General features: G+C 71.6%; 105 protein-coding genes, 1 pseudogene and 2 riboswitches (1 of these 108 cut by a window edge). Of the genes and pseudogenes, 65 read left to right on the top strand and 41 right to left on the bottom strand.

What is annotated here, in order from left to right:
• Positions 1-3,414 carry the 3' portion of a methionine synthase gene (gene metH, locus ABD978_RS01320; RefSeq protein ID WP_345346807.1) on the top strand. It extends 60 nt beyond the left edge of the window, so only the last 3,414 of its 3,474 coding nucleotides appear in the window; the start codon falls outside the window, past its left edge; the stop codon is at positions 3,412-3,414.
• 63 nt (positions 3,415-3,477) lie between these two features.
• Here metH (ABD978_RS01320) and ABD978_RS01315 read toward each other — a convergent pair whose 3' ends face one another.
• The 4 genes from ABD978_RS01315 to ABD978_RS01300 all read right to left on the bottom strand — a co-directional run bounded on the left by ABD978_RS01315 (position 3,478) and on the right by ABD978_RS01300 (position 6,877).
• Positions 3,478-3,981 (bottom strand): S26 family signal peptidase, encoded by a 504-nt coding sequence (locus ABD978_RS01315; RefSeq protein ID WP_345346804.1) that lies wholly within the window; start codon positions 3,979-3,981, stop codon positions 3,478-3,480.
• Positions 3,982-4,018: 37 nt separating this feature from the next.
• On the bottom strand, positions 4,019-5,809 hold the full coding sequence (locus ABD978_RS01310) for an ABC transporter ATP-binding protein (protein WP_345346801.1): 1,791 nt from the start codon (positions 5,807-5,809) through the stop codon (positions 4,019-4,021).
• A gap of 67 nt (positions 5,810-5,876) precedes the next feature.
• Entirely contained in the window at positions 5,877-6,380 is a 504-nt protein-coding gene (locus tag ABD978_RS01305) for a TlpA disulfide reductase family protein (protein WP_345346798.1), read from the bottom strand.
• Positions 6,380-6,877: a MauE/DoxX family redox-associated membrane protein gene (locus ABD978_RS01300; protein WP_345347434.1), complete on the bottom strand. Its 498-nt coding sequence runs from the start codon at positions 6,875-6,877 to the stop codon at positions 6,380-6,382. The genes ABD978_RS01305 and ABD978_RS01300 overlap by 1 nt, the downstream gene beginning before the upstream one ends.
• Positions 6,878-7,291: 414 nt before the next feature.
• Here ABD978_RS01300 and ABD978_RS01295 point away from each other — a divergent pair, with 414 nt between their 5' ends.
• From ABD978_RS01295 to ABD978_RS01260, 8 genes are all read left to right on the top strand, one after another.
• Entirely contained in the window at positions 7,292-7,948 is a 657-nt protein-coding gene (locus ABD978_RS01295; protein ID WP_345346795.1) for an HAD family hydrolase, read from the top strand.
• A 238-nt stretch (positions 7,949-8,186) separates the two neighbouring features.
• Positions 8,187-8,615: a hypothetical protein gene (locus tag ABD978_RS01290; RefSeq protein WP_345346792.1), complete on the top strand. Its 429-nt coding sequence runs from the start codon at positions 8,187-8,189 to the stop codon at positions 8,613-8,615.
• Between the two features lie 255 nt (positions 8,616-8,870).
• Positions 8,871-9,869, top strand: a complete 999-nt coding sequence (locus ABD978_RS01285) for an ABC transporter permease (protein WP_345346789.1) — start codon at positions 8,871-8,873, stop codon at positions 9,867-9,869.
• 46 nt (positions 9,870-9,915) lie between these two features.
• Positions 9,916-11,664, top strand: coding sequence for an ABC transporter substrate-binding protein (locus ABD978_RS01280; RefSeq protein WP_345346786.1), 1,749 nt, complete (start codon positions 9,916-9,918; stop codon positions 11,662-11,664).
• Between the two features lie 79 nt (positions 11,665-11,743).
• Positions 11,744-12,757, top strand: coding sequence for an ABC transporter permease (locus ABD978_RS01275; protein ID WP_345346783.1), 1,014 nt, complete (start codon positions 11,744-11,746; stop codon positions 12,755-12,757).
• Entirely contained in the window at positions 12,754-13,815 is a 1,062-nt protein-coding gene (locus ABD978_RS01270) for an ABC transporter ATP-binding protein (protein ID WP_345346780.1), read from the top strand. Before ABD978_RS01275 ends, ABD978_RS01270 begins: the two co-directional genes overlap by 4 nt.
• Before the next feature lie 52 nt (positions 13,816-13,867).
• Positions 13,868-15,001, top strand: a complete 1,134-nt coding sequence (locus ABD978_RS01265) for an ABC transporter ATP-binding protein (RefSeq protein ID WP_425550656.1) — start codon at positions 13,868-13,870, stop codon at positions 14,999-15,001.
• 81 nt (positions 15,002-15,082) lie between these two features.
• Entirely contained in the window at positions 15,083-16,798 is a 1,716-nt protein-coding gene (locus tag ABD978_RS01260; RefSeq protein ID WP_345346774.1) for an ABC transporter substrate-binding protein, read from the top strand.
• Between the two features lie 43 nt (positions 16,799-16,841).
• Here ABD978_RS01260 and ABD978_RS01255 read toward each other — a convergent pair whose 3' ends face one another.
• The 6 genes from ABD978_RS01255 to ABD978_RS01230 all read right to left on the bottom strand — a co-directional run bounded on the left by ABD978_RS01255 (position 16,842) and on the right by ABD978_RS01230 (position 23,981).
• Complete coding sequence (locus ABD978_RS01255) at positions 16,842-19,343, bottom strand: ABC transporter permease (RefSeq protein ID WP_345346771.1); 2,502 nt, start codon at positions 19,341-19,343, stop codon at positions 16,842-16,844.
• Positions 19,343-20,113: an ABC transporter ATP-binding protein gene (locus ABD978_RS01250; RefSeq protein ID WP_345346768.1), complete on the bottom strand. Its 771-nt coding sequence runs from the start codon at positions 20,111-20,113 to the stop codon at positions 19,343-19,345. Before ABD978_RS01250 ends, ABD978_RS01255 begins: the two co-directional genes overlap by 1 nt.
• Positions 20,114-20,323: 210 nt before the next feature.
• Entirely contained in the window at positions 20,324-21,001 is a 678-nt protein-coding gene (locus ABD978_RS01245; protein ID WP_345346765.1) for a response regulator, read from the bottom strand.
• Positions 21,002-22,183, bottom strand: coding sequence for a sensor histidine kinase (locus ABD978_RS01240; protein ID WP_345346762.1), 1,182 nt, complete (start codon positions 22,181-22,183; stop codon positions 21,002-21,004).
• Positions 22,184-22,378: 195 nt separating this feature from the next.
• Positions 22,379-23,008, bottom strand: coding sequence for an exonuclease (locus tag ABD978_RS01235; protein WP_345346759.1), 630 nt, complete (start codon positions 23,006-23,008; stop codon positions 22,379-22,381).
• Positions 23,009-23,081: 73 nt separating this feature from the next.
• Positions 23,082-23,981, bottom strand: coding sequence for a RecB family exonuclease (locus ABD978_RS01230; protein ID WP_345346756.1), 900 nt, complete (start codon positions 23,979-23,981; stop codon positions 23,082-23,084).
• A 121-nt stretch (positions 23,982-24,102) separates the two neighbouring features.
• Here ABD978_RS01230 and ABD978_RS01225 point away from each other — a divergent pair, with 121 nt between their 5' ends.
• The 14 genes from ABD978_RS01225 to ABD978_RS01160 all read left to right on the top strand — a co-directional run bounded on the left by ABD978_RS01225 (position 24,103) and on the right by ABD978_RS01160 (position 40,444).
• Positions 24,103-25,233, top strand: a complete 1,131-nt coding sequence (locus tag ABD978_RS01225; protein WP_345346753.1) for a site-2 protease family protein — start codon at positions 24,103-24,105, stop codon at positions 25,231-25,233.
• Positions 25,234-25,242: 9 nt separating this feature from the next.
• Positions 25,243-26,175 (top strand): tRNA (adenine-N1)-methyltransferase, encoded by a 933-nt coding sequence (locus tag ABD978_RS01220; RefSeq protein ID WP_345346750.1) that lies wholly within the window; start codon positions 25,243-25,245, stop codon positions 26,173-26,175.
• A 238-nt stretch (positions 26,176-26,413) separates the two neighbouring features.
• Entirely contained in the window at positions 26,414-28,186 is a 1,773-nt protein-coding gene (gene arc, locus ABD978_RS01215) for a proteasome ATPase (protein WP_345346747.1), read from the top strand.
• A 293-nt stretch (positions 28,187-28,479) separates the two neighbouring features.
• A complete protein-coding gene (gene dop / locus ABD978_RS01210; protein ID WP_345346744.1) occupies positions 28,480-29,994 on the top strand; it encodes a depupylase/deamidase Dop in 1,515 nt (504 codons plus the stop codon).
• Positions 29,995-30,229: 235 nt separating this feature from the next.
• Positions 30,230-30,439 carry a ubiquitin-like protein Pup gene (locus ABD978_RS01205; protein WP_345346741.1) on the top strand — a complete coding sequence of 70 codons (210 nt, stop codon included), beginning with the start codon at positions 30,230-30,232 and terminating at the stop codon, positions 30,437-30,439.
• Positions 30,440-30,760: 321 nt separating this feature from the next.
• Positions 30,761-31,651 carry an endonuclease VII domain-containing protein gene (locus ABD978_RS01200; protein ID WP_345346738.1) on the top strand — a complete coding sequence of 297 codons (891 nt, stop codon included), beginning with the start codon at positions 30,761-30,763 and terminating at the stop codon, positions 31,649-31,651.
• Between the two features lie 168 nt (positions 31,652-31,819).
• Positions 31,820-32,623 (top strand): proteasome subunit beta, encoded by an 804-nt coding sequence (prcB, locus tag ABD978_RS01195; protein WP_345347431.1) that lies wholly within the window; start codon positions 31,820-31,822, stop codon positions 32,621-32,623.
• 51 nt (positions 32,624-32,674) lie between these two features.
• The gene (prcA, locus tag ABD978_RS01190) at positions 32,675-33,427 is read left to right on the top strand and encodes a proteasome subunit alpha (protein WP_345347428.1); all 753 of its coding nucleotides are present in this window, start codon (positions 32,675-32,677) and stop codon (positions 33,425-33,427) included.
• 258 nt (positions 33,428-33,685) lie between these two features.
• Positions 33,686-35,044: a Pup--protein ligase gene (gene pafA, locus ABD978_RS01185; RefSeq protein ID WP_252783541.1), complete on the top strand. Its 1,359-nt coding sequence runs from the start codon at positions 33,686-33,688 to the stop codon at positions 35,042-35,044.
• An 86-nt stretch (positions 35,045-35,130) separates the two neighbouring features.
• Positions 35,131-36,528, top strand: coding sequence for an FKBP-type peptidyl-prolyl cis-trans isomerase (locus tag ABD978_RS01180; RefSeq protein ID WP_345346734.1), 1,398 nt, complete (start codon positions 35,131-35,133; stop codon positions 36,526-36,528).
• Positions 36,529-36,553: 25 nt separating this feature from the next.
• Positions 36,554-37,462 (top strand): FKBP-type peptidyl-prolyl cis-trans isomerase, encoded by a 909-nt coding sequence (locus ABD978_RS01175; protein ID WP_345346731.1) that lies wholly within the window; start codon positions 36,554-36,556, stop codon positions 37,460-37,462.
• A gap of 49 nt (positions 37,463-37,511) precedes the next feature.
• A complete protein-coding gene (locus tag ABD978_RS01170; RefSeq protein ID WP_345346728.1) occupies positions 37,512-38,423 on the top strand; it encodes a helix-turn-helix domain-containing protein in 912 nt (303 codons plus the stop codon).
• 33 nt (positions 38,424-38,456) lie between these two features.
• Positions 38,457-38,915, top strand: coding sequence for a DUF3291 domain-containing protein (locus tag ABD978_RS01165; RefSeq protein ID WP_345346725.1), 459 nt, complete (start codon positions 38,457-38,459; stop codon positions 38,913-38,915).
• Between the two features lie 56 nt (positions 38,916-38,971).
• Positions 38,972-40,444, top strand: a complete 1,473-nt coding sequence (locus ABD978_RS01160) for an aldehyde dehydrogenase (protein ID WP_345346722.1) — start codon at positions 38,972-38,974, stop codon at positions 40,442-40,444.
• An 18-nt stretch (positions 40,445-40,462) separates the two neighbouring features.
• Here ABD978_RS01160 and ABD978_RS01155 read toward each other — a convergent pair whose 3' ends face one another.
• Positions 40,463-41,011, bottom strand: coding sequence for a MarR family winged helix-turn-helix transcriptional regulator (locus ABD978_RS01155; protein ID WP_345346719.1), 549 nt, complete (start codon positions 41,009-41,011; stop codon positions 40,463-40,465).
• A 243-nt stretch (positions 41,012-41,254) separates the two neighbouring features.
• On the opposite strand from ABD978_RS01155, the gene ABD978_RS01150 reads away from it, so the two are divergent.
• From ABD978_RS01150 to ABD978_RS01080, 15 genes are all read left to right on the top strand, one after another.
• On the top strand, positions 41,255-42,076 hold the full coding sequence (locus tag ABD978_RS01150) for an FAD binding domain-containing protein (RefSeq protein WP_345346716.1): 822 nt from the start codon (positions 41,255-41,257) through the stop codon (positions 42,074-42,076).
• Positions 42,073-42,558, top strand: a complete 486-nt coding sequence (locus ABD978_RS01145) for a (2Fe-2S)-binding protein (protein WP_345346713.1) — start codon at positions 42,073-42,075, stop codon at positions 42,556-42,558. Before ABD978_RS01150 ends, ABD978_RS01145 begins: the two co-directional genes overlap by 4 nt.
• Positions 42,555-44,873: a xanthine dehydrogenase family protein molybdopterin-binding subunit gene (locus ABD978_RS01140; RefSeq protein WP_345346710.1), complete on the top strand. Its 2,319-nt coding sequence runs from the start codon at positions 42,555-42,557 to the stop codon at positions 44,871-44,873. Before ABD978_RS01145 ends, ABD978_RS01140 begins: the two co-directional genes overlap by 4 nt.
• Before the next feature lie 104 nt (positions 44,874-44,977).
• Positions 44,978-45,499 (top strand): cupin domain-containing protein, encoded by a 522-nt coding sequence (locus tag ABD978_RS01135; RefSeq protein WP_345346707.1) that lies wholly within the window; start codon positions 44,978-44,980, stop codon positions 45,497-45,499.
• 1 nt (position 45,500) lies between these two features.
• Positions 45,501-46,430 (top strand): PDR/VanB family oxidoreductase, encoded by a 930-nt coding sequence (locus tag ABD978_RS01130; protein ID WP_345346704.1) that lies wholly within the window; start codon positions 45,501-45,503, stop codon positions 46,428-46,430.
• A gap of 121 nt (positions 46,431-46,551) precedes the next feature.
• Positions 46,552-46,773 (top strand): recombinase-like helix-turn-helix domain-containing protein, encoded by a 222-nt coding sequence (locus ABD978_RS01125; RefSeq protein WP_345346701.1) that lies wholly within the window; start codon positions 46,552-46,554, stop codon positions 46,771-46,773.
• Entirely contained in the window at positions 46,770-47,831 is a 1,062-nt protein-coding gene (locus ABD978_RS01120) for a Rieske 2Fe-2S domain-containing protein (RefSeq protein WP_345346698.1), read from the top strand. Before ABD978_RS01125 ends, ABD978_RS01120 begins: the two co-directional genes overlap by 4 nt.
• Positions 47,828-48,757 (top strand): VOC family protein, encoded by a 930-nt coding sequence (locus tag ABD978_RS01115; protein ID WP_345346695.1) that lies wholly within the window; start codon positions 47,828-47,830, stop codon positions 48,755-48,757. Before ABD978_RS01120 ends, ABD978_RS01115 begins: the two co-directional genes overlap by 4 nt.
• The gene (locus tag ABD978_RS01110; RefSeq protein WP_345346692.1) at positions 48,754-49,458 is read left to right on the top strand and encodes an aspartate dehydrogenase domain-containing protein; all 705 of its coding nucleotides are present in this window, start codon (positions 48,754-48,756) and stop codon (positions 49,456-49,458) included. Before ABD978_RS01115 ends, ABD978_RS01110 begins: the two co-directional genes overlap by 4 nt.
• Positions 49,455-50,231, top strand: coding sequence for an alpha/beta fold hydrolase (locus ABD978_RS01105; RefSeq protein WP_345346689.1), 777 nt, complete (start codon positions 49,455-49,457; stop codon positions 50,229-50,231). The genes ABD978_RS01110 and ABD978_RS01105 overlap by 4 nt, the downstream gene beginning before the upstream one ends.
• A 316-nt stretch (positions 50,232-50,547) precedes the next feature.
• Positions 50,548-51,285 carry an SDR family oxidoreductase gene (locus tag ABD978_RS01100; RefSeq protein ID WP_345346686.1) on the top strand — a complete coding sequence of 246 codons (738 nt, stop codon included), beginning with the start codon at positions 50,548-50,550 and terminating at the stop codon, positions 51,283-51,285.
• 23 nt (positions 51,286-51,308) lie between these two features.
• Positions 51,309-52,091, top strand: coding sequence for an SDR family oxidoreductase (locus ABD978_RS01095; protein WP_345346683.1), 783 nt, complete (start codon positions 51,309-51,311; stop codon positions 52,089-52,091).
• A complete protein-coding gene (locus ABD978_RS01090) occupies positions 52,084-53,697 on the top strand; it encodes a thiamine pyrophosphate-binding protein (protein ID WP_345346680.1) in 1,614 nt (537 codons plus the stop codon). The genes ABD978_RS01095 and ABD978_RS01090 overlap by 8 nt, the downstream gene beginning before the upstream one ends.
• Positions 53,694-54,422, top strand: a complete 729-nt coding sequence (locus tag ABD978_RS01085; RefSeq protein WP_345346677.1) for a dienelactone hydrolase family protein — start codon at positions 53,694-53,696, stop codon at positions 54,420-54,422. The genes ABD978_RS01090 and ABD978_RS01085 overlap by 4 nt, the downstream gene beginning before the upstream one ends.
• Positions 54,423-54,469: 47 nt before the next feature.
• On the top strand, positions 54,470-55,837 hold the full coding sequence (locus ABD978_RS01080) for an MFS transporter (RefSeq protein WP_345346674.1): 1,368 nt from the start codon (positions 54,470-54,472) through the stop codon (positions 55,835-55,837).
• A gap of 87 nt (positions 55,838-55,924) precedes the next feature.
• Here ABD978_RS01080 and ABD978_RS01075 read toward each other — a convergent pair whose 3' ends face one another.
• The gene (locus tag ABD978_RS01075) at positions 55,925-56,323 is read right to left on the bottom strand and encodes a hypothetical protein (RefSeq protein ID WP_345346671.1); all 399 of its coding nucleotides are present in this window, start codon (positions 56,321-56,323) and stop codon (positions 55,925-55,927) included.
• Positions 56,324-56,497: 174 nt separating this feature from the next.
• Positions 56,498-57,568: a DUF3866 family protein gene (locus ABD978_RS01070; RefSeq protein WP_345346668.1), complete on the bottom strand. Its 1,071-nt coding sequence runs from the start codon at positions 57,566-57,568 to the stop codon at positions 56,498-56,500.
• A 51-nt stretch (positions 57,569-57,619) separates the two neighbouring features.
• Here ABD978_RS01070 and ABD978_RS01065 point away from each other — a divergent pair, with 51 nt between their 5' ends.
• The 6 genes from ABD978_RS01065 to ABD978_RS01040 all read left to right on the top strand — a co-directional run bounded on the left by ABD978_RS01065 (position 57,620) and on the right by ABD978_RS01040 (position 63,856).
• The gene (locus ABD978_RS01065) at positions 57,620-58,564 is read left to right on the top strand and encodes a helix-turn-helix transcriptional regulator (protein WP_345346665.1); all 945 of its coding nucleotides are present in this window, start codon (positions 57,620-57,622) and stop codon (positions 58,562-58,564) included.
• Positions 58,561-59,502, top strand: coding sequence for a helix-turn-helix transcriptional regulator (locus ABD978_RS01060; protein WP_345346662.1), 942 nt, complete (start codon positions 58,561-58,563; stop codon positions 59,500-59,502). Before ABD978_RS01065 ends, ABD978_RS01060 begins: the two co-directional genes overlap by 4 nt.
• A gap of 78 nt (positions 59,503-59,580) precedes the next feature.
• Positions 59,581-59,769 (top strand): hypothetical protein, encoded by a 189-nt coding sequence (locus ABD978_RS01055; protein ID WP_425550655.1) that lies wholly within the window; start codon positions 59,581-59,583, stop codon positions 59,767-59,769.
• A gap of 62 nt (positions 59,770-59,831) precedes the next feature.
• A complete protein-coding gene (gene tatA, locus ABD978_RS01050) occupies positions 59,832-60,167 on the top strand; it encodes a Sec-independent protein translocase subunit TatA (protein WP_345346659.1) in 336 nt (111 codons plus the stop codon).
• Positions 60,168-60,189: 22 nt separating this feature from the next.
• Complete coding sequence (gene tatC / locus ABD978_RS01045; protein ID WP_345346656.1) at positions 60,190-61,059, top strand: twin-arginine translocase subunit TatC; 870 nt, start codon at positions 60,190-60,192, stop codon at positions 61,057-61,059.
• A 73-nt stretch (positions 61,060-61,132) separates the two neighbouring features.
• The gene (locus tag ABD978_RS01040) at positions 61,133-63,856 is read left to right on the top strand and encodes a DEAD/DEAH box helicase (RefSeq protein WP_345346653.1); all 2,724 of its coding nucleotides are present in this window, start codon (positions 61,133-61,135) and stop codon (positions 63,854-63,856) included.
• 101 nt (positions 63,857-63,957) lie between these two features.
• Here ABD978_RS01040 and ABD978_RS01035 read toward each other — a convergent pair whose 3' ends face one another.
• The 6 genes from ABD978_RS01035 to ABD978_RS01010 all read right to left on the bottom strand — a co-directional run bounded on the left by ABD978_RS01035 (position 63,958) and on the right by ABD978_RS01010 (position 71,548).
• Entirely contained in the window at positions 63,958-65,328 is a 1,371-nt protein-coding gene (locus ABD978_RS01035; RefSeq protein ID WP_345346650.1) for an extracellular solute-binding protein, read from the bottom strand.
• A gap of 14 nt (positions 65,329-65,342) precedes the next feature.
• Complete coding sequence (locus ABD978_RS01030; RefSeq protein WP_345346647.1) at positions 65,343-67,289, bottom strand: vWA domain-containing protein; 1,947 nt, start codon at positions 67,287-67,289, stop codon at positions 65,343-65,345.
• A 120-nt stretch (positions 67,290-67,409) separates the two neighbouring features.
• Positions 67,410-68,102 carry a Crp/Fnr family transcriptional regulator gene (locus ABD978_RS01025; protein WP_345346644.1) on the bottom strand — a complete coding sequence of 231 codons (693 nt, stop codon included), beginning with the start codon at positions 68,100-68,102 and terminating at the stop codon, positions 67,410-67,412.
• A gap of 160 nt (positions 68,103-68,262) precedes the next feature.
• Positions 68,263-68,763 (bottom strand): hypothetical protein, encoded by a 501-nt coding sequence (locus ABD978_RS01020; RefSeq protein WP_345346641.1) that lies wholly within the window; start codon positions 68,761-68,763, stop codon positions 68,263-68,265.
• Positions 68,764-69,004: 241 nt separating this feature from the next.
• Positions 69,005-69,913 (bottom strand): 5'-3' exonuclease, encoded by a 909-nt coding sequence (locus ABD978_RS01015; RefSeq protein WP_345346638.1) that lies wholly within the window; start codon positions 69,911-69,913, stop codon positions 69,005-69,007.
• A 60-nt stretch (positions 69,914-69,973) separates the two neighbouring features.
• Positions 69,974-71,548, bottom strand: a complete 1,575-nt coding sequence (locus tag ABD978_RS01010) for a SpoIIE family protein phosphatase (protein WP_345346635.1) — start codon at positions 71,546-71,548, stop codon at positions 69,974-69,976.
• A gap of 482 nt (positions 71,549-72,030) precedes the next feature.
• Between ABD978_RS01010 and ABD978_RS01005 the strand changes: the two genes are divergently transcribed.
• The 6 genes from ABD978_RS01005 (at position 72,031) to trhA (ending at position 76,914) form a co-directional block, all read left to right on the top strand.
• The gene (locus ABD978_RS01005; RefSeq protein WP_345346632.1) at positions 72,031-73,149 is read left to right on the top strand and encodes a M24 family metallopeptidase; all 1,119 of its coding nucleotides are present in this window, start codon (positions 72,031-72,033) and stop codon (positions 73,147-73,149) included.
• Between the two features lie 213 nt (positions 73,150-73,362).
• Positions 73,363-74,511: an acyl-CoA dehydrogenase family protein gene (locus tag ABD978_RS01000; protein WP_345347424.1), complete on the top strand. Its 1,149-nt coding sequence runs from the start codon at positions 73,363-73,365 to the stop codon at positions 74,509-74,511.
• Positions 74,512-74,621: 110 nt separating this feature from the next.
• Positions 74,622-75,062, top strand: coding sequence for an Lrp/AsnC family transcriptional regulator (locus ABD978_RS00995; protein ID WP_345346629.1), 441 nt, complete (start codon positions 74,622-74,624; stop codon positions 75,060-75,062).
• Positions 75,063-75,259: 197 nt separating this feature from the next.
• On the top strand, positions 75,260-75,463 hold the full coding sequence (locus ABD978_RS00990; protein ID WP_345346626.1) for a hypothetical protein: 204 nt from the start codon (positions 75,260-75,262) through the stop codon (positions 75,461-75,463).
• Positions 75,463-76,203, top strand: coding sequence for a hypothetical protein (locus tag ABD978_RS00985; RefSeq protein ID WP_345346623.1), 741 nt, complete (start codon positions 75,463-75,465; stop codon positions 76,201-76,203). The genes ABD978_RS00990 and ABD978_RS00985 overlap by 1 nt, the downstream gene beginning before the upstream one ends.
• A 36-nt stretch (positions 76,204-76,239) precedes the next feature.
• A complete protein-coding gene (trhA, locus tag ABD978_RS00980; protein ID WP_345346620.1) occupies positions 76,240-76,914 on the top strand; it encodes a PAQR family membrane homeostasis protein TrhA in 675 nt (224 codons plus the stop codon).
• 14 nt (positions 76,915-76,928) lie between these two features.
• Here the strand turns inward: trhA and ABD978_RS00975 are convergent, their stop codons facing one another.
• Positions 76,929-77,624: a S1 family peptidase gene (locus tag ABD978_RS00975; RefSeq protein ID WP_345346617.1), complete on the bottom strand. Its 696-nt coding sequence runs from the start codon at positions 77,622-77,624 to the stop codon at positions 76,929-76,931.
• Between the two features lie 292 nt (positions 77,625-77,916).
• Here ABD978_RS00975 and lpdA point away from each other — a divergent pair, with 292 nt between their 5' ends.
• On the top strand, positions 77,917-79,302 hold the full coding sequence (lpdA, locus tag ABD978_RS00970; RefSeq protein ID WP_345346614.1) for a dihydrolipoyl dehydrogenase: 1,386 nt from the start codon (positions 77,917-77,919) through the stop codon (positions 79,300-79,302).
• 134 nt (positions 79,303-79,436) lie between these two features.
• Here lpdA and ABD978_RS00965 read toward each other — a convergent pair whose 3' ends face one another.
• On the bottom strand, positions 79,437-80,969 hold the full coding sequence (locus tag ABD978_RS00965) for a CehA/McbA family metallohydrolase (RefSeq protein WP_345346611.1): 1,533 nt from the start codon (positions 80,967-80,969) through the stop codon (positions 79,437-79,439).
• Positions 80,970-81,283: 314 nt separating this feature from the next.
• A complete protein-coding gene (locus ABD978_RS00960) occupies positions 81,284-82,102 on the bottom strand; it encodes an SDR family oxidoreductase (RefSeq protein WP_345346608.1) in 819 nt (272 codons plus the stop codon).
• A gap of 121 nt (positions 82,103-82,223) precedes the next feature.
• On the opposite strand from ABD978_RS00960, the gene ABD978_RS00955 reads away from it, so the two are divergent.
• The 3 genes from ABD978_RS00955 (at position 82,224) to ABD978_RS00945 (ending at position 87,849) form a co-directional block, all read left to right on the top strand.
• Positions 82,224-82,691 (top strand): MarR family winged helix-turn-helix transcriptional regulator, encoded by a 468-nt coding sequence (locus ABD978_RS00955; RefSeq protein WP_345346604.1) that lies wholly within the window; start codon positions 82,224-82,226, stop codon positions 82,689-82,691.
• 81 nt (positions 82,692-82,772) lie between these two features.
• Positions 82,773-82,851, top strand: a riboswitch (S-adenosyl-L-homocysteine riboswitch).
• A gap of 15 nt (positions 82,852-82,866) precedes the next feature.
• Positions 82,867-86,511 carry a methionine synthase gene (metH, locus tag ABD978_RS00950; RefSeq protein WP_345346601.1) on the top strand — a complete coding sequence of 1,215 codons (3,645 nt, stop codon included), beginning with the start codon at positions 82,867-82,869 and terminating at the stop codon, positions 86,509-86,511.
• A 255-nt stretch (positions 86,512-86,766) separates the two neighbouring features.
• A complete protein-coding gene (locus ABD978_RS00945) occupies positions 86,767-87,849 on the top strand; it encodes a lysylphosphatidylglycerol synthase transmembrane domain-containing protein (protein WP_345346598.1) in 1,083 nt (360 codons plus the stop codon).
• Between the two features lie 149 nt (positions 87,850-87,998).
• Here ABD978_RS00945 and ABD978_RS00940 read toward each other — a convergent pair whose 3' ends face one another.
• From ABD978_RS00940 to ABD978_RS00890, 11 genes are all read right to left on the bottom strand, one after another.
• Positions 87,999-88,358 carry a hypothetical protein gene (locus tag ABD978_RS00940; RefSeq protein ID WP_345346595.1) on the bottom strand — a complete coding sequence of 120 codons (360 nt, stop codon included), beginning with the start codon at positions 88,356-88,358 and terminating at the stop codon, positions 87,999-88,001.
• 317 nt (positions 88,359-88,675) lie between these two features.
• Positions 88,676-88,981, bottom strand: coding sequence for a hypothetical protein (locus ABD978_RS00935; protein ID WP_345346592.1), 306 nt, complete (start codon positions 88,979-88,981; stop codon positions 88,676-88,678).
• 310 nt (positions 88,982-89,291) lie between these two features.
• A complete protein-coding gene (locus ABD978_RS00930) occupies positions 89,292-90,269 on the bottom strand; it encodes an N-acetylglucosamine kinase (protein WP_345346589.1) in 978 nt (325 codons plus the stop codon).
• Positions 90,266-91,528 carry a 6-phospho-beta-glucosidase gene (locus tag ABD978_RS00925; RefSeq protein ID WP_345346586.1) on the bottom strand — a complete coding sequence of 421 codons (1,263 nt, stop codon included), beginning with the start codon at positions 91,526-91,528 and terminating at the stop codon, positions 90,266-90,268. The genes ABD978_RS00930 and ABD978_RS00925 overlap by 4 nt, the downstream gene beginning before the upstream one ends.
• Entirely contained in the window at positions 91,525-92,424 is a 900-nt protein-coding gene (locus tag ABD978_RS00920; protein ID WP_345346583.1) for a carbohydrate ABC transporter permease, read from the bottom strand. Before ABD978_RS00920 ends, ABD978_RS00925 begins: the two co-directional genes overlap by 4 nt.
• 12 nt (positions 92,425-92,436) lie before the next feature.
• The gene (locus tag ABD978_RS00915) at positions 92,437-93,369 is read right to left on the bottom strand and encodes a carbohydrate ABC transporter permease (RefSeq protein ID WP_345346580.1); all 933 of its coding nucleotides are present in this window, start codon (positions 93,367-93,369) and stop codon (positions 92,437-92,439) included.
• Position 93,370: 1 nt separating this feature from the next.
• Positions 93,371-94,696, bottom strand: coding sequence for an ABC transporter substrate-binding protein (locus ABD978_RS00910; protein ID WP_345346577.1), 1,326 nt, complete (start codon positions 94,694-94,696; stop codon positions 93,371-93,373).
• Between the two features lie 46 nt (positions 94,697-94,742).
• Positions 94,743-95,936 (bottom strand): ROK family transcriptional regulator, encoded by a 1,194-nt coding sequence (locus ABD978_RS00905; RefSeq protein WP_345346574.1) that lies wholly within the window; start codon positions 95,934-95,936, stop codon positions 94,743-94,745.
• A gap of 254 nt (positions 95,937-96,190) precedes the next feature.
• Positions 96,191-96,721: an FHA domain-containing protein gene (locus ABD978_RS00900; protein WP_345346571.1), complete on the bottom strand. Its 531-nt coding sequence runs from the start codon at positions 96,719-96,721 to the stop codon at positions 96,191-96,193.
• 92 nt (positions 96,722-96,813) lie between these two features.
• Positions 96,814-97,974 (bottom strand): cytochrome P450, encoded by a 1,161-nt coding sequence (locus ABD978_RS00895; protein WP_345346568.1) that lies wholly within the window; start codon positions 97,972-97,974, stop codon positions 96,814-96,816.
• Positions 97,975-98,033: 59 nt separating this feature from the next.
• Positions 98,034-98,348: a DMT family transporter gene (locus ABD978_RS00890; protein WP_345346565.1), complete on the bottom strand. Its 315-nt coding sequence runs from the start codon at positions 98,346-98,348 to the stop codon at positions 98,034-98,036.
• Between the two features lie 30 nt (positions 98,349-98,378).
• Positions 98,379-98,443: riboswitch (guanidine-III (ykkC-III) riboswitch) on the bottom strand.
• Between the two features lie 80 nt (positions 98,444-98,523).
• Between ABD978_RS00890 and ABD978_RS00885 the strand changes: the two genes are divergently transcribed.
• Positions 98,524-99,351, top strand: coding sequence for an alpha/beta hydrolase (locus tag ABD978_RS00885; protein WP_345346562.1), 828 nt, complete (start codon positions 98,524-98,526; stop codon positions 99,349-99,351).
• A gap of 4 nt (positions 99,352-99,355) precedes the next feature.
• On the opposite strand, the gene ABD978_RS00880 is transcribed toward ABD978_RS00885, so the two are convergent.
• Complete coding sequence (locus tag ABD978_RS00880) at positions 99,356-99,877, bottom strand: hypothetical protein (protein WP_345346559.1); 522 nt, start codon at positions 99,875-99,877, stop codon at positions 99,356-99,358.
• Positions 99,878-99,916: 39 nt separating this feature from the next.
• Positions 99,917-101,377: a KamA family radical SAM protein gene (locus ABD978_RS00875; RefSeq protein WP_345346556.1), complete on the bottom strand. Its 1,461-nt coding sequence runs from the start codon at positions 101,375-101,377 to the stop codon at positions 99,917-99,919.
• A gap of 73 nt (positions 101,378-101,450) precedes the next feature.
• On the opposite strand from ABD978_RS00875, the gene kdd reads away from it, so the two are divergent.
• From kdd to ABD978_RS00845, 6 genes are all read left to right on the top strand, one after another.
• On the top strand, positions 101,451-102,476 hold the full coding sequence (gene kdd, locus ABD978_RS00870) for an L-erythro-3,5-diaminohexanoate dehydrogenase (protein ID WP_345346553.1): 1,026 nt from the start codon (positions 101,451-101,453) through the stop codon (positions 102,474-102,476).
• A complete protein-coding gene (gene kamD / locus ABD978_RS00865; protein WP_345346550.1) occupies positions 102,473-104,068 on the top strand; it encodes a lysine 5,6-aminomutase subunit alpha in 1,596 nt (531 codons plus the stop codon). Before kdd ends, kamD begins: the two co-directional genes overlap by 4 nt.
• Entirely contained in the window at positions 104,065-104,895 is an 831-nt protein-coding gene (kamE, locus tag ABD978_RS00860; RefSeq protein WP_345346546.1) for a lysine 5,6-aminomutase subunit beta, read from the top strand. Before kamD ends, kamE begins: the two co-directional genes overlap by 4 nt.
• Complete coding sequence (gene kal, locus ABD978_RS00855) at positions 104,892-105,305, top strand: 3-aminobutyryl-CoA ammonia lyase (protein WP_345346543.1); 414 nt, start codon at positions 104,892-104,894, stop codon at positions 105,303-105,305. Before kamE ends, kal begins: the two co-directional genes overlap by 4 nt.
• Positions 105,306-105,924: 619 nt before the next feature.
• Positions 105,925-107,601, top strand: coding sequence for an apolipoprotein N-acyltransferase (gene lnt, locus ABD978_RS00850; protein ID WP_345346540.1), 1,677 nt, complete (start codon positions 105,925-105,927; stop codon positions 107,599-107,601).
• Positions 107,602-107,604: 3 nt separating this feature from the next.
• Complete coding sequence (locus tag ABD978_RS00845; protein WP_345346537.1) at positions 107,605-108,357, top strand: polyprenol monophosphomannose synthase; 753 nt, start codon at positions 107,605-107,607, stop codon at positions 108,355-108,357.
• Between the two features lie 295 nt (positions 108,358-108,652).
• On the opposite strand, the gene ABD978_RS00840 is transcribed toward ABD978_RS00845, so the two are convergent.
• A complete protein-coding gene (locus ABD978_RS00840; RefSeq protein ID WP_345346534.1) occupies positions 108,653-108,991 on the bottom strand; it encodes a helix-turn-helix domain-containing protein in 339 nt (112 codons plus the stop codon).
• Between the two features lie 91 nt (positions 108,992-109,082).
• Here ABD978_RS00840 and lhgO point away from each other — a divergent pair, with 91 nt between their 5' ends.
• Positions 109,083-110,279, top strand: coding sequence for an L-2-hydroxyglutarate oxidase (gene lhgO, locus ABD978_RS00835; protein ID WP_345346531.1), 1,197 nt, complete (start codon positions 109,083-109,085; stop codon positions 110,277-110,279).
• A 33-nt stretch (positions 110,280-110,312) separates the two neighbouring features.
• Here lhgO and ABD978_RS00830 read toward each other — a convergent pair whose 3' ends face one another.
• Positions 110,313-111,122, bottom strand: a complete 810-nt coding sequence (locus tag ABD978_RS00830; RefSeq protein WP_345346528.1) for a helix-turn-helix domain-containing protein — start codon at positions 111,120-111,122, stop codon at positions 110,313-110,315.
• Between the two features lie 79 nt (positions 111,123-111,201).
• Here ABD978_RS00830 and ABD978_RS00825 point away from each other — a divergent pair, with 79 nt between their 5' ends.
• Positions 111,202-111,618 carry a VOC family protein gene (locus ABD978_RS00825; protein ID WP_345346525.1) on the top strand — a complete coding sequence of 139 codons (417 nt, stop codon included), beginning with the start codon at positions 111,202-111,204 and terminating at the stop codon, positions 111,616-111,618.
• Positions 111,619-111,636: 18 nt separating this feature from the next.
• Here ABD978_RS00825 and ABD978_RS00820 read toward each other — a convergent pair whose 3' ends face one another.
• The 3 genes from ABD978_RS00820 to ABD978_RS00810 all read right to left on the bottom strand — a co-directional run bounded on the left by ABD978_RS00820 (position 111,637) and on the right by ABD978_RS00810 (position 113,560).
• Positions 111,637-112,089 carry a hypothetical protein gene (locus ABD978_RS00820; protein ID WP_345346522.1) on the bottom strand — a complete coding sequence of 151 codons (453 nt, stop codon included), beginning with the start codon at positions 112,087-112,089 and terminating at the stop codon, positions 111,637-111,639.
• Positions 112,090-112,280: 191 nt separating this feature from the next.
• The gene (gene ligD, locus ABD978_RS00815) at positions 112,281-113,213 is read right to left on the bottom strand and encodes a non-homologous end-joining DNA ligase (RefSeq protein WP_345346519.1); all 933 of its coding nucleotides are present in this window, start codon (positions 113,211-113,213) and stop codon (positions 112,281-112,283) included.
• Between the two features lie 71 nt (positions 113,214-113,284).
• Positions 113,285-113,560, bottom strand: a complete 276-nt coding sequence (locus ABD978_RS00810; RefSeq protein ID WP_345346516.1) for a hypothetical protein — start codon at positions 113,558-113,560, stop codon at positions 113,285-113,287.
• A gap of 238 nt (positions 113,561-113,798) precedes the next feature.
• On the opposite strand from ABD978_RS00810, the gene ABD978_RS00805 reads away from it, so the two are divergent.
• Positions 113,799-114,317, top strand: a complete 519-nt coding sequence (locus ABD978_RS00805) for an FxsA family protein (protein WP_345346512.1) — start codon at positions 113,799-113,801, stop codon at positions 114,315-114,317.
• 65 nt (positions 114,318-114,382) lie between these two features.
• On the opposite strand, the gene ABD978_RS00800 is transcribed toward ABD978_RS00805, so the two are convergent.
• Entirely contained in the window at positions 114,383-114,727 is a 345-nt protein-coding gene (locus ABD978_RS00800) for an RNA polymerase-binding protein RbpA (protein ID WP_252783493.1), read from the bottom strand.
• A 462-nt stretch (positions 114,728-115,189) separates the two neighbouring features.
• On the opposite strand from ABD978_RS00800, the pseudogene ABD978_RS00795 reads away from it, so the two are divergent.
• Positions 115,190-115,291, top strand: a pseudogene (locus ABD978_RS00795) (IS5/IS1182 family transposase); the annotation flags it as partial.
• Positions 115,292-115,343: the final 52 nt, after the last annotated feature.

Raw genomic sequence — 115,343 nt, 5'->3', positions numbered from 1 at the left:
GGCGGCATGGGGACGATGCTCCAGGCGGCCGGCCCGACCCTCGAGGACTTCGAGGGCCACGAGGGCTGTAACGAGGTCCTCAACGTCACCCGCCCCGACATCGTGCGCCAGGTCCACGCGGAGTACTTCGCCGCCGGGGTCGACTGCGTCGAGACCAACACGTTCGGCGCCAACCTCGGCAACCTCGGCGAGTACGGCATCACCGAGCGCATCGAGGAGCTGTCGGAGGCGGGAGCGCGGATCGCCTGCGAGGTCGCCGCGGAGCTGTCGACGCCCGACCGGCCACGCTGGGTGCTCGGCTCGATGGGACCGGGCACCAAGCTGCCGACCCTGGGTCACGTGTCGTTCGCCGAGCTGCGCGACGCGTACGAGCGCAACGCCGCCGGCCTGATCGAGGGCGGCGCGCACGCGCTCATCATCGAGACCTGCCAGGACCTGCTGCAGGCGAAGGCCGCCATCATCGGCGCCAAGCGGGCCATCGCCCGGGCCGGCGCCGACACGGTCCTCATCGGCCAGGTCACGATCGAGCAGAACGGCGCGATGCTGCTCGGCTCGGAGATCGGCGCGGCCCTGACCGCCCTGGAACCGCTCGAACTGGACGTCATCGGCCTCAACTGCGCGACGGGCCCCGCCGAGATGAGCGAGCACCTGCGCTACCTGGCCCGGCACGCGACGACCGCGCTGTCGTGCATGCCGAACGCCGGACTGCCGGAGCTGACCGCCGACGGCGCCTTCTACCCGCTGCCCCCGGACCAGCTCGCCGACGCGCACGACACCTTCACGCGGGAGTTCGGCCTGTCGCTGGTCGGCGGCTGCTGCGGCACGACTCCGGAGCACCTGCGCCGGGTCGTGCGGAAGGTCCGCGGCCGGGAGCTCGCCGCGCGACGGCCGCGGCCGGAGGCCGGCGCCGCCTCGCTCTACCAGCACGTGCCGTTCCGGCAGGACACCTCGTACCTGGCGATCGGCGAGCGCACCAACGCCAACGGCTCGAAGGCGTTCCGCGAGGCGATGCTGGAGACCCGCTGGGACGACTGCGTGAAGATCGCCCGGGATCAGGCCCGCGACGGCGCCCACATGCTCGACCTGTGCGTCGACTACGTCGGTCGCGACGGCGTCGCCGACATGAAGGAGCTGGCCTTCCGGTTCGCCACCGCCTCCACCCTGCCGATCGTGCTGGACTCCACGGAGCCGCCGGTCATCCAGGCGGGCCTGGAGATGCTCGGCGGCCGCGCCGTGATCAACTCGGTGAACTACGAGGACGGCGACGGCCCGCAGTCCCGCACGGCCCGGCTCATGCCGGTCGTCAGGGAGCACGGCGCGGCGGTCATCGCCCTGACCATCGACGAGGAGGGCCAGGCCCGTACGGCCGAGTGGAAGGCACGGGTGGCCACGCGGCTGATCGAGGACCTCACCACGAAGTGGGGCATGCGGGCCGAGGACATCATCATCGACTGCCTCACCTTCACGATCGGCACCGGTCAGGAGGAGTCCCGGCGCGACGCCGTGGAGACGATCGAGGCGATCCGCGAGATCAAGCGGCGGCACCCGAACGTCCAGACCACCCTGGGCCTGTCGAACGTCTCGTTCGGGCTCAACCCGGCCGCCCGGATCGTGCTCAACTCCGTCTTCCTCAACGAGTGCGCCAACGCCGGCCTCGACTCGGCCATCGTGCACGCCTCCAAGATCCTGCCGATGGCGCGGATCCCCGACGAGCAGCGCCAGGTCGCGCTCGACCTCGTGTACGACCGGCGCCGGGACGGCTATGACCCGCTGCAGCGGTTCCTGGAGCTGTTCGAGGGCGTCGACGCCGCCGCGATGCGCGCCGACCGCGCCGCGGAGCTGGCCGCCCTGCCCCTGTGGGAACGCCTCAAGCGCCGCATCATCGACGGCGAGTCCGACGGCCTGACCGCCGACCTGGACGAGGCGCTGGCGCAGCGCCCCGCTCTGGAGATCGTCAACGAGGTGCTGCTCGACGGCATGAAGACGGTAGGTGAGCTGTTCGGCTCCGGTGAGATGCAGCTGCCGTTCGTGCTGCAGTCCGCCGAGGTGATGAAGGCCGCGGTCGCCCACCTCGAGCCGTACATGGAGAAGAGCGACGAGGGCGGCAAGGGCCGCATCGTGCTGGCCACCGTCAAGGGCGACGTCCACGACATCGGCAAGAACCTCGTCGACATCATCCTGTCCAACAACGGCTACGAGGTGGTCAACCTCGGCATCAAACAGCCGATGTCGGCGATCCTCGACGCGGCCGGGGAGCACCGGGCCGACGTGATCGGCATGTCCGGTCTCCTGGTCAAGTCGACCGTGATCATGAAGGAGAACCTCGAGGAGCTCAACTCACGCGGGCTGGCCGGCCGCTGGCCCGTGCTGCTCGGCGGCGCCGCGCTGACCCGCGCGTACGTCGAGCAGGACCTCGCCGAACTGTTCGACGGGGAGGTCCGCTACGCCCGCGACGCCTTCGAGGGACTGCGCCTGATGGACGCCTTCATGGCCGTCAAGCGCGGCGAGGCCGGCGCGGCGCTGCCGCCGCTGCGCCGCCGCCGGGTCACCGGCGGCGCGAGGCTCCAGGTGACCGAGCCCGAGGACATGCCGAAGCGCTCGGACGTGGCCACCGACAACAAGATCCCCGACCCGCCGTTCTGGGGCGACCGGGTGGTCAAGGGCGTGCCGATGGCCGACTACGCCGCCTACCTGGACGAACGGGCCACCTTCATGGGCCAGTGGGGCCTGCGCGCCGCCCGCGGCGGCGACGGCCCCTCGTATGAGGAGCTCGTCGAGACCGAGGGACGGCCGCGGCTGCGGATGTGGCTGGACCGCATCCAGACCGAGGGCCTCGTCGAGGCCGGCATCGTGTACGGCTACTTCCCCTGCGTCAGCGAGGGCGACGACGTCGTCCTGCTCCACGACGACGGCTCCGAGCGCACCCGGTTCACCTTCCCCCGGCAGCGGCGCGACCGGCACCTGTGTCTCGCCGACTTCTTCCGGCCCCGCGAGTCCGGCGAGACCGACGTGATCGGCTTCCAGCTCGTGACGGTCGGCTCGAAGATCAGCGAGACCACACAGGAGCTGTTCGAGAAGAACTCCTACCGCGACTACCTGGAGCTGCACGGCCTGTCGGTACAGCTCGCGGAGGCGCTCGCCGAATACTGGCACACCCGCGTCCGCGCGGAGCTGGGGTTCGGCGGTGAGGACCCCGAGGACCTGGACGCGTTCTTCAAGCTCGGCTACCGGGGCGCGCGGTTCTCCCTCGGCTACGGCGCCTGCCCGGACCTGGAGGACCGCGCCAAGATCGTGGACCTCCTGCGGCCGGAGCGGATCGGCGTGACGCTGTCGGAGGAGTTCCAGCTCGTCCCCGAGCAGTCCACCGACGCCATTGTCGTGCACCACCCGGAGGCGAAGTACTTCAACACCTGACGCCGTCCGGGGACCCGGTCACCCGCACCGGGTCGGCGATCGCGACGTCGTCCGGAGACGCCGTCACCCCGCGGAGAGCCGGCGGACCGCCACGCCGACGAACTGCTCGGCGTGGACGAACCCGTAGTCGCGGGAGTCCCAGCTCGTGGCCGCGTTGTCGCCCAGCACGACCAGGGCGCCCGGCGGCACGGTCGAGTGCGGGGTATCCCGCAGGCACGGCACCCGGTCCACCGGCACGGGGTCACCGGCCACCGCGATCGCCCGTTTGATCAACAGGTGCCCATCCGGGTGCGTCAGCTCGACCGGTACCTCCTGGACCCCAGTCTCCGAAACGAGGTCCAGGTCCGGTGGTGGCGCGTCCAGCGTCGGCGGCCGGATCCGGACCACCACGATCTCGCCCACGCGCACGCGCCGGGTCCGGCGGACCAGCAGCCGGTCGCCGGCGTAGAGGGTGGGTTCCATGCTGGGGCCGTCGACGGTGGTGACCAGGTAGCGCCGGCGAACCCATGCGATCAGGACACCGGCCACCACCAGCAGGCCGCCCACCGCCGCCGCGAGCGAGGTCATCCGATGTCCTCCCAGGGGTGAGAGCCCTGCCGCGGGCTCACCCGGCCGCCTCCTGGTATCCGGCCGCCTGCAGCCGGAACAACCGGGCGTAGTCGCCGTCCGCCGCCATCAGCGTCTCGTGGGTGCCGAGTTCGGCGACGCGCCCGCCGTCGAGAACCGCGATGAGGTCGGCCTCCCGTACGGCGCTGAGCCGATGTGAGATCAGCAGGCTGGTGCGGCCGGCCCGGTGGCGGCGCATCTGGGCGTGGACCTCGTGCTCGGCCTCCGGGTCCAGTCCGGAGCTGGGCTCGTCGAGGATCATCAGGTCCCGGCCGTCGCGGACGAAGGCCCGGGCCAGCGCCAGACGCTGCCACTGGCCGCCGGAGAGCACGACCCCGGTGTCGGGGTCGTCCTTGTCGGCCTCGGAGAAGAACATCCGGGTCAGCAGGGTGTCATAGCCGCGGGGCAGCTCGGCGATCCTGTCGTGGACGCCCGCGCGCTCGGCCGCCCGCCGGACCGCGTCCGGCCGGTCGAGCGCGCCGATATCGCCGACCGCGATGTTCTCCCGCGCGGTCATGTCGTAGTTCATGTGGTCCTGGAAGACGGCGCTGACGCGCTCGCGCAGCGCGGCGGGCGGGAGGTCGCGCAGGTCCACGCCGTCCCACAGGATCCGTCCCCGAGTCGGGTCGTACATCCGGCACAGCAGCTTGACCAGCGTGCTCTTGCCCGCGCCGTTTAGGCCGACGACGGCGGCCGCCCGGCCGTGCGGGATCGTCAGGTCGACGCCGCGCAGCACCCAAGGGTGGTCGTCGCTGTAGCGGAACCACACGTCGCGGAACTCGATCCCCCGCCGCAGCTCCGCGGCGTCCCCCGAGGCGGCGCTCGGCAGGTCCGGTTCCGCCCGGGTCACCGCGACGTAGTGGGTGAACGCCAGCAGGCGGCCGTGGGCGGTGGAGATGGAGGCCGTCAGCAGGTCGAGAGCGGTCTGCACGCCGGCGACCGCGGCGAGGAACATGGTGACGTCCCCGACGCCGAGCGCGCCGTGCCGCGCCGCCATGATCGCCCACCACAGGCCGCCGCCGGCCACCGCCGCGCTCAGCGCGGTGAGGCCGCCCTGGACGGCCAGCTCACGCAGGTCCATCCGCCGTTCTGCCGTGTTGCCGCGCTCGCGTTCGGCCATCATCCGGGCGCGCAGGAAGGCGCCGATGCCGAACAGCCGGATCTCGGTGGCGGCCTGCACGTCGGTCAGCAGGCGGCTGTAGAAGAACTCCCGGCGATGGGTCTGCTCGGTCGCCCACTGCATGCCCGCCCGGCTCCGCGACAGCAGGAGTTCGGCGATCAGCGCAGGCACGGCGGACAGCAGGACCAGCGCGGTCATCGACGGGCTGATGACCAGCAGCGACCCGACGAAGCCGATGAGGGACAGCGCGCCCCGCGCGACCCCGCAGACGGAGTCGACGAGGTATCCGGTGCTGCCGCTCGCCTCCTGCGCCAGGCGCAGCCGGTCCAGGAAGACCGGATCCTCGAATCGCCGCAGCCCGACCTGGCGTTCGGTCGCGGCGAACAGCCGGTCGGTCGCCCGGACCCCGGCGACCCGCCCGGTCTGGGCCCGCAGGTAGCGGCCGATCCCGGGGAGGGCCGCGGCGGCCAGCCCGGCCGCCACCAGCGCGGCGGCGGGACCCGCGACCGGGCCCTGGGACGTCGTCAGCCGGTCGACCACCGTCTTCGTCAGCCACGCGGCCGCGATCGGCGCGGCGGACTCGGCCAGGGTGACCAGGAGGTATCCGGAGACGCCGCCGGGCGCCGACCGCCAGGTGAGCGCGGTCGCCTCGGCCGCGGCGACGGCCATTTCCCGTAGGCGGGCGTGCCGTCTCATCGGGGTGGCCCGCCCGGTCCCCGGCCCGCGTTCGACGTCCTCATACCGGGATTTCGATGGGCAGGTCCTCCAGGCGTCCACCCGCGGCCACCACCCGCTGTCCCCCGTCGATGAGGTACAGCGCCGGCGTCCAGGTGTTCTGGAAGGCGCCGCTCACGACGCCGTCGTAGTCCTCGACGACGACGCGGGCCGCCGGCGACAGGACCGCGACCAGTTCGGGGTCCTCACCGGTGACCACCGCGAGCCGGGGGAGTCCCGTCGAGAGCGCCGCGAAGCGCGGAGCCAGGTCGTGGCACGGCTCGCAGCCCGCGGAGAAGAAGCCGACCAGCCCGATGAGGTCCGCGCGGGAGAGCGGCTCGCCGTCGACGGTCGTGGTGGCGAAGTCACCGACCTCCGAGCCGGGTTTCAGCGCCATCGGCGGCCCGGCGTGCCGCGGCTGCGCCGCGCCCTGCTCCCGGAGCCGGCGGATCAGGCCGAGCGTGAGGAGAAGGTTCAGCACGCACAGCAGGCCGACGAGGACGACGGCGGCGGCAAGGTAGGGCATCAGGGATTCCTCACGAACAGATCGACGATGTCGTCGAGAAAGACGATCAGCACCGCTCCGACCAGCCCGGCCGCCGCGGCGACCGCGATCCCGGCCGCGGGCGGCAGGCCGCCGGGGGACAGGCCGCCGAGCACGGCGCAGGAGAACAGCAATCCGTTACGGACGAGATGGCGGGGTCCGAGCGGAGCGGTGGAGGGGCCGAAGCAGCGACAGGTCGCACGGCGTCCACGCCGTATCGCGGCCGCGATGGCCGCGGTGAAGGCGGCCAGCAGCACGGCGGCCAGACCGAAGCCGTACGACGTGGTGGGCGGCGCGACCAGCAATGGCGGCACCAGCGCCTCGAGCGCGGTCGTGACGACCGCCAGGAGCCGGGCGCGGCCGGGCCACGCCGGCACCAGCGAGGGCACGGACCTGGCGAAGCCGTCGAAGTCGCGGAGCTTGGAGACGGCCGACACGGCGAAGACCAGCCCGATCAGGCAGGCGGTGCCGATCCGCATGAGTTCCACGCGCGCTCCTCACAGCACACCCGTCGCGGGCGGGGACGTCGCGTCCCCGCCCGCGAGGGACCTCACGGAGATCCGCAGGCACCGACGACGGACGAGTGGCACCCCTCGTCGAGGCAGCACAAACGGAGGTAGTACAAGCCGCCGGAACAGTAGTAGGACCTGCTGCAGCCGGCGGACGCGGTGGCCTTCGGAGCCACGCGAGCCAGCAAACGATCGATGAGACGCGTCATGGGTCTCCTCTCCCGGCCGTGACGGCCGTGCCCGGCAGTTAGACCATGATCATCGGACCGACCGGATTATGGCACAAGGCCTGGCCCGCAACTCCGGTAAAATGACCAACTCTTCCCAGGTGCTCCTGCTGTCGGCGGTTGTTCGGTGCCCCGTTTCCGCGCGGGATGTGAGGAGATGGTGCGCGTGCTGCAGGCGGTCCTGTTCGACATGGACGGGCTGCTGCTCGACTCCGAGCGGCTCTGGCTGGAGGCCGAGGCCGAGGTGATGGCCTGGCTCGGCGGCTCGTGGGGGCCGGAGCACCAGGAGTTCCTGGTCGGCGGCTCGCTCGACCGCACGGTCGCCTACATGCTCGACCTGACCGGCGCGCCCGCCGCCCCCGAAGAGGTCGGCGGCAGGCTGCTCGACGCGATGGGCCGGCGGTTGCGGGCCGACGTCCCGATGATGCCGGGCGCCCGCGACCTGCTCGACGAGGTCCGCGGCGCGGGCCTGCCGTCCGCCCTGGTCTCCTCCACCCACCGGGCGCTGATGGAGCACGCCCTCGACGGGATCGGGCGCGACAGTTTCACCGTGACCGTGGCCGGGGACGAGGTGAGCCGCACGAAGCCGCACCCGGAGCCGTACCTGGCGGCGACCCGCCTGCTCGACGTCGACCCACGTCGCTGCGTCGCCCTTGAGGACTCGCTCAACGGCGCGACCAGCGGCGCCGCCGCGGGCTGTCACGTCGTCGCCGTGCCCAGCGTGGTGCCGATCGAAGAGGCCCCGCGCCGCACGGTCGTCGCCTCCCTGCGCGAGATCGACCTGGACCGCCTGCGCGCCCTGATCCACCCCTGACCGCCTGAGCCTTCCGGCCCGGCCCTGACCGCCTGCGCGCCCTGGTCCGACCCTGACCGTCCCCTGACGTCATGCCCGGGGAGTACCCGGAACGGTCCCGGAGGAGGAGCGCCGAACGCGTCATGACGTGTCAGGATGGAGACGTCATGAAAAAGGCCGGAACGAACCGGCCGGTCCGGCGGCGTCCGTCCGCGCCGGGCGGGCCGGCGGACCGGCCGGGTCGCTGGTGAGGTGTGCGATGAGCGATGTCCTTCTGTTCACGATCAGCCTGGCGGCGACCGTGCTGGGTCTGCTGGGCAGCTGGGCGGCCTACCGCAGGCGCGGCGCCGCGTCCGGCATGCGGGGCGCCGCCTGGTCCATGGTGCCGATGGGCGCCTACCTGACCGGCCTCACCAAGTTCCTGTCGGACCTGGTCTTCAGCCCGGTCAAGTGGGCCGGTGTCGCCCTGTTCGGTCTGGGCGCCCTGCTGTACGTCGCCTCCGGCGTCATGCTGCGGAAGGCTCCGGCCGCGGACGGCGGGTCCGGCCGGAAGAACGCGCCGAAGAGCGCGCCCAAGGGCGCGGCGGCCAAGGGCGAGCTGCAGAGCCGCCGGCCGACCGCCGGACCGGCCGTCGACCCGGACCTGGCGGAGATCGAACAGATCCTGAAAAACCGTGGTATCAGTTGATGACCTGCGAAGATACCGACAGAGGATAACGCTCCGCATTCGCGGTATCGCGTTGCCGTGACGCACGTCTGCCCTTGATGACGACCGGATCACAATCGAGACACGGGTACTAGCGCCAGCCTGCTCACGGGCGTGAGAGTCATCCCGGAGGGGATACGGTTCCCTCTCCGACGGGCCGGAACCAGAGGAATCCGCAGGTGGACTCCTCGGTGGCCCGCGGATGAACAACGCGGCCGAATGTGGGAGGTACCTGTCGTGACCGCACCGATCGAGGTCACCGGGTCGGAGCTCGAGGCCAGGCCCGACGCCGTCCTCGGCGGCGCGCGGAAGATCGAGGGACGCTCCCTCGGTCAGATCGCGCTCATGCGCCTGCGGCGCGACAAGCTCGCGATGGGCGGCGGCATCGTGGTGCTCCTGCTGATCCTGGTGGCGATCTTCGCGCCCTTCCTGAGCGACTGGTTCGGGCACCCGCCGAGCGAGTTCCACCAGGACCTGATCGACCCGAACCTGCAGCGCCCGCTGCACGGCCCGTGGCACTCGGGGATCAGCGGGAAGTTCCCCCTCGGCATCGAGCCGACCAACGGCCGGGACATCTTCAGCCGCATCGTGTACGGCGCCCGGATCTCGCTGCTGATCGCCTTCCTGGCGACGCTGCTGTCCGTGGTGATCGGCACCGTCCTCGGCATGATTGCCGGCTACTTCGGCGGCTGGGTCGACACCCTGATCGCCCGGGCGATGGACGTCTTCCTGGCCTTCCCGATCCTGCTGTTCGCGATCGCGCTGGGCGGCGTCGTCCAGGGCAAGGCGTTCGGGCTCTCCGGCAACGGCCTTCGCATCGCCTTGCTGATCTTCATCATCGGCTTCTTCAACTGGGCCTACATCGGCCGGATCATCCGCGGTCAGACGCTCACACTGCGGGAGCGGGAGTTCGTCGACGCCGCGCGGGCGATGGGCGCGCGCGCTCCGTACATCCTCTTCCGCGAGCTCCTGCCGAACCTCGTCGCCCCCATCCTGGTCTACTCCACCCTGCTGATCCCGACGAACATCCTGTTCGAGGCGGCGCTGTCGTACCTGGGTGTTGGGGTCAGCGAGCCCACCCCGACCTGGGGCGGCATGCTCTCCCAGGCGGTCCCGATCTACTCGGTCGACCCCTGGTTCATGGTGGTGCCCGGTCTGGCGATCTTCGTGACGGTGCTCGCGTTCAACCTGTTCGGCGACGGCCTCCGCGACGCGCTCGACCCGCGGGCCCGCTGATCACCTGCCTTCTCCAAGAAACCCCCACAAGGAGGAACGTAGCCAAATGAGGAGATCAATCCCTCTCGTCGCGACAGGGCTCGCGGCGACCCTCGCCCTGGCCGCCTGCGGCGGCGGGAGCGGCGGTTCGGGCGGCACCAGCGGTGACGGCACGTTCAACGCCGCGCTGACCAAGCCCGTGAACGCGTCGACCAAGACCGGCGGCACCCTGCGCCTGGCCAACTCGGGTGACTGGGACAACGTCGACCCGGCCGACACGTACTACGCCTACTCGTGGGACTTCGCCCGTCTCTACGGCCGTACGCTGATGATGTTCAAGTCCGTGCCGGGCAAGGAGGGCACGGACCTGACCCCCGACCTCGCGCAGGGCCCGGGTCAGCACAGCGCGGACCTGAAGACCTGGACGTACAAGCTCAAGCCGGGCATCAAGTACGAGGACGGCACCCCGGTCCGGGCGCAGGACATCAAGTACGACGTCGAGCGGACGCTGGACAAGAAGGTCTTCCCGAACGGGCCGACCTACTTCAACGACTACCTCGACCTGCAGGGCTACACCTCGCCCTACGCCGACAAGACCCCCGGCAAGCTGGGGCTCAAGGCCGTCGAGACGCCGGACGACCAGACGATCATCTTCCACCTGAAGAAGCCGTTCGCCGCGTTCGACTACTTCGCGATGCTGCCCTCGACCATGCCGGTGCCGCCGGCCAAGGACACGGGCGCCAACTACAAGCAGCACGTCGTCGCCACCGGCCCGTACAAGTTCGAGAACTACACGCCGGGCAAGTCGATGACGCTGGTCCGCAACACCAACTGGGACCCCGCGACCGACCCGAACCGCAAGCAGCTGCCCGACCGGATCGAGGTGCAGCTCGGCATCAACGCCGACGACCTCGACAACCGTCTCATCAACGGGTCGCTGGACAGCGACGTCGTCGGCACCGGCGTGCAGGCGGCCGCCGCGGCCAAGATCCAGTCGCAGCCGCGGCTCAAGAAGAACGCCGACTCGGCGCCGACGGCCCGCCTCTGGTACACCGCCATCTCCGGCGACGTCGCGCCCTTCGACAACGTCCACTGCCGCCGCGCGGTGGAGTACGCGGCCGACAAGCAGGCCATGCAGACCGCCTTCGGCGGCCCGCTGTCCGGCGGTGACATCGCCACGCACCTGCTGATGCCGCTGATCCCCGGCAGCAAGGACATCAACCCCTACCCGTCCGGCGCGGGCAACCACGGCGACATCGCCAAGGCCAAGCAGGAACTGGCGGCCTGCGGCAAGCCCAACGGCTTCAAGACCGTCCTCACGGCCCGCACCGAGCGGACCAAGGAGGTCAACGGCGCGCTGGCCCTGCAGCAGAGCCTCGCCAAGGTCGGCATCCAGGCGGAGATCAAGAAGTTCCCGCAGGGCGACTACTTCAAGCTGTACGCCGGTAAGCCGGAGTACGTGAAGAAGAACGGCCTCGGCCTGATCATGATGGCGTGGGGCGCGGACTGGCCGGAGGGCTTCGGCTACCTCTCCCAGATCGTCGACAGCCGCGTCATCCGCGACGCCGGCAACACGAACCTCGGCGTCAAGGACCCCGAGGTCGACAAGCTGGTCGACAAGGCCGCGACGACCGCCGACGCGACCGCCCGCAACGACCTGTGGGCACAGGTCGACGCCAAGGTCATGGACGACGCGTACATCATGCCGTTCCTCGACGTGAAGGGCCTGCTGTACCGCCCGCCGGGCGTGAAGAACGTCTTCGTGAACCAGGGCCTCAACGGCCTGTACGACTACGCCCAGATGGGCGTGAAGTAACCTCCGCTCCCTAGAAGGCAGGTGAAGGCCGTCGGTGGCCGGCGGGCGACCCGCCCGCCGGCCACCGTGGCCGGGCACTGTGGTCACATTCCTCATCCGGCGTCTGATCGCCGCGATCGCGCTGCTCGTCATCGTCAGCATGGTGACCTTCGCGATCTTCTTCCTCGTCCCGAGGCTGACCGGGGCCACCACCGCGGACCTCGCATCGCGGTACGTCGGCAAGAGCGCCGGACCGCAGGCGATCCACGAGGTCGAGGTGCGGCTCGGGCTGAACAGGCCAGTGGCGATCCAGTACTGGAACTTCGTCAAGGGCATCATCATCGGCGCCCACTACGACTTCGGACCCTCGAAGGTCTACTGCGGGCCACCGTGCTTCGGCTACTCCTTCATCAACCAGACGCCGGTCTGGCCCGACCTGCTCGACCGGGCCCCGGTCACCCTCTCGCTCGCGGCCGGTGCGGCGATCATCTGGGTGCTGTTCGGTGTCGCGACGGGCGTCGTCTCCGCGCTGAAGCGGGGCACGGCCGTCGACCGCATCTCGATGGGCATCGCGCTGGCCGGCGTCTCACTGCCCATCTTCTTCACCGGCCTGGTGTCGCTGGCCATCTTCCGCGACAACCTCAACTGGTTCCCCAACGCCGGCACCTACGTCGGCCTGACCCAGAACCCGCTCCAGTGGGCGTCGGCGCTGGTCCTGCCCTGGGTCACCCTCGCCTTTCTCCAGGCGGCCCTGTACGCCCGGCTGACCCGGGCGGGCATGCTGGAGACGATGGGCGAGGACTACATCCGGACGGCACGCGCCAAGGGCCTGCCCGAACGCACCGTCGTCGTCCGGCACGCCCTGCGGTCCACGCTCACCCCGGTGCTCACGATCTTCGGTCTGGACCTGGGCATCCTGCTGGGCGGCGCGGTGCTCACCGAGAGCACCTTCTCCCTGCCGGGGCTGGGCAAGTTCGCCATCGACTCGATCAACAACAACGACCTTCCGCGCGTGCTCGGCGTGGTGATGATGGGCGCGTTCTTCATCGTGCTGTGCAACCTCGTCGTGGACATCCTGTACGCCGTGGTCGACCCGAGGGTGAGGCTGTCGTGACCGAGGACCAGACCGCGGGCCCGGCCGCCGGCACGGCGTCGCAGTCCTTCCTGGACGTCCGGGACCTGCGCATCCACTTCCCGACCGACGACGGGCTGGTCAAGTCCGTCGACGGACTGTCGTTCCAGCTCGACCGCGGCCGCACGCTCGGCATCGTCGGGGAGTCCGGCTCGGGCAAGAGCGTGACGAGCCTCGGCCTGCTCGGCCTGCACAACCGCCGCAACGCACGGGTCTCCGGCGAGATCTGGCTGGACGGCCAGGAGGTCATCGGCTCCTCACCGGAGCAGGTGCGCCGCCTGCGCGGCCGGAAGATGGCGATGATCTTCCAGGACCCGCTGTCGTCGATGCACCCGCTGTACACGGTCGGCGCGCAGATCATCGAGGCGTACCGGCTGCACAACGACGTCAGCAAGGAGGTCGCGCGCAAGCACGCGATCGACATGCTGGGCCGGGTCGGCATCCCGCAGCCGGACCGGCGGGTCGACGACTACCCGCACCAGTTCTCCGGCGGCATGCGGCAGCGCGCGATGATCGCCATGGCGCTGTCCTGCGACCCCGAACTGCTCATCGCCGACGAGCCCACCACGGCGCTCGACGTGACGGTGCAGGCGCAGATCCTCGACCTGATCCGTGACCTGCAGGAGGAGTTCAACTCCGCCGTCATCATGATCACCCACGACCTGGGCGTGGTCGCGGAGCTGTCCGACGACATCCTTGTGATGTACGGCGGCCGGTGTGTGGAGTACGGCTCGGCCGAGGACATCTTCCACCGGCCCGAGCACCCCTACACCTGGGGCCTGCTCGGCTCGATGCCGCGCCTGGACCGCGACCGGTCCGAGCGCCTCATGCCCATCAAGGGCTCCCCGCCCAGCCTCATCAACGTCCCGGTCGGCTGCGCGTTCAGCCCCCGCTGCGGGTACTCGGAGCTCAACGAGGGCCGCAGCGAGACCGAGCGGCCGGAACTCCGCGAGGTCGCGCCCGGCCACCGTGTCGCCTGCCACCTGGGCAGGGAGGACCGGCGCCGCATCTGGAACGAAGAGATCAAGCCGAAGCTGTGATCGAGGAGATCGTGGGGCACGGGCACGCCGCGCCGGCGCGTACCGTCGTCGAATGGCACCGGCCGAAGAGCCGGATCGAACTGGAGAAACAGTGACTACACCCGACAGCGAGGTCGTGGCGGACCAGCGGCCGGCCGGTGACGGCGACGCGCTGCTGGAGGTCCGCGGGCTCCGCAAGCACTTCCCGGTCACCCGCGGCGCGATCGTCAAGCGCCAGGTGGGCGCGGTCAAGGCGGTCGACGGGGTCGACTTCGCGGTGCGCGCGGGCGAGACGCTCGGCCTCGTCGGCGAGTCCGGCTGCGGCAAGACCACCACCGGCCGGATGATCACTCGGCTGCTGGAGCCGTCGGACGGGCAGATCATCTTCCAGGGCCAGGACATCACCCACGTGTCCCAGGGCAGCATGCGGCCGCTGCGGCGCGACCTCCAGATGATCTTCCAGGACCCGTACTCCTCGCTGAACCCCCGCAAGACCGTCGGGTCGATCATCGGGGCGCCGTTCCGGCTGCAGGGCATCGCGACCGAGAGCGGCGTCAAGCGGGCCGTGCAGGACCTGCTCGAGGTCGTCGGGCTCAACCCCGAGCACTACAACCGCTACCCGCACGAGTTCTCCGGCGGGCAGCGCCAGCGCATCGGCATCGCCCGCACCCTCGCGCTGCGGCCCAAGCTGATCGTCGCGGACGAGCCGGTCTCCGCGCTGGACGTGTCGATCCAGGCCCAGGTCGTCAACCTCCTCGAGGACCTGCAGGAGGAGTTCAACCTCACCTACGTCGTCATCGCCCACGACCTGTCGGTGGTGCGCCACATCTCCGACCGCGTCGGCGTGATGTACCTCGGCAAGCTGGTCGAGCTGGCCGACAGCACGGCGCTGTACAAGAGCCCGATGCACCCCTACACCGTGGCGCTGATGTCGGCGGTTCCGATCCCCGACCCGACCAAGCGCAAGGGCCGCGAGCGCGTCCGGCTGCAGGGCGACGTCCCCAGCCCGCTGAACCCGCCGCCGGCCTGCCGCTTCCACACCCGCTGCTGGAAGGCCCAGGAGATCTGCGGCAAGATCGAGCCGCCGCTGGTCGAGGTGCTTCCGGGTCACCGCGTCGCCTGCCACTTCCCGGAGAACGCCCCCGAGGGCGCCGGCGCCAAGGTGACCAAGGCGGCCGAGACGGTCGAGGAGGCCCGTGACGCCTGACCGCGGGCCGGCCGGATCCGAGTGGCGGAGATCTCATGCGGTGTTTTGCCGGAATGATGCACTGACTGCAATAATTTACCGGTGAGAGGTAGATTCGCGGCCTGCGCCGTCCTTCTCGTGCTCGGTACCACCGCCTGCGGCGGGGGTCGGACCACGGTGCGCCTCGACACGTCGTTCGACCAGGCGTCGTCCCGTGTCGTGTACCCGTCCACCGTGCGCGGGGGCACCCTGCGCCTGGCCGTCACGGACGCCCCGGTCTCCCTCGACCCCGGCGACGTCGGCCTGGCCTACGAGGCCGACCTCGCCCGCCTGTACGCGCGCTCCCTCCTCACCTACGCCGCGGCGCCCGGATCGGCCGGGCTGCGGCTCGTCCCCGACCTGGCGGAGTCGCTCGGCCGGCCCAGCGACGGTGGCCGGACCTGGACGTACAAGCTGCGCCCCGGGATCACGTACGAGGACGGCACCCCGGTCCATGCCCGTGACGTCAAGTACGCGGTCGCGCGCAGCTCCTACACCGCCCAGCTCACCCACGGGCCGCGCGACCTGCGCGATGCCCTCGCCGGCAAGTACTGGGGCCCCTACCTCGACCGGGACCTCGACCACTTCACCGGCGTGACCACGCCCGACGACCGCACGGTCGTGTTCCACCTGAAGAGGCCCGACTACGACTTCGACCAGCTCGCGGCCGGCCCGCAGACCGCCCCCGTGCCGCGGGCGAAGGACACCCGGACCGACTACGAGAAGCACCCGATGTCGACCGGGCCGTACCAGTTCGCCCGGCACGACGTCGGTAAGGGCTTCACGCTGGTGCGCAACCCGCACTGGCACGACGATCCGAACCGCGCGGCGCTGCCCGACCGCATCGAGGTGACCGAGAAGGTCGCCGCCGCGGACCTCGACGCGAGGCTGGGCTCGGGGGCCCTGGACGCCGATTTGGCCGGCGCCGGCGTCCAGCCCGCCACCCGGACCACGATCCTCGGCGCGCCCGCCGCGAAGGCCCGGGCCGACGACCCGACAACCGGGCTCGTGCACTACGCCGCGCTGTCCACGCGTGTCCGGCCGTTCGACAACCTCCACTGCCGGCGCGCCGTCCAGTACGCCGTCGACCGCACGGCGGTCCAGCGCGCCTACGGCGGCCCCACCGCGGGCGTGCCGGCCACCGGCGTCCTGCCGCCCACGGTCACCGGGTACCAGGCCGCCGACCCGTACCCGCACGACGTCGCGCGGGCACGGCAGGAGCTCGCGGCGTGCGGCCACTCGAGCGGGTTCACCACGGCCCTCGCCGTGCGCGGGGACCGGCCGGGCGACGTCGCCGCCGCCCAGGCCCTGCGCCAGGCGCTCGGGCAGATCGGCATCGACGCGCGGGTGACCACCCTGTCGGCGTTCCAGTGGGGCAGCACGGCCGGTTCGCCCGCGTACGCGCACCGGCACGGCCTGGGCGTACTGATCGACTCCTGGGCCGCGAACCGGCCCACCGGGTACGCCTTCCTGCGGCCCCTCACCGGTGCCGTCGCGAAGGTCAACAACCCGAACCTGATGGAGCTGCGGGACGCGCGGGTGAACCGGTTCCTCGCCCTGGGAGCGCGGACCCCCGACGCGACGCGCCGCGCGCAGCGGTGGACCGAGGCCGACCGTGCCGTCATGGCGACAGGCGCCTTCGTTCCGCTCCTGACCGAGAAGACCGTGCTGTACCGGCCGCCCGCGCTCGCGAACGCCTACGTCCACCCCGTCTACGGGATGTACGACTACGCCGCGCTCGGCCTCCGGACCAAGGCCCGGACGTCGGCGTCCCGCTGACCGGCCGGGCCGCCCGGCCGGTCAGCGGGACGGTGGCGCCGGCCTACTCGAAGGCGATGGCCTTGAGCACGTCCATGCGGGAGGCGCGCCAGGCCGGCCACAGCGCCGCCAGGACGCCGATGACCGCGGCCAGTACGAGGTAGCCGATCAGGGTGGCGACCGGCACGCTCAGGACGTTCAGGCCCTGGCCGCTGAGCGCCCGCTGAAAGCCGATCCCGGCGACCACGCCGATGGCGATGCCGAGCACCGCGCCGAACGCCGCGATCAGCACCGACTCCAGCCGGATCATCCGCCGCGTCTGCCGGCGGCTCGTGCCGATCGCCCGGAGCAGCCCGATCTCCCGCGTCCGCTCGATCACCGACAGCGCGAGCGTGTTGATGATCCCCAGCGCGGCGATGACGATCGACAGGGCCAGCAGCGCGGTCAGCAGCAGCACGAACTGGTCGACGCCCTGCTGGACGCTCTTCTTCACGTCCGACCGGTCCTGCACCCTGAGGCCGGGATAGGCGCTCAGCGCCTGCTCGACGGCCTTCTTCGTGGCGGTGTCGGCCTTGGTGACGTTGACCATCAGGGCGACGCCCGTGGGATGGTCCGTGTGCGCCAGGTAGGCCGGCAGCGCCAGCACTCGGGACCCGACCAGGGGGTTCCTGGCGTAGATCCCGGCGACCCGCACCGACGCGGTGCTGCCGTCGGGGAAACGGACGCCGACCGTCGACCCCACCCGCAGCCGGTCCGAGGTCGCGGTCGGCCGGTCGACCAGGAGGCCGTCCCGGCCCAGGTCCGTCGAACCCGACACCAGCGACAGCCGGGCGGCCCGCTCCAGGTCGGCGGGGCGTTCGGTGGCCACGAACGACCTCGTCCCGCCGCCCGCCGCGAACCGGCCGGAGTACAGGGCCGTGACCTGCTCGACCCCCGGCGCGGCCCGCACCGCCCGCGCCGGCTCCGCCGGGCTGAAGATCCGTTCCGCCGCGGTGACCATGTAGTCGGCGGCGAAGGTCCGGTCGACCTGCCGGGAGATCGACGCCTTCGCCGACGCGCTCATCACGTTGATCCCGCTGACGAGGGCCAGCCCGATCATCAACGCGGACGCGGTGGCCGCCGTACGGCGCGGGTTGCGCAGGGCGTTCTGCGTCGCCAGGCGTCCCGGCGTCCGGAACAGCCGCGGGTAGGCGACGCCGAGCGCCCGCACGACCGGACGGGCGAGCACCGGCGCGAGCATCGCCACGCCCAGGAACACCAGGGCGAGGCCCACGCCCAGCAGCGCCGCGCCGGAGCCGCCGAGTCCGAGCCCGCCCAGGACCGCCCCCGCGGCGGTCACCAGCGATCCGGCCACGACCCGGATCCGCAGCGACCGCTGCGGCATCGCGACGTCGTCGCGCATCGCGGCGACCGGCGGGATCCTCGCCGCCCGGCGGGCGGGGAAGTAGGCGGCCACGACCGTGACGACCATGCCGACGACGTACGACCACAGGACCGGCTTGTAGGTGAACGCCAGCCCGCCGCCCAGGTCGGCGCCGAGCGCGTTGAACAGCGTCCGCAGCAGCACCGCCAGGCCCACGCCGGCGCCCAGCCCCACGGTCGAGCCGACGAGGCCGACGCCGACCGCCTCGCCGAGCACGGCGCGGGTGACCTGCCGGCGTGAGGCGCCGACCGCGCGCAGCAGCGCCAGTTCCCGGGACCGCTGGGCGACCAGCATCGAGAACGTGTTGAAGATGATGAACGCGCCGACGAAGATCGAGATGACCGCGAAGATCAGCAGGGCCGTCCGGATGAACGACATGATGGTCGCGACCTGACTCTTGTTCTCCTCGCGCAGCTTCGTACCCGTGATCGCCTCGTAGCCCGGCGACGAGAGCGCCCGCTGGATCCGGTCGCGCAGCGCCGTCTCCGAGACGCCCTTCCGCGCCGCGACCGTGATGTCACTGAACCGGCCGGGTCGCAGCAGCAGCCGCTGCGCGGTGCCCTGGTCGAAGGCCGTGACGGTCGCGCCCATGAGACTGCCGGAGTCGACGATCCCCACGACCGTCACCGGCTGGGTCGGCCCCTGGACGACGACACGGGCCCGGTCCCCGACCTTCAGACCGGCCTTCTCCGCCGTCTGCCGGTCGATGGCGACCTCGCCCGCGCCGGCCGGGCCGCGCCCGGCCGTGATGGGAAGGTTCCGGTCGCCGGGGTCCCAGTCGACGCCCAGCTGCGGCGGTCCGGAACCACCGACCACCTTGCCGTCCTTGCCGACGACCGCGGCGAAGCCGGTCACCCCACCGTGCGCCCGCGCCACACCGGGCACCCGGCCGACCGTCGCGACCAGGGACGAGGGCAGCGTCGGCGCCGCCGCGCCGTCATCGGACTCGACGACCTTCTTCGGGCGGACCTCCACCGCGACGCCCTTGCCGGTCCGGGAGAACAGCCGGTCGAACTGCCGGCCCATCGTGTCGGTGAACACCAGCGTGCCGGCGACGAACGCCACACCCAGCACCACGGCGAACGCCGTCAGCGCCAGGCGTATCTTGTGCGCCACGAGGTTGCGCACGGTGACCTTGAGCATCACCGGTAGCCGGCCCCCGGCAGCTCGAAGCCCTTCATGCGCTCCAGCACCTTCTCGGCCGTGGGATCCTGCATCCGGTCCACCAGCCGTCCGTCGGCCAGGAACAGCACGAGGTCCGCGTAGGCGGCCGCCACGGGGTCGTGCGTCACCATGACGACCGTCTGCCCCATCTCCCGCACGGAGTTCCGCAGGAACGCCAGGACCTCCGCCCCGGACCGGGAGTCCAGGTTGCCGGTCGGCTCGTCCGCGAAGATGATCTCCGGGCGGCTCGCCAGCGCGCGGGCGCACGCCACCCGTTGCTGCTGGCCGCCGGACAGCTCGCCCGGCCGGTGGGACAACCGGTCGCGCAGCCCGATCGAGTCGACCACGGTGTCGAGCCACGCCTGGTCCGGCCGCCGGCCGGCGATGTCCAGCGGCAGCGTGATGTTCTCCAGCGCCGTCAGCGTCGGGACCAGGTTGAACGCCTGGAAGATGAAGCCGATCCGGTCCCGCCGCAACCGGGTGAGCCGCTTGTCGTCCAGCCGGGTCAGGTCCACGTCGCCGACGAAGACCCGCCCCGAGTCCACCGAGTCCAGCCCCGCCATGCAGTGCATGAGCGTCGACTTGCCCGAGCCCGACGGCCCCATGATCGCGGTGAACCGGCCGGCGGGCAGCTCCACCGACACCTCGTTCAGCGCGATGACCTTCACGTCACCCCGGCCGTACTCCTTGACGAGCCGGTCGGCGCGCGCGGCCGGTGCGACGGCGACCGGCCCCGGAGGCTCGGTCACGGGGGAGGGGATATCAGGCACGGAACAGTACTCCCTGCTCACATACGGTGCTTTGTCTCGCATGAGACTAAAACCCGGGGTGAGCGGTTTCGTCGGCCCAGCGGACGGAGGCCGGTTCCACCCGCAGACGGAGCGTCCGCGCCGTCTCCTCCTAGGGGAGGACGCCGCCCGGGGGGGTTTCCGGCAGATCCTGTGATCCGCCGGAAGGCCTCAGCTCTGGCCCGGCTGGGTGAGACCCGTCTCGTACGCGAAGACGACGGCCTGCACGCGGTCGCGCAGCCCGAGCTTGGCCAGGAGGTTGCCCACGTGCGTCTTCACGGTCGTCTCACTCACGACGAGCTCCGCCGCGATCTCCGCGTTGGACAGCCCGCGGGCGACGTGCCGCAGCACCTCCAGCTCCCGCTCGGTCAGCATCCGCAGCCCGCGCGGCGGCGCGGTCTCCCGCACGGCCGGCAGCCGCGTGGCGAACTTGTCCAGCAGCCGCCGCGTCACGCTCGGCGCGACGATCGCGTCGCCGTTCGCCACGATCCGGATCGCCGCCACCAGGTCCTCCGGCGGCGCGTCCTTCAGCAGGAACCCGCTGGCCCCCGCCCGCACCGCCTCGACGACGTACTCGTCCAGGTCGAACGTCGTCAGGATCAGCACCCGAGGATCGTGGGTCGCGGCACCCTCCCGGACGATCCGGCGCGTCGCCTCGATCCCGTCCACGCCCGGCATCCGGATGTCCATCAGGACCACCTCCGGCAGGAGCGTCCGCGTGAGCTCCACGGCCTGGGCGCCGTCGCCGGCCTCGCCCACCACCGCGATGTCCGGCTCACCCTCCAGGATGAGCCGGAAGCCGGTGCGCAGCAGCGGCTGATCGTCGACGAGGAGCACCCTGATCGTCACCTAGACCTCCAACGGGAAACGGGCGCGGACTTCGAACCCACCACCGGAACGCGGCCCGATCCGCAGATCGCCACCATAGAGGGCGACACGCTCACGCATGCCCACCAGCCCATGCCCACGGCTGCCGTTCTGGCCGAGCCCGGCCGCCAACCCCCGGCCGTCATCCTCGACCTCCACCATGAGCTGCCGGTCCGTGTAGTGGATCCGCACCCAGGCACGCGCCTGCGGACCCGCGTGCTTCAGCGTATTGGTCAGCGCCTCCTGGATCAGCCGGAACGCCGCCAGGTCCACGCCCGGCGACAGCGACCGGCTCTCACCCTCGATCCACAGCTGCACCTGCAGCCCCGTCTCCCGCAGGTGATCGACCAGCTCGCCCACGTCGCTCACCCCCGGCTGCGGGGACAGCTCACCGCGTACCGGCTCCGCCTCCGTCCGCAGCACCCCCACCAGCCGCCGCATCTCGCCCAGCGCCGTACGTCCCATCTGCTCGATGGTCGTCAGCGCGTCGCGTACCGCGTCCGGGTCGCGCTCCAGGATCCGCCGCGCCGCGCCGGCCTGAACGGTCATCACGCTGACGTGGTGGGCGACCACGTCGTGCAGCTCCCGCGCGATCCGCGACCGCTCCTCCGTACGCGCCGCCCGCGCGTCGGCCTCCCGCGCCCGCTCCAACCGCCGCGCCCGGGCCTCCAGCTCGTTCAGGTAGGCCCGGCGCAGCCGCAGGCTCCGCCCCAGCCACCAGACGCCCACGAACAGGATCGTGTTGCTCACCGCCGGCCAGAAATCGGCGCCCACACCGACCAGCAGCGCGATGAACACCAGCAGCGTCACCACGCCCACGGACAGGCTCGTCGCCAGCCCGCGATGCGCCGCGAGGGTGTACGTGGCGATCAGTACGGCCACGGCGGGCGCCGACATGTCATAGCCCATCGCCGTCAGCAGCACGCAGACACCGACCATGAACGCCAGCACCGAGACGGGCAGCCGCCGCCGCATCGTGAGCGACAGCAGGGCCACGCCGCTGAGGCCCACGCTGAAGACGTCCGGCCCCTTGGGAGCGCCGTCGTCTCCCTGTAGCACCATCGCGGTGATGAAGGTCACCGTCAGCAGCACGGACATCAGCGCATCCGTCGCGATCGGATGCGCCTCCAGCCACGCGCGGCGACCACGGATCAGCTCGGACACACCCACACGTTAGGGCGTGTGACCGTATGTGGTCCCCTCCTGCACGCGGATCCCTTCTCCTCCTCCGGGAGGAGGGCACCGCCCCGGGCGGCGGAGAGGCCCTCGGGCCGGGCGGCCGGGAGGTCATCGCCCCGGACGGCCGGGAGACCGTTGCTTCGGGTGGCCGGGAGGCCGTCGCCTCCGATGGCCGGGAGGTCATCGGGCGGGGGCGCCGTCCCACGCCATCAGGTTCTGCAACAGCTCGGCCTGCTCGACCGCGTCGTCCAGCGCGTGGTGCGTGTGCCGCCGGCGGGACAGCAGATGACGCGGCATCCGACCCTTCACCGACCGGGTCACCGTCTCCCCGGACCGGGCGGCGTACAGCGTCTTCAGGTCGAGGAAACGCGAGTGCCCGAACGGCGACCCCGTCTCGGCGAACCGTACGAAGTACCAGTACAGGAACATCCAGTCGAAGCCCAGCGGATACGCCGCGAACACCGGCTTGCCGCCCTCCGCGTGGCCGGCCGCCTGGACCCACCGGGCCGCCGCCGACATGGCCTCCGCCGGATCACGGCCCTCCCGCAGCAGCCGCTCGCGATCCAGGCCGCTGACCGCCAGCGCGGCCGCGTCGTACTCGTCACTGATCGGGCGCAGCTCGGCGTAGAACGTCGTGGCCTCCGGATCCCGACGCTCGAACGTCCGGCCGTCGTACGTCCCCGCCACCGTCAGCCCGAAACTGATCATGGAGTACGGCCCCGGGATCGGGCCGTCGGCCTCCACATCGGCCGAGATGTACACGTCCGGGGCGGTCCCGCCCGCCGACCGCGGCGTCTCGTTCCGGCTCATATCAGCCGATCATGCCGGTCGCCGGACGCCCGGTCACCTCATTTTCCCGCCGCCCACCGGGCGACGCCGGGCCTCACACGTCGTCGCGCGGATCCCGCGGCGAGACCTCGTCCCGCGGCGTCCCCGTCCCGCCGCCCACCACCGGCAGCGGCGGCGGCTCCCCGCCGAACGACGGACAGCGCTGCTGATGATCGCACCAGTCGCACAGCCGGCTCTTGCGCGGCCGCCACTCGCCGGAGTCCATCGCCCGGCGGATCGCCTGCCACAGCGCGTCGACCTTCCGCTCGGTCGCGCGCAGATCCGCCTCGTCGGGGGAGTAGCGCAGGACCTCGCCGTTGCCGAGGTACATCAGCTGCAGCAACCGGGGCACCGTGCCGTGCAACCGCCACAGCACCAGCGCGTAGAACTTCATCTGGAACAGCGCCCGCGCCTCGAAGTCCGCCCTGGGCGCCTTGCCCGTCTTGTAATCGACCACCCGGACCTCACCGGTCGGGGCGACGTCCAGCCGGTCGATGTAGCCGCGCAGCTGCAGGCCCGACTCCAGGACCGTCTCCACGTACAGCTCACGGTTCGCCGGCTCCAACCGCCGCGGGTCCTCCAGCACGAAGTAGCGCTCGACCATCGCCCGCGCCTCGGCCAGCCACTCCACGCGCGCCGCCTCGACGTCCGCGCCGTCGAAGAGGTCCGCCAGCTCCGGCTCCTCCGCCAGCAGCCGCTCCCACTCCGGCCCCAGCAGCTCCAGCGCCGCCGCCGGCGTGCGCTCCGCCGCCGGGATGTCGAACAACCGCTCCAGCACCGCGTGCACGAGCGTGCCGCGCACGGCCGCCGGACTCGGCCGCTCGGGGATCCGGTCGATCACCCGGAAGCGATACAGCAACGGGCACGTCATGAAATCGCCCGCCCGTGACGGGGACAACGTGCCGATCACGCTGGCACCGCCGGAGGACGCCGCGCCGGTCTCGATGGCCGTCATGACCGCAACCCTAGGGGGGACCGGCGACAGAATCGCGCCGGAACATGCCCGCCCGCCCTCGGGAGGATCGCGCCCGACGCCCTTAGGTCCCCTTGACAGCCGGACGCGTAGCATTCCCCCCGTGGCAGACAGCACCCCCCGCGACAGCGGTCCCTCCCGCCGCCCGGGCATCCTCATGGGACGGCCGTTCGGCATACCGGTGTACGTCTCGCCGACCTGGTTCATCGTCGCGATCATCATCACCGTGATGTTCGAGCCCACCGCGCTGCGCATCGTCGACCGGCCGCAGAGCTTCCTCGTCGCCTTCCTGTACGCGGTGCTGCTCTACGCGTCCGTGCTGGTCCACGAGCTCAGCCACTCCGTCGTCGCCCGCGGGTTCGGCCTGCCGGTACGCGCCATCACCCTGCACGTCCTCGGCGGCGTCTCCGAGATCGAGCGAGAGCCGCGCACCCCCGGCCGCGAGTTCGCCGTCGCGGCCGCCGGTCCCGCGCTGTCCCTCGCGCTCGCCGGCGGCGGCTACGCCGTCCTCCACCTCGCGAGCCTGCCACCGGTCGCCGAACTCCTCGTCGAGGCGCTCACCGTCGCCAACCTCCTCGTCGGCGTCTTCAACCTGCTGCCCGGCCTGCCCCTCGACGGCGGCCGCATCGTCCGCGCCGGCGTGTGGAAGCTCACCGGCCGCCAGCGCGCCGCCACCGTCACCGCCGGCTGGATCGGCCGCGCCGTCGCCATCGCCGTCCTCGCCCTCAGCGCCGCCATGTCCGTCACCGGCGACGACCGCTGGCTCACGGTCCTGTGGGGCGCCCTCGTGGCGTCGTTCATCTGGATGGGCGCCACCGAGGCCATCCGGGTCGCCGAGCTGCGCGAACGCATCCCGCTTCTGAACGCCCGCACCCTCGCCCGCCGCGCCGTGCGCGTCCCGCAGAACCTGCCCCTCGCCGAGGCCGTCCGCCGCGCCCGCGAGGCACGGGCGGGCGCCATCGTCGTCGTCGGGCACGAGGGCGACCCGCTCGGCATCGTCAGCGAGAGCGCCGTCAACGCCACCCCGGAGAACCGCCGTCCCTGGGTCGACACCGCAACCCTCACCCGCACCCTCGACGCCGGCCTCATCCTGCCCGCCGACCTCTCCGGCGAGGACCTCCTGGCCGCCATCCAGCGCACCCCCGCCACCGAGTACCTTCTGGTCGAGCCGACCGGGGAGATGTACGGCGTGCTCGCCGCCGAGGACGTCAGCCGGACCGTCGCGAGGCCGTAGCCTTAGAACATGACCGAACCCTCCACCGCCGGTTCCCGCATGCCCAAGGTCCCGCACGGGCCGTTCCGCCCCGGCGACCGGGTTCAGCTCACCGACCCCAAGGGCCGCATCAACACCGTCACCCTGCAGGCCGGCAAGGTCTACCACAGCCACAAGGGCTCCATCCCGCACGACGAGATCATCGGCAGCCCCGAAGGCAGCGTCTTCCGGTCCTCCGGCGGCACCGAGTACCTCGCCTTCCGCCCCCTCCTCGCCGACCACACCCTCCGCATGCCGCGCGGCGCCGCCGTCGTCTACCCCAAGGACGCCGCCCAGATCCTCGCCGCCGCCGACATCTTCCCCGGCGCGCGCGTCGTCGAGGCCGGCGCCGGGTCCGGCGCGCTCAGCTGCTGGCTCCTGCGCGCCGTCGGCGAGCACGGCGCCGTCTCCTCCTACGAGCGCCGCGAGGACTTCGCCGAGGTCGCCCGCGCCAACGTCGAGGGCTACTTCGGCGGCCCGCACCCCGCCTGGCGGCTGACCGTCGGCTCCCTCGAGGACGCCCTCACCGACACCGACGTCGACCGCGTCGTCCTCGACATGCTCGCCCCCTGGGAGTGCCTCGACGCCGTCGCCAAGGCCCTCGTCCCCGGCGGCATGGTCTGCGCCTACGTCGCCACCACCACCCAGCTGTCGCGCGTCGTCGAGGCGCTGCGCGAGCACGGCAACTTCGCCGAGCCGTACGCCTTCGAGACCCTGGTGCGCTCCTGGCACGTCGAAGGCCTCGCCGTCCGGCCCGACCACCGCATGGTCGGCCACACCGGCTTCCTCGCCACCGCCCGCCGGCTCGCCGACGGCGTGCGCCCCCCGGCGCGGCGCCGCCGCCCCGCCAAGGGCGCCCACGGCGAGACGGCCGAGACGACGCCCCGGGAACCGGCCGCCGAAGCCGATCTGTCCGGAGAGTGACGAGAATCTCTCCACCCCGCCCGGCCCTGTCCGGACGCCAGAACTTGCGCCGTCAAGCCCGGGCGGCGATCTTTTTGCCCAGGACTGGGGGGCTTCGCCGAAGGTCCTTCACCTCGGGGACCTGCCACTTCATTGAGAACATGGTTCCCACGCCACGACACGAGTACCCCTGGGCCAGGTTACGGAGGCGCTCGGGATAGGTAGGGTTTCAGGTAGGTCGTCGTCTCTGCCTGAGGAGGTGACGAGCGTGGCCGCTCGTGACGATGCCGGGGCGCGTAAGGCGCAGCACGAAAAGGAGGTCCGCGACCTCCAGACGCAGGTCTCCTTCCTGGAGGAGGAGATCTCCGTGCTGCGCCGCAAGCTCGCGGAGTCCCCCCGACAAGTTCGTGTACTCGAAGAGCGCCTTCACGAGGCGCAGGCAAGTCTGGCCGCGGTTACGGGCCAGAACGAACGTCTCGTGGCGACCCTCAAGGAAGCCCGAGAGCAGATCATCGCCCTCAAGGAGGAGGTCGACCGGCTCGCGCAGCCCCCGTCGGCCTTCGGAACGTTCCTCGCCGCCCGCGAGGACGGCACGGTCGACATCTTCACCGGTGGCCGCAAGCTGCGGGTGAACGTCAGTCCGGGCATCGAGATCGACGAGTTGCAGCGTGGCCAGGAGGTCATGCTCAACGAGGCGCTCAACGTCGTCGCCGCTCTCGAGTTCGAGACGCAGGGCGAGGTCGTGATGCTGAAGGAGGCCTTCGAAGACGGCGAACGCGCCCTCGTGATCGCTCACGCCGACGAAGAACGCGTCGTCAAGCTGGCCGAGCCCCTGCGCGGAGTCCCCCTGCGCGCCGGCGACTCGCTCATGCTGGACACCCGATCCGGATACGCCTACGAGAAGATCCACAAGGCGGAGGTCGAGGAGCTCGTCCTCGAAGAGGTCCCCGACATCTCCTACCAGGATATCGGCGGCCTCGGCCCGCAGATCGAGCAGATCCGCGACGCCGTCGAGCTGCCCTACCTCCACGCCGACCTGTTCCGCGAGCACCAGCTCCGTCCCCCGAAGGGCGTCCTGCTGTACGGCCCGCCCGGCTGTGGCAAGACCCTCATCGCCAAGGCGGTCGCCAACTCCCTCGCCAAACAGGTCGCCGAGAAGACCGGCGCCGAGGGGAAGAGCTTCTTCCTCAACATCAAGGGCCCGGAGCTGCTCAACAAGTACGTCGGTGAGACCGAGCGGCACATCCGCCTGGTCTTCCAGCGGGCCCGCGAGAAGGCCTCCGCGGGTACCCCCGTGATCGTGTTCTTCGACGAGATGGACTCCATCTTCCGCACCCGCGGATCCGGCGTCTCATCCGACGTCGAGAACACCATCGTCCCCCAGCTGCTGTCGGAGATCGACGGCGTCGAGGGCCTGGAGAACGTCATCGTGATCGGCGCCTCCAACCGGGAGGACATGATCGACCCGGCGATCCTCCGCCCTGGCCGCCTCGACGTGAAGATCAAGATCGAGCGTCCGGACGCCGAGGCCGCCAAGGACATCTTCTCCAAGTACATCCTCACGGACCTGCCGCTCCACCCCGACGACCTGAAGGAGCACGGCAGCTCTCCGGAGGCCACCGTCGACGCGATGATCCAGCGTGTCGTCGAGCGGATGTACAGCGAGACCGAGGAGAACCGCTTCCTCGAGGTCACGTACGCCAACGGCGACAAGGAAGTCCTGTACTTCAAGGACTTCAACTCCGGCGCGATGATCCAGAACATCGTCGACCGGGCCAAGAAGATGGCCATCAAGGACTTCCTCGACAGCGGGCAGAAGGGCCTGAGGGTCACCCACCTTCTCGCCGCCTGCGTCGACGAGTTCAGCGAGAACGAGGACCTGCCCAACACCACCAACCCCGACGACTGGGCCCGGATCTCCGGAAAGAAGGGCGAGCGGATCGTCTACATCCGCACCCTCGTCTCCGGAAAGCAGGGCACCGAGGCCGGGCGTTCGATCGACACCGTCGCGAACACCGGGCAGTACCTCTGACCGACGAAGAAACCCGTGGCGGCCGGAATCCGATTCCGGCCGCCACGCGGCGTTCCGGGATCTCCCGACCCACGTCCCGCCGCGTTCTGCCGCGTCCCAGGACGGCCGTACGAGCTCACCACGCCATGACCACGGGTTGACCCGGGTCTTGGTCCACCCTGCACCGGCCATTGCCCTGACGGCCGCTGAGGCCGTTCGCGGCCGGATCCGGCCTCTCCGTCCACGCCCGGTTTCGCATCACGATCCCGCCGCGCCGCACAGGACCACGCCCATCGCGCATTAGGCTCAGACCTATGAGCGTGCGGCGCGTGATGGGGATCGAGACCGAGTACGGCATATCCGTGCCCGGTCAGCCAGGGGCCAACGCGATGGTGACCTCCTCGCAGGTCGTCAACGCGTACCTCGCGGCGTCGGCGGCGAAGGCCAGGCGGGCACGGTGGGACTTCGAAGAGGAGAACCCGCTGCGCGACGCCCGCGGCTTCGACCTGGCCCGAGAGGTCGCCGACCCCACCCAGCTGACCGATGAGGATCTCGGGCTGGCCAACGTCATCCTCACCAACGGGGCCCGGCTCTACGTCGACCACGCCCACCCGGAGTACTCCACGCCCGAGTGCACCAACCCCCGGGACGCCGTGATCTGGGACAAGGCCGGAGAGCGCGTCATGGCCGACGCCGCGGCCCGCGCCGCCCGGGTCCCGGGCACCCACCCGATCCAGCTGTACAAGAACAACACCGACAACAAGGGCGCCTCCTACGGCTGCCATGAGAACTACCTCATGCGCCGGGAGACCCCGTTCTCCGACATCGTCCGGCACCTCACACCGTTCTTCGTCACCCGGCAGGTGGTCTGCGGCGCCGGCCGCGTCGGCATCGGCGTGGACGGCCGCGGCGACGGCTTCCAGATCAGCCAGCGGGCCGACTTCTTCGAGGTCGAGGTCGGTCTCGAGACGACCCTCAAGCGACCCATCATCAACACCCGCGACGAGCCGCACGCCGACCCGGAGAAGTACCGCCGGCTGCACGTCATCATCGGCGACGCGAACATGAGCGAGGTCTCGACCTACCTCAAGCTCGGCACCACCGCGCTGGTCCTCGCCATGATCGAGGACGGCTTCCTCACCGTCGACCTGTCGGTCGACATGCCCGTCGCGACCCTGCGGGCGATCTCCCACGACCCGAGCTGCAAGCACCTGCTCACGCTGCGCGACGGCCGGAAGATGACCGCGATCCAGCTCCAGATGGAGTACCTCGAGCAGTCCCGCAAGTACGTCGAGGACCGCTTCGGCGGCGACGCCGACGACCTGACCGTCGAGGTCCTCGACCGTTGGGAGTCGGTCCTGCAGCGGCTCGGCGAGGACCCGATGCAGTTGTCCCGCGAGCTCGACTGGGTCGCCAAGCTCGAGCTGCTCGAGGGCTACCGCACCCGCGACGGCCTCGACTGGTCCCACCCGCGGCTGCAGCTCGTCGATCTGCAGTACTCCGACGTCCGCCCCGACCGTGGCCTGTACAACCGGCTCGCCGCCCGCGGGCGGATGGAGCGGATCGTCAGCGACGCCGAGGTCGACTCGGCGATCGAGGATCCGCCGGAGGACACCCGTGCCTACTTCCGAGGCCGGTGCCTGCGGCAGTACGCCGACTCCGTGGCGGCGGCGTCCTGGGACTCGGTGATCTTCGACGTGCCGGGCCGGGAGTCGCTGCAGCGGGTACCGACCCTGGAGCCGCTGCGCGGCACCAAGGCGCACGTCGGCAGCCTCCTGGACCGCTGCCGCACCGCCTCCGACCTCGTGTCCGCCCTCACCGGCGAGTGACCCCGCACGCCCGCCCGTACGCCCTTCTCGGCCGGCGTACGGGCGGACGACGAGGTGGGGTGCGGCTGTGATCGCTGCACAGTTGTGACGGTTATGACCGTTTCGCTGCGATGGCGACTGGCGATAACGGCGTCAGGAGACCAACCGCCGACGGCGTGGCGCACGCCCAGTGATCCACTCCGCGTCGGTGGCCGACGATAGAGTCAAGGTCTCGGCACGAACGGGAGGATCATCCATGGCAACGAGGGACACCGGCGGCCAGCGGCAGACGACCCGGCGCGAGGAAGAGGTCGACGAGACCCAGACCGCGCCCAGCGAGGACGTCCAGGAGCGCCAGGAGAAGCTCACCGACGACGTCGACGCAATCCTGGATGAAATCGACGAAGTTCTCGAAGAGAACGCAGAGGAATTCGTCCGGAGCTATGTCCAAAAAGGTGGAGAGTGACCGTATATGTCCGATTCGGGGGATCCAAAGAAGTGTCCCGATTGCGGGCAATTAAAGCCTGCTGCTGAATTCGGTCGAAATAAGCGCATGGCGGACGGCCTTGCGCGGTATTGCAAAGAGTGCTTTCGGGCTCGTTCGAAGGCGAGTTATCGCAAGCGGATGAGTACCCAAGGCAAAGTGGTACGGGAACGGCCGGACGTTCCTGATGGATCGAAGTACTGTCCGCGTTGCGGGGAGATCAAGGATTTCTCTGCGTTCGGCAGCAACCGAGCCGAAAAGTCCGGGCGTGCGGCCTACTGTAAGCCGTGCCACAACTCCGTCATGGCCCTGCAGAAGGCCAAACAGCACGGGAGCGTTCGGAACTACCTTCTCAAGCACCGCTACGGGCTGACGGAACAAGAAGTCGATGCCTTTTCCGGGAGGCGCGGAGATCTTTGCCTGATCTGCCTCCACCGCCGACCGTTGCACGTCGATCATGACCACGCCACCGGAGAAGTGCGGGGGATGCTCTGCTTCAGATGCAATGGCGCATTGGGCCAGTTCAAGGACGACGCCAAGGTCATGCGGCGGGCCGTGGACTACCTGGAGGGCCGGCTGGTCGAGGAGTACCGCCCCCAACCGCGGTCGCGTGGCCGGTCGCGGAACGGCTCCCAGGGCAATCGCCACTACCACCTGACCGAGCGCTACGGCATCGGCGCTGACGAGGCTGAGTGCCTAGTCCAGCGGCAGGGGGGTGTCTGCCCGATCTGCCGGGCGGCGGCTCCGGCGCACGTCGATCACGATCACGTCACCGGCGCCGTACGGGGGATTCTGTGCGCCGACTGCAATACGGGGATGGGGCAGCTACGGGACGATCCGTGGGTGGTGCGCCGGGCGATCGAGTACCTCACCGGCGGGCTGTCAGGGCTCCGGCTGGCCGAGGACGGCGGTTTCGAGGTGACCGCCGTACGCCCGCGGCGGTCCGCAGAGGACGTCGCCGATCCGGGGTGGCATCTGGGGCGGGCCTGCATGGACGACCTGGCGGTCCTGCACACGATGGCCGAGGGGGACTCCGAGGATCCGTGGGAGATGGATGTGATCTTCGCAGGCGGGGAGCCGGCGGAGGAGCGGTTTCCGGCGCTCGATCTGAGTGATCCGGGGTTTCCGGATCGCGACGCGTTGCCGCGGGAGCCGTTGGGGCGGCCGGAGTGGGCCTTGACGGCCGCTGACTGACGCGGTCGGGTTCGCCCTGAGCGGACGGGGGCAGGGATCACGCGGTATGCGCCTGACGTCACAGTGACAGTAGGGTCTGAGTTGCGGAGGCGCATCGCATCCGCTGCCTTTGGAAGGAGTCGTGTGACGTCGCAAGGTTCCGCGCCGGGGCGTCTGCCGGGCGCGTTCATGAGCCAGGGCCCCCCGTCGTTCACCGAGTTCCTGTCGTCGTACTCGCCGGGGCTGCTGCCGGGGTCGCGTGAGCTGCCGGCCGGGGTGTCGGCCGGGGACCAGATCCCGCACGGCACGACGATCGTCACGATCACGTTCCCGGGCGGCGTGGTGATGGCGGGCGACCGGCGGGCCACCGCGGGCAACGTGATCGCCCAGCGGGACATCGAGAAGGTCTACCGCGCCGACGAGTACTCCGCCGTCGCGATCGCGGGCACCGCGGGCATCGGCCTTGAGGTGGTGCGCCTGTTCCAGGTGGAGCTGGAGCACTACGAGAAGATGGAGGGCCGCACGCTCTCGCTGGAGGGCAAGGCCAACCGGCTCGCCACGATGGTCCGCGGCAATCTCGGCATGGCCCTGCAGGGCCTGGTCGTCGTGCCGCTGTTCGCCGGTTATGACGAGGATCAGGACAAGGGGCGGATCTTCAGCTACGACCCGGCCGGCGGGCGTTACGAGGAGCACGACTTCTACAGCATCGGCTCGGGGTCGGTGTTCGCCAAGGGCGCGCTGAAGAAGCTGTTCCGGCCGGAGCTGGCAGAGGAGGACGCGGTCGTCGCCTCCATCCAGGCGCTGTACGACGCGGCGGACGACGACTCGGCGACCGGTGGACCGGACCTGACCCGCCGGATCTTCCCGGTGATCGCCGTGGTGACGGCCGACGGGTACCGGCGGTTGCCGGACGAGGAGGTCGGGGGTCTGACGGAGCGGGTCATCGAGGGGCGGATGCGTTCGCCCGGCGGGCCGTCGGCTCCGCTGCTGTAACGTCCGCGATCTCGAGTAGTGAACGAGTAGTAAGGAACGCCACCGGTGTCCATGCCGTTCTACGTGTCGCCCGAACAGCAGATGAAGGACAAGGCCGACTACGCGCGTAAGGGCATCGCGCGCGGCCGCAGCGTCGTCGTGCTGCAGTACGACGACGGCATCCTGTTCGTGGCGGACAATCCGTCCCGCGCGCTGCACAAGATCAGCGAGATCTACGACCGGATGGCGTTCGCCGCGGTCGGCAAGTACAACGAGTTCGAGAACCTCCGTCAGGCGGGTGTGCGCTACGCCGACGTCAACGGGTACATGTACGACCGCCGGGACGTCACCGCGCGGGGTCTGGCGAATGCCTACGCGACGACGCTGGGCACGGTGTTCACCGAGATGAACAAGCCGTACGAGGTGGAGCTCGTCGTCGCGGAGCTGGGCGAGGACGCCTCCTCGGACCAGATCTACCGGCTGACCTTCGACGGGTCGGTCGCCGACGAGCACGGTTACGTCGCGATGGGCGGTCAGGCCGACCAGGTCGCGGCGGGGCTGCAGGAGCACTACGAGGAGGGGCTGTCGCTGGCCCGGGCGCTGCGGCTGGGTGTACGGGCGCTGGAGCGGCAGGATGCCGACCGGCATCTGGAGGCCGAGCAGTTGGAGGTCGCGGTGCTGGACCGGAACCGGACGCACCGGTTGTTCCGGCGGCTGCCGCCGGCCCGGATCCGGGCGCTGCTGGAGGAGGCCGGCGCCGGGAGCGCCCAGGCCGAGTCCGGCGCCGAGGCCGGCGCCGAGTCGGGTGACGCGACCGCGGAGTGACGTCCGCGCCCGTCCGCCGCGCCCGGGAAGGGGCGCGGCGGACGGGCGCCGCTGTTTGTGATCTACAACGTAAAGGCCGGTGCCGTCGTACGCCGAACCGGTCGTCGATCCGTCATGGGTTCCGAGGTGCCGACCGGACGCCGGCCCGCCGTGCGGTGCCGTCGTGCGGCCGTCGGGGCGCCGACCGCGAGGCGGGTCGTCGCATACCGCAACCTGATCTCTACCAACGGCGGCCTTCGGACGCATAGCCTTGCGAGTGTGGATAGGCGCATCTTCGGGTTGGAGAACGAGTACGGCGTAACGTGCACCTTTCGCGGGCAGCGGCGGTTGTCACCCGACGAGGTGGCCCGGTACCTCTTCCGCAGGGTCGTCTCGTGGGGCCGTAGCAGCAACGTGTTCCTCCGCAACGGGGCACGGCTGTACCTCGATGTCGGCAGTCATCCTGAGTACGCGACGCCCGAGTGTGACAGCGTCGACGAGCTGGTCGTGCACGACAAGGCGGGGGAGCGGATCCTGGAGGGTCTGCTCGTCGACGCCGAGCGGCGCCTCCGTGAGGAGGGCATCGCGGGTGACATCTACCTGTTCAAGAACAACACCGATTCGGCCGGTAACTCCTACGGGTGTCACGAGAACTACCTCGTCGGGCGGCACGGCGAGTTCGGCCGGCTGGCCGACGTGCTGATCCCGTTCCTCGTGACGCGTCAGATCATCTGCGGTGCCGGCAAGGTGCTGCAGACGCCGCGCGGCGCGGTGTACTGCGTGAGCCAGCGCGCCGAGCACATCTGGGAGGGCGTGTCGTCGGCGACGACGCGTTCGCGGCCCATCATCAATACCCGGGACGAGCCGCACGCGGACGCCGAGCGCTTCCGCCGGCTGCACGTCATCGTCGGCGACTCGAACATGAGCGAGACGACGATGCTGCTCAAGGTCGGCGCGACCGACCTGGTGCTGCGCATGGTCGAGGCAGGGGTCGTGATGCGCGACCTGACGCTGGAGAACCCCATCCGGGCGATCCGGGAGGTCAGCCACGACATGACCGGCCGGCGCAAGGTGCGCCTGGCAAACGGCCGGGAGGCCAGCTCGCTGGAGATCCAGAAGGAGTATCTCGACAAGGCGCGGGAGTTCATCGACCGGCGGGGCGCGGACCCGGTGGTGCTGCGCGTGCTCGACCTGTGGGAGCGGACCGTGCGCGCCGTGGAGACGGGCGATCTGGACCTGGTGGCCCGCGAGATCGACTGGGTGACGAAGTACCAGCTGATCGAGCGGTATCGGCACAAGTACGATCTGCCGCTGAGCTCGCCGCGGGTGGCCCAGCTCGACCTCGCGTACCACGACGTGCATCGGGGCCGGGGCCTGTACTACCTGCTGGAGCGCAAGGGCGCCGTCGAGCGGGTGGCCAGGGACCTGGACATCTTCCAGGCCAAGTCGGTGCCGCCGCAGACGACGCGGGCGCGGCTGCGCGGGGAGTTCATCCGCAAGGCGCAGGAGAAGCGGCGCGATTTCACGGTCGACTGGGTGCACCTGAAGCTGAACGACCAGGCGCAGCGGACGGTCCTGTGCAAGGACCCGTTCCGTTCGGTCGATGATCGCGTCGACAAGCTGATCGCGGGAATGTAGCGGCGTTCTCACGCTACCTTTAGATGCCCGCTGACAGGGTGGGGGCCTTGTCGCGATAGTCGTCGAACCGCGGAACGGTGGAGAAGATGTCTGAAGTCAAAGGCCGCGAGCAGACGCGGACGGACGAGCCGCAGGACGCCGAGGGGCGGGACGCCTCCGCGGCGGACGCCACGGCGAGCGGCGAGCCCGGAGCCGCCGAGCGGCCCGAGACGGAGGACGCCGAGGCGGCCGGCGGCGAGGCGGCCGAGCGGTCCGAGGAGAAGGACGCGGACGAGGACGACGCCGAGGCCGCCGACGACGACGCCGCGAAGCGGGCCGAGGACGAGGACGCGAAGGAGACGGCCGGCGAGGCCGCTGGTGCGGCGGAGCCGGCGGACGCCGAGGACACCGAGGTCGACGACGAGCCGAAGAGCCGGTTCGCCCATCCGGATCCGATCAAGCTGAAGATGCCGGCGGCCAAGGAGATCACCCGGACCGAGTTCACGCCGCACGCGCTGGGCGCCAAGGGCCGCGGCGCTCCCCGGTCGGGCACGCGGGCCCAGGCGAAGCGCCGCCGGATCCTGTACACGACGGCGACCGTGGTCCTGGTGGGGCTGGTGGCCGGGGCGGCGGTCTGGTACGAGACCCGCCCGGCGCCGGCGGTCAAGGTGTCGGGCACGTTCGGCAAGGCGCCGTCGGTGAAGGTGCCCAAGGACAAGCCGCCCGTCAAGCAGCAGATGAAGGAGGTCGTGTCCGGCTCCGGCAAGGCGGTGGCCAACGGCGACCTCGTCGTCGCGCAGGTGGTCGCCTACAAGTGGGGCGCCAAGGGCGGCGGCAAGGAACTCTTGAACACCTACAGCAAGAAGCAGCCGATCGTGGGTCAGGCCGGTCAGCTGACCGGGCTGACGGCGCTGGACAAGGCGATCACCGGGCGTAAGGCGGGGACGCGGCTGGTGATGACGCTGCCGTACCAGGCCGTCGGTGACCAGATCGCCCAGTCGCTGCAGCTGGCCAAGACCGACGACTTCGTCGTGACGGTCGACGTGCTGAACAGCTTCGGCAAGACCTCTTCGGCGCAGGGCACACCGCAGAAGCTCGACGATCCGAAGCTGCCGGCGGTGACCGGTGGCGCGGGCGCCGCTCCGACCGTCAAGATCCCGTCCGCGGACGCTCCCGGCACGTTGCAGGTCAAGACCCTGATCCAGGGCAACGGCCCGGCGGTGCAGAAGGGGCAGACGCTGATCGCGCAGTACCACGGGGTGCTGTGGCGGGACGGCAAGGTGTTCGATTCGTCGTGGCAGCGCGGCGAGCCCGCGTCGTTCCCGATCGGCGTCGGGCAGGTCATCCCGGGGTGGGACACCGGTCTGGTCGGGCAGAAGGCCGGCAGCCGGGTGCTCCTCGTGGTGCCGCCGAAGGAGGGGTACGGCTCGAAGGGCTCGCCGCAGGGCGGCATCAAGGGCACCGACACCCTGGTGTTCGTCGTCGACGTCCTCGGTTCGTACTGATCGTCCGGTGTTCGGAGGTTCGCGCATGCGGCGTGTCGCCGCGCTGGCCGTGCTTCCCCTCGTCGCCGCCACGGCGTGCAGCGGGGGCGGCCTGCCCGAGGGTCTGAAGGTCGCCGGGGTCGTGGGCCGCCAGCCCACGGTGACGATTCCGGCGTCCGCCCCGTCGGGGAAGCTGAAGGTCGACACGCTGCGGAAGGGGAAGGGCTCGGCGGTCACCGACGGCGACCTGGTGGTCGCCAACTACGTCGGGTACCGCTGGAACGGCGGCGACCACAAACTGGTCGCCAGTAGCTATGAGGCCGGGCGGCCCGCCATCTTCCCCTACGGCCGCCTGGTCACGGGCCTGAACAAGGCCCTCGAGGGGCAGCGGCCGGGCGGCCGGGTGCTGGCCGTGATCCCGCCGAGTCAGGGGTACGGGTCGAGCGGGTACGCGCCGTGGCAGATCGGCGCCGCCGACTCCATGGTGTTCGTGCTCGACGTGATCGCGACGTACCACAACGGCGCGAGCGCGCAGGGCCGGTCGCTGCCGCAGACCGACGGTGCGCTCCCGCAGGTCACCGCCGGGTCGACGCCGACGATGAAGATCCCCTCGACGGCGCCGCCGAGACAACTGCGGGTGAAGACGATCATCGAGGGCGGTGGGCCGCCGGTCCAGGCGCACCAGCTGGTCGTCTTCCACGACCTGGGGCAGATCTGGCGGACGGGCAAGGTCTTCGAGTCCACGCGCGCCCGGGGACGCCCCGACTCGGCGGTGGCCGGAGCCGGTCAGATGATCAAGGGCTGGGACAAGGCCGTGGTCGGGCAGCGGGTCGGCAGCCGGGTGCTCGTCGTGATCCCGTCGAAGGACGGGTACGGGGCGAAGGGGCACGCCGCCTCGGGCATCAAGAAGGACGACACGCTGGCGTTCGTCATCGACGTCCTCGCCGCCTACTGAGCCCCGGCCACGGGGCACCGCGGCCGGGTGCCGTCCCTAGACTCGGGACGTGGACGACGTCGATGCCATCGCGGCCCTGCAGGATCCGGTACGCCGGAGGCTCTACGAGTACGTGGCCGCGCAGGATCACGAGGTGGGTCGGGCGGAGGCCGCGGACGCGGCCGGGATCCAGCGCACTCTGGCCGCCTTCCATCTCGACCGCCTGACCGAGGCGGGCCTCCTCGAAGCGGTCTTCCGGCGGCCCGCCGGGCGAACGGGCCCCGGCGCGGGCCGCCCCGCGAAGCTGTACCGGCGTTCGGTGACGGAACGCGTGGTGAGCGTGCCGCCGAGGGACTACCGCGCCGTGGCGGAACTCCTCGCCGCGGCGGTCGAGGAGGCCGGCGGCGAGGAGATCCTGGAGCGGCTGGCCCGGAGCCGCGGCCGATCCGCCGGCGCCGCCGCCGCCGGACCGTCCGGTGACCCGGGCACACGCTCGTCCGGAGGCAGGAGCGTACGCACGTCCGAGGTCCCGACCGGGGAGCCGTCGGCGGACGCCGCCGTACGCCACGCCGGGGGCCTGGCCGTGGAGCCGCCGGCGGACGCCGCCGTACGCCACGCCGGGGGCCTGGCCGTGGAGCCGCCGGCGGACGCCGCCGTACGCCACGCCGAGGGCGTGGAGCCGCCGGCGGATGCGACCGTACGCTCGCCCGACGACGACGACGACGCCGCGGCGGGTGAGCGGGTCGCGGCCGCGCTGCGGGCCAGGGGGTACGAGCCGTATCGCGAGGGCGCCGAGCTGCGGCTGCGCAACTGCCCGTTCCACGCGTTGGCGGTGGAGTTCCCGCCGCTGGTCTGCGGGATGAACCTGGCGCTGCTGGAGGGGCTGCTCGAGGGTCTGGAACCGACCGGGATGGTGGCGCGCATGGATCCGCGGCCGGGGGAGTGCTGCGTTGTGCTCGCTTCTAAAAATAATGAGAGTTGACATACAGCGCCGGGTGATGATCTGCTGACCGCCATGACGGATCATCACCTCGCGCAGTTCAACGTCGGCCGCCTCCGCGAGCCCCTCGACGTGCCGTCCATGGCCGAGTTCCTCGCCCTGTTCGAACCCGTCAACGCCCTGGCCGACTCCGCGCCGGGCTTCGTCTGGCGGCTGACCGACGGAGAAGGCGACGACGCGACCACCATCCGCCCCTACGGCGACGACGTGATCATCAATTTCTCGGTCTGGGAGTCGCGTGCGGCGCTGTGGGACTTCGTCTACCGGTCGGCCCACCTCGACGTGCTGCGCCGGCGTCGCGAATGGTTCCTGCGCATGGCCGAGCCGTACATGGTGATGTGGTGGGTGCCGGCGGGGTCGATTCCGTCGGTGGAGGAGGCGCGGGAGCGCCTGGACCGGGTGCGCCGGCGGGGGCCGGGGCCTGAGGCGTTCACGTTCCGGGAGTCGTACGACCCGGCCGGTGTCGCGGTATAAAACTTAGCGCTAAGATATATCCGCCTTGTCGCCGAGTGGTGGGAGCGGATCCGGTGTTGGACGTCGCAGATGAGATCCTCGTCGGGGGCCACTGGCGAAAGGGCGGCGGCGAAGTGATCGCGACCCGCGATCCCGCCACCGGAGAGGTCATCGCCCGTGTGCACGGCGCGAACCTCGAGGATGTCGAGCGCGCGGTCGCCGAGGGCGCGCGGGCGGCGGCCGACCCGGGATGGTGCGACCTGCTGCCGCACGAGCGGGCGCGGTACCTCGTCCGGATCGCCGATCTGATCGTCGAGCGGGCCGGCGACCTGGCGCGGTTGCAGACCGCGGACACCGGAAAGTCGATCAACGAGACCCGCGCGCTGGTGGCCAGCGCGGCCGGGACGTTCCGCTACTTCGCCGCGGCGCTCGAGACCATGGAGGAGTCGCTGACCCCGCCGCGCGGGCCGTACCTCACCATGAGCCTGCACGAGCCGATCGGCGTCGTCGGCGCGATCACCCCGTGGAACTCCCCGATCGCCAGCGACGCGCAGAAGATCGCGCCGGCGCTGGCCGCCGGAAACGCGGTCGTGCTGAAGCCCGCCGAGTGGACTCCGCTCGTCTCCCTGGCCCTCGGCCGCCTGGTCACGGACGCCGGGCTGCCGCCCGGGCTGCTGTCGGTGCTGCCCGGCCCGGGACGTACGACCGGCGACGCCATCGTCCGCCATCCCGGCGTGGGGAAGGTGACCTTCACCGGCGGCACCGTCACCGGCCGGACCATCGGCGCGGTCGCGGCCGAGAAGATCATGCCGGTCTCGCTGGAACTCGGCGGGAAGTCACCGACGATCGTCTTTCCCGACGCCGACCTCGACCAGACGGTGGCCGGAGTGCTCTTCGGGATCTTCTCCTCGTCAGGTCAGAGCTGCATCGCGGGGTCCCGCGTCTTCATTCACGCCGACGTGTACGCCGACGTGCTGGAGCGGCTCGTCCGGCACACCGAAAGGCTGCGCGTCGGGCCGGGCGCGGACCCGGCGACCCAGGTGGCCCCGCTGGTGACGCACGCTCACCGCGACAAGGTCGCGGCGATGGTCGACCGCGCCCGGCAGGAGGGGGCCCGGGTGCGGTGCGGCGGCCGCGCGCCGGACGGGCCCGAGTTCGACCGTGGGGCCTATTACCTGCCGACCGTCCTCGACGGTCTGCCCAACGACTCGGCCACGTGCCAGGAGGAGATCTTCGGGCCGGTGCTCGTGGCGCTGCCGTTCACCGGCGAGGACGACCTGGTCGCGCAGGCCAACGACACGGTGTACGGGCTCGCCTGCGGCATCTGGACCGGCGACCACCGGAGGGCGTGGCGGGTGGCCCGGCGGATCGAGGCCGGCACGGTCTGGATCAACACCTACAAGCAGTTCAGCATCTCCACACCGTTCAGCGGGATGAAGGCGAGCGGGATCGGGACGGAGAAGGGCCGGGACGGCATCCGCTCCTACACGCGCCAGAAGAGCCTCTACTGGGGGCTGACCGCCGAACCGCTGCCCTGGGCGGGCGTCTGAGGCGGGGCCCGGACACCCCTAGGTCTGGTCCGGGCCGGTCTCGGGTGGTGTCTGCTCGGCCAGCTCCAGGGAGCGCTCCAGCTTCCGGAGCAGCCGGCCGAGCTGGCGCTGTTCGGTGTCGGTGAGCCCGGCCAGCATCCGCTTCTCGTTGGCGAAGTGGGCGGCGGCCACCGTGTTGATCGCTTCGAGTCCCTTGTCCGTCAGCCGGGCGTAGACCACTCGCCGGTCGTCCGGGTCGCGCTCCCGGATGACCAGGCCGGCCTTCTCGAGCCGGTCGAGCCGCAGGGTGATGCCGCCGGTGGTGACCAGTGCGATCTCGGCGAGCTCCCCGGCCGTCTTGCGGTACGGCGCGCCGGAGCGGCGCAGGGCCGCGAGCACGTCGAAGGCCGCCATGTTCAGGCCGTAGCGGTCGAACAGGTCGCCGAGCAGGCCCTGATAGCGGATGAAGCTGCGGTGCAGCCGCCCGAGGACCTCCATGGGGGTGGCGTCGATGGAGGGCAGCTCGCGCTCCCACTGCTCCAAGATCAGGTCGACCGCGTCCGGCCGCCCTGATGATCTGCTCGTCATACGTCGGTCGGGGAGAGGGGGCGCGGGCCGTCCTCTCCCTCCTCCTTCCGGTGGGGCCTCTGAGGGGTGTGAAAGCCAGTGCCAAACGTACCGGGAGGCGGAGCGGGGGAAGTGCGGAACCTTGTGCGGGGCGCGCCGCGATGCTAAAAACCTTAGCGATAGTTTGCTTAGCGCTAAGGATCTTCGGGGTGTGCGCGATCGGCTCGACGCGGGCGCCCGGATGAACGGTCAGGAGGCGAAGGGATGCGCGTGCTCCCCGCCGGGCTCGTGGCGCCCACCCAGCGCACGATCCCGGATTTTCGACTGCATCGGCCGCGCACGATCGCCGAGGCGGTCCTGGCCGGCTCCGCCGACGGCGCCGTCTACGCCCAGGGCTGCACCGACCTGTTCGCCCGGTTCCGCGAGGGCCTGGACTGCTCCTCCCTCGTCTGGCTGGCGGACCTCGAGGAGCTCACCCGCATCGACTGGGACGGCACGGCGCTGGCGATCGGCGCGGCGGTCGGGCACCACACCGGCTCGGGCGACTCCGCGGTGCGCGCCGCGCTGCCCGGCCTCGCGGCCGGCTGGCGACGCATCGCCAACCACCGCATCCGGCTCCGGGCCACCATCGGCGGCAATCTCATGGCCCGGCGCACCCGCTACGAGATGTCGATCATGCTCGACGCCCTGGGCGCGGAGCTGCTCTTCGCCGCGCCGGACGGCGGGCGCACCCTCGCCCCGGCCGACCTGTGGGACCGGCGCGAGCCGCACGGAGCGCTGCTGCACACCATCCGGATCCCCGAGGTGCCCGGTACGTGGTTCGGCTACGAGCGTTCACTGCGGCCGCTGCTGACGGTGGCCGCCGCCGTGCGCGGGGACACCGTCCGGATGAGCGTGGGCTCGGAGTACACCCGCCCGTACGCCGTCGAGGCGCCGGTCGGCGCCGCGCCGGCCGACATCGCCGCGCTGCTGCCGGAGGAGATCGGCGACGCGGCCGGAAGCGCGCGCTACCGACGGCACGCGGCCGGCGTCCTGCTCGGCCGGCTGCTGGCACGATTCACCGCCGGAGAGGAGCACGTCGGATGAGCGAGCCGATCACCATCGAGTTCGACCTGGACGGGGAGCGGCGGTCCGAGCGGATCGCGCCGAACACGGTCCTGCTCGACCTGCTGCGCGACCGCTGCGGCCGGCTCGGTGTGAAGGCGTCGTGCGAGCGCGGGGTCTGCGGCGCGTGCACGACCCTGATCGACGGCGCGCCCGTCGCGTCCTGCGGCGTCTTCGCCTTCAGCCTGGACGGCGCGTCGGTGGAGACGGTCGAGGGGCAGGGCAGCGCGGACGATCTCGGTCCCGTGCAACGGGCCTTCGCCGAGTGCGGCGGATTCCAGTGCGGTTACTGCACGCCGGGCATGGTGATGCTGACGACCGCGCTGCTCCGGGAGCATCCGGAGCCCGACGACGAGCTGATCCGGTCGTGGATCTCCTCCAACGTCTGCCGCTGCACCGGATACCAGATGATCAGCGACTCGGTGCGCCGCGCGGCCGAGCTGGCCCGTGAGGAGCGCGGATGAGCGAGGGACACGCCGCCGTCGGCGCCGGGACGGCCCAGGGTGACGGGCACACCGTCGTCGGCACCGCGGCGCGCCGCGGTGACGCCGCCCCGAAGGTGACCGGCGGCGCGCGCTACAGCGCCGACGTCCGGCTGCCGGGGATGCTGCACGCCAAGGTGCTGCGGAGTCCGCACGCGCACGCCCGGGTGGTGTCCGTGGACCCGACGCGGGCGCGGGCCCTGAACGGCGTGCACGCCGTGCTCACCCGCGACGACCTCGGCGGCCTGTCCCCGACCTACGGGTACTTCGTCAAGGACCAGCCCGTCGTCGCCATCGACCGGGTCCGCTACGTCGGTGACGTGGTGGCGGCGGTCGCCGCCGTGGACGAGAGGGTCGCGCTGCGCGCCCTCGAGCTGATCGACGTGGTGTACGAGCCGCTGCCCGCGGTCCCGGACATCGACGCCGCGCTCGCCGCAGACGCACCGGAGCTGTTCGAGGAAGCGCCGCCCGGAGTCGTCCCGCCGTACGGCACGGGCGCCTCGGGGCGCCTGCGGCCGCGCCGTAACGTCTGCTACGAGTTCCGGTACGAGACCGGCCCGGAGGACGCCTGGGCCGAGTGCGACCACGTCTTCGAGGACACGTTCGTCTTCTCCCGGATGAACCACTTCCATCTGGAGCCGTTCGTCACCGTCGCCGACGTGCGCGGCGAGCAGATCGAGATCTGGACCTCGACCCAGAACCCGTTCCCGCTGCGCAAGGAGCTGGCCCGGGTCCTCCAGATCGCGGAGAACCGGATCCGGGTGCACGTGCCGTACGTCGGGGGCGGCTTCGGCGCGAAGCACAACTGCAAGACCGAGCCGATCGCCATCCTCCTGTCCCGCATGGCCGGGCGCCCGGTGCGCTACTGCCTCACGACCGAGGAGGGCTTCCTCACGCTCAGCCAGCACTCGGCCGTGCTGACGGTGCGGACCGGGGTGCTGGCCGACGGCACGTTCGTCGCGCGGGACAGCACGGTGCTGCTGGAGGCGGGCGCCTACTCCGACGGCAGCCCGCTGGTCGCGGAGAAGGCGGCCTACCGGATGCCCGGGCCGTACCGCTGGAAGCGCGTCGAGTCCTCCTGCGAGTGCGTGATGACCACCACGACGCCCACCGGCCCGTTCCGCGGCTTCGGCGCGACCCAGTCGACCTGGGCGAGCGAGAGCCAGGTCGACATGATCGCCCACCGGCTCGGCATGGACCCCTACGACCTGCGGATGAAGAACCTCAAAGGACTCGGCGAGCCGTTCGTGCCGGGGGAGAGTGGCATCGACAGCGACCTGGCCGAGGGCCTGGACGTCGTCGCCGACGCGCTGGGCTACCACGCGCGTGCGCGCACGCCGAACCGCGGGATGGGCCTGGCCATCGGATTCAAGGACGGCGGTGGCGTGAACAAGCCGGCGCAGGCCCGCGTGAAGGTCTCCACGGCCGGCGACGTGTACGTCAACTGCGGGACGGTGGAGATCGGCCAGGGCGCGTCCACCGCGCTGTGCCAGGTCGTCGCGGAGGTGCTGGGCGTCCCGCTCCGGCGGGTGGTCTACGCCCCGATCAACACCGACGTCACCCCCTTCGACCAGGGCACCAACGCGTCCTCGGGGATGACCGTGATGGGGCAGGCGGTGCTGCGCGCCGCCGAGGCGGTCCGCGCGCAGGTGCTGGAGTTCGCGGCGGGGCGGCTCGGCTGCGCGCCGGCCGACCTCACCCTGCGGGACTGGGCGGTGCGGCGCGGGGACGAGGTCACGCCGCTGCCCGGCCTCATCATGGCCGTCTTCGGCGGTACGGGTTTCGAGTTCTCCGGCTCGGGGTTCTTCAAGGCGCCCAACTCGCGTGAGGCGCCGCTGGACGCGCCGTGCGTGTTCTGGGAGATCGGCTGGGCCGGTGCGGAGGTCGAGGTCGATCCGGACACCGGCAAGGTCACCGTGCTGCAACTGGTGGCCAGCGGGGACGTCGGCAAGGCCGTCAACACGCTGATCTGCCGCGGCCAGGACGAGGGCGCGGCGGTGATGGGCCTCGGCCAGGCGCTCTTCGAGGAGATGCGCTTCGACGACGGCGCCCTGCTGAACGGCGAGGCGCTGGACTACCGGGTGCCGATGGCGGAGGACCTGCCGGAGCGGTTCGTCTCGATCACCCAGGAGCAGGGGCACGGCCCCGGGCCGTTCGGCGCGAAGGGCGCCGGCGAGGGGGCCATGGTCCCGGTGGCCGCGGCCATCGCGAACGCGGTGCACGACGCGACAGGGGCGCGGATCAGCGCGCTGCCGCTGTCGCCGGAGCGGGTGTTCGACGCGCTCCAGGCCCGCTAGACCGGGCGGCGACCCGATCCCCAAAATTATTTAGCGCTCAGATGCTCATTGAGTGATATCTTTGCGCTAAGGTTTTTTTCCCACGACAACGGAGGTAGAGGGCAGTGAGCGACACACCGACCACCGGCGCGACCGACCTGGAAGCCCTGATCGACTCCTGCATCGCCAGCCGGGACAGCCGGTACGAGGACTGGGACACCCTCGGCTTCCAGGCCAAGGCCGGTGACGAGTTCCGGCGCGCGCAGATCCGCTACGTCGGCTCCGGCGCCACGGGGAACCACGAGACCGACAGCCGCATCATCCCGTCGGGCGGCTTCACCTTCTCCAACATGCGGCTCCCGGCCGGCGCCGTCGGCCCCGAGCACACCCACCACGACGCGGAGGAGGCCTTCTTCGTCCTCGAGGGCACCCTCGAGGTCACCGTCCACGACGTCGAGGACGGCACGAAGACCGCGAGCCGCGTGCTCGGCTACCGGGACCTGATCCGGGTGCCGGCCGGAGTGCCCCGCAGCCTGCGCAACATCGGCGACACCGACGCGCTCTTCTGCGTGATCATCGGCACGCGCAAGCCCCAGGTCCCCACCTACCCGGCGACCTCCCCGATGCACGGCATCACGCGGGACTGACATGCGCGAGCTCCGCCTGACCCAGGTGACCTGGCTGGCCGAGGGCGTCGTGCGGCTCGAGTTCACCGACCCCGGCGGCGCCGAGCTGCCGGCCTGGGAGCCGGGCGCCCACCTGTCCTTGCGCCTGCCGAACGGCCTGACCAGGGAGTACTCCCTGTGTGGCGACCCGGGCGACCGCCGCCGCTACGCGGTGGCGGTGCAGCGGGAGAAGGGCTCGCGCGGCGGGAGCGCCTGCGTGCACGAGAGGCTGCGGGTCGGCGACCTCATCGAGGTGGCCGGGCCGGAGAACCACTTCGCGCTCGAGGACGCCCCGGCGTACCTGCTCGTCGCGGGTGGGATCGGCATCACCCCGATCAAGGCGATGGCGGAGACGCTCGCGGCCCGGGGAGCGCGCTGGCGGCTCTTCCACTGCGGCGGCACCCGTGCCCGGATGGCGTTCATCGACGAGCTGAGCGCCCTCGGCGACGTCGTCGTCCACGCCGACGACGAGGCCGGCGGCCCGCCGGACCTCGCCGCCGCGCTCGCCGGGACGCCCGCCGACGCCCTGGTCTACTGCTGCGGTCCCGAACCGCTCATCCAGGTGGTCGAGGCGGCCATGGCCGATCCCACGCGGTTGCGCGTCGAGCGGTTCCGCGCGCCCGAGCCGCCGAAGACGGGTGGCGACACGGCGTTCACGGTGACCTGCGGCCGGTCCGGGCGCAGCCTCACCGTCGAACCCGGCGTCTCCATCCTCGCGACGCTGCGCGCCGCCGGAATGGACCTGCCGTCCTCGTGCGAGGAGGGCATCTGCGGCACCTGCGAGACACGGGTGCTCTCCGGCGAACCGGACCACCGTGACTTCCTGCTCACCGACGCGGAACGGGCGGCGGGCGGCTCGATGATGCTGTGCGTCTCCCGCTCCCGCGGCCCGGAACTCGTCCTGGACCTGTGACGGCGACGGTCCGGCTCGTCCTGGACTCGGCCGTCGTCCGGCCCGCCCTGAACCCGGCCACTGTCCGGCCCGCCTTCGCCGGGCGGACGTCCGGCCCGCCGCAATCCCCGAAGGGAGCGTCATGACCCTGACACTGCAGCCGGTCCAGTCCCGGCATCGCGAGCCGACCAGCTACGAGCACGCGCTGGCCGACGAGCTCGAGGCCATCTTCGGCCGGGGCGTGCACGACCTGCCCGGACTGGTCGCCGCCCTCAACGAGACCGGTGTGCGCCCGGCCGGCGGCGCCGACTGGACCGAGGAATCCTTCACCGCCGAGATCGCCCGACTTGGAGCGCCAGAATGACGAGACACCCGGCCAACGCCGCCCTCGACACCGTCGACGGGCTGATCCGGCTCGGCCTGCGCAACCAGTGGTACGCCCTGTGCCGGTCGGACCAGGTACCGGCCGGCGGGCTGGTCCGGCTCGACCGCGTCGGTGAGGAGCTGATGCTCTGGCGCGACGCCGCCGGCGCCGTCCATGTCCAGGAGGACCGCTGCCCGCACCGCGGCGCGCGGCTCACGCAGGGCGTCCACATGGGAGACCGGGTCGCCTGCAACTACCATGGCGTGCAGGTCGACGCCGAGGGCGTCGTGGTGTCCGTGCCCGGAGTGCCCGGCTGCGCCCTGGAGGGGCGGCGGGCCCTGCGCACCTTCCCGGCGCGGGAGCACGGCGGGGCGGTCTTCGCCTGGTTCGGCGACCCCGAGGACGCCGAGCCGCTGCCGTTCGAGGTGCCCGAGCAGCTCACGTCCCCGGAGTGGGACCACTTCCTGGCCTACGTCGAGTGGGACGCGCCGTGGATCTACTCCCTCGACAACCTGATGGACCCCATGCACGGGGCGTTCCTGCACCGCAAGTCCCACACGATGAGCGGCGGCAGGCGCGAGGCGCTGTTCCAGATCCGGGACACCGACACCGGGTTCGTGTTCGAGAAGACCGACCAGGCCGGCGTGAACTTCGACTGGTCGGAGTGGATCGCCGGCGGCACGCCGTGGGTGCGCCTGGAGATCCCTTATCCCGCGACCGCCGGTCCCGGCGGGCCGTTCACCATCGTCTGCACCGCCACCCCGATCAACGAGACCCAGCACGCGGCCTTCTTCTGGCGCTGCCGGAAGGTGACCGGCTGGGAGCGGGACACCTGGCGGTTCCTGTACAAGACGCGGCTCGAGGCCCGGCACTGGGCGGTGCTCGAACAGGACCGGCACATGGAGGAGGCGATGCCGCTCGACGCCTGGTCACGGGAGACCCTCTACCAGCACGACCTGGCGCTCGTACGGCTGCGCCGCGCGATCCGCGCCGAGGCGCAGCGCCAGCTCGCCGCGCGCGAGGAGCGCGCCAAGCAGGGCGCGGAGGTGCGGGCGTGACCGAGAGGCCGCAGGAGCCGATCGCCCGCCTGCGCACCCTGCGCAGCGTCGCCCTGCGCACCCCGGACGCGAGCGCGGCGGCGGAGTTCTACCAGCACGTGTGGGGACTGTCACGGATCGAGGGCGACGACGGCGTCGCCTGGCTGCGCGGCAGCGGCCCCGAGCATCACATCCTCGAGGTCCGCGAGGCCGAGCGGAACGCCCTCGGCAAGATCGCGTTCGCCGTGGCCACCCCCCGTGAGGTCGACGAGGCGGCCTTCCGCCTCGCGGCGCGCGGCATCCCGCTGGTCACCGAGCCCGGCCTCCTGGACCAGGCCGGCGGCGGGTACGGCCTGCGGTTCGCCGACCCCGAGGGCCGCCTGGTGGAGCTGTCCACCCAGGTCGAGGCGGTGACGCCCCGGGACGTGAACGGTATCGAGGCGCTGCCGCGCAAGCTCGCCCACGTCGTGCTGAACACCACCGACATCGACGCGGCGTGCGCGTTCTACACGGACGTCCTGGGCATGCGCGTGTCGGACTGGTCGGAGCACCAGATGGTCTTCCTGCGGTGCAACAGCGACCACCACGTCATCGCGTTCAACCAGGCCCCGTGGACGTCGCTCAACCACGTCGCGTACGAGATGCCGTCGGTCGACCATTTCATGCGCGGCATCGGCCGGCTGCGGCACCACGGCGTCACGCCCAAGTGGGGGCCGGGCCGGCACGGTCCCGGCAACAACACCTTCTCCTACTTCACCGACCCCGCCGGGCTCGTCTGCGAGTACACCTCCGAGGTCGAGCAGGTCGACGAGGACGCCTGGCTGTGCCGGGTGTGGCGGCGGGTGCCCGAGCTGTCCGACCTGTGGGGGACCGCCGGTCCGCCCTCGAAGGACGTCCGATCGCACATGGCGGGCATCCCGGACACCGGACGGTGGTGGGAGAAGTGAGGAGCGTCGCCGTCATCGGCAGGGGCGCCATCGGCGGCGTCGTCATCGGCGCGCTCGAACGCGGCGAGGTGCCGGGCGCGCGGCTGGCCGCCGTCGTCGACCTCGGCGACCCGCTGGAGGACGCGCTCGCCGTGGCGGACCTGGTCGTCGAGTGCGCCGGGCAGGCGGCGCTCGCCGAGCACGGCCCGCGCGTCATCGCGGCAGGCCGCGACCTGCTGGTCGTCTCGATCGGCGCCCTGACCGACGACGCGCTGCACGAGCGGCTGCGCGGCGGGCCGGGCCGGCTGTTCCTGACCTCCGGCGCGGTCGGCGGCCTGGACCTCCTGCGTGCGGCGGCGGCGATGGCGCCGCTGGAGCGGGTGCGGATCGTCACCACCAAGAAGCCCGCCACCCTCGGCGTGCGCGACGCCACCGGACCGGTGGAGGTCATGCGGGGCCCGGCCCGGCAGATCGCGGCGGCCTTCCCCAAGTCCACGAACGTCGCGGCGGCGGTCGCACTCGCCGTCGGCTCCTTCGACGTCGTCGAGGCGGTCGTCGTCGCCGACCCGGCCGCCACGCTCACCTCCCACGTCATCACCGCGTCGGGGCCGGCCGGGGAGTACCGCTTCGAGATCCGCAACCGGCCCTCGGCGGCGAACCCGGCCAGCAGCCAGGTCGTCCCGCATGCGGTGCTGGCCACACTCCGGGACCTGGCCCGATGACGGTCCGTACGGGCGGCGGGACGCACGTCACCGAGCACGGCGGGCCGGGCGATCCGGTCCTGCTGCTGCACGGGATCGGCGGCAGCGCCGACTCCTTCGCCGGCCAGTTCGCCGCGCTCGCGGCCCGGCACCGGGTGCTCGCCTGGGACGCCCCGGGCTACGCGCGGTCCGCCGATCCCCCGGACGCCCCCGGCATGGCGGGTTACGCCGCGGCCGCCGCCGCGCTGCTACGCGAGCGGGGTGCCGCGCCGGCGCACGTCGTCGGCGTCTCCTGGGGCGGCGTCATCGCCACCCGTCTCGCGCTCGACCACCCCGGGCTGGTGCGGACCCTCGTCCTCGCCGACTCGACCCGGGGTTCGGGCCGTACGGAGGAGAAGGCGGCGGCGATGCGCCGGCGCGCCGGCGAACTGGCCGCGATCGGGCCGGAGGCGTTCGCGCGCGCCCGCGCGCCGAAACTGCTGTCCGCCGAGGCGCCCGAAGAGCTGGTGGACCGGGTGGCGACCGCGATGGCGCGGTCGATACGGCTGCCCGGTTACGCCTACGCGGCCGCCTCGATGGCCGAGACCGATCACGACGGGGTGCTCGGTCGGATCTCCGTCCCCGCGCTGGTCGTCGCCGGCGACCGTGACGTCGTCACCGGGGTGGCGGAGAGCCAGGCCATCGCGGCGGCCGTGCCCGGAGCCCGGCTCGAGGTGATCGCCCGCGCCGGGCACCTGTGCAACGTCGAACGCCCCGAGGCGTTCAACCGTCTCCTCCTGGAGTTCCTGACTTGACCTCCCCCCCAGCTGAAGCAGGGGGATTCAACCCTCGCGGGTTGAGCGTTCTGCTTCGCGGCCCGTCGCCGACCCGGGTCACCGGCGAGGGACGGAGTGCCGCCCATCGGTCCTACACAAGCTCCGCAGACCTGACATCCCGCCAGCCCGGCGAGCTTGGTTTCCGCCCGTCGAGCGGCACTCACGCCAGCACTCGCCCACAAGCGGGGCGGAAGGTCGCGGAAATCCGCCCAAGCGGTTTTCCGGTCGCCGCCTTGCTCCGCAGAGGTTCGATTCCTCCCCTGCCTGAAGGCGGCGGTCTCCCCGGAGGTATCCGATGAAGGATCGGCTGGTCGTCGTCACGGGTGCGGGCCGCGGCCTCGGCCTGGAGATCGCGCGGGCGGTCGGCCAGGCCGGCGCCCGGATCGTGATCGCCGAACGTGATCCCGGGCGGGCGGCCGCCGCGCACGCCGAGCTGACCGAGGCGGGCGTCGCCGTCCACCGGGTCGACACCGACGTCGCCGACCCGGTCTCGGTCGCCGCCCTCGCCGACGCCGTCCGTGACCTCGGCGGCGCGTACGGGCTGGTCAACAACGCCGCGCTCGCCGACGGCGTCGGCGGCAAGCCGTTCCACGAGATCGACGTGGCGGACTGGGACCGGCTGATGGCGGTGAACGTCCGCGGCCCGTGGCTGGTGTCGCGCGCGCTGTTCCCGCACCTGTCGCGGCCCGGCCGGATCGTCAACCTGGCCTCCGACGCCGCGATCTACGGCTCGCCCCGGCTGGCGCACTACGTGACCTCCAAGGGCGCGGTGATGGCGATGACCCGTGCGATGGCCCGCGACGCCGGGCCGCAGGACATCACCGTCAACGCGGTCGCGCCCGGCCTCACCGAGGGGGAGGCGGCCGACCTCATCCCGGCCGAACGGCACGAGCTGTACCGGATCAACCGGGCGCTGACCCGCCCGCAGCGTCCGGCCGACCTGACCGGCGCCGTCCTGTTCCTGCTGTCGGACGCCGCGTCGTACATCACCGGGCAGACGCTCGTGGTGGACGGCGGATTCGTCTTCCACTGATTCGACCGAGAGGGGCGACTTCGATGGATCTCGGCCTGAGCGGCCGCGTCTACCTCGTCACCGGCGCCAGCTCCGGGGTGGGGCTGGCCACGGTGGCGGCACTGCTGCGGGAGGGCGCCTCCGTCGCGGCCTGCGCACGCGACGGGGAACGGCTGCGCCACGCGCTCGATCGGCTCCCGCGCGCCGGCGGGGCACAGGTGCACGCCGGCACGTGCGACGTGGTGGACGGCGCGGCGGTCGCGGACTTCACCGCGGCGGCGCACGCCCGGTTCGGCCGCCTCGACGGGGTGGTCAACAACGCGGGCCGGTCGCTGATGGCACCGGTGGCGGAAACGACCGAGGCGCAGTGGCGCGAGGAGTTCGAGCTGAAGATCTTCAGCGTGCTGAACACCGTCCGCGCGGCCGCGCCGCACCTGCGGGCGTCCGACGCACCGGCCGTCGTCAACGTCAACGCCATCCTCGCGCGCCAGCCCGAGTCGCGGCTCGGCGCGACCTCGGCCGCCCGCGCGGCGCTGCTGAACCTCACCAAGACCCTGTCGGCCGACCTCGCCCCCATCCGGGTGAACTCGGTCGCCCTCGGCCTGATCGACACCGGTCAGTGGCGGCGGCGCTACGAGGCCGCCGCCGACGGACGGAGCTACGCGGAGTGGTCCGCGGGGATCGCCGCCGACCGGGGCATCGCGCTCGGCCGGTTCGGCCGGGCCGAGGAGGTCGCCTACCCGATCATCGCGTTGCTGTCCCCGCACGCGTCCTATGTCACCGGCTCGACGCTCGACGTCGGTGGAGGAGTTGCCAGATATGTCTGATGGAGGGGACCTGCTGGTCCAGGTGCTCCGCGAGCACGGCGTCGACACCGTCTTCGGTGTCATCAGCGTGCACAACCTCCCGCTGGTCGAGGCCGTGGACCGCGAGCTGCGGTTCGTCGCGGTCCGCCACGAGGCGGCGGCGGTCAACGCGGCCGACGCGCACGCCCGCGTACGCGGCGGGCTCGGCTGCGCGCTGACCAGCACCGGAACGGGCGCCGGCAACGCGGCCGGCTCGCTGGTCGAGGCGCTCACCGCGGGCAGCCGTGTCCTGCATGTGACCGGGCAGATCGACAGCGGCCATCTCGGCCAGGGCCGGGGCGTGATCCACGAGACCAAGGACCAGCTCGGCATGCTGACGGCGGTCTCGAAGTTCGCCGTCACCGTGCCGTCGGCCGCGGCGGCGCCCGGCGTGCTGCGCGACGCCGCCCGGCGGGCGCTGGCCAAGCCGTACGGGCCGGTCAGCGTGGAGTGGCCGATCGACCTGCAGTACGCCGCGCAGTCGCCCACGGCACCGGACGCGCGGGCGCCGGAACCGGTCCCGGTCCCCGACGTCGGCGAGGCGGCCCGGCTGGTCGCCGGCGCGCGCAGGCCGGTGATCTGGGCGGGCGGCGGCGCCCGGGAGGCCCGCGCGCAGGTGCGAGAGCTGGCCGAACGCCTCGGCGCGCCGGTGCTGACCTCCAACGCGGGCCGCGGCGTGATCGGGGAGGACCACGAGCTGGTCGTGGGGAACTTCGCGGTCAACCCGGCGGCCGCGCCGCTCCTGGAGGAGGCGGACCTGCTGATCAGCGTGGGGACGCACTTCCGGTCGAACGAGACCCGGCACTACCGTCTCACGCTGCCCGTACGGCACCTGCAGATCGACATCGACCCGGCGGCGATCGGCCGGGTCTATCCGGCGACCGCGGGGCTGTGCGGCGACGCCGCGCCCACCCTGACAGCGCTCCTGGCCGCCCTGGGCGAGCCGGCCGTCGCGGACGAGTGGCGCGAGCGCGCCGTCGCCACGCGGGCGGCGGTCCGCGCGAAGCTGCGCTCCGACATCGGCGAGTACGCCCTGGTCTGCGACGCCATGCGGAGACATCTGCCCGCCGGATCGCCCATCGCGCGGGACGTCACCATCCCGTCGAGTCAGTGGGGCAACCGGCTGCTGCCGATCCTCGACCCGGCGACCAACGTCTTCCCGCTCGGCGGGGGCATCGGACAGGGGCTGGCGATGGGGATCGGGGCCGCGCTGGCCCGCCAGGACGTCCCGACGCTCGTCATCGCCGGTGACGGCGGACTCGCCGTGCACCTGGGGGAGCTGGCGACGCTGGCCCAGGAGGCCCCCTGGCTGGTGCTCGTGGTGTTCAACGACGGCGGGTACGGCGTGCTGCGCAACATGCAGGAGGCCGGCTCCGGCCGCCGCTCCGGGGTGGACCTCTACACGCCGGACTTCCGCACGCTGGCCGCCTCCCTCGCGCTGCCGTACTCCCTCGTCGCCTCCGCGGACCGCTTCGACGAGGTGTTCGCCGGCGCGGTCGCGGCGCGCGGGCCGTACGTGGTGGAGGTCGACGTGACGGCGATCGGCCCGACGCCGGTGCCGTTCGTGCCGCCGGTGGAGGTGCCGTGAGCCACGGGCACGGGCCCGCCAACCGCGGGCGGAGGGTGCTGGCCATGGCCGCCCCTCTCTTCGTACGCGAACCGGACGGTGAGCCCCGGGGCGGCGCGGTGGTGCTGCACGACGTCTTCGGGGTCACGGAGTACGCCGAGGAGGTCTGCCGCGCGCTGGCCCGCACGGGCCGGCTGGCGGTCTCCCCCTACCTGTACTACCAACGAGGCGGCCCGGCCTTCGACGCCGGCGAGCTGGGCGCCGCACGAGGCCACATGGCGGAGCTGACCGCCGACGACCTGACCGCCGACATCGGCGCCGCGCTGAGCTACCTGCGCGCCCGTACGACGGGCCCGGTGCTGGTCGTCGGGTTCAGCATGGGCGCCCACCTGGCGACGTGGGCGGCGGCCCGGCACGAGCTCGCCGCGGCGGTCGCGGTGAGCCCGTCGGGCGTCGGATCGTCGCCGTGGCCGGGCGTGCCTCCCACCGAGCTCCTGGTCGCCGAACGGAGGACGCCGTGGCTGGGCGTCGTCGGCGGCGCGGACGCCAGGGTGGACGCCGGCCTGCTGGAGATGGCGGTGCGGCTGCCCGGCCCGGCGGCCGCGGTGGAGGTGATCGCCGGGGCCGCGCACGGCTTCTACCGCGGCGGCCACCCCGAACATGATCCAGACGCCGCCGCCGAGGCCTGGCGTAGGATCGGGTGCTTCCTGGAGACAAAATCTTTGCCCTCATCTATTGACCGCTAAGATACCGGCTCATAGGGTCGCGGCAACCCGTGGACGGAAGGAACCCCATGACGACCGTGGCCGCCGGGCCCTCCCTCGCCTCCATCGCCGCTCGGCTGGAGCGGTTGCCGAACTCCCGCTGGCATCTGAAGGTCCGCAGCCTCATCGGCGCGGTCACCTTCTTCGAGGCGTTCGACCAGTTGCTCGTGTCCTCCGCGCTGCCCGTCCTGATCAAGCAGTGGCATCTGAGCACCGGCCAGGCGACGTTCGCCGTCACCAGCGGCTCGGTCGGGATGCTCGCCGGCGCCTTCGCGGCGGGCTGGCTCGGCGACCGGATCGGCCGGGTGCGGACCGTCTCCCTCGGCGTCGCCGTCACCGCGCTGGCCAGCCTGGCGCTGGTGTTCTCGCCCGGCTTCGCGTACTTCGCCGCGCTGCGGTTCGTCCAGGGCCTCGGGATCGGCGGCGTGGTCCCGGTCGCGGCGACCTACATCAACGAGATCGCCAAGAGCCGTCACCGCGGCCGGTTCGTGCTGCTGTACGAGCTGATCTTCCCCGCCGGTCTGACGGTGGCCACGCTGGTCGCCGCCTGGGTCGTACCGCACTGGGGCTGGCGGGCGATGTTCCTGATCGGCGCGGCTCCCGCCCTGCTGGTGGCGCTGCTCCAGCGCGGCGTCCCCGAGTCACCGCGCTGGCTGGCGGCCCGCGGCCGCCTGGAGGAGGCCGGGCGGGTCATCGCCCGGATCGAGGAAGAGGTGAGCCGCTCCACCGGCGAGCCGCTGAGCACACCGCAGCCGGCCGCCGAGGCCGAGCCCGTGGCCCGGGGCGGGCTGGGCGACCTCTTCACCGGCCGCTACCTGCGCCGCACCGTGGTGGTCGCGCTCCTGTGGTTCTTCGGCTACTTCGTCAACTACGGCATCACCGCCTGGCTCCCCGCGCTCTACACGAAGGTCTTCAAGCTGGACCTGCAGACGGCGCTGACCTACAACGTCGTCAGCAACGTCGCCGGCCTGCTCGGGTGCCTCATCGTCGCGCTGCTCGTCGACCGGCTGGGACGCCGCCCGATCCTGGCCATCGGGCTGGGCGGGGCCGGGGTCGCGCTGCTCGTCCTCGCCGCGTCGGGTGCGGGCTCGGGCGGGCAGGTGGCGGTCTGGGCGTCGATCACGTCGCTGTTCGTCTACGCCACCAACGTCAGCCTCTACCTCTACACGCCGGAGCTGTACCCGACGCAGAACCGTGCCCTTGGCGCCTCGCTCGGCGGCGTGGCCAACCGGCTGGGCGTCATCGTCGGCCCGATCGTCGTCGGAGCGCTCATCAACGGGAGCGAGGGCATCGCCTCGATGTTCGCCGTGCTCGGGGTGGCGTCGCTCGTGGGCGCCCTGGTCGCCGTCGCGGCCGTGGAGACGAAGGGCCGCACACTGGAGCAGCTCAACTCCTGACCACCCGCGTACGACGCGGGGGATCGCACCGATCACAGTGAGACGCCGGAGCACGTGCTCCGGCGTCTTCGTGTAACGGGTCTCGAATCAGTGCACGATGATGTTCACATTCCGATTGAAGTTCCCTCCATAATCGCCATAGGGATAGAAATGTCCGTAGCGCGAGTAGCCGTAGCGCGGGTAGCCGAAGTGCCGGTATCCGAAGTGCCGGTATCCGAAGTGCCGATAGCCGAAGCGGCCGCGGTAGAAACGGTGATGCCAGTAGCGGTGGTGCCGGAAGTGGTGGAAGTGCCGGAAGTGACGATGGTGGCGCCACCAGCCGTCGCCGAGCGGTGTGCTCGCGCTCGCCCGGGCCACGACCGCGCTGACGTGCGCCGCCGGGATGCTCTGGGCGGATGCGGGCGGGGTGGTGAAGAGCGCGCCGGCCGTGGCGGCGATCGCGACGAGGCCGGCGGAGGCGCTTTTCCTGCTGAGCACGATGATCACCTCGATGCCGGAAGGCGGGAAGGGCGTCAATGGCCCTTCCTGCGATGATCTGTCATCGCCTTCCGCTTCCAGGATCCTCGCCGGAACTCTCGGTAAAACAATCGAACGGTAACGAGAAGGGTATTTCTCGGCGGCTTGGCAGTTTCTCGACTATCGATCTATGCCGTAAAGGCGTCAGCTTAGAAGTTTCGCGACATGGCGTCCGGCCGCGGCGACCGCCAGGAAGCCCGCGAGGTCCTGGTCCAGCCCCCGGCCCATGGTCGAGACCCGCACGGGAGAGTCGCGGACGGCCTCCTCCAGGCCGTCGACGGAGACGGTGACGAGTTCGTGCCGCTCGCCGAGAGGCTCGGCCTCGGCCCGTACCCGGTCGCCGAACGCGCCCGGCAGGTCCGGCACCACCACCTGGGCCCGCGCCAGGGCGACGCGACCGTAGGCGGTCAGGCTGTGGTGGGAGATCCCGCGGTGACGCTCCCGCGCGTCGGCCTCGCTGACCCGCAGGGACGCCACGGGACGGCCCTCCAGGACCGCCGCCGCGTTCACCGCCTCACCCGCCGACACGCCGGAGAACCCCCAGCGGGTGCCCGTGCCGAGGTTTCCCGGACCCTGCGCGACGACGGCGACCTCGGCGTCGAGCACCAGGCGCGCGGCCAGCAGGCCGGTGTGCAGCGTCACCGCCTCCAGATCGCCGCCGAACGCCTGGCCGACCGTCACGGTCGCGGCCAGCGCGCCCGCCTCCCGCAGTGCCGCCGCGGTCCTGGAGAACCAGGCGGGCAGCGCGCCGCCGTCCGGCATGACGTAGACGACACGGGTGCCGGGGCGGTCCAGGTGCAGCCCGGCGATGATCGCCGGCAGTGCCGAGTGCAGGTCGGCGACGACCACCGGCATCCCGTCGATCGACTCGGCGTCGCGCAGCGCCTCGTGATGGGCGGAGTCCTGCTCGTCCGTGCCGAGCACCGTCGCCTGCAGAGGCGTGTAGCGTGCCTTGACCAGATGGCCCGGGCCGGACGGATCCTGCGGGAAACGGTCGGGGACCGCGACCACCATGGCGTACCCTCCGGTGCCGAGCCCCATCGCGAGCGCCGTCGTGTTGAGCAGCACGGCGTCGCCCGGCCGGGGCCGTCCCACCAGGGCCGGATAGGCAAGGGCGCGGGCTTCGCCCTCGTCGTCGATCGTGACGTCGAGTTCGACCGCTCCGGGCCATTCGCGGCGTATCTTGACAACCGTGCCTTTGCGCCATCGGATCACTCGCCAACGGTAGCGTCGGAGGACACGCGGACGGGCCAGAAGGAGTGGACGATGTCGCGCCGCAAGACCGAGCGGCTGCTCAATCTCGTGGTGTGCCTGCTGGCCACCCGGCGGTACCTCACCGCTGAGCAGATCCGGCAGGCCGTGCCGGGCTACCCCGAGGGGGACGAGGCGTTCAAACGCATGTTCGAGCGCGACAAGGAGGAACTGCGCGAGCTCGGCATCCCCATCGAGATGGGCAGCGACGGCGACGAGGAGCCCGGCTACCGCATCCAGCGCCAGGCGTACGAACTGCCGGAGATCCAGGTGGCCCGCGACGAGGCCGCCGTCCTCGGGCTGGCCGCGCGGGTGTGGCAGCGCGCCAGCCTGGCCGAGGCGGCCTCCGGGGCGCTGCTGAAGCTGCGCGCCGCCGGTGTGGACACCGACGAGGCCGCCTCCCTCGGCATCGAGCCCAGGGTCGGCACCGACGACCCCGCCTTCCCCGCCCTGTGGCGCGCGGTCCGGGATCGCCGGCCGGTCGCCTTCGAGTACCAGGGCGTCGGCCGCAGCGCGCCGCAGCGCCGCCATCTGGAGCCGTGGGGAGTGGTAAACAGGCACGGCCGCTGGTACGTCGCCGGCCACGACCGCGACCGCGGTGAGGCGCGGGTCTTCCGCCTCAGCCGGATCAGGGGCGACGTCACCACCGACGGGCCGGCCGGCACGGTGACGGTCCCGGAGGGCGTGGACGTCCGGGAGGTCGTCACCTCGATGGGTGGAACCGCCCCCGGGCGGCGTACCGCCACCGTGCGCCTGCGGCACGGCGCGGCCGACGGCATCCGACGCTGGGCGGCGAACATCCGCCGGGACGACGACGAGTGGGATCTGGCGGAGCTGACGTTCGCCGAGGTGGATCAGTTCGCCGACTACCTCACCGGGTTCGCCGACGACGTGGTCGTGATCGAGCCGCCGGACGTGCGCGACGCGATGATCCAGCATCTGAAGGCGGTGTGCCAGTGAGCTCCTCGGAACGGCTGCGGCGGCTGCTCGCGCTCGTCCCGTACGTCATCAACCGCAGCTCGGTCAGCGTCGAAGAGGCCGCGGCGGCGTTCGGCGTGACCGAAAAGCAGATCATCGACGACCTGAACCTCCTGTGGTGCGTCGAGCTGCGCGCGCCCGACCCGTACTGCCCGATCGACCTGTCCTACGAGGGCGGCGAGATCGTGGTCTGTGAGGCGGAGTCGATCAGCCGGCCGCTGCGGCTCGACGTCGACGAGGCCGCCGCCCTCCTCGTGGCGTTGCGCACGATCGCCGAGCTTCCCGAGCACGGCGACGCCGTGAGCCGGGTGATCGCCAAGCTGGAGGTCGCGGCGGGCACCGCCGCCCGGCCGAGCAGCCAGGTCGCCGTCGAGCTCGACGTCCGCCCGGACGTCCTGGTCCAGGTGCGCTCGGGGCTCGACCGGGGCCGCCGCCTGCGGATGACCTACTACGTGCCGGGCCGGGACGAGAACACCGTGCGCGACGTCGACCCGATGCGGTTGCTCCTCGTCGACGGCTGGTCCTACCTGGAGGGCTGGTGCCGCCGCGCCGAGGCCGTCCGGCTCTTCCGCCTGGACCGCATCGTGGACCTGCGGGTCCTCGACGTCGTCGCCAGCATCCCGGACGAGGCCGAGCCGCTCGACCTGGACGCCGGGCTGTTCCGCCCCTCGCCGGAGGACGTACGGGTGACGCTGGAGCTGTCCCCGGCCGGGCGCTGGGTCGCCGACCACTACCCCTGCGAGAGCACCTCCGAGCTGGGGGAGGGGCGCGTCCGCATCGTGCTGCGCACCCGCGACGTGCGCTGGGTGCGCCGGCTGGCGTTGCGGCTGGCCGGCAGCGGCCGCATCGTCGAGCCCGCCGAGCTGGCCGCCCAGGTACGCGAGGACGCCGCCCGCGCCCTGAAGCTCTACGACGGCTGATCCCGGTCTGACGGCGCGTTGGGCGCCGCGAACCGCGCCCGCGGAGCGAGCGCCGGCAAACCTCGCTATGGTCGGCGTGTGCCGTGGATGATGCTGTTCGTCGGGCTGGCCTTCGCCGGGCTGGTCGTGCTGAGCGTTTGCGCGGTCAAGGTGGGCTTGGCGGTCCGTGGCCTGGGCCGTGAACTGCAGCGGACGAGAGCGCGTCTGGAGCCGAAACAGGAGGCCCTCGCCGGTGAGTTGCAGCGTTTGGAGCGATCAGGGGAGTGAGACATTCGGTCCGACAGCGTACGATCGGACTGAGTATCAGCCACTGCTGAATGAGGACGGACATGCCTGACCTTGGTACAGGGGAAATTCTGATCATCGCGGTGGTCATCCTGATCCTGTTCGGATCGGCGAAGCTGCCGCAGGCCGCTCGTTCGCTCGGCCGGTCGATGCGCATCTTCAAGTCCGAGACCAAGGGCTTGATCACCGACGAGGACGACCAGCCCAAGGCCCGGGCCGAGGCGGAGGACGCCCGCACCCAGGCCGCCCGTCTGCGGGAGCAGGCGGCCCTCCTCGAGCGTCAGGCCGCGGGCCAGCAGCAGCTGGCCGGTCCGGTGGACGACGGCACGACCGTCAGCGGCGTACCGCTGTCGCAAGCGGAGCACGGCAAGAAGTCCTGACGAAACCGGAACCTCCAACGACATGTCGGCGATGAAGCTGCCCCTGCGGCGCGGGGCCTCGCGGAGCGATGACGGGCGCATGCCGCTCATGGAGCACATTCGTGAGCTGCGCATCCGGATCATCAAGGCCGCCCTCGGGCTGATCGCAGGGGCGATCGTCGGCTGGATCTTCTTCAGCCCCGTCTGGGACGTACTGAAGAAGCCCTATGAGCGTCTGCCGCCGAAACACTGCCTCGGCGGGAAGTGCACGCTCGTCGTCCATGGGATCTTCGACGGTTTCTTCATCCACCTGAAGGTGGCGCTGATCGTCGGAGCGGTGCTGTCGTCCCCGATCTGGCTGTACCAGATCTGGGCCTTCGTCGCGCCGGGCCTGTACGCCCGGGAGCGCCGCTGGACCTACATCTTCGTCGGCGCGGCGGCTCCGCTGTTCGCCGTGGGCGCGTGGCTGGCCTACGTCACGCTCGACCGCGGGCTGCGCATCTTCATCGGCCTGGCCCCGGGCAACACGACGGTGTTGGTCGGGATCACCGACTATCTCGGCTACGCCACCGCGATGCTGCTGATCTTCGGGCTCACGTTCGAGCTGCCGCTGTTCGTCGTGATCTTGAACGTCGCCGGGGTGCTGACGCACGCCCGGATCAAGAAGTCGCGGCGGCTGCTGATATTCGGAATCTTCGTGTTCGCCGCGGTCGCCACGCCGAGCCAGGATCCGTTCACCATGCTGGCGCTGGCGCTGCCCACCGTGGTGCTCTTCGAGATCGCCGAGGTCATCGCCTACGTCCACGACCGGCGTAAGGCCGCCCGGCCCGACCCGTACGCGGGCATCTCGGACGACGAGGCGTCCCCGCTGGACCTGCCCGAGGACGAGCCGGCGGACGGCGAGCGCGTCTAAGGTCCCGGCCGACGGGGCCGGGAATCCGCGGCGCACCGCCGTTTCGGTCGGCGGCGGTCCGTAGTCTTGAGCCATGACCACCCCCGCGGAGCGCTACGCGGCGCACCGTCAGCGCATGGCGCTCTTCACGCCCGCGCTGACCGAGTTCCAAAGCCTGTACGACTTCGACCTGGACTTCTTCCAGGTCGACGCCTGCCGTGCGCTGGAGGAGGGCCACGGCGTGCTCGTCGCCGCGCCCACCGGGTCGGGCAAGACCGTCGTCGGCGAGTTCGCCGTGCACCTGGCGCTCGCGGGCGGCCGGAAATGCTTCTACACGACGCCGATCAAGGCACTGTCCAACCAGAAGTACGCCGACCTCGTGCGCCGCTACGGGGCGGGCAAGGTCGGCCTGCTGACCGGAGACAACACCATCAACGGCGAGGCGCCGATCGTCGTCATGACGACCGAGGTGCTGCGCAACATGCTGTACGCCGGGTCCCCGACGCTGACCGGGCTGGCGTACGTCGTGATGGACGAGGTGCACTACCTCGCGGACCGGTTCCGGGGCGCGGTCTGGGAAGAGGTGATCATTCATCTTCCCGAGTCGGTGCGGCTCGTGGCGCTGTCGGCGACGGTCAGCAACGCCGAGGAGTTCGGCGAGTGGCTGCAGGAGGTCCGCGGCGAGACCACGGTCATCGTCGACGAGGAGCGGCCGGTTCCGCTGTGGCAGCACATGCTCGCCGGCAACCGGCTGTACGACCTGTTCGTCGACGACGAGCACACGAAGGTCAACCCGGAGCTGCGCCGGTTCGCGCTGGACGACCTGCGGCGCACGAGGATCAACCAGAGCCGCCGCTCCGGGCGGCGGCGTGAGCGCCGCCCCGAGCGCTACCGGCCGCCGTCGCGCGCCGACGTGATCGACCGGCTGGACCGGGCCGGGCTGCTGCCCGCCATCACCTTCATCTTCAGCCGGGCCGGCTGCGACGCCGCGGTCGAGCAGTGCATGTACTCCGGGCTGCGGCTGACCTCGAAGGAGGAGACCGAGGAGATCCGCGCGCACGTCGAGGCACGCACCGCCGACATCCCGCGGGCCGATCTCGACGTCCTCGGGTACGGCACGTGGCTGGCCGGGCTGGAGCGCGGCCTGGCCGCGCACCACGCGGGCATGCTCCCCACCTTCAAAGAGGTCGTCGAGGAGCTGTTCACCGAAGGGCTGATCAAGGCCGTCTTCGCCACCGAGACGCTCGCGCTGGGCATCAACATGCCGGCCCGCACCGTCGTGATCGAGCGTCTCGTGAAGTGGAACGGCGAGATGCACGTCGACCTGACCCCCGGCGAGTACACCCAGCTCACCGGGCGGGCGGGGCGGCGTGGCATCGACGTGGAGGGCCACGCCGTCGTCCTGTGGGCGCCCGGCGTCGACCCGGCGGCGGTGGCCGGGCTGGCGGGCACCCGCACCTACCCGCTCAACTCCAGCTTCCGCCCGTCGTACAACATGGCCGTCAACCTCGTCGGCCAGGTCGGCCGCGAACGCGCCCGTACGCTCCTGGAGGAGTCCTTCGCGCAGTTCCAGGCGGACCGCGCGGTCGTCGGGCTCGCCAAGCAGCTGCGCCGCAACGAGGAGGCCCTCACGGGCTACCTGGAGGCGGCCACCTGCGACCAGGGCGACTTCATGGAGTACGCCGGCCTGCGGCAGCGCCTCACCGAACGCGAGCGGGAGCTGGCCCGGGAGCGGTCCGGCGCACGGCGCGCCGAGGCGGCGCGGTCGCTGGAGCGGCTGCGGTTCGGCGACGTCATCATGGTCCCGCACGGCCGCTTCGCCGGCGCGGCGGTGGTCCTGGAGCCGGGTAGCGCGAAGCGCTCCGACGACCCGTCCCCGCTCGTCCTCACCATCAACCGGCAGGTCAAGCAGCTGGCCCTGGCGGACTTCCGCGGCCCCGTCGAGCCGGTCGAGCGCATCAAGATCCCGCAGTGGTTCAACCGCAGGTCGGCGCAGCACCGCCGCGACCTCGCCTCCACGCTGCGCAACAAGACCGCGGACCTGGACAAGCCCCGTCCGCAGAAGCGCCCGGACCCCACGCGCGAGGACCCGCGGATCGCCGACCTGCGGCGGCGCCTGCGCGAGCACCCGTGCCACGGCTGCGCCGACCGGGAGGACCACGCGCGCTGGGCGGAGCGGTACTTCCGGCTGGAGAAGGAGACGACGGCGCTCCGCCGCCGCGTGGAGGGCCGCTCCCAGGTGATCTCCCGGACGTTCGACCGGGTCTGCGCGGTCCTCGACCAGCTCGGCTACCTCGACGGCGAGCGGGTCACCGACGAGGGGCGCCGGCTCGGGCGGATCTACACCGAGCTCGACCTGCTCGCCGCCGAGGGCCTGCGCGACGGGATCTTCGAGGACCTGGGGCCCGCGGAGCTCGCCGCGACCGTGTCCGCGCTGGTGTACGAGTCGCGGGCGCCGGAGGACGGACGCGCGCCCCGGGTGCCGGCCGGGCCGGTGCGCGAGGCGCTCACCGAGATGATCCGGCTGTGGGGCGACCTGCAGGAGGTCGAGAAGGACCATCGGGTGGCGTTCCTGCGCGAGCCGGATCTGGGGTTCGTCTGGGCGGCGTACCGCTGGGCGAGCGGCACCCAGCTCGACGCGGTGCTGGTCGACACCGACCTGACCGCCGGTGACTTCGTGCGCTGGATGAAGCAACTGCTCGACATGCTCGGGCAGATCGCGGACGCCGCCCCGCCGGGCGGCGGCGTGCGGGACGTCGCCGGCCGGGCGATGGACGCGATCCGGCGTGGGGTGGTGGCCTACTCCTCCGTCAGCTGACCGGACACCTGCGCGGGTGGGGACCCGCGGAACGGCGCCGGTGTCCCCGCCGGGAACGGCGGCGCCGCTCCCGTGCCGACCCCCCGGCGAGGTCGTCCGGCTCACCCGCACGGCCGGTCCGGGTCGGTGTGGACCGGCCGTCCCGAGTAGGCCGCGCGGAGCAGCCGGGCGAAGGCGGCGTAGTCCACGTCCACCTCGCCGGGCTGGAACGCCGCCGCGCGGAAACAGCGGCGGAACACCTCGCTGAACTCCTGGTACGCCGGGGTCATCGGGCGAGGGCGCGCCCTGGCGATGGCCTGGCGGATCTGCACGGCGAGCTGGGTCAGGTCGGCCTGACCGATCGGCTGTTCACCCGGCGGCGAGTCCGTGCAGGGCCGGGGCGCCTCGTACGCCGACTCACGGGTCGGCGCGAACCCCCCACAGTCGAACAACTGGCTCTCCGCCTTCTGGTCCGTCAGGAACTCGACGAGGCGGCGGGCCTGCTCCTGTTTCCGGCTGTACGCGGAGATGGCGAGGTTCTGCCCGCCGAGGACGCTGGGTCCCGGCAGCGGCGACACCCCGAACCGCAGCCGGCCGCCGGCGCGCATCCGCGGGTCGGCGGCCAGGGTGCGGAAGGCGTACGGCCAGTTCCGCATGAACGCGACCTGGCGGGCCTCGAACGCCTGGATGCTGTACTCCTCGGTCGCGTCGCCCGAGGTCCGGTCGATGCCCGCGACCTGGGGCGGCAGGTTGGCGTGCACGGCCGCCAGGGCGGATCTCACCTGGGTGGCGTACGCGTCGATGACGACCCGGTCGTCGCGGACCACGTCACCGCCGAAGCCCCAGATGAGCTCCAGCGCGTTCACCGCGCCGCCCTCATAGTCGGCGAGCTGCAGGGCGTATCCGGCGGGGAAACCGTGCGCGGTCACCGCCTCGGCGGCCTGACCCAGCAGGTCCGGCAGGCCGACGGGAGCCTGCCGCCGGGCGTCGTTCCAGTAGTACAGCAGGCCGACGTCGGCGTTGAACGGCAGCGCGTACACCGTGCCATGCCAGGTCACCGACTGCCTGAGCTCCCGCAGGAAGTCGCCGTCCCAGCCGTGCGGCAGCGGGAACGGAACGATCGCCTTCCGGGCGGCGAACTCCGCGGTCCAGGGCGCGTCGAGCATGAGCACGTCATAGTCGCAGCCGTACGCCTCGGAGACCGCCGCGAGCTGGCTGCGCTGCAGGTCGGCGACGCTGGAGATCTCGACGATGCGGGCCTGCAGATCCGGGTCGTCCTGATGCTGGGAGTTCCACGTGTTGATCAGCGCCTGGCGCTCGGCTCCGGCGCTGACGTCCGTACCGGCGGCCACGACGATGCCCGTGTGCCCCGGGCAGGGCGTACGGCCGGCGGAGTCGTTCCACGGCGCCAGCGGCACGAGCACGGCGGCGATGCCGAACACCAGACCGGCCAGCATGGCGGTGCGGTGCCTCCGGAAGTAGCCTGCACGCATCCGCCTCGCCTTCCTCAGGGCTGCGTCGTCGGGTCGAAGACCGAGGTCACCACGTCGCTCGGCTCCCGGCTGCCCGCGTCCACACAGCGCACCGCCGATCCCAGCGCCTTGATCGCCGTGGTGCCCTCGCACGTGTCGGTCCCCGTCAGGACGATGATCGGCCGGGTCTTGAGCGCCTTGCGCAGGGCCGCGGCGCGGGCGCGCGGATCGGCCGCCTCGGATCCGCCGTCGGTGAGGACGACCACGGTGGCGTCCGGGTACGCCGCGACACGTGCGGCGGCGTCGCCGATCGCGTCGTACAGCGGGATGTCGCTGCCCTGGAGCGTCAGGCCGTCCAGCGCGGAGCCGATCGTGCCCGGCCCCGCGGGTGGCCCCGTGGCGCGGAACGGAGGCTGCTTCTGGACCCGGGAGAAGACGTCGAGTTCGACGGTGTCCCTGCCGTCGTGGATCGCGGTCTGCGCCGCGGCGCGGGCGACCTGGACGGCGTAGGTGAAGCGGGAGCCGGGCTGCGGCCGGCCGCCGCTCATCGACCCGGACACGTCGAGGGCCATGGCGATGTGCAGCGGCGGCCGGGCCTGGGCGAATCGGGCGAGCGTGTCGTTGATCTGATCGCGCCGGTAGGGCCGCACGGGCATGCGCGGGACCGCGCCGAGGTAGAGACGTCCGTCGGTGGAGTCGGCGATGCCCGGGCGGCCGTCGGCGTCCCGGAACGCCTCGCCCTGCAGCCTGTCGTGCCCGAGCCACCGGCGGAAGTCGTCCACCTGGCGGCTCCGGCGTGTCGACGACTGGCCGTCCCAGGAGACGTGGATGAACGGATAGTCGAAGGTGTGCGTGTCCGAGACCTGGTGGATCGTGAGCTTCGGCCCGCCTCCACCGGGCGCGGGGCAGGCGGTGCCCAGCGCCCGGCCGTTGCCGTAGTCGGCCAGGACCTGTTCCGGGGCGATCACCGCGACCCGCTCGTCGGAGGCGGGACGGTGCCGTAACGCGCAGAGCAGCGCGGCGGAGTCGCTGAGTGGCAGAGCGGCGTTGCCGAGGGCGCGCTCGGTCGTCCGGGGATCACCGAGGGCGCCGCCGGCGTAAAGGTCGACGCTGGCGAGCGCGCCGATCTCCGAGACGTCCGGGCTGGCGCGGAAGATCCGCTGGACGCCGCTGCGGTGGGCCGCGTCGAGCAGCTCGGCGAGGCGAGGGGGGTCCTGACCGGGCAGCACGTTGTCCAGGTCGCCGCTCGCGGACGAGGAGATCCCGACCGCGAGCGGGGAACTGCCGATCGACCCTTCGTTCTTCAGCCGTACGCCGGGGTGGGGCGCCGCGAGGAGCCGGTCCGCCTCGCCGGACGAGGCCGGGATGAGGACGTCCGGCTGGAGGGCTCCGCGCCCGTTCTCGCCGGCGCCCGGCTCGGAGTACCAGCCGTTCTGGAACCCGGACGCGACGTTGAGGACGCTGCCGGAGGGCGCGACGGCGATCCGCACCGGTCGGCAGCGGGCGGAGTGAGCGGCGGTGTACTCCGCGGCGGCCCGCTGCAGCGCGGTGAGGTTCTCCGGGGCGGTCAGCACCCGCAGGTCCAGGGGAGGGGAGCAGGATCCGCCCAGCGCGCCGATCGTTCCGGTGACGGCCCAGCCGGCCCCGGCGACCGCGGCGGCCGTCAGCACGAAGGCGAGGAGCGCCCGGCTGAGCTTCACGAGCTGCTCCCGGGTGTGCTCGACCCAGGCGAGGAGCCACTCGAGGACTTGGTCCTTCTTACCGACCAGGACCACGAGGCCGGACAGCGAACTGGCCACCGCGATCGCCCAGGCCAGCGCGATCGAGATCTGCCGCAGGTGCCGTAGGAGGAGTGCCGCGCAGATTCCGGCGGCGGGAGCCAGGAAGACGAGCAGCTGCCAGAAGTTGGTGATGACGTCGAGCGACTCGCGCAGGAACTTCGAACGCCCCGATTCGCCGCCTGACGGTCGATCCCTCGTCATGTGGCGGTGCCGCTCCCCTCGGCGCTGGGGGTCATCGGGGTCATGAAGTGTAACGCGGTGCTCCCGCTCCGGATGTGTCGAACGACACACCGGATCCGGGGCGGGCTCACCCGCGATGGATCAGCCGTCCTCGTCGTGCTCGGCGATGTCGTGCAGTGCGTCGAGGCGCAGGATGACGATGCGCATCCGGCGCGTGACCACGATCCCCTCCCGTCGCCAGACCGTGAGCGCCCGCGCGACGGTCTCCCGGGCCCGGCCGATCATGGTGGCGAGTTCCTGCTGGGTGAGCGGAAGCGGCAGCGTCACGGTGCCGCCGCCCGGTACGCCGTAGCGCTCGGCCAGGTCGAGGAGGAGCAGGGCGAGCAGTTTCGGGCCGCTCGTTCCCACCTGGGAGGTCATCCGGCGGTCGGCGTCGTCCATCCGGCCGACCATCACCCGGGCGAGGACCTGCGCCGCGTGCGCGTGGCTGTTCAGGAACGAGGCGAACTGCTCGGCGGGGATGGCGAGCGCACGGACCCGGCCCAGCGCCTTGACGTTGGCCGACCGTGGCCGGCCGTTCAGCCAGCCGCTCTCGCCGATCGTGTCCGAGGGGCCCCGGATGGCGAGCATGACCTCCTGACCGTCCGCCCGGCCCGCCGTCACCTTCACCCAGCCGTCCAGAATGATCAGGACGTGGTCGGGGTCGGCGCCCTGGCTGCACAGCAGCGTGCCGGTCGCATACTCACGAGTCCGCCCGGCCGCACGCAACGCGGCTCGTTCGGACTCCTGCAACGCCTGCCAAAACCCGTGTCTGTTCGCGAGGATCTCCTGCACCCGGTCTCCGTCTGCGCGATGACGGTAGAGATTCGCTATTGAACCTCATTACCTCCAGTGGACCTAATAGAGGGGAAATCTGTCTAGAGGCCGGCACCCGAGACCACTGGTGAGGGGGCGGAGTTCCGGGCCCCGGACGCCGGCCGGTCGAAGGGGCTCCTCAGCGACCGGCGGCCAGCGCCACCGCTGCGGCGCTCCAGGCGAGGAACGCCGCGCCGGCAACGTAGGACCAGGTCAGGGCGGTGCGAGTGAGGATCGCGCGGTGACGGGCGGCCGCGGTGAGCAGCCGCAGCCGCCGGAACGCCGGGGCCGCGAACTCCGGCTCGTCCGGCGGGGTCATCGCGATGAACCGGTGGAAGTCCTCCTGCGCGCCGGCGGTGACGTTGTGGGCGCGGGTGAGGAGCACCACGACGTAGCCGAGCGCGGCGGCGACGGGGCCGAGGGCGGCCAGCAGCACCACGCCCCGAGCCGAGCCGGCGAGCGACTGGATCGTGCCCCACTGCAGCACCACGCCCATGGCGCTCATCGTGACGACCCAGCCGGCGAAGGCCGTGGCGTGATTCGAGCGCTGCGTCATGGCGAACATCTCCGTCACGGTCGCGAACGCGACCTCATCGTCCCCGGGCGAAACCGGCGTCCGGCGGCTGACAGTGAACGTCATGGGCAGCCTTCCTCGTGCGCGGGCCGCAACTTTCACCGACCCTGTCACTGAAATGAGAACGCCGAATATGCCGCCGTAGTGCGCCAAATGACGCAAGAAATGCAAACAGTCACCCAGCGGTCACCTGCCGGGACCGTCACAGCGGGTCGCTCACCCCTCCAGCGGTGGTCACGGTGGTGGTCGGTGACCCCCGTCCGTGGTCATTCGCCCCGGGAGGCGGTCACTCGCCCTTCGACCGCGGTCACTCGCCCGCGAGAGCGGCGAGGAGCCGGTTGACCGGCCCGTCGAGGCTCCAGCGGTCGGTCAACGCGACCAGCCGCTCGGGATCGCGGGGCTTACGCGGTACATCCGCCTCGAATGCCGGCAGCGGGATGCGCGTGGCGACCCGGACGACCGTCCGCGCGGCCGCGAGGTAGTCCCGTGCCTTCTCCAGCTTCAGGCGGCTGCCCGGGGGGAAACCCGCCGTCTCGCCCGCGTCGAGGGCCTCCTCGACGCCCTCCAGGGAGCCGAACCGGGTGATCAGCGCGGCCGCGGTCTTGTCCCCGACACCAGGCACACCGGGCAGCCCGTCGCTCGGGTCGCCGCGCAGCGTGGCGAAGTCGGCGTACGCCCGGCCGGGCACGCCGTACTTCGCCGTCACCTCCGCCTCGTCGACGACCTGCAGGGCCTTGATCCCGCGCGCGGTGTACAGCACTCGTACGGGCTTGTCGTCGCGGACGAGCTGGAACAGGTCCCGGTCGCCGGTCACGATGTCGACCTCGCCGTCCTGCGTGGTCGCGAGCGTGCCGATCACGTCGTCCGCCTCGTAGCCGGCGGCGCCGATCCGGGCGATCCCGAACGCGTCGAGGACCTCCTCGATCACCGGGACCTGGGTCGCGAGCGCGTCCGGCGTCTGGTCGCCGCCGTCCGCCGCGACCCGGTGCGCCTTGTAGGACGGCAGCGCCTCGACCCGGAACGCGGGCCGCCAGTCCGCGTCCATGCAGGCGACGAGGGCGTGCGGCGAGCGGTCCCGGACCAGGCGCGCGATCATGTCGAGGAGGCCGCGCACGGCGTTGACCGGCGTGCCATCGGACGCGGTCACCGTCTCGGGCACCCCGAAGAAGGCGCGGAAGTACAGCGACGGCGTATCGAGCAGCATGAGTCCACCCACGCCGTCATCCTCTCAGCTTCCGGCCCGCCGGTAACCCGTACCGGAGACCCCGCCCGCCGGTCAGACGATCTGGATGGCCACGACGCAGGTGTCGTCGTTGGGGTTCGGCGCGCCGAACGCCGACAGGACGCGGTCCAGGACGGTCTCGGGGTCGTTGCTGCCCGCCGTCTCGGCCACCCGCAGCAGCAGGTCCTGACCGACCTGCAGGTCGCGGTCCCGTCGTTCGATCAGCCCGTCGGTATAGAGCAGCAGCAGGTCCCCCGACTCCAGAGACGTCGTCGCGACGCCGAACTCCGCGTCGTCGACCGCGCCGAGCAGCATCCCGTCGGGCGGGTCGAGCGTCGTGGCCTTGCCGTCGCGGATCAGCACCGGCGGGAAGTGCCCGCCCTGCGCCCACGTCAGCGTGCGGGTCTCCGGGTCGAACCGGCCGGCCAGCGCCGTCGCGGTCAGCGACGTCGGCCAGTGCAGGGTCAGGCGGTTCAGCCAGGACAGCAGGCGGTCGGGCGGCGCGCCGGTGAACGCGAGCCCGCTCAGGCCGTTGCGGAGCCGGGCCATCGCCGCGGCGGCGGTGCGCCCGTGCCCGGAGACGTCGCCGATCGCCAGGAAGACCCCTTCCCCGTCGATCGCGCTCGTCTCGTACCAGTCGCCGCCGACCCGGGACAGGATCCCGGCCGGAAGGTAACGGATCGCCGCCCGCAGGCCCGGCTTGCCGATGACGCGCTCGGGCAGGGGCAGGATCGAGCGCTGCATGTCGATGGCCTGACGGCGTTCCTCGTCCACCCGTAGCTGCTCCAGTTGCCGGCGTGACGCCGTCAGCGCACGCTCACCGCGCCGCCAGCCCGTGACGTCCTGATAGACGCAGCGGACGGCCATGGGCCGGCCCGCCGCGTCGACCACGGGCTCGCCGATCAGCCGGAGCTCTCGGGTCTCCCCGTCGCGCCGGATGTGGATCTCACTGTCGACGGGCTCCCGGCCGTCGACCAGCGTGCTGACCAGGTGGGCGGTCAACGGGACGTCCTCGGGGACGACGACCGCCGCGAGCCGGTCGAGCGGCAGCGGCCCTTCCTCGGGATCACGTCCGAAGATCACATAAACCTGCTCGGACCAGTGGCTCGCGCCGGTCGCCGGCTCCCACGTCCCGCAGCCGAGATTGCCGAGGCGCTGGGCGTGCTCGAACTGCTCGAGCAGGTCGTCGGGGGCGGGCCGGGGGCACACCCGGGGGTCGGCGGGCGATCGGCCCGCCGGAACGGCCGTCGACGGTCGCGGGCCCGCGGCCGGCGGCGCGTCCTGACCGGCGTCGGCCGCGGGAGAGGCGGCCTGACCGGCGTCGTCGGCGGGAGAGCGGGGCGCCGGGGGCGACTCGCCGTCGCGCGCCTCCGTGGTGAACAGTAATGCGGCCGCGTCCAACGGGGAGATGCCGCTGTCCCGCGCCAACTGGAGGAGATGCGTGTAGGCGGCGTCGACGCCGCAGCGCAGGCGCTCGGCCAGCGCGCCCTTGGCCTGCTCGATCGCGGCGGTGGTCCGGAGCCTGTCGCGCAGCTGCTCGAGCTCGGCGCGGAGCTGCTCGATCGTCGTCTCCGACGTGTCCGCCTGCTGCTCTGGGGGCCTGTCGCCCGTGGTGTGAGGGAATCCCATGGAGACCACTTTCGATTGTGATCGTCTTCGGGGGCGATGGTGGATCTGCTTCGCTGAGAAGGTCGTCGTCGATTGATATGTGTGTGACACACGAGGCCAGCGGGGTGTCGCGCTCGCCTTGTGCACGCTCTGAGCGTGCACGCCATCGTAGCGATTTTCGCTGTCCGTGATGGGGTTATCGCACACAGCGAGCATCATCCTTCGGGCTTGTGCGCCTCTTGTGCATCGCCGGCGCCGTCCCCGGGGCCCGTCGCGCGCGGCCGGAACCCCCGTCGGATACTCGTCATGAGAGGGGGCGTACGGCCCCCGCGCCCCGGCCGCCGTGACCACGGGATCGGCGGCGCGGCGATACGGGTGGGGGAGGCCGGACGTCCGCCGTACGGCACCACCGGGGCACGCCTCGCCGCCCGGCGGCGACGGGCCTGGTCGCGCGGGGAGTAGATTGCGGCCGACACGTAGATTTCACGAGGAGAGGGAACGGTGTGACCAGCCCGACAGCCCTATTCGAGCCCGACCGCCTCGCCCGGGTGCGCGAGGCGACCGCCGACTCCGGACTCGGCGCGCTCCTGCTGACGCCAGGGCCCGACCTGCGCTACGTCACGGGCTACGACGCCATCCCGCTGGAGCGGCTCACGTGCCTTGTCGTGCCCGCGGCGGACGATCCCTTCCTGGTCGTCCCCCGGCTGGAGCTGGCCGCCGCGCAGGCCTCCACGGCCGGTGAGCTCGGCGTGGAGCTGGTGCCCTGGGACGAGACCGAGGACCCGTACGCGCTGGCGGCCGGGCGGCTCCCGCGCGACGTCGGCCGCGTCGGCGTCGCGGACCGGATGTGGGCGGTCATGGCCCTGCGCTTCCGCGCGGCGATGCCGGGCGTGGAGCAGGTCGCGGCCGGCCAGGTCCTGGGGGAGCTGCGCAAGCGCAAGAGCGCGGCCGAGATCGAGGCGCTGCGCGAGGCGGGGGCGGCGATCGACCGGGTGCACGGCATCGTCCCGGCCCTGCTGAAGGCGGGCCGTACCGAGCGTGAGGTGGGCCGCGACATCGCCGAGGCGATCCTGGCCGAGGGGCACGCGACGGTGGACTTCGTCATCGTCGGCTCCGGGCCCAACGGCGCGAGCCCGCACCACGAGCTGTCCGACCGGGTGATCCAGGCCGGTGAGCCCGTCGTCGTCGACATCGGCGGCACGATGCCGAACGGATACTGCTCGGACGAGACCCGCGTGTACGCCGTGGGGGAGGCGCCGGCCGACTTCCACACCTACTACGCGGTGCTGAAGGAGGCACAGGAGGCCGCCCGCGCCGCCGTCCGTCCCGGCGTCACGCCCGAGGCGGTGGACGCGGCGGCGCGCGAGGTCATCGCGGCCGCCGGGTACGGCGAGTACTTCATCCACCGCACCGGCCACGGCATCGGCCTGGAGACGCACGAGGAGCCCTACATCGTGGCGGGCAACACCGAGCCGCTCGAGCCGGGGATGGCCTTCTCCATCGAGCCGGGGATCTATCCGGGGCCGCACGGGGCGCGCATCGAGGACATCGTCGTGTGCACCGCCGACGGCCACGAGAGCGTCAACCACGTCACCCGCGACCTGATCGTGGTCGACGCCTGACCGGTCCGCCGTAGAGGGTCCTCAGGCCGTCCCGGGAGCGCGGTACGGGATGGTCTGGGGCTCTCGGGCGGGTGCCCGGCTCCGCCCGGGCGAGGGCGCCCGAGGCGCCCCGTACGTCTCCTCCGGGTGATAGCGCCCAGATAGTTGGACGTCCTACTATTTCGGAAGGTGCCCCTCAGCGTGGAGGGGCTCGAGGCCGGAGGCGAGTGGACGATGGGCGCTGATCGTGAACTGCCGACCCCGGAGGCGTACGACCTGCTCGAGCTGACCCGTGACCTGGTCGCCGCGGAGCTCGCCCCGCGGGCCGCCGCAGACGAGGAGGCCGGCCGGTTCCCCCGCGAGGTCTTCCGTACGCTCGGCCGGGCGGGGCTGCTCGGGCTGCCGTATCCGGAGGAGTTCGGCGGCGGTGGTCAGCCGTACGAGGTCTACCTGCAGGTCGTGGAGGAACTGGCCACGGGCTGGCTCGCGGTCGGCCTCGGAGTCAGTGTGCACACGCTGGCGTGCTTCCCGGTCGCGGGTTACGGCGCGACCGAACAGCGGGAGCGGCTGCTGCCGGACCTGATCGGCGGTGAGCTGCTGGGCGCGTACTGCCTGTCCGAACCCCACGCGGGGTCCGACGCGGCGGGGCTGACCACCAAGGCGTACCACGACGGCGGCGCGTACACCGTCAACGGCACCAAGGCGTGGATCACGCACGGCGGGCACGCCGACTTCTACACCCTCTTCGCCCGTACGGCGGCCGACAAGAGCCGCGGCATCTCGTGCTTCCACGTACCCGGCGACACCGCGGGCGTCCGCGCCGCCCCGCCGGAGAAGAAGATGGGCCTGCGCTCGTCGCCGACCGCCCAGATCCACTTCGACGACGCCCGTATCCCCGACGACGCCCGGATCGGCGCGGAGGGCCAGGGCTTCCCGATCGCGATGTCGGCGCTGGACGGCGGACGGCTCGGCATCGCCGCCTGTGCCGTCGGCGTCGCCCAGGCGGCGCTGGACACGGCGGTCGCCTACGCGCGCGAACGCCGTCAGTTCGGGCAGCGCGTCGCCGACTTCCAGGGGATGCGGTTCATGCTCGCCGACATGGCCACCGGCGTGGCGGCGGCCCGGGCGCTCTACCTGACCGCGGCCCGCCGCCGCGACGCCGGCCGGCCGTACGGCACGCAGGCGGCGATGGCCAAGCTGTTCGCCACCGACACCGCGATGCGGGTGGCGACCGACGCGGTGCAGGTGCTCGGCGGCTACGGCTACGTCAGCGACTTCCCCGCCGAGCGGTTCATGCGCGAGGCGAAGGTCCTGCAGATCGTGGAGGGGACCAACCAGATCCAGCGCATGGTGATCGGGCGGCACCTCGCCGATCCGCGGTGACGCCGGAAGGCGATGTCGTGAGGTGACGGCGTGATCGGCGAGACGCCGGGCGGAGCGGCCTCCTCAGGTCGTTCCGCCGTGAAACCGTCCATCGCGATAGGTTCTGAGGCGTGGAGGACATCGACCGGCAGATCGTGGGCCTGCTCGCCGAGGACGGCCGTATGAGCTTCACGGACCTGGCGCGCGAGACGGGCCTGTCCGTGTCCGCGGTGCACCAACGGGTGCGGCGGCTGCAGAAGCGTGGCGTGATCAGGGGTTACGCGGCGGTGCTCGACCACGAGGCGGTCGGCCTGCCGCTCACCGCGTTCATCTCGATCAAGCCGATAGACCCGGCGGCCCCGGACGACGCACCGGAGAAGCTCGCCCACCTGCAGGAGATCGAGGCATGCCACTCGGTCGCCGGTGAGGAGAGCTACATCTTGAAGGTGCGGGTGGCGTCGCCCTTCGCGCTGGAGGAGCTCCTCCAGCAGATCCGGGCCGCCGCCAACGTCTCGACCCGGACCACGGTCGTGCTGAGCACCCCCTACGAGGGCCGCCCGCCCCGCCTGTGAGCCGTGGCCGCCGGTGCCGACTTACTTTGTAAAGGGCGCCGGCGGCGGCTCTGCCAGAGCCTCGCTCCGCGAAGAATCCGCCGTGATGCCACGGACTCGCCACAACTCTGCCTCGTGGACGCCGTGGGCAGGGAGTTCGTCAACTCGTGGCCATGGGGTCGTCGCCTTCGCGTGGCGGGCTCGCGAGAGTACTCGCCATGTCTACGCGAATGCGCCGGGGCACGGCCTCGGGCACAGGGGATTGGCTGCTCGTGTTCCTCCAGGCGAGGGACGCGCCGCCGCGCCGCTGGCACGGCACGGCGACCGGGCCGGGGGAGTGGCTCCTGGTCTTCCTGGAGGCCGCTCGGGCGGGCCGCCTGCTCACCGGCGGCCTGGAACCGGTACGCGCGAGGGGGGCCTAGTGGTCACGCGGATGCTCTTCGCCGCCCTGTTCGGCGCGGTCATCGGCGTCGCGGAGCTGGTGGGGCGCTACCAGGACAAGCCCGCGGTGGCGGTGTTCTGCCCGTCCGGCCTGCTGTACGTCATCGTCAACGCGTCCGCCTCGACGCTGGCCCTCATCCTGGCCGAGTCGATGGGCTGGCGCTTCGCGCTGCCCGAAGGCGCCCCGCCCATCGGCGCCGACGTCGCCCAGGTGATGGCCGCCGCGATCGGCTCGGCCGCGGTCTTCCGCTCCTCCTTCATGATCGCCCAGGACAAGGGCATCAGCATCGGCCCGATCCTCCTGCTCTCCGGTCTGCTGAAGATCGTCGACGCGGCCATGGACCGCAAACGGGCGCTCAGCCGGCTGGCCGGCAACGACCTGAACGGGCTGTTCTTCGCCCGCGACCACGCCGCCCTGGCCGAGCTGTGCAGCCACGCCCTGCGGCGGTACGACCTGGCCGAGGCGCAGCGCCTCGGCGAACTCGCCGCCGACCTGCGGGCGCGCGACGACCTCACCGACGCCGACAAGCTGGACTGCTTCGGCCTGGAGCTGAGCCGCCTCGTCGGCGAGCGGGCGTTGCGCAGGGCCGCCGACCGGCTGCGGGACCGGCCGACCCTCGAGGAGGTGGCGGTGACCGTCGAGGACGTCCAGGAGGTGGAGACCGACTTCACCTCACGCCTGGGGGGAGGGAGACGGCTGGCGCGTCGTTCGGAATACTGAGTCCGGTACGGATCGCGCACGGATGAAGGAGGGCGCATGGTGGGACCGGCGGCACGGGCGGGGGAGTTCGCACAGTCGGTGAAGCCGCGCCTGCGCGGCTGGCTGCACGCCGGCACCTTTCCGGCCGCGCTCATCAGCGGGATCATCCTGGTCGCGCTGGGCCCGACCCTGTCGGCGCGGCTGGCCGCCGCGGTGTACGCCGTGACGTCGGCGCTGCTGTTCGGCGTCTCGGCGCTGTACCACCGGGGCCACTGGTCCGCGCGCGGCGAGGCGGTGCTGCGCCGGTTCGACCACGCCAACATCTACCTGATCATCGCCGGCACCTACACGCCGTTCGCGCTGCTGGCCCTGCACGGCACTGCGCGCACCGTGGTGTTGTCGGTGATCTGGTCGGGCGCCGCGGCGGGCGTGCTGTTCCGCATCGTGTGGGTGCGCGCGCCGCGCTGGCTGTACACCGCGCTCTACGTCGGCCTCGGCTGGGTGGCGGCGGGCTTCATGCCGCAGTTGCTGGACGGTGCCGGTCCGGCCGCGCTCATCCTGGTGTGCGTGGGCGGTCTGCTCTACAGCCTGGGCGGCCTGGTGTACGGGCTGCGGCGGCCGGATCCCTCACCGCGCTGGTTCGGCTTCCACGAGGTGTTCCACGCCTTCACGATCGCCGCGTACGTCGCCCAGTACATCGCGGTGTCGTTCGTCGTCTACCGCGCCGCCTGAGCGCTGGGCACGGGTCAGTACACCGCCACGCCGTAGGCGCTGAGCGGCCTGGTGATCGGCTCGAAGTACGACACGCCGCCAGCGGCACAGTCGCCGCTGAAGCCCGACAGGATGCCCAGCACCTTGTCGCCGTCGTACAACGGGGCACCGGTGTCGCCGGCCGTGGCGCAGATGCTCGTCCGGATCAGGCCGTACACGGTGCCCTCGGAATAGTTGATCGTGGCGTTGAGCGCGACCACCCGGCCGCAGCGAATCCCTGAGGCGCCGCCTCTCATGCAGACGGCCTCGCCGACATACGGAGTGCCGACCGACACGACGTCCTGGGCGCCGACCGTGCCCGGATGGGAGACGCCGCTGCCGTACCGGACGATCGCGTAGTCGTTGCCGGGGAAGCTGCTGCCGGCGGTGGTGCCGACGACCTCCCCCGTGGAGGTGGTCCAGCTGGAGACCGCGTTCCCGCAGTGCCCGGCGGTGACGAAGTAGTAGGAGCCGCCGCCGACCACGTTCACGCCCACCGTGCAGCGGTACGCCCCGCCGTAGACCGGGTCGCCGCCGGTCACCTGCGTGGCGAGGCGTTCGGCCGTGACGGGCTCCTGCCGGGCGCGCGGGGCCGCGTGCGCGGCCGGACCTGCGAGCAGGAGACCCGCGACCAGGCCGGCCGCCATGCCGCACCGGCCGACGCGAGCGAACGCAGAGCCCTGAAGTCTCACACCGACCTCCACAGCGGTTCCGGCCCCGAGCGGAGCGGGCCGGTCGGGACCGGCGACGACCGGAGCCGGCGAACCGAACGCTCCTGACAGGAGCGCCGACGCCGGTTGCCTGACAGTGTGAGCATCCGGTCATACCCCTACAAGCCGAAGGGATGACCGGGTGCGGTCAGACCGCACCGGGCCGCCCCGGACGAGGATGCCGGACGGCGAACGCCGACCCGGCGCGAGCAGGGCCCCGGCCGGGCCGGGACCGTGTCGGCCCTGCCTGCGCAGGGCAATATCGTTACTGCTCATGAGCACTCATTTCGACGTCGTCGTCGTCGGCGCGGGCCCGGGCGGGTACGTCGCCGCGATCCGGTCCGCCCAGCTTGGACTCAAGACGGCGGTCATCGAGGAGAAGTACTGGGGCGGCGTCTGCCTGAACGTCGGCTGCATCCCCTCCAAGGCCCTGCTGCGCAACGCCGAGCTGGCGCACATCTTCACCCGCGAGGCGAAGACGTTCGGCATCCAGGTCGACGGCGAGGTGCGCTTCGACTACGGCGAGGCGTTCCGCCGCAGCCGGACGGTCGCGGACGGCCGCGTCAAGGGCGTCCACTACCTGATGAAGAAGAACGGCATCACCGAGTTCAACGGCCGGGGCACGTTCACCGACCCGAACACCATCCAGGTGAACGGTGAGACGGTGACGTTCGACCACTGCATCCTCGCGACCGGCGCGAGCGCGCGGCTGCTGCCGGGCACGTCGCTGAGCGAGCGGGTCGTGACGTACGAGGAGCAGATCCTCAGCGAGGAGCTGCCCGAGAGCATCGTGATCGCGGGCGCCGGAGCGATCGGCGTCGAGTTCGCCTACGTGCTGAGCAACTACGGCGTCAAGGTCACGATCGTGGAGTTCCTCGACCGGATGGTGCCGCTGGAGGACGAGGAGGTCTCCAAGGAGCTGGCCCGGCGCTACCGCAAGCTCGGCATCGACGTGCTGACCTCCACCCGTGTCGAGGGCATCGACGAGTCGGGCGACAAGGTCCGCGTCACCGTCTCCAAGGACGGGCAGCAGCAGGTCATCGAGGCCGACAAGGTGCTGCAGGCGATCGGCTTCCAGCCGAACGTCGAGGGCTACGGCCTGGAGAAGACCGGCGTCCGGCTGACCGAGCGCGGCGCGGTCGACGTCGACGGCCGGTGCCGCACGAGCGTCCCGCACATCTTCGCCATCGGCGACGTGACCGCCAAGCTGATGCTCGCGCACGCCGCCGAGTCGATGGGCATCGTCGCCGCCGAGACCATCGCGGACGCCGAGACGATGGAGCTCGACTACGTGATGATCCCGCGCGCCACCTACTGCCAGCCGCAGATCGCCAGCTTCGGGTGGACCGAGGCGCAGGCGAAGGAGAAGGGCTTCGACGTCCAGGTCGCCAAGTTCCCCTTCACCGCGAACGGCAAGTCGCACGGCCTGGGCGACCCGACCGGCTTCGTGAAGATCCTCAGCGACAAGAAATACGGCGAGCTGCTCGGCGCGCACCTCATCGGCCCGGACGTCACCGAGCTGCTGCCCGAGCTGACCCTCGCCCAGCAGTGGGACCTGACCGTCCACGAGGTCGCCCGGAACGTCCACGCCCACCCGACGCTGGGCGAGGCGGTCAAGGAGGCGATCCACGGCCTGGCCGGCCACATGATCAACTTCTGAGACGCCGCCTGGCGCCTCACGAGGGGCGCCGATGTGGCCGGTCGCGGGCGAGGGACGCTCCTGCGACCGGCCGCGGGCGAGGGGTGCCCTGCGGCCGGCCCTGGACCTGCCGTCGGACCGGCCGCGCGGCCGCGTCAGGACCCGGAACGCCGCAGGAAGATCGGATTGGTCAGGGCCGCCATCGGGCCCCACATCAGGTTCGGGCCCATCGTGTTGCCCTTGCCGGGGCTGCCGTCGGCCATCGGATGGCGCACCTCCGCGCGCACGTACGCGGCGAGCGACGTGGTGGTCCGCCAGACGACGCTCCCCGAGCCGGAGGCGGGCAGCGACTCCTGATGCATCTGGCCCTCGTCGGTGACGAACCGGACCGTGCCGCCAGGAACGCCCTGGACGTCCAACCGGACGTCGATCGGGGCGTCGGCGGGGGCGGTCAGCGTCCCGCCGATGTCGGCGCGCCGGCCGTCGCCGCCGGCGGTGAAGGCCAGTTGGACCGTCCGTGATTCGGCGATCCAGGACCGGCCCGCCCGCAGACCGCCCATGACGGCCTCGGTGGTGAGGTCGTCGGCGTACACGACGTTGTGCGGAAGCCCGATGACCTGGGGCTCGCTGTGGGCGTCGCTGTTGCCCATGGCCGGGATCCAGCGCCTGCCCTTGCGCACCGCCTCGCCGAGCATGGCGTCCCAGGTGTCGACGGCGGACTCGTCATCGTAGGTCCACGGACCGTTCCACACCTCGACGAGATCGGCGTCGTCGTAGCCGAACTTCCATTGGCAGGCCACATAGGGGCAGTACGGATGGGCGGGCACCACCAGACCGCCCGCGCCCCGCACCTTCCGGGCGAAGCGGCCGAAGACGTCGTCGCGGGAGCGGTACCTCCAGTCGATCCACTCTCCGGCCGGCAGCCCGAGGGCCAGCCAGTGGCCGTTCCGGGTGGTGATCTCCTCGCCGGTGATGATCAGCAGATCCTCACCGGCGTACTGTCCCCACACTCCGTGGGACGACGAGGTGTTGTGGTCGGTGGACACCATGAAGTCCAGCCCCGCCGCCCGGGCGCCGGCCGCCACCTCGGCCGGCGTCCTCCGGCCGTCGGAGTGCACCGTGTGCAGGTGCCCGTCACCGCGGTACCACGCGCGGCCACGCCCCTTGGCCCGTTTCGGCGGATGGTCCGGCGTGAAGGCGGGTCCGGACGGGCCGTACGTGAGCGTGATCTGCACCGTGTAGTTCATGCCCTGCGGCGCCACCTGGTACGGCCCCAGGACGACATGCCAGGTGCCGGGCTTGATCGGCCCGGGCAGGTAGCCCGGCGTGGCCTCGCCGTTGCTGATCTCGAAAGAGGTGCGGAAGCCACCGGACCAGCCGCGAAAGCCCTTGCCGTCGAGCTCGATGCCCCGCTCGTCGAAGATTCCGACGTCGCAGGAGTTCCCCGGAGTGCCGGCGGGGACCGCCGGCCTGTCGTAGGAGTACTCGACCGCGATCCGCTGTACGCCCGCCGGGACCCGCACCGGGATGTAGACGAAGTCCGCCGCGCCGGTCTCGAGGCGTCCCGTGACGACCCGGGTCTCTTGGCCGTCGCCGGTCGTGCCGGCACCCGTCACGGCGGCGTCGGCCCGGGCGCGGGTGAAGGAGATCGGGGCGAGCGTGAGGGCGACCCCGGTGGCGGCCGCCATCAGCAACCTGCGGCGGTCGACTCCCTCTGCGTTCGGCTCCGTGCCACCCGTCTCGGGCGTCGAAGGAACAGAGCTGTGCTGACAGTGTTCATCACGGCACATGGCGTCCTCATGGGTCAGGCGAAGGGCGGCTCGGGATACGGCGCCGGGGCGGGATTCTCACGGATCGGTCCTAATATCGGGTGATCGTCGCGTGAATTACGGTGGATCATCCGCTTCGGATCCGCGGGTGACCGGCTTCGGCCAGGCCGGCCGCACGATCGGCTTCTGCGTCCGGCACGGTCCGCCGCCCGAGCGGCCCGTGCGGAACGGCGTCAGGCGCGGAAGTCGCCGGCGTGGTCCCGCGCCCATGTGGCGAACGTGCGCGCGGGACGACCGGTCAGCTCCCGCACGCTGGCGGTCAGCTCGACCGGCGAGCCGTCATGCGCCTCCCACCAGTCCAGCAGGGAGTCGGCGAAGGCGGCCGGGACGTGGTCGGCCATCTCCGACTTCCACTCCTCCCGGGTGACGTGCCTGACGGAGAAGGGACGGCCCGTCACCCGGCTCAGGATGTCGATCTGCTCGGCGAACGTGAGCGACTCCGGGCCGGTCAGGGTGTACGGGCGTCCGCCCGGGCCGGGGTCGGTGAGGACCGCGAGGGCGGCCTCGGCGACGTCGGCCTCGTGGATCGGGTCGCTGTGGGCGCCGGGGAAGGGCAGGCTGATGGGCCGGCCCGGCAGGAGCCGGCTCCACGCCAGGGCGTTGCTCGCGAACGATCCGGGGCGGAGCGACGTCGCCGGTATGGAGGACGCGTCCAGGGCCCGCTCCACGTCCAGGTGCGTTCTGGCCACCGGGCTGTCGGCGGCGTCGGGGGCGAGGACCGCCGAGGAGGACAGCAGCACGACGTGTTCGACTCCGGCGCCGGCGGCCTCCTCGATGAACGCGTCGATCCGGGACGGCTCGGCGTAAAGGAACACCGAGGTCACGCCCTTGAGAGCGGTGGCGAAGGTGGACGGGTCGGTCAGGTCGCACCGGACGGTGTCCGGGTCCGCCGGCCGGCTGGAGGCCGCGCGGAGGGCGTGGCCGCGCTCGCGCAGCAGGCCGATGAGGTTGCGGGCGACGGCGCCGCGGCTTCCGGTGATGAGAACGGTCATCTTCGTGATTCCTCTCGGAGGGCCACTAGTATGCGGACGTGACGCACATACTTCGTGGCGAAGATTGTGTGTGCCGAAGTATCTGCGTGACGAAGATAAAGTTGCGGCATGGAGGCGCCGGATGTCAAACCGGGCGGAGTTGCTCGAGCGCGTCGTGGGGGAGAGTCAGCGGCACTACGCCGCCTACACGCTGTTCAACCAGGCGATGGCCGACCGGCTCGGCCTGCATCCGACCGACGTGCAGTGCATCGCGCTGCTCGACCTGGAGCCCGGGGCGGTGACGACCGGCCGGATCGCCGAGCTCACCGGCCTGGCCTCCGGATCCGCGTCGCGGCTGGTCGACCGCCTGGAAAAGGCCGGCTTCGTCCAGCGGCGGCCGGACCCGGACGACCGCAGGAAGGCGCTCGTGGCGCTCGCCCCCGACGCGGCCGCCCGCGTCGCGGCGGCCTGGGAGACGCCGGGCAAGGCGTTCGGCGCGGTGCTCGAGCGCTACACCGACGAGCAACTCCAGATCATCGCCGACTACCTCGAGGCGGCCGCCGAAGTGGGCCGTGACCAGGCGCGCAGGCTCTCCACCGAGACGCCCTAGCGACGCCGCGGCCGGCCGGCGGCCGCTTTCGGCCGTGGGGCCCGCCCATCGCGGTGCCAGATCTTGGTACTCTCGATCTCACAGGCCGAGAGGCGCTGCAACGGGCGTACGCCCGCCACGCTCGGCCGCCATCGATGTACCGCAAGGGCGCCTCCCGACAACGGGAGGTGGTCCAGTGGACAGATCCGCTACCGACGACGGCCGGACGGGCCGGCGAGACGCGACGCAGGCCCTGCGTGACCTCCTGGACCGGCGTATCGCGGTGCTGGACGGCGCCTGGGGCACCATGCTCCAGGGCGCGCGCCTCACCCCGGCGGACTACCGGGGCGACCGGTTCGGCGACCATCCCCGTGACGTCACCGGCGACCCCGACCTGCTGAACCTGACCCGCCCGGACCTCGTTCTCGACGTGCACCGGCGCTACCTCGCGGCGGGCGCCGACATCACGACCACCAACACGTTCACCGCCACGAGCATCGGCCAGGCGGACTACGGGCTGCAGGCCCACGTGCGGGAGATGAACCTGCGCGGCGCGCAACTGGCCCGCCAGGCCGCCGACGAGGCGGGCGGGCGGTTCGTCGCCGGTTCGATCGGCCCGCTCAACGTGACGCTCTCGCTGTCCCCGCGGGTGGAGGACCCCGCCTACCGGGCCGTGTCCTTCGACGAGGTCCGCGATGCGTACGCGGAGCAGATCCAGGCCCTCGCCGACGGCGGCGTCGACCTGCTGCTGATCGAGACGATCTTCGACACGCTCAACGCCAAGGCCGCGATCACGGCCGCCCGCGAGGTCGCCCCGTACCTGCCGCTGTGGATCTCCGTCACGATCGTCGACCTGAGCGGCCGTACGCTGTCGGGCCAGACCGTCGAGGCGTTCTGGAACTCCATTGAGCACGCCGACCCGCTCGTCGTCGGCGTGAACTGCTCGCTCGGCGCCGCGGAGATGCGCCCGCACGTCACCGATCTGGCGCGCCTGGCCGGCACGTACACCGCGTGCCACCCCAACGCGGGGCTGCCCAACGCGTTCGGCGGCTACGACCAGACGCCCGAGGAGACCGCGCACCTGCTCGGCGAGTTCGCCGGCGCCGGCTCCGTCAACGTCGTCGGCGGCTGCTGCGGCACCACGCCCGAGCACATCGAGCGGATCGCCGCCGCCGTCTCCGGCCTGCCGCCGCGCGGGGTGCCCGCCCCGGCGAAGCGCACCCGCTTCAGCGGCCTGGAGCCGTTCGAGATCGGCCCGGACACCGGCTTCGTCATGATCGGTGAGCGCACCAACGTGACCGGCTCGGCGCGGTTCCGGCGGCTGATCGAGGCCGACGACCACCAGGCAGCCGTCGACGTGGCGCTGGAGCAGGTACGCGGCGGCGCGAACCTCCTCGACGTCAACATGGACGCCGACCTGCTCGACAGCGAGCGGGCCATGACGACGTTCCTGAACCTCGTCGCGACCGAACCGGAGGCCGCCCGCATCCCGATCATGGTCGACAGCTCGCGGTGGAGCGTGCTGGAGGCCGGGCTCAAGTGCGTGCAGGGCAAGGCCGTCGTCAACTCCATCAGCCTCAAGGAGGGCGAGGAGCCCTTCCTGGAGCAGGCCCGCCGCATCCGCGACTACGGCGCCGGCGTCGTCGTCATGGCCTTCGACGAGCAGGGCCAGGCCGACACGACCGAGCGCAAGGTCGAGATCTGCGGCCGCGCCTACGACCTGCTGACGCGGGAGGCGGGGTTCGCGGCCGAGGACATCGTCTTCGACCCGAACGTCCTGGCCGTCGCCACCGGCATCGCCGAGCACAACGGCTACGCCAAGGCGTTCATCGACGCGCTGCCGCTCATCAAGGAGCGCTGCCCCGGCGCCCGTACCAGCGGAGGCATCTCCAACCTGTCGTTCTCCTTCCGCGGCAACGATGTCGTACGGGAGGCGATGCACTCGGCGTTCCTGTTCCACGCCGTACGCGCCGGGCTGGACATGGGCATCGTCAACGCCGGTCAGCTCGCGGTCTACCAGGACATCCCCGCCGACCTGCTCGAACTCGTCGAGGACGTGCTGTTCGACCGGCGTCCCGACGCCACCGACCGGCTCGTCTCCTTCGCCGAGACGGTCAGCGGGAAGGGCACCCGCCGCACGGTGGACCTGTCCTGGCGGGACGCCCCCGTCGAGGATCGCCTGGCGCACGCCCTCGTGCACGGCATCGTCGACTTCGTCGAGGAGGACACCGAGGAGGCCCGGCAGCGGGCCGCGCGGCCGCTCGACGTGATCGAGGGCTCGCTGATGGACGGCATGAAGATCGTCGGTGACCTGTTCGGCGCCGGCAAGATGTTCCTGCCGCAGGTCGTCAAGAGCGCCCGGGTGATGAAGCGCGCGGTCGCCTACCTCGAGCCGTTCATGGAGGCCGAGAAGGAACAGGCCCGGCTGGAGGGCCGCCTCGAGGCGGAGCGGGGCAACGGCAAGGTCGTGCTCGCGACCGTCAAGGGCGACGTGCACGACATCGGCAAGAACATCGTCGGCGTCGTCCTCGGCTGCAACAACTACGAGGTCATCGACCTCGGCGTCATGGTCCCCGCCGCCACCATCCTCGACACCGCCGTCGCCGAGAACGCCGACGCCGTCGGGCTGTCCGGCCTGATCACCCCCTCGCTGGACGAGATGGTCGCCGTCGCCGCGGAGATGGACCGCCGCGGGCTGAAGATCCCGCTGCTGATCGGCGGCGCCACCACCTCACGTCAGCACACCGCGGTCCGGATCGCCCCCGCGTACGACGCCACCACGGTCCACGTGCTCGACGCCTCCCGCGTCGTCGGCGTCGTCTCGGACCTGCTCGACCCCGACCGGGCGGAGGCCCTGGACGCGAGCAACCGCGCCGAGCAGGACCGGCTGCGCGTCCAGCACGAGACCCGGCAGCGCAGTCCCCTGCTCACCCTCGAGCGGGCCCGCGCCAACCCCGAGCGCGTCTCGTACGACGACCTGCCCGTCCCGGCCTTCACCGGCGTACGGTCCGTCGAACCGGACCTGACGGACCTCCGCGCGATGATCGACTGGCAGTTCCTCTTCCTCGCCTGGGAGCTCAAGGGCAAGTACCCGGCGATCCTGGAGCAGCCGGTGGCGCGCGAGCTGTTCGACGACGCCAACACGCTGCTCGACCAGATCATCGCGGACGGGTCGCTGCGCGCCCAGGGACTGTACGGCTTCTGGCCCGCCCACTCCGAGGGCGACGACATCGTGCTCGACGACGGCGTACGGTTCCCGATGCTGCGCCAGCAGACGGTGAAGCCGGAGGGACGCCCCAACCGCAGTCTGGCGGACTACCTCGCCCCGTCCGGCGACCACCTCGGCGGTTTCGCGGTCGCGATCCACGGCGCCGACGACCTCGCCGCGACGTACGAGGCGGCCGGTGACGACTACCGGGCCATCATGGTGAAGGCCCTCGCGGACCGTCTCGCCGAGGCGTTCGCCGAGTACCTGCACCTGAAGGCGCGGCGCGAGTGGTACGAACCGGACGCCGACCCCGCCATCGAGGACCTGCACGCCGAACGCTTCCGCGGCATCCGCCCGGCGCTCGGCTACCCGGCGAGCCCGGACCACAGCGAGAAGCGCACGCTGTTCGACCTGCTCGGCTCGGAGCGGATCGGCATGGACCTGACCGAGTCGTTCGCCATGACCCCGGCGGCGAGCGTCAGCGGCCTGCTGTTCGCGCACCCGGCGTCCCGGTACTTCACCGTGGGCCGGATCGGCCGCGACCAGGCCGGGGACTACGCCCGTCGCCGCGGCGTCCCTCTCGGCGACGTCGAGCGCTGGCTCCGCCCGAATCTCGCCTACGACCCGGAGTGAGGTCCTGCCCGGAGATCAGCCCTTCAGACGACGTACACCGGTAACGCGTGGTTTGTCGGGATAAGTGGCCTTGGCTACTCGTTCGTCACCTGGCCGGGGTTGAGTGCGACACGACGGTCCCTCGTACGTCGGAGTGAGCGGAAGGGCGGTCGCGCCGCCGAGTCGCCGTGATCGGCTACTATCGGAGTAGTAGCCGATCGGGCGCCGCCGTTCCGTCGGATCAGGCGATGAGGCTCGGGCGGAGGTGAGGCCGGCGTGGAGCACTCCGGGCGGACGGCAGAGGCCGCGAGCGTCGCCGACGCGGCGGCCGGGTACCCGGAACGGGCCGCCCGTGCCGCGATCGTCCCGTCGTCGATGGTGCGGCTGCTGCTGGGGGCCGGCGTCGCCGTGGCCGTCGTCGTCCTCGGTGTCACGCACCGCGCGGCCGTCGGCGCCGGCGGGGACAGTCTGGCCGACGCGGACGGGGAGTGGCTCGCGCTGGCCGTGCTCGCCACCGTGGCGATGTGGATCGCCGGCACGGTGTCGCTGTTCGGGGTGATGCCGGTGCGTCCTCCGGTGGGGCGGGTGTTCGCGGTGCAGTTCGCGGCGTCGTTCGTCAACCACCTGCTGCCCGCCGGGTCGGGGGCGATGGCGGTCAACGTGCGTTTCATGCAGCGCTATGGGGTGTCACGGGGCGCCGCCGTCGGCGCGGTCGGCCTGAACTCCCTGGCCACCGGTGTCACCCACCTCGCGCTGCTGGCGGGCGCCCTGGTGCTCGCCCCGTCCGTGCTCGACCGGGCGCGCCCGCCGGGGCGGCCGCCGAGTGGCCGGGCGATGACCGGGCCGCTGGCGCACGGCGGTCTCGGTGTTCTCGTGCCGGCCGGAGTTCTCGGCGTGCTGATCCTGTCGGCGCTGGCCTTCCGCCGGCCGCGGAGATGGGGGGCCCTGCGTGCCCGTGAGGCCGCGTCGGCGGTCGCGCGGATGGTACGGGAAATGGGACAGCTGACCGCGGTGCTGCGGCATCCTGGCCGGGCGGCGGCGCTCTGGCTGGGCTCGGCGAGCCTGCCGCTGTTCCACGCGCTCGTCCTGTTCGCGATACTGCGCAGCCTCGGGGTCTCGCTCACGATCGGGACCGTCTTGGTGCTCTATGTCGGCGTGTCCGCGCTGACCGCCGTCCTCCCGTCGCCAGGGGCGATCGGCGGGCTCGACGTGGCGCTGATCGCGGGACTGACCGCCACCGGTGCGTCGTCCGCGGTGGCGGTCGGAGCCGTCCTGGGTTATCGGTTGATCACGGTGTGGCTGCCCCTGCTGCCCGCCGCCTGCACGTTCGCGGTGGTGCTGCGCCGCCAGATCATCTGACCACGCCGGCGCCCCGCGGCCCTGCCCGCCCTTCGTGAGGGCGGACAGGGCACCGACCGAAATACGTGCTGTGACGAGTTCGCCGCGCCGGCCTATGGGTGACGGCCGATTCGGGCCTCCCGAGTGCCCGCGGTCAGCGGGAGCGGGGACTAGTCGTCATCCCCCCCGAAGCCCCCAAGCCCGAGGCCGCCGAACCCGTCGAACCTGCCGTCGCGCTGGAACTCACGCTGCCGCTCGGACTGCGCCTGGTTGTTCCTGGCGATGGCGATGTTGTTGTTCCGGTTACGGATGCGGATCGGGATGTGGTTGAAGACCTCGTTGTTGTTGAAGTTGGTGTTCCGGTGGCGCGAGTGGAACCGGAAATGGTGCGAGGAGTGGCTGCAGCAGCCGCCGCCCCAGCCGCCGCCACCCCACGTGGGGACCTGCGCGGACGCGGGTGAGCTCGTCACCAGAGCGCCCGCAGCGGCGGCAAGCGCCAGAACGCCGGTAGCGCATGTCTTCTTCAGCACGTCAGTCTCCTCCTATGTCGGAACCGAACGATAGCCGTCACGCTGGCGCTTTCCTGATTTTCAGGTCCGCGCCGTGATTTGTAACATTCCCCGGCAGATTCCGGACAAGACAAGTGCTGGGTAACTTGGCAACAAAGACGCAGTTCATGAAATCGGACGTATCGGTAAGTGTCCGGATATTCCCAGCGGTGGCCCTGCCCGCTTTTTCCGGTGCGGGCAGGTGCCGGCCGGTGATAAGCCGCTGAGATGAGCTCTTTGTCCGGCCTGGGTGACGACCGATCGGCCTCGCGACGGCTCAGGATCGGCGGGAGCGAGGGCTAGTCGTCATCGAACCCGAATCCCCCGTCGAGCAGGCCGTCGCCCCCGAAGAACCCGCCGTCGCGCCCCCGGCCGTTTGTGGCGATGGCGACGTTGTTGTTGCGGTTGTTGACGTTGACGCTGGTGTGGTTGAAGATCCGGTTGCTGTTCCAGTTGCTGTTCCCGCAGCAGCCACCCCCGCCCCAGCCGCCACCCCAGCCGCCGCCCCACGTCGGGGTCTGCGCGGACGCGGGTGAACTCGTGAGCAGAGCGCCCGCGGCCGCGGCGAGTGCCAGGAGGCCGGTGGCGCATGTTTTCTTCAGCACGTCGTTCTCCTTCTTGTTGGAACCGCACGAAACAGGTGCAGGCGGCACTTTCCCGGTTCTCTGGTCTGTACCGCGACTTATACCATTCCCTGCGTCATTCCGGACAAGACAAGCCTCGAGTAAGGTGGCAATAAAGACGTAGAGCCCAGAATCGGACTTATCGGCTTGTATGCTGATATAGCGAGTGATCACTTCGACAAGGAGTTACTCCGCAGGCCGTTCTGACCGTCCAGGTCTTCGAGCGCCTCACCGGCCGCGCACAGCGGACAGGCCTCGGTCTCCGCGGCACGCCCGGCGGTCCTCGTCACCCTCATCCGGGCGCGGCGGCCTCTTTCCCGAAGCCGGCGCGGAGGCGGTCGTGGGCCTCGGGAGGGGCGCCGGTGGCGTCGAGGCCGAGAAGGGCCGCGCCCAGCAGCGGAGGAGCCTCGACGACCATGAGTTCGGCCCGCGGGGCGATGTCCGCGAGCCCGGCCTCGATCGCGGTCATCAGCCGCGGGTGCCGGGCGGCCAGGACGCCGCCGCCGAGCACGACCTCCACAGGGGTGTCGAGCAGGTCCAGGCGGCGCAGCGCGACGGCGGCGAGCGCGACGACCTCCTCGGCCTGACGGTCGACCAGGCCGCGGGCGACCGGGTCGCCGTCGGCCGCGACGGCGAACAGCACCGGGGACAGCTCGCCCAGCCGTCCCTCGTGAACCTCCCCGAAATGGATCGCCAGCCCCACCTCGCTCGCGCTGTCGCGGCCGAAGTGGGCGGCGACGGCGGCCGACAGGGCGGTACGCGGGCCGCGGCCGTCCTCGGCGCGGACGCCGTGCCACAGCGCCTCCTCGCCGAGGTGGTGCCCGCCACCCCAGTCGCCGGTCACCCTGCCGATCGAGGGGAACCGCGCCACCCGCCCGTCGGGGGCGACGCCGACGCAGTTGATGCCCGCCCCGCACACCACCGCGACGCCCCAGCGTTCGGTCGTGCCGGCCCGCAGCAGCGCGAACGTGTCGTTGCCGACCCGCACGCCGCGGCCCCACCCGCGCTCGGCGAACAGCCGGTGGAACCGCTCTTCCTCCACCGGCAGGTCCACGTTGGCCAGGTAGGCCGAGACGTGGTCCACGGGCGAGACCGCCCCGGCCGACGACAGCGCGCGTGTCACCGCGTCGACGACCGTGTCCACCGCCCGCCCCACGCCGTCGGCGACCGGGCGGAAGCCGCCGCCCCGCGCGGTGGCCAGGACCTCGCCCCGGCCGGTCAGCACGGCGACGTCGGTCTTGCTGTTGCCGCCGTCGATCGCGAGGATCACGCGGTCACCGCCCAGGGCAGGTGGGCGGCGTTCGCGGCGACCAGGCGACGGGCGAGCTCGTCGGCGGTGCTCGCCTGGCCGATGAGGGGATGGGCGAGCAGCGCGTCCGCGACCCGGTCGACACCGCCCTTCAGCGCCGCCTCCAGGGCCAGCTCCTCGTACGCGGAGACGTGCGCGATCAGCCCGGCGTACAGCGGCTCGACCGGATCCACCGGCAGCGGATCCGGCCCGGCCGAGCCGATCCGCGCCGGGACCTCGATCACCGCCTCCTCCGGCAGGAACGGCAGCCGGCCGCCGTTGCGGACGTTGACGACCTGCACGTCGCCGCGGTTCCCGGCCAGGGACGCGACCAGGTCGACGGCTGCCTCGGAGTAGTACGCGCCGCCGCGCTCCTCCAGCAGCGCCGGCTTCTCGTCCAGCGCCGGGTCGGCGTACATCTCCAGCAGTCCCTCCTCGATCGCCGTGACCTGCTCCGCCCGCGACGGGGCGTGCAACTGCTCGGCCACGACCGCGTCGTGCTCGTAGAAGTAGCGCAGGTAGTACGACGGGACCACGCCGAGGCGGCGGATGAGGGCGGCGGGCAGCCCGAGGTCGGCGGCGATGTCCCCGGCGTGGTCGGCGAGCAGCCGCGGCAGCACGTCCTGCCCGTCGACGTGCACCGCGCGTTCCCACGTCAGATGGTTCAGGCCGACGTGACCGAGCCGTACACGGTCCGGCGGCACACCGAGCACGGCGGCGAAGCGGCGCTGGAAGCCGATCGCGACGTTGCACAGGCCGACCGCGCGGTGCCCGGCGTCCAGCAGCGCGCGGGTGACGATGCCGACCGGGTTGGTGAAGTCGACGATCCAGGCGTCCGGCGCCAGCGCCGCCACCCGCTCGGCGATCCTCAGCACGACCGGCACGGTCCGCAGGGCCTTGGCCAGCCCGCCCGCGCCGGTCGTCTCCTGACCGACGCAGCCGCAGTCCAGCGGCAGCGTCTCGTCGACGTGGCGGGCCGCCTGTCCGCCGACGCGCAGTTGCAGCAGCACGGCCGCCGCGCCGTCGACGCCCTCGTCCAGTTCGGACGTCGTACGGATCACGCCGGGGTGGCCCTGCCGGGCGAAGATGCGCCGCGCCAGGCCGCCCACCAGGTCCAGGCGGCGCCGGTCGGGGTCGACCAGCGCCAGCTCCGAGACCGGCAGGGTCGCGCGCAGCCGCGCGATGCCGTCCACGAGCTCCGGCGTGTACGTCGAGCCGCCGCCGACCACACAGATCTTCACCCTTTCACCCCCGTCAAGGTCACGCCCTGGATGAAAACCCGCTGGGCCAGGAAGAACACGATGATGACCGGCAGCACGGTCAGGAGGGTCGCGGCCATCGTGAGGTTCCACTCGACGTGGTGGGCGGCGCGGAAGGTCGACAGGCCGACCGCGAGCGTCCACGTCTCCGGCTTGGTGTAGATGAGCGGGCCGAAGTAGTCGTTCCAGGCGTAGAAGAACTGGAACAGCGCCACCGCGGCGATCGCCGGCCGGGCCATCGGCAGCACCACCCGCAGCATCGCGGCGATCTCGCCGCAGCCGTCGACGCGGGCGGCGTCGGCGTACTCACGCGGGATCGTCATGAGGAACTGCCGCAGCAGGAAGATCGAGAACGCGTCGCCGAACAGCATCGGGATGATCAGCGGCCACAGCGTGCCGGTCAGGTGGAACCGCGCCCAGACGATGTACATCGGCACGATCGTGACCTGCGGCGGCAGCATCATCGTCGTGATGACCAGGACGAACGCCGTCTTCCGGCCGCGGAAGCGGAACCGTGCCAGCGCGTACGCGACGGGGATGCTGGAGATCAGCATGAACACGGTGGCCAGGACCGCGTAGATCAGCGTGTTGACGAGCCAGCGCACCATCACGCCGTGGTCGGTGGTCAGCGCCCTGCCGAAGTTCTCCCAGTGCCACGAGCTCGGCCACAGGGCGCCGGTGAGCGCCTGGTTCGCGCTCATCACCGCGGTGAGGAACATGAACACCAGCGGCGCCAGGAACATGATCGCCAACGCGATCGCGATCGCGTGGGTGGCGGTCCAGTACAGGAACCGCCGCCCGCGCCCGCCGGCGGCGGCCGGGCGCCGCGGCGCGCCGACGGCGGAGGGCCGGGCCGCGAGGGTCGTCGTGCCGGTCAACGTCGCCTCCTCTCAGTCGTCGTCGGCGAAGGCATGGAAGCGGCGGAGCAGGATCAGGGTGAAGACCATCGCGACGGCGAACAGCATGAGGGCGAGCACGCAGGCGTAGCCCATGTTGAACTGCTGGAAGCCCTCGTTGTAGAGGTCCTGCGGGAACGTCAGCGACGCGCCGTCGGGGTAGCCGGGCGCCGTGGTGGTGCCCGCCTGGTCGGCGTTGCCCTGTGAGGCGTTGGCCGCGACCATCGCCTGCGTGAAGTACTGCAGCGTCTGGATCACCCCGGTCACGACCGAGAACATCAGGACGGGGGAGATGGTCGGCAGGGTGATCCGGCGGAACTGCTGCCAGGCGTTCGCCCCGTCGATCGCCGCCGCCTCGTACAGCGTCTTCGGCACGTCGAGCAGCGCCGCCAGCAGGATGATCATGACGTCGCCGATGCCCCACAGCGCCAGCAGGGTCAGGCCAGGCTTGGTCCAGGCCGGGTCGTTGAACCAGTCCGGCAGGTGGATGCCGACCTTGGCCGCGATGCCGTTGACCGGCCCGGTGCCGGGGTTGACGACGAAGACGAACGCCACGGTCGCGGCGACCGGGGGGATCAGGAACGGCAGGTAGAAGATCGAGCGCAGGAGGTTCCCGCCACGCCTGACCCTCGTCAGCAACTGGGCGAGGCCGAGGCCGAACAGCACCCGCAGCGGCACCATCACCACGACCAGCCACAGCGTGTTCTTGATCGCCTTCCAGGCGTACGGGTCCTTGAACAGGAACCGGTAGTTCGTCAGCCCGACCGGCCGCAGCTGGAACAGGTTGTAGCGGTAGAAGGAGAAGTAGACCGTCGCGGCGAGCGGGTACGCGAAGAAGAACGCGAACCCGATCAGCCACGGCGACATGAAGGCCAGCACCCGGAGCCGGTGACGGCCACGGGAGTGATTCAGCGCGGCCAGCGCCACCTCAGCCTCCGGCCAGCTTCAGCGCGTTGTCGACCTGTGTGTCCAGTTGCGTCAGGCCCTGTTGGAGGTCGGGGACCTTGCCGGGCTCCCACTCGTCCCGCACGAAGCTCTGGAACTTCACGATGAAGTCCCCGCCGTTGACGGTCGAGGGGATCGTCGTGCTGTTGGGGTCCTTGAAGACGTCGAGGAAGGTGCGGAACTGCGTCGGCAGGCTCAGCTTCGGCGAGGCCAGCGCCGGGATCGTGCTGGGGACGTTGCCGAGGCCGTTGGCGAAGGTCACCAGCGCGTCCGTGTTCGTGGTCAGGTACTTCACGAACTCCCAGGACGCCTGCGGGTGCCGGGCGCCGCGCGGGATCCCGATGACGGTGCCGGTGATGAAGCCCCCGCCAAAGGCGTTCTGCCGGTCGTCGTTCACCGGTACGGGCGTCGTGTCGTACTGCACCTTCGGCGCCTCCTCCTGGAGGAACTTCACGCGCCACTCGCCGTCGACGGCCATGGCGACCTTGCCCTTCTCGAAGGGGTTGGACGCCTCGAACTCCTGGCCCATGCTGTGGACGAACTTCTTGACGTTGTCGTAGCCGTACCAGTCGATCAGGCTCTTCTCCCACTTCAAGTACGTGGCGAAGCCCGGGTCGGCGGCGAAGTTCGCCCGTCCCTGCGCGTTCAGCCAGGTGACTCCGAAGCTCGGGGCGATGTGCTCGGGCACGTGCTCGTAGTAGGTGATCGACGGCAGGAAACCGGCGATCTTGATGGTGCCGTCCGGGTTGCGGACCGTCAGCTTCTTGGCCAGCGCGGTGAGCTGGCTGATCGTCTTCGGCGGCTGCTGGCCCTTCATCAGCGCCTTGTTCGTGTAGAGGGCGTAGTCGTCGGCCAGCAGCGGCAGCGTGCAGCGGACGCCCTTGTACTGGGTGTAGGACTGCACCGCCTTCGGGAACATGTCCAGGTCGACGTCGTCCTTCCGCAGGAAGGGCGTCAGGTCCTGCAGCGCGCCGCTGGAGCAGAACTGGCCGACGTTGTTGGTGGAGAACGAGGAGACCACGTCGGGCGGGTTGCCGCTGCGCACCGCGTTGAGGATCTTGGTGTCGTCCTGTCCCTTCACCAGCTTGACGGTGATGTTGGGGTGCAGGCGGCGGAAGCCGGCGATGGCGTCGTCGAACGCCTTGACCTCGTGCGGGGCGCTCCAGCCGTGCCAGACCTCGATGGTCTGGCGCGCCTCGGCCTTGGGCCCGGCGTCGGTGGGGGATTTGCCGCCGCCCGCGGTACAGGCGGTGGTGACGGCGAGAGCGGCGATGAGGGCGGTTACGAGCCGCCGGGGGCGTGGGGACACTCCTGTTCTCCTTCGGGCATCGGCCGGGGGAACGGTCGGGAGGGACTCAGCGGACGGTGTTGGAGAAGATGTGTTCGCGGGTCTCGCCGAGGGCGAGGTGCAGCGCGCCGGCCAGGACGGGGTCGCCGCCGACCGAGCTGAGCCGCAGCGGGGGACGGGGGATGGTCATCGTGTACAGCTCGCGTTCGATGAGACGGCGCAGCGGTTCCCCGCCGGCGATGGGGATGTCGCCGGCGAGGACGATCAGTTCGGGGTCCAGGACGCTGACGATCGCAGCCAGGCCGGTCGCCAGCCGGGCCGCGAGCTCGCCGAGCCCGGCGGCGGCCCGCTCGTCGCTGGCCTCCAGCGCCGTACGGGCCCGGCCGACGATCTGCCCGGCGTCCCCGCCCCGGAGGCCGTGGGCGCGCAGCAGCTTGAGCACGGCCGGCGCGCCCGCGACGGCCTGCAGGCCGCCGGTGTTGGCGCGGCCCGGGCCCCGGATGATGGGCGCGGCGGCGACCGGCATGTAGCCGACCTCGCCGGCGCCGCCGGTCGCGCCGCGCACCAGGGAGCCACCGAGGACGATCGCCATGCCGATGCCCGCGCTGACCCACAGGAGGACGAAGTCGCGTGAGCCGGCGGCCTGCCCGTGGGCGAGCTCGGCCATCGCGACCAGGTTGACGTCGTTCTCGACGGCGACGGGCCGGCCGAGGCCGTCCCGCAGCCGGCTGAGCAGGTCGGGGACGTGCCAGCCGGGCAGGTGCGAGGCGTACCCGAGCCGGTCGGTGCGCGGGTCGAGGGCGCCGGGCAGGCCGATGACCACCCGGTCGATCCGGTCGGGGCGCAGGCCGGCGTCGGCGGCGGCGCCCTCGACGGCGGAGCGGGCCCGGTCCACCGCGTCGCCCGCGGCCTGTCCCGGCGTGGCCAGCTCGAAGGTCCCGGTGACCGTGCCGGTCAGGTCGGCGACGGCGGCGCGGACGCGGGCGCGCCGGACGTCGAGCGCCGCGACGTACCCGGCCTCCGGGTTGATGCGGTACACCTCCGCCGTGCGCCCGGGACCGCCCTCGCGGATCCCGTCGAGGACGACCAGGCCGGCCTCACGCAGCCGGGTGAGGAGTTGTGAGGCGGTGGGCTTGGACAAGCCGGTGATCGCCCCGATCTCGGGCCGGGTCAGCGGGCCGCGGGCCAGCAGCGCCTCCAGCGCGGCGCGGTCGTTGATGGCCCGCAGCAGGCTCGGTGTTCCGGGCGTCGAGGTGGTCACGGCGTCTCCGATACACGTGGTTAGGAAACTTTCCTAACGCGTTCTGCGGAACCTACGACCGTGCGGGCGGCGCGTCAAGACGATGCGATCGAGTCGTTATGCGCCGTGGGGGAGGGGCGCGGAAAAGAAAGAAGCGCGGCCCGGACGGGTCGCGCTATGGCGGCGTGGAAGCGCCGCCTGTCGGCCGGAGCCGCCGTACGGTGCCCGCGGCGGCGCGGTCGCGGGAATGACGCCCGTCCGGAGCGGGGCGCCGGTCAGTCGACGGTGAGGATGAACCGCTGCCGGCCGAAGGCGATCTCGTCGCCCGGGCGTACGCGCGTCGGGCCGGCGATGCGGTAGCCGTTGACCCGGGTGCCGTTCATCGAGCCCAGGTCCGACAGCAGCCAGGTGTTGCCGGTCCGGCGCAGCTCGGCGTGCATCCGGGAGACGGACAGGTCGGTGACGACGAACTCGCAGGTCGGCGCGCGCCCGATGACCAGGCGCGCCCGGTCGAGGCCGGGCAGGGTGAACCGGGGGAGCCGCGGCGCCCGCCAGGCCGCCTCGATGCGGGCGGTCATCGCCGACAGCGAGGCGACCGCGCCGGTCAGGCCACGCAGGACGCGGTTGCCCGCCGGCAGGTCGTCGACGAGGAGGGACAGCTCCGCCTGGGTGCGAGCGCGCAGCGCGGAGTCGACGCGGCGCTCGAACGTCTCGTGCGACAGCCGTCCCTCGGCGGCGCGGTCACGGAGCACGCGAAGGACACGGTCGCGGTCCTCGTCCGACGCGCGTACCGGAAGCCCCTCCATGACTGGCAAGTATCAGGTCCGAAAAGTCCGTTGTCCAGCGAAGCGCGTCGCGACCCGCAATATTTGATCTACATTGTAAAGGCGGTCGGTCGTCACAGACCTCTTCCGGCGACAGGCGTCCAGGCGACCTCCAACGCGGGCGGCTTCCGGAAGACCAGACCTCGGGGCGTGGCCGGGCCGGCGAGCCGCAGCTCCGGCAGACGAATCAGGGCTCGCAGCATCGTGATGGTCTCCAGCCGGGCCAGGTGGGCGCCGAAACAGAAGTGCGGGCCGTGCGCGAACGACAGGTGACGGTCGGCGTTCGCCCGCCGGGGGTCGTAGCGGTCCGGGTCGGCGAAGACGGCCGGATCGCGGTTGGCGGCCGTGATGGAGACCCGGACCAGGTCGCCCTTGGCGATCCGGGCGCCGCCGAGCGCGACGTCCTCGGTGGCGTACCGGTCCACCACCGAGGCGGCGGGCTCCAGGCGGACCGACTCCTCCACGGCCGGCGCGAGCAGGTCCGGCTCGGCGCGTACCGCTGTGAGCCGGTCCGGCCGCTCCAGCAGGTGCAGGACGGCGTTGGTGATCATGCCCTCGGTGGTGTCGATGCCGCCGAACATCAGGACCGCCGCGTTCGCCACCACCTCGTCGGTGGTCAGGTGACGCGCGGCGGCCGCCAGCAGGGTGTCGTCCGCCGCGCGCTCGTCGAGGGCCGCTTCGACCTTGGCCCGCAGCCGGTCGTAAGCGTCCCCGGCGTTCGCCGGGCGGCCCGCCGTGATGGCCGAGACCGCCTCGACGAACGCGTCGTACCACGAGCGGATCGTGGCCGGCGTGACGTCCCGCAGGCCGAGCGCCTCGGTGACCACGGCGACGGCGAGGGGCCCCGCCAGGTCGGCGCGGACCTCGGCGTGCCCGCGCGGCGCGACGGCGCCGACCAGCCGGTCGACCTCGGCACGGACGAACTCGGTGAACCGGGCGCGGGTCTCGGCCGGGCGGAACCGGCGCGCGAACGCGTCGCGGTGCCGGGTGTGCTCGGCCCCGTCCAGGGAGAGCATGCTGGTCCCGACGACCTGGGCCGTCGAGAAACGCGGGTCGTCGACGGTGTACCGGGTGTCGCGCAGGACGCGCAGCGCCAGATCGTGGCGGGTGACGAGCCATCCGCCGAGGGCGGGGATCCAGGACACCGGCTCGGCCGCGCGCAGCCGGGCCAGGAGCGGATGCGGATCGGCGTCCAGTTCCTCGATGGTGGCGCTCGCGCCGACAGGAAAACTCACCTATGCGACATTAGGGCCTTTTCTTCCCCTTGGATCCCCGTACGCCCGACGGACCCGGGTCAGTGCAGGAACTTCAGTCCCACGACGCCGGCGATGATCAGTGCCAGGCAGACGAGACGGGCCGTGGTGGCCGGCTCGCCGAGGACGGTCATGCCGTACAAGGCCGTGCAGGCGGCCCCGATGCCGACCCAGATCGCGTACCCGGTGCCGACCGGGACGGTGCGCAGGGCATAGGCCAGGCCGAGCATGCTCAAGAGCAGCGCGACCACGAACAGCACGCTGGGCCAGAGGCGCGAGAAACCGTGAGAAGTCGACAGGGCGGCGGCCCAGACGGTCTCCATGAGGCCCGAGATGATGAGGACGATCCACGTCACGACGATGTCTCCGCAGGTAAGACGGCCATGTCAACGTCGTCTTGTCATGCCGGGTACGACGTGCTCGTCCGGGACCGGCCCGAGAAACGGCATCATCGGGCAGCCGAATCCGACGTTAGCACGTAGTCCGGAATCGGCGGCGACCGTGCGGTGTCGTCGGTTAGGCTCGCGCCTCATGCCGATCGTCTCCCGCCGCAGCGTCCTCATCGCCGGGCTCGGCGGAGTCGCCGCCCTCGCCGGCGCGGGCGCGGCGTACGGCCTCGTCGAGGCGGACGTGCTGCCCGGGCGCTACCGCCTGGCGCCGTACCTGGGAAAGTGCGGGGAGATGCCGCCGCTGCCCAAGGTCGCGCCCGGCGCGGTCGAGCAGGCGGAGTTCCGCTCACCGGCCGGCGGCACCGCGCGCGTCGTGCTCGGCTATCCCGCCGCCGTCACGAAGGGACTGCCGGTCGTCGTGATGCTGCACGGCTCGGACGGCGACGCCCGCACCCCCTTCGACACGTACGGTGTCCAGTACCACCTCGCCGACGCCGTGCGGCGGGGCGCCCCTCCGTTCGCCGTCGCCGCGATCGATGACTGGGCGGACGCCGAGTGGCGGCCGTCGCCCGTCATCACCCGGAATCTGCTGCCCTTCCTACGCGACCACGGATTGTCGACGACCCGGATCGGCCTGCTCGGCTGGTCGATCGGCGGCCGGGGCGCTCTCCTGCTGGCGTCCGCAGTGGGGCCCGGACGTGTCGCCGCCGTCGCGGCGGCCTCGCCCGCGCTGTCGGAAGCGGACGTGACGGCGCTGGGCCGTACGCTCGGTGGCGTTCCGGCGTCGCTGACCTGCGGACGCGACGACGCGTTCGCGCCGCCGACAAGGGATCTGCTGGCCCGGCTCCGCGCCGCCCACCGGGCCGATGTCACGGGCGGGATCCATCCCGGCTGCCACGACGCCGCGTTCCGCCGCCGGATGCTGCCGGACCAGGTCGTGTTCCTCGGCCGTCACCTGTCCCGGGTGTGACAGGTCAGAGCCGGGTGCGGAGGGCGCGGATGGCGGCGAGGACCTCGTCGCGGTTGCCGGCCGCCTTGATCCACGCGGGGAGGTGCTCGACGAGGCTGCCCGAGCCGGTGTACGGGTGGCGTTCGCGCAGCCGCGCGCTCACGTAGCCCTCCAGCAGGTCCAGGTGGGCGGCGTTGTAGGCCCACAGGATCCGTCCGCGGCACCGGTGACGCAGCCACAGCGGCAGCCCGAAGAACGGGTCCTCCGGCCCGGTCATGCGGGGCACGGCCAGCGGGGGACCGCCGGCGAAGAACAGGTCGCCGTCCCCCTTGCGCGCCCGGCGTGGCGTCCACGCGTCGGTGTGCCCGCAGCCGGGGCAGCTCAGCCGGTGCGGGGCCATGACCTTGTCATGCGGGCCGTGGTCGCAGTCCCGGTGGTCGGGGTGGACGACCACGACGGCCCGGCCGCCGCAGCGGGGGCACACGACCAGGATCTCCCGCGCCAGCATCCAGAGGCGTTCGCCGGTGTCGCGGAACCGTTCGCTCACACCTCATGATCCCAGTCGTGCGCCCGCCGGCGCGCGGCGTCATTCGGAGAGCAGGGCCTCGGAGGCGTTGCGGCTGGCGGCGGCCAGGTCGGCGGCCCTGCCGGGCACCTCGGCGGCGTGCTCGCGCCACCAGGCCTGTCCCTCCTCGGGCAGGGTGTGGATCGGGTCGTAGTACTCGTAGCGGCGGTTCAGCGCGTCCGGGTCGTCACTCTCCAGAGCTGTCCGGTAGTTCTTCGTCCAGTAGGAGATGCCGCGCTCGGTGTCGTACTCGGCGACCTGGTGCACCCAGCGCTTGCCGACGTACGGGACGTCGCAGACGATCCGCGGCGTGGCGAATCCGGGCAGGTAGCCCATGATCCCGTGCTGGAGCCGCTGCGCCTCGCCCAGCGACAGCCGCCAGTGCTCGCTGAAGGGGATCATGTCGCACAGGTAGAAGTAGTAGGGCAGCACGCCGTTGTCCTGCAGCGCGAAGCACAGGTCGAGGAGCTGTTCGACGGTGGTGTTGACGCCGCGCAGCAGCACGCCCTGGTTGCGGACGTCCCGGACGCCGGCGTCCAGCATCGCCCGCGCCGCCTTGGCGACCAGCGGGGTCATCGACTGGGCGGCGTTGACGTGCGTGTGGATGGCCAGCTGCGCGCCGCGCGAGCGTGCCTTGGTCGCCAGGCGCTCCACGCCGGCGCGTACGTCGTCCTGCAGCCAGTGCTGCGGCAGGCCCATCAGCGCCTTGGTGGCCAGCCGGATGTCGCGGATGTTGTCGATGTCCAGGAGCTGGTCGACGAACGACTCGAGCCGTGCCCACGGCATGTTCGCCACGTCACCGCCGGAGACGACCACGTCGCGCACCTGCGGGGTGCGGCGCATGTAGTCCAGCATGGTCTGGACCCGGTCCGGCTGCTTCAGCGTGAACTTGTGCTTGTCGATCTGCGGGGTGGAGTTGCCGACCAGGTCCATGCGGGTGCAGTGGCCGCAGTACTGCGGACAGGTGGGCAGCAGCTCGGCGAGGACCTTGGTGGGGTAGCGGTGCGTCAGGCCCTCCACCGCCCACATCTCCGCCTCATGCAGCGAGTCGCGGCTGGCGACCGGGTGGGACGGCCAGTCGGTGCGCCGGTCGCTGAAGACGGGAAGCATGTAGCGGCGCACCGGGTCGGCGTAGAACGCCGCCGTCGAGCTCACGTCCATCGTGTTCAGCATCTGCGGCGGGACCAGCATCGACATGGTCGCCCGCTCGCGCTGGTCGCGCTCGAGGTCGGCGTAGAAGTCATCGCTCAGCAGGTCGCCCATCACCTGGCGGAGCTGGCGGACGTTCTTCACGCAGTGCGCCCGCTGCCACTGCGCCGACTCCCACTCCGCGGCCGTGACGTCACGCCAGCCGGGGAACCGCCGCCAGTCGGGCTCGACGAGTTCGCGGTGGCGATAGGCGTACGGCTGCGGGTGCGCGGGCACCGGCACGGACTCCTCGGCGACAGCGGTCACGGCGTCCTCCAGGATGAACTCTTGCATTAGCCTGACGATACGAGAAATATTCTGCTAGAGCCAAGACTAACCGTAAGATTTTGCGCCAGCGAGGTGAGGGATGAGAAGTTCTCCGGTCGGTCTACACCGCGTCGCCGAGCCGCCGGGAGTGCTGCCACAGGCGGCCGACCGCCTCGACACCGATCCGCGCGTCCGTGACGACGAGGTACGGATCCGGGTCGAGCGGCTCAATCTGGACGCCGCCTCGTACCGGCAGCTGCACACCCGGCATGGCGGAGATCCGGACCGGATCCGCGCCGAGGTCGTCGAGATCATCGAGACGCGCGGGAAGATGCACAACCCGGTGACCGGCTCGGGCGGCATGCTGATCGGCGTCGTCGAGGAGGTCGGCCCCCGGTCCCCGCTCGGCCTGCGGCCCGGGATGCGCGTGGCCACCCTGGTCTCCCTCACCCTGACCCCGCTGCGGATCACCGACGGCCTCACCCGCTGGGACGGGCGGAGCGAGCAGGTGCCCACCGACGGGCACGCGATCTTGTTCGCCCGCTCGATCGCGGCCGAGCTGCCCGCCGACCTGCCGCCGGAGCTGTCGCTGGCCGTGCTCGACGTGTGCGGCGCGCCCGCTCTCACGTCCCGCGTCGTCGCCTCGTACGCCTCCCCGGTGGTGGCGGTGCTGGGCGGCGCGGGCAAGAGCGGCTCGCTGTCGCTGGCCGCCGCCCGCCGCGCCGGCGCCAAGCGGACCGTCGGCGTGGTGCCGAACGAGGCCGAGGCCGCGCGGCTGCGCGCCGCCGGTCTCGCCGACGAGGTGGTACTCGCCGACGCCCGCGACCCGATCGCGCTGGCCGAGGCCGTCGGCGGGACCGGCGCCGACGTCACGGTGGTGTGCGTGGACGTGCCCGGCTGCGAGCACGGCGCGATCCTGGCCACCGCCACGGGCGGCACCGTGATCTTCTTCTCGATGGCCACGTCGTTCTCGGCGGCGGCCCTCGGCGCCGAGGGACTGGCCGCCGACGTGACCATGCTGATCGGAAACGGGTACGTCCCGGGTCACGCGGAGCTGGCCCTGGACCTCCTTCGTACCGAGCCGAGCCTGCGCAAACTCTTCCAGGACCGGGTGGAGACGGAATGACGAAACTGGATCTGGACTCTTCGGTGGTCCGCAAGGCACGGCTGCTCGCCGAGCGCGCCGCCCAGCCGGTGATCGAGATGGCCCGCACCCACACGACCGTCTCGGTCGAGCGGGCGCAGCTGCGGCTGGCCGGCCTGACCGGCGCCGACTCCGACGGCCTGCCATGGGTGAACCACCTCGTCGACGCCGTACGCGACCAGGTGGGCCTGGAGCACGGGATCGCGCTGCCGGTCTTCGACGCGCTCCTGCGGGAGCCGTACGCCGACCTGGGCGACCTGGCCCGGGCGGCGTCCCTGGGCGCGGTGACGTTCCGCCTGCCGACCGGCGGCGACGCCGACGCGGCGGCCGAGCTGGCCCGCCGCGCGGCCCGGCAGGGCATCGGCCGCATCGACGCGCGCCGAGCCGAACGCGACGCGATGCTGCGCCTGACCGGCGACCCCCGCCAGCCCTGGATCTACCTGATCGTCGCCACCGGCGACATCTACGAGGACATCCCCCAGGCGCAGGCCGCCGCGCGCGAGGGCGCCGACGTCGTCGCGGTGATCCGCTCGACCGGTCAGTCGCTGCTGGACTACGTGCCCGAGGGCGCCACCCGCGAGGGCTACGCCGGGACGTACGCCACCCAGGAGAACTTCCGGCTGATGCGGGCGGCGCTCGACGACGTCTCGCACGAGCTCGGCCGGTACGTGCGGCTCACCAACTACGCGTCGGGGCTGTGCATGCCCGAGATCGCCACGCTGGCCGGCCTGGAACGCCTCGACATGATGCTGAACGACTGCATGTACGGCATCATCTTCCGCGACATCAACCCGCGGCGGACCTTCATCGACCAGCGGTTCTCCCGGCAGATCCACGCCCGCGCCGGCATCGTGATCAACACCGGCGAGGACAACTACCTCACCACCGCCGACGCCGTCGACGCCGCCCACACCGTCATCGTCAGCCAGTTGCTGAACGAGCGGTTCGGCAAGGAGGCGGGCCTGGCGGACTGGCAGCTCGGCCTCGGCCACGCGTTCGAGATCAACCCGGCGATCCCCCAGTCCTTCCGGCTCGAGCTCGCCCACGCCCAGCTCGTACGGGAGCTGTTCCCGGACGCGCCGCTGAAGTACATGCCGCCGACCAAGCACATGACCGGCAACATCTTCGCCGGTTACCTCCTGGACGCCTTCTTCAACCTCGCCGGCGTGATGACCGGCCAGTCGATCATCCTGATCGGGATGATGACCGAGGGCATCCACACCCCGTGGCTGTCCGACCGCGACCTCGCCCTGGAGAACGTCCGGTACGTCCGCGACGCCTGTGGCGCCCTCGCCGAGGACTTCGTCCCGCGCCCGGACGGGTTCATCGTCCACCGGGCCCGGCAGGTGCTGTCGGAGTCCGTCGACCTGCTCGAGCGGATCTGCGACGACACGCTCCTGAAGGCGATCGCCGACGGGACGTTCGGCGTGACCCGGCGGCCCGCCGACGGCGGCAAGGGGCTGGACGGCGTCGTCGAGCGCGCCGACGGCTACTTCAACCCCGTCACCGAGATCCTCGAGTCGGAGGACCCGCACGCCACCGCCGTGCCCACGCCCGCAGGGAGCGCCGAATGAGACCGCAGGACTCCGCCACCACCGACCGGACCGCGCCCCAGGACCTGCCCTCGATCATCCGGCCGTACGGCGACACGACCGGCGACGCGATGGTGCAGCTGTCCTTCAGTCTGCCCGTGCCGGCCGGAAAACGCGCCGAGCTGGCCGCGCTGCAGCTGGCCGGCAAGATGGGCCTGGAGCCGGCCAGCGTCGTGCATTCCAAGGCGATGGGGCCGAACTTCACGTTCTTCATCGTGTACGGCAAGGTGAACCACCTCATCGACTACGCCGGCATCGAGGTCCCGGAGGGCCGGGAGTACCCCCTGCTGTCGGGCAAGGAGATCGACCTGGCGATCCGCACCGTCCTGAGCCGCCGCATGGTCGTCGTCGGCGCCTGCATCGGCACCGACGCGCACACGGTCGGCATCGACGCGATCCTCAACGTCAAGGGCTTCGCGGGGGAGAAGGGCCTGGAGTACCACCGCGAGATCCAGGTGATCAACATGGGCGCCCAGGTCACCGTCGAGGAGCTGGTCGAGCGGGCCAAGGCCGAGAACGCCGACGCCGTCCTCGTCTCCCAGGTCGTCACCCAGAAGAACGCCCACATTCACAACACCAAGCAGATGGCCGCGGCCTTCCACGCCGCCTACCCGACCGCGGTCGGGCCGGGCATGGGACGGCCGCTGCTCATCGCGGGCGGCCCCCGCTTCGACACGGTCACCGAGCAGGAACTCGGCGTCGACCGCATCTTCGGCAAGGGCACCACTCCTCGCGAGGTCGCCAGCTACCTCGTGCACGCCCTGCTGCCCAGCTGGACCCCCGAGAACCCCGCGGAGGGCGAACGATGACCACTCGACCCGAGAGCGACGACCCGCGCGTCGGGCTGAGCGTCACGCACCGCCGCTACGTCCCGTACGCGCACGCCCATTATGGCGGGAACCTCGTCGACGGCGCGTACGTCCTCGGGATGTTCGGCGACGTCGCCACCGAGGTGTGCATCCGCGACGGCGGCGACGAGGGCCTGTTCGCCTCCTACGACGACGTGCAGTTCCGTGCTCCCGTGCACGCCGGCGACGTCCTGGAGGCGACCGCGACGGTCGTCCGGGCCGGGCGCCGCAGCCGTACGCTGGCGTTCGAGGCGCGGGTGGTCTGCCGGGCGCGCCCGGACAAGGGGCCGTCGGCCGCCGAGGTGCTGGATGAGCCCATCGTCGCCGTCACCGCGACCGGAACCGTCGTCCTACCGCACGCCGATACCTGACGGGCGGATCGACACGCGATGAACGACGATGATCACAGGGATTTCCGGGGGGTGTCATTGGCGCGCTGACCTGCGGTGATGTGGCAATCCGCAGGTCGTGGCCGCCTTGACATCGCTACGGATCTCGATAGGTTGCCTGAACGTCCACCGCAGGACTGACCGGTCGGCCGACCGGGGCGCCGCGAATCTTGCGTCGCGACGGGGGTTGCGAGCACGCGCCGGCTCAGGCGCCCATCCGTCCATGCCAGACGCACGATGAAGCGCCCGCCCGAGGCCGGAGCACCCCGGCCGGCGGGGGGTGGAACTCGGTAAGGGCCTGGGCACCCATCAGACAACGGACTACGCGCTCGCCGCCGACGAGACGGGTCCGGTACGAAGGGAGCGCCCGGGTCCTCTTCCGTTTCCGGGCCCTGCCCGGATCCGGTCGCGTCGCCGCTCTCGCAGGGGCCGCTCAGGCCCCCGTCTCCTGCCCGGACGCGACCCGGCGTCTCGCCCCTCTCGGTCCGTGCGACTTGGCGCTGGAAGTGGGATCATCCGTGCAAAGCGGCCTGCCCGTATTCGTCCGGTCCCCACCGGCGGGTAGCGTTCCGTCGACGGTCGGATCGGATGAGGAGTGCTGGTGGCGCAGGAGATGCTCGCCCAGAAGACGCCTGACGTCGCCAAGGGTGACCGGGCGTCGCGGGTTCCGGCCTGGCTGCCGCGTCCGGCGGGTGTGGTGGTGGCCGGCCTGCTGCTGGCCGCGGCGTTCCCGCCGATCGGCTGGTGGCCGTTGGCGCCGGTGGCGACCGCGCTGCTCACGCTGCTACTGCGCGGCCGGACCTGGGGCCGTGGCGCCGGCCTCGGCATGCTGTTCGGTCTGGCCTTCTGCTTCCCGACCTTCGAGGGCCTGCGGCCCGTCGGTATGGACGCGTGGATCGCGCTGAGCATCTTCGAGGCGCTCTACTTCGCGGTGCTGGGCATCGGCCTCGTCCTGGTGACCCGCCTGCCGGGCTGGCCCGTGTGGACGGCCGCGGCGTGGATCGCCGAGGAGCTCATTCGCGGCCGGGTGCCCTTCGGCGGCTTTCCCTGGGCCCGGCTGGCGTTCAGCCAGACCGCCTCGCCCTTCACCGGCTACGCCTCCATCGGCGGCGCGCCCCTGGTCGGCTTCGTGACCGCGCTCAGCGGCGGGCTGCTCGCCGCGGCGGTCCTGCTCCTGTGGCGTCGGCGGAACGCCGACGCGGTCCCGGATCCGGGCCCCGACACGGACCCGACCGCTGAGGAGACCCCCGAGGGGGTCACCGAGCCCGACGCCGCGGGTCGCGCACCGGGCGCGGTGACGCGGCGTCCGGTCCGCTGGGCGGCCCTGGCGCTGGCCGGCGTGCTCGTGCTCGGGGTGGTCGGGGTGCTCGTGCCCCGTCCGACCGGCGGTCGCTCGATCACCGTCGCGGTCATCCAGGGCAACGTGCCGCGCGCCGGCCTGGACTTTCTCGGCCAGCGGCAGGCCGTCCTGAACAACCACGCCCGGGAGACCCACCGGCTGGCCGCGCAGGTCCGCGCCGGCCAGGTGGCCAAGCCCGACCTGGTGATCTGGCCGGAGAACTCCAGCGACCTGGACCCCTACGCCGACGAGCAGGCCCGCGAGGTGATCGACGCGGCGGTCAAGGACATCGGTGTTCCGGTGCTGGTCGGCGCCGTGATCGACGCGGGCGACGGCGAGCACGTGGAGAACCGCGGGATCGTGTGGGATCCCGCCAAGGGCCCCGGCGCGTACTACGTCAAGCGCCATCCGCTGCCGTTCGGCGAGTACATCCCGATCTTCCGCGGCCTGCTGCTGAAGCTCATCACGCGTTTCGACCGGGTTGGCGAGTTCGTCAAGGGCCGTTCACGTGGATCCCTTCAGCTCGGTCCGGTGAAAATCGGAGACGTCATCTGTTTTGAAGTCGCCTACGACGGGATCGTGCGGGATGTGGCCGACGCCCCGCTGCTCGTCGTGCAGACCAACAACGCGACCTTCGGGCGCACGAGCCTTCCCCCGCAGCAGTTCGCGATGTCGCGGATGCGCGCGGTCGAGCACGGGCGCAGTGTCCTCGTCGCCTCCACGAGCGGGATCAGCGGCATCATCGCGCCGGACGGGCGGGTTCTCACGCAGTCAAAGGAATTCACCCCGGACATCCAGGTCCACCGCGTGCCGCTGCGTACCTCGCGTACCCTTACTGATCACCTGGGTGCCGCTCCCGAGTGGGTGCTGGCGCTGCTGGGACTCGCGGCCGCGGTGGCCGCCGCCTGGAGGACACGGAAGACGAGCAGGGGGGCCTGACCGGTGCAGAACACGGACGACATCGGGCGGGTGCTCGTGATCATCCCGACGTACAACGAGCGGGAGAACATCGAGAGCATCGTCGCCCGGGTGCGCACGGCCGTGCCCGAGGCCGACATCCTGGTCGCCGACGACAACAGCCCCGACGGCACCGGGAAGATCGCCGACGGGCTGGCCGCCGACGACGAGCGGGTGCACGTGCTGCACCGCGCCGGCAAGGAGGGGCTCGGCGCCGCGTACATCGCGGGCTTCCACTGGGGGATGGACCACGGCTTCGACGTCCTCGTCGAAATGGACGCCGACGGATCCCATCAGCCCGAGGAGCTGGGCCGGCTGCTCAGTGCGCTCGGCGAGGCGGACCTGGTCATCGGCTCGCGGTGGGTGCGCGGCGGCAAAGTGGAGAACTGGCCGATCAACCGCGAGATCCTGTCGCGGGGCGCCAACATCTACGCGCGGCTCATGCTGGGCATCCCGGTGCGCGACTCGACCGGCGGGTACCGCGCCTACCGCGCGACGACCCTGCAGAAGATCGACATCGACGATGTCGCGTCGCAGGGCTACTGCTTCCAGGTCGACCTGACGCTGCGGACCGTACGGGCCGGCCTGCGGGTCGCCGAGGTCCCGATCCGGTTCGTCGAGCGCACCCACGGCGCCAGCAAGATGAGCCGCGCGATCATGGTCGAGGCGTTCCGGCGGATCGCCGGGTGGGGCGTCGCCTACTGGCTGGGCCGTCTCACCGGACGCGAGCGACACTGACCACACCGGCGCCCGTCGGCGGCACGGAGCGGCCGACCGGACGGGCAGCCGTCCGCGAAGCAGCCGTCCGCGAGGCGGGCGGCTCGGAGCGGGGCAGGGCCCGGCGCACGGCGGGTCCACGCGGCCGGCCAGGGACCGTAGGGCCGCCTGGGCGGCGCGCCGAATGCTCGGAGAAGCGTCCGCGCACCGGGCGGGATGCCGGGACTGTCGGTAGGAGGGAAGGCCTTGCCCGAGCCTTGAGGTCCTCCCCGTCCAGCCGCTGCCGCGCGCTCGCCGCGCCTACGCCAGCCGCCGATCACGCGCGGGCGTCCTCTTCGAGGCTGGCGAGGTCGAGGGCAGCGGCGGAGATGCGGCCCTCGTAGGCGCGTTCCCAGTTCTTGCCGGGCTTGTGGGTGGCGAGGTGGAGGAGGGAGTCGCGGAGGGGACCTTCGGGGACCTCGTAGAAGTTCAGGAGGTCGGCGAGTTCCTGGGGGTCGATGGAGTGGAGGCCGTTCTCCAGGGTGCTGACCCAGCTCTTGGAGCGGCCGTAGCGGCGGCAGGCGGTGTCGATGGTCAGCCCGCCGTCCTCGCGGGCCTTGCGTAGTGCCGAGCCGATGCGGCGCAGGCGTACGGACGGGATGTCCCGGGAGGGCATCCGCCCACGATGTCACGCACGGTGTGCAGTCGTATACGCAAGGCTGCGAGGAGTGTCGCCATTCGGTGCCAGGATTGAGACGGTGTCTCTCATGACTCTCAGCGTCGGTGTGATCGGTGCCGGAATCGTCGGCCTCTCGGTGGCTCGTCGGCTCGCCCGGTGGGACTACGAGGTCACGGTCTTCGAAAAGGAGGCCGAGGTCGCGCTGCATCAGACGGGACACAACTCCGGGGTCGTCCACGCCGGGGTCTACTACCCGCCCGGTTCGTTGAAGAGCCGCCTGTGCCGGGACGGCGCGCGCAGGATCAAGGAGTTCTGCGCCGAGCACGACCTGCCGTACGAGGAGATCGGCAAGGTGATCGTCGCGCGGTCGGCGGACGAGGCGGGGCGACTCCGCGACATCGAGGACCGGGCGCGGGCGGCCGGCGTGCCGGGACTGCGCCGCCTTGGTCCGGCCGAGCTCGTGGAGTTGGAACCGCACGTACGGGGGTTCGCCGCGCTGCACTCACCGACGACCGCCATCGTCGACTACCGGCTGATCGCCCGAGCCCTGGCCGACGACGCGCGAGCGGCCGGGGCCCAGGTGCTCCTCGGCCATGAGGTGACCGCGCTGGAGCGTACGGGCGCGCGGGTCGTCGTGCACACCGCCGCGGGCGTCACCACCGTCGACCGGCTCGTGATCTGCGCGGGCCTGCAGTCCGACCGCGTCGCGGCGCTCGCCGGGGACGAGCCGGCGCCCGCGATCGTCCCGTTCCGCGGCGAGTACCACCGGCTCGCCCCGCACCGCAGGGAACTGGTCAAGGGCCTGGTGTATCCCGTGCCCGACCCGGCGTATCCGTTCCTGGGCGTGCACTTCACCCCACGGGTGGACGGCACCGTCGACATCGGCCCGAACGCGGTCCTCGCCACGGCACGGGAGGGCTACCGGCGCCGTGACGTGGACCTCGCCGACCTGCGCGACATCCTCAGGTGGGGAGGGTTCCGGCGCCTCGCGCGTGCCCACTGGCGCGCCGGCGTTCGGGAGGCGCTGACATCAGTGTCCAGACGGCGGTTCATCGCCGAGGCCCGCGCGTACGTGCCGGAGTTGACGGCCGGGGACGTGCTGCCGGCCCCGGCCGGAGTGCGCGCGCAGGCCGTCGACCGTGACGGGAGCCTCGTGGACGACTTCGCCATCCACCACCTCGGCCCGGTCGTGAGTGTCCGCAACGCGCCCTCGCCCGCCGCGACGTCCGCGTTGGCCATCGCCGACCACATCGCCGACCAGGTACGGGCCCCGGCGCGCGACTGAGCCTCGGCGGCCCGACCAAGTGAACGTCCTCTGCTACATCGCCGACCGCGACGTGCTGTCAGCGCCGGCGACGAGGCGAGTCTGCGCCGATCCGTCCGCAGGGGTGTGCGTGAGGACGAAGGCGTCTGCGGACGCGACCGGCCGTAGCAGCGAAAGCGTCATCGAGACGCCGCGTATCTTCAGGGTGGTCGGCGCGAAGTCCGACACCGACCGGCACTGCCACCAGTGCGCGAGGTCGGGGCGTTCGGCGGCCAGCAACCGGCGGATGTCGCCTACACGAGGATCATCCGGCAGCCGGTCGGTGCCCGAGCGGAACTGACCGTACATGCCACGGACGAGACGCGGCCAGTCCGCGATCGCGTCCCGGAGTTCACCGACGAGCACGAGCAGAAGGTTACGCCGCTCCGATGCGACCGATGACGGATCGAGAACCACGTCGCGATACGCGGAGTTCCAGCCGGTGATGTCGAGACGTTGGTCAAGGAGCAAGGCCGGGGTGGTGGGCCAGGCGTCGATGAGCCGCCGTAGGTCGTCCAGGCCCGCCGATGGCGCCGTCTCGCCATGGAACCCGGCCAGTTCCAGGGCGTGACGGCGGGCCCTGGCGTCCATGCGCAGGACCCTGCACACCGAATCGAGCACCTGCCGTGACACCGTGACGCGCCCCTGTTCGAGCCAGGTGTACCAGGCGATGCTCACGCCGGACAACGTCGCCACCTCCTCCCGGCGCAGGCCCGGCGTACGGCGCCGCGCGCCCGGGCTCAGTCCGACATCCGCGGGCGCGGTGTGTTCACGGACCGCACGGAGGAACCCACCGAGTTCGCGGCGGATCGGATCAGTGGACATGCCGGCCAGCCTATGACTCCTGCTAACAGGACATTCCGTGTACTGCCACCAGCGCGGAGCACGCGTCAGGCTGACCGCCATGACAGAACAACGGATCTGGCGCCGTGACCCCGACTCGTCCCACCGGAAGGAGCCCCGTGTTCTCATCCGGGTCTTCGTCGAACCGGGCGAACTGGAGGAGGCCATCGGCTTCTACGAGGAGCTGCAGGGCACGGACGCCGATATGCGGATGCCCTATCCCGAAATGAACCTCGTGCTCGCCGCCGTCGGCGCGTTCTTGATCATCGAGGGGAGTGAGGAGTCCCTGAGCCCGTTCCGCGCTACGACCGGGACGCTCCTCGTCGATCATGTCGAGCCCTACTACGAACGGCTGCGGGACGCCGGAGCCGAAGTGGTCGCGCCGCTCCACGAGGTGCCCGTCGGCGCGGGCTTCACCGTCCGGCACCCCGACGGGACGGTGGTGGAGTACGTCCACCACCGTCCGATCACCGGCTGACGACGCGGGCGCGGGGCACTAGCCGGCGTAGGCGCGGCAGGAGACGTTCTGGTCGGTGCCCAGGCTGATGACGGTCACGTGGTGCGGCGACTTCACGCCCTTGATCAGCAGTGTGTGCTGCATGTCACCGCCCTTGAAGGCGTAGGTGACGCTGGAGGTGGCCGGGTCGCCGGTCACGGGGTTGTCGTCGGCGTCGTCGGCCTCGAAGTTCAGGGTGATGGGGGTCTTGCCGACCTTCGCGGTGACCTCGACGCCCGTACCGGTGGCCCGGTAGGTGACCGTGGTGCACGTGGGGGCGTCGGCGTCGCCCTTGGGGGACGCGCTGGGCAGCGGCTCGCCCGCCGCCGCGCCGCTCGCGGGCGCGGACGAGGCGGATTTGTCCTGATGCGCGGATCCGCTGCCACCGCTGCCACCGCAGCCCGCCAGGCCGAGCCCGGCCACGGCGACGAGAACGAGCACACGCTTGCGCACGACGAGACTCCAAAGCATGAGGGATCAGTGACGACCGGCGATCCGCGGGTCCGGTCGGACGTCCGGCGGGGAACCGGATCGCGACCGGACGGGACGCCGGGGCAACTCTGCTGCCGTCACCATGATCCCGCAAATGGACACGCCGGAAGAACGGTGCGACGCCGGCGGTTCGTCGCGCATCGCCGAACTCGTCACCCCGGGTCCTCGCGGTGGACGTCCTCGGGCCGCTTGTCGGTGCGGAGCCCCCGCCAGCTGGGGTGCCGCAGGATCCCGTCCGGAGTCCACTCGCCGAACGCCACCTCACCCACCAGCTCGGGCCGGACCCACCGTGCGCGGCGCGCGACGTCGCGGGGCACCGGCGGGTCGAAGGGGTCCTCGTCCCGTGCCAGCGGCGCCAGCCGCACGGCGAGGTCCCGCAGTTCCGCCTCGGTGAAGCCCGTACCCACGTTGCCGGCGTACCGCAGCCGCCCGTCGTCGTGGACGCCGAGAACCAAGGACCCGATCATGTCGGCGCGGCGGCCCGCCCCGGGCATCCAGCCGGCGACGACGACCTCCTGATGGCGGACGTTCTTCACCTTGATCCAGGGGCCGCGCCGCCCCGGGTGGTAGCGGGATCGCAGCGGCTTGCCGATGACGCCCTCCAGGCCCTGGGCCTGGCCCACCGAGAAGACGGTCTCGCCGTCGCCGCGCCACCAGGGCGGGACGCGCACCGGCGCCCGGTCGACGCCGAGTCCGTCGAGGCGGTCCCGCCGCTCGGTGTACGGGCGGGCCAGCAGCGACTCATCGCCCAGGTGCAGGAGATCGAACAGGTAGTACTGGACCGGCACGGAGGCGACCAGCCGCGTACCGGGATGCTGAACGTGCATTCGGCGCTGCAGGGTCGCGAAGCTGGGGCGGCCGTCGCGCAGCGTGACGATCTCACCGTCGAGGATGGCGGGGCGGGGCAGCATCCGGGCCAGGGCGGCCAGTTCCGGGTAGGAGCGGGTGATGTCCTTGTCGTTGCGGGACATCAGCCGCAGGCTCCCACCCTCGACGTAGGCGATGGCCCGGACGCCGTCCCACTTCAGCTCCCACCCGTATGCGTCCTGATCCGGCGGCAGCGACCGCCTCAGCAGTGCCGCCATGGGTCGGATGAGCCGTGGCAGCTCGGCCAACCGGGGCTCCGGGTGCTCTTCCCCGGGGCGTACCAGGGGTCTCAGCTGACCGGCATCGCCTCACGGGCCCGGCGCTTCATCCGCTCGGCTCCCTCGTGCTCCATCTCCTCGCCGTACTCCTCCTCCATCCGCAACGCGACGCCGAGTGCGAAGAAGGTCGGCGCCCACTCACCGACGAAGATCCCCCAGCGGTCCGCCCGGTCTATTCCGGCGTGCTCCTCCGCACGCATCGAAATCGCCCAGCTGGCGAACGACGCCAGGACCGATCCGAAGCCCGCGATGTACATCATGTCGGACGTGATACCGGCGCGGCGCATCAGCCTTATCATCGTTAACCCCCCGTTGACCTGCGCATTTTCCTCGATATGGACCGGTACCCGAGGGTCGGTGCGCCATGCCGTTCACGGTGTTCAAATCACCGCCAACTGCCACCACAGCCCCTTACGTCAAAGAGATGGAGGGTCCACGACCGGCGGCCGGACGGGACGGGCGGCGGGGGAGCGGCGCCGTACGCGCCGTACGTGAACACTCCCGGCGGCAGGCCACAATGGAGACATGCTCCCTGTGGCACTCTTCCTCGCGTTCCTGCTGCTGCCCGTGCTGGAGATCTACGTCATCATCCAGGTCGGCGAGCTGATCGGCGGCTGGCCCACGGTGGCGCTGCTGCTGGCCGAGAGCATCCTGGGCGCCTGGATCATCCGGTACGAGGGCCGGCGAGCGTGGCGCGCGCTGAAGGAGACGTTCGGCGGCGGTGGGATGCCCGACCGGGAACTGGCCGACGCCGGGCTGGTCCTGGTCGGCGGGGTGCTGCTGCTGACGCCCGGCTTCGTGACGGATCTCTTCGGATTCCTGTTCGTGCTGCCGTTCACCCGGCCGCTGGTACGCCTCCTCCTGTCGCGCTACGTCGCGCGGCGGGTGTCCACGGCACGACGCCGCGCGACCCTGCGGTTCGGCGACCTGGGCGACCTGGGCGGCGTGTACGGCCCCGGGCCGGGCGAGCCGGAGCCGGAGCCAGGGCATCGCGTGGTGCGCGGAGAGGTCATCGAGGAGGACCAGGAGACGGACCGGCGCTGAAGAACAACGCACGGGCCGTGCCGTCGAGGGGCTGACGGCACGGCCCGTATGCGTTCGGTGTTCTGTTATGCGGTCCTTCTGCGCTGTGCGCGCAGCACGGCCAATCGCTCGGCCAGGACCTCCTCCAGATCTTCGATCGTGCGGCGCTCCATGAGCATGTCCCAGTGCGTGCGGGGCGGTTTACCCTTCTTGGACTGGGGCATCTCGCCATTGACCATCAGGGCGGTCGCGCCGCAGCTCCGGCACTCCCAGGTCATCGGCACCTCGGCCTCCGCGGCCAAGATGACGGTGAACCGGTGGCCCTTCGGGCAGTCGTACATGACCTCCTGCCGCGGGGCCAGGTCGGTGTTTCGATCGTTCTCGTAGCTCGTGGCTCCGAGTCGGGTGCCGCGAAGTGCGCGCTCGGCCATCGTGACGTGCCTCCCAGACGGCGTGCGTTCTCCTAGACGTGAACGCTGGATACCGTCACAAGATTCCCGCCTTGGCCTGGATCCAACCCTGGGAAGACCGATCGTTTCCCAAGGTCGCCCGACTTTGGCCTCCTGACCAGCACCGATAGCCTACCATCGTGGGTCTGAGGGGGTACGGATGAGTAAGGATCATCCGAGGCGAGTTGGTCCAGTTCGGGCTGGTTCGGGGGTCAAACCCGTAGCGGTTACAGGATGAACGTAACGCTCCGTGCAGAGCGAGGTTGAGGTCCATCTCGCCTCCTGGGCCCACGGGAGAGATCCAGGCTCTCGTCGTTACCGCTGGGCGCGTGCGGGTCGGTTGGATCAAGCCGAGTGTCGCCCCCGGGCCTGCAACCGCGCATCGCGGAGTCGTAGGCCGGCGGAACACCGCCGCCGTCCGACGGCCTGACCGCAAAGTGGTGAGGGATCTTGTTCGCGCTGCATACCGGGATTCGGCGTGAGTTCCTGCCCCAAGCACTACGGTTCGGCGCTGGGGTGACGTGCTGGCGCCGCCTGCGGGGCTGGCCTAGACGAGTGATTCCTAATTGATCACGCTGTCGGCGAGTGTCTGTGGGTA

It is taken from the genome of Actinoallomurus liliacearum, assembly GCF_039542035.1.
In the GTDB taxonomy this organism is placed as follows: domain Bacteria; phylum Actinomycetota; class Actinomycetes; order Streptosporangiales; family Streptosporangiaceae; genus Actinoallomurus; species Actinoallomurus liliacearum.
This window is presented reverse-complemented; position numbering and strand designations above follow the sequence as displayed.

Excerpts from the sequence above, each read along its gene's own strand:
- ABD978_RS01315 (WP_345346804.1), bottom strand. The coding sequence starts at position 3,981 with ATGACCTCGCTCGCGGCGGCGGTGGGCGGCCTGCTGGTGGTGGCCGGT.
- ABD978_RS01310 (WP_345346801.1), bottom strand. The coding sequence starts at position 5,809 with ATGGCCGTCGCCGCGGCCGAGGCGACCGCGCTCACCTGGCGGTCGGCG.
- ABD978_RS01305 (WP_345346798.1), bottom strand. The coding sequence starts at position 6,380 with ATGCCCTACCTTGCCGCCGCCGTCGTCCTCGTCGGCCTGCTGTGCGTG.
- ABD978_RS01300 (WP_345347434.1), bottom strand. The coding sequence starts at position 6,877 with ATGCGGATCGGCACCGCCTGCCTGATCGGGCTGGTCTTCGCCGTGTCG.
- ABD978_RS01295 (WP_345346795.1), top strand. The coding sequence starts at position 7,292 with ATGGTGCGCGTGCTGCAGGCGGTCCTGTTCGACATGGACGGGCTGCTG.
- ABD978_RS01290 (WP_345346792.1), top strand. The coding sequence starts at position 8,187 with ATGAGCGATGTCCTTCTGTTCACGATCAGCCTGGCGGCGACCGTGCTG.
- ABD978_RS01280 (WP_345346786.1), top strand. The coding sequence starts at position 9,916 with ATGAGGAGATCAATCCCTCTCGTCGCGACAGGGCTCGCGGCGACCCTC.
- ABD978_RS01265 (WP_425550656.1), top strand. The coding sequence starts at position 13,868 with ATGGCACCGGCCGAAGAGCCGGATCGAACTGGAGAAACAGTGACTACA.
- ABD978_RS01255 (WP_345346771.1), bottom strand. The coding sequence starts at position 19,343 with ATGCTCAAGGTCACCGTGCGCAACCTCGTGGCGCACAAGATACGCCTG.
- ABD978_RS01235 (WP_345346759.1), bottom strand. The coding sequence starts at position 23,008 with ATGAGCCGGAACGAGACGCCGCGGTCGGCGGGCGGGACCGCCCCGGAC.
- ABD978_RS01230 (WP_345346756.1), bottom strand. The coding sequence starts at position 23,981 with ATGACGGCCATCGAGACCGGCGCGGCGTCCTCCGGCGGTGCCAGCGTG.
- ABD978_RS01220 (WP_345346750.1), top strand. The coding sequence starts at position 25,243 with ATGACCGAACCCTCCACCGCCGGTTCCCGCATGCCCAAGGTCCCGCAC.
- dop (WP_345346744.1), top strand. The coding sequence starts at position 28,480 with ATGAGCGTGCGGCGCGTGATGGGGATCGAGACCGAGTACGGCATATCC.
- ABD978_RS01205 (WP_345346741.1), top strand. The coding sequence starts at position 30,230 with ATGGCAACGAGGGACACCGGCGGCCAGCGGCAGACGACCCGGCGCGAG.
- ABD978_RS01200 (WP_345346738.1), top strand. The coding sequence starts at position 30,761 with ATGGCCCTGCAGAAGGCCAAACAGCACGGGAGCGTTCGGAACTACCTT.
- prcB (WP_345347431.1), top strand. The coding sequence starts at position 31,820 with ATGAGCCAGGGCCCCCCGTCGTTCACCGAGTTCCTGTCGTCGTACTCG.
- prcA (WP_345347428.1), top strand. The coding sequence starts at position 32,675 with ATGCCGTTCTACGTGTCGCCCGAACAGCAGATGAAGGACAAGGCCGAC.
- ABD978_RS01180 (WP_345346734.1), top strand. The coding sequence starts at position 35,131 with ATGTCTGAAGTCAAAGGCCGCGAGCAGACGCGGACGGACGAGCCGCAG.
- ABD978_RS01175 (WP_345346731.1), top strand. The coding sequence starts at position 36,554 with ATGCGGCGTGTCGCCGCGCTGGCCGTGCTTCCCCTCGTCGCCGCCACG.
- ABD978_RS01165 (WP_345346725.1), top strand. The coding sequence starts at position 38,457 with ATGACGGATCATCACCTCGCGCAGTTCAACGTCGGCCGCCTCCGCGAG.
- ABD978_RS01155 (WP_345346719.1), bottom strand. The coding sequence starts at position 41,011 with ATGACGAGCAGATCATCAGGGCGGCCGGACGCGGTCGACCTGATCTTG.
- ABD978_RS01150 (WP_345346716.1), top strand. The coding sequence starts at position 41,255 with ATGCGCGTGCTCCCCGCCGGGCTCGTGGCGCCCACCCAGCGCACGATC.
- ABD978_RS01145 (WP_345346713.1), top strand. The coding sequence starts at position 42,073 with ATGAGCGAGCCGATCACCATCGAGTTCGACCTGGACGGGGAGCGGCGG.
- ABD978_RS01140 (WP_345346710.1), top strand. The coding sequence starts at position 42,555 with ATGAGCGAGGGACACGCCGCCGTCGGCGCCGGGACGGCCCAGGGTGAC.
- ABD978_RS01130 (WP_345346704.1), top strand. The coding sequence starts at position 45,501 with ATGCGCGAGCTCCGCCTGACCCAGGTGACCTGGCTGGCCGAGGGCGTC.
- ABD978_RS01125 (WP_345346701.1), top strand. The coding sequence starts at position 46,552 with ATGACCCTGACACTGCAGCCGGTCCAGTCCCGGCATCGCGAGCCGACC.
- ABD978_RS01120 (WP_345346698.1), top strand. The coding sequence starts at position 46,770 with ATGACGAGACACCCGGCCAACGCCGCCCTCGACACCGTCGACGGGCTG.
- ABD978_RS01105 (WP_345346689.1), top strand. The coding sequence starts at position 49,455 with ATGACGGTCCGTACGGGCGGCGGGACGCACGTCACCGAGCACGGCGGG.
- ABD978_RS01100 (WP_345346686.1), top strand. The coding sequence starts at position 50,548 with ATGAAGGATCGGCTGGTCGTCGTCACGGGTGCGGGCCGCGGCCTCGGC.
- ABD978_RS01095 (WP_345346683.1), top strand. The coding sequence starts at position 51,309 with ATGGATCTCGGCCTGAGCGGCCGCGTCTACCTCGTCACCGGCGCCAGC.
- ABD978_RS01090 (WP_345346680.1), top strand. The coding sequence starts at position 52,084 with ATGTCTGATGGAGGGGACCTGCTGGTCCAGGTGCTCCGCGAGCACGGC.
- ABD978_RS01080 (WP_345346674.1), top strand. The coding sequence starts at position 54,470 with ATGACGACCGTGGCCGCCGGGCCCTCCCTCGCCTCCATCGCCGCTCGG.
- ABD978_RS01065 (WP_345346665.1), top strand. The coding sequence starts at position 57,620 with ATGTCGCGCCGCAAGACCGAGCGGCTGCTCAATCTCGTGGTGTGCCTG.
- tatA (WP_345346659.1), top strand. The coding sequence starts at position 59,832 with ATGCCTGACCTTGGTACAGGGGAAATTCTGATCATCGCGGTGGTCATC.
- tatC (WP_345346656.1), top strand. The coding sequence starts at position 60,190 with ATGTCGGCGATGAAGCTGCCCCTGCGGCGCGGGGCCTCGCGGAGCGAT.
- ABD978_RS01040 (WP_345346653.1), top strand. The coding sequence starts at position 61,133 with ATGACCACCCCCGCGGAGCGCTACGCGGCGCACCGTCAGCGCATGGCG.
- ABD978_RS01035 (WP_345346650.1), bottom strand. The coding sequence starts at position 65,328 with ATGCGTGCAGGCTACTTCCGGAGGCACCGCACCGCCATGCTGGCCGGT.
- ABD978_RS01030 (WP_345346647.1), bottom strand. The coding sequence starts at position 67,289 with ATGACGAGGGATCGACCGTCAGGCGGCGAATCGGGGCGTTCGAAGTTC.
- ABD978_RS01020 (WP_345346641.1), bottom strand. The coding sequence starts at position 68,763 with ATGACGTTCACTGTCAGCCGCCGGACGCCGGTTTCGCCCGGGGACGAT.
- ABD978_RS01010 (WP_345346635.1), bottom strand. The coding sequence starts at position 71,548 with ATGGGATTCCCTCACACCACGGGCGACAGGCCCCCAGAGCAGCAGGCG.
- ABD978_RS01000 (WP_345347424.1), top strand. The coding sequence starts at position 73,363 with ATGGGCGCTGATCGTGAACTGCCGACCCCGGAGGCGTACGACCTGCTC.
- ABD978_RS00990 (WP_345346626.1), top strand. The coding sequence starts at position 75,260 with ATGTCTACGCGAATGCGCCGGGGCACGGCCTCGGGCACAGGGGATTGG.
- trhA (WP_345346620.1), top strand. The coding sequence starts at position 76,240 with ATGGTGGGACCGGCGGCACGGGCGGGGGAGTTCGCACAGTCGGTGAAG.
- lpdA (WP_345346614.1), top strand. The coding sequence starts at position 77,917 with ATGAGCACTCATTTCGACGTCGTCGTCGTCGGCGCGGGCCCGGGCGGG.
- ABD978_RS00965 (WP_345346611.1), bottom strand. The coding sequence starts at position 80,969 with ATGGCGGCCGCCACCGGGGTCGCCCTCACGCTCGCCCCGATCTCCTTC.
- ABD978_RS00960 (WP_345346608.1), bottom strand. The coding sequence starts at position 82,102 with ATGACCGTTCTCATCACCGGAAGCCGCGGCGCCGTCGCCCGCAACCTC.
- ABD978_RS00955 (WP_345346604.1), top strand. The coding sequence starts at position 82,224 with ATGTCAAACCGGGCGGAGTTGCTCGAGCGCGTCGTGGGGGAGAGTCAG.
- ABD978_RS00900 (WP_345346571.1), bottom strand. The coding sequence starts at position 96,721 with ATGGAGGGGCTTCCGGTACGCGCGTCGGACGAGGACCGCGACCGTGTC.
- ABD978_RS00885 (WP_345346562.1), top strand. The coding sequence starts at position 98,524 with ATGCCGATCGTCTCCCGCCGCAGCGTCCTCATCGCCGGGCTCGGCGGA.
- ABD978_RS00875 (WP_345346556.1), bottom strand. The coding sequence starts at position 101,377 with ATGCAAGAGTTCATCCTGGAGGACGCCGTGACCGCTGTCGCCGAGGAG.
- kdd (WP_345346553.1), top strand. The coding sequence starts at position 101,451 with ATGAGAAGTTCTCCGGTCGGTCTACACCGCGTCGCCGAGCCGCCGGGA.
- kamD (WP_345346550.1), top strand. The coding sequence starts at position 102,473 with ATGACGAAACTGGATCTGGACTCTTCGGTGGTCCGCAAGGCACGGCTG.
- kamE (WP_345346546.1), top strand. The coding sequence starts at position 104,065 with ATGAGACCGCAGGACTCCGCCACCACCGACCGGACCGCGCCCCAGGAC.
- kal (WP_345346543.1), top strand. The coding sequence starts at position 104,892 with ATGACCACTCGACCCGAGAGCGACGACCCGCGCGTCGGGCTGAGCGTC.
- ABD978_RS00840 (WP_345346534.1), bottom strand. The coding sequence starts at position 108,991 with ATGCCCTCCCGGGACATCCCGTCCGTACGCCTGCGCCGCATCGGCTCG.
- lhgO (WP_345346531.1), top strand. The coding sequence starts at position 109,083 with ATGACTCTCAGCGTCGGTGTGATCGGTGCCGGAATCGTCGGCCTCTCG.
- ABD978_RS00830 (WP_345346528.1), bottom strand. The coding sequence starts at position 111,122 with ATGTCCACTGATCCGATCCGCCGCGAACTCGGTGGGTTCCTCCGTGCG.
- ABD978_RS00825 (WP_345346525.1), top strand. The coding sequence starts at position 111,202 with ATGACAGAACAACGGATCTGGCGCCGTGACCCCGACTCGTCCCACCGG.
- ligD (WP_345346519.1), bottom strand. The coding sequence starts at position 113,213 with ATGGCGGCACTGCTGAGGCGGTCGCTGCCGCCGGATCAGGACGCATAC.
- ABD978_RS00810 (WP_345346516.1), bottom strand. The coding sequence starts at position 113,560 with ATGCGCCGCGCCGGTATCACGTCCGACATGATGTACATCGCGGGCTTC.
- ABD978_RS00805 (WP_345346512.1), top strand. The coding sequence starts at position 113,799 with ATGCTCCCTGTGGCACTCTTCCTCGCGTTCCTGCTGCTGCCCGTGCTG.
- ABD978_RS00800 (WP_252783493.1), bottom strand. The coding sequence starts at position 114,727 with ATGGCCGAGCGCGCACTTCGCGGCACCCGACTCGGAGCCACGAGCTAC.